87 protein-coding genes, 1 other RNA gene, 2 pseudogenes and 1 riboswitch (1 of these 91 only partly in view) are annotated in these 103,409 nt (G+C 45.4%); of the genes and pseudogenes, 69 read left to right on the top strand and 21 right to left on the bottom strand.

Annotated features, from left to right (window positions below):
• Positions 1-833: pseudogene (locus CWO08_RS15980) on the top strand (hypothetical protein); the annotation flags it as partial.
• Between the two features lie 52 nt (positions 834-885).
• Here the strand turns inward: CWO08_RS15980 and CWO08_RS15975 are convergent.
• On the bottom strand, positions 886-1,332 hold the full coding sequence (locus tag CWO08_RS15975) for a CBS domain-containing protein (protein WP_108020769.1): 447 nt from the start codon (positions 1,330-1,332) through the stop codon (positions 886-888).
• 334 nt (positions 1,333-1,666) lie between these two features.
• Between CWO08_RS15975 and queA the strand changes: the two genes are divergently transcribed.
• The 5 genes from queA to secF all read left to right on the top strand — a co-directional run bounded on the left by queA (position 1,667) and on the right by secF (position 7,330).
• Positions 1,667-2,719, top strand: coding sequence for a tRNA preQ1(34) S-adenosylmethionine ribosyltransferase-isomerase QueA (queA, locus tag CWO08_RS15970; RefSeq protein ID WP_108020768.1), 1,053 nt, complete (start codon positions 1,667-1,669; stop codon positions 2,717-2,719).
• 194 nt (positions 2,720-2,913) lie between these two features.
• Positions 2,914-4,050 carry a tRNA guanosine(34) transglycosylase Tgt gene (gene tgt / locus CWO08_RS15965; RefSeq protein ID WP_017056177.1) on the top strand — a complete coding sequence of 379 codons (1,137 nt, stop codon included), beginning with the start codon at positions 2,914-2,916 and terminating at the stop codon, positions 4,048-4,050.
• Positions 4,051-4,161: 111 nt separating this feature from the next.
• Positions 4,162-4,491, top strand: coding sequence for a preprotein translocase subunit YajC (yajC, locus tag CWO08_RS15960; RefSeq protein WP_010440492.1), 330 nt, complete (start codon positions 4,162-4,164; stop codon positions 4,489-4,491).
• A gap of 20 nt (positions 4,492-4,511) precedes the next feature.
• Positions 4,512-6,368 (top strand): protein translocase subunit SecD, encoded by a 1,857-nt coding sequence (secD, locus tag CWO08_RS15955; protein WP_081090147.1) that lies wholly within the window; start codon positions 4,512-4,514, stop codon positions 6,366-6,368.
• A 14-nt stretch (positions 6,369-6,382) separates the two neighbouring features.
• Positions 6,383-7,330: a protein translocase subunit SecF gene (gene secF, locus CWO08_RS15950; protein WP_108020767.1), complete on the top strand. Its 948-nt coding sequence runs from the start codon at positions 6,383-6,385 to the stop codon at positions 7,328-7,330.
• Positions 7,331-7,621: 291 nt separating this feature from the next.
• On the opposite strand, the gene suhB is transcribed toward secF, so the two are convergent.
• Positions 7,622-8,425, bottom strand: coding sequence for an inositol-1-monophosphatase (suhB, locus tag CWO08_RS15945; RefSeq protein ID WP_017062836.1), 804 nt, complete (start codon positions 8,423-8,425; stop codon positions 7,622-7,624).
• Between the two features lie 181 nt (positions 8,426-8,606).
• Between suhB and trmJ the strand changes: the two genes are divergently transcribed.
• From trmJ to ureG, 34 genes are all read left to right on the top strand, one after another.
• Entirely contained in the window at positions 8,607-9,335 is a 729-nt protein-coding gene (trmJ, locus tag CWO08_RS15940; protein WP_048658839.1) for a tRNA (cytosine(32)/uridine(32)-2'-O)-methyltransferase TrmJ, read from the top strand.
• A 116-nt stretch (positions 9,336-9,451) separates the two neighbouring features.
• Positions 9,452-9,973 carry a Fe-S cluster assembly transcriptional regulator IscR gene (gene iscR, locus CWO08_RS15935; RefSeq protein WP_010440512.1) on the top strand — a complete coding sequence of 174 codons (522 nt, stop codon included), beginning with the start codon at positions 9,452-9,454 and terminating at the stop codon, positions 9,971-9,973.
• A gap of 27 nt (positions 9,974-10,000) precedes the next feature.
• On the top strand, positions 10,001-11,215 hold the full coding sequence (locus CWO08_RS15930; RefSeq protein ID WP_108020766.1) for an IscS subfamily cysteine desulfurase: 1,215 nt from the start codon (positions 10,001-10,003) through the stop codon (positions 11,213-11,215).
• 33 nt (positions 11,216-11,248) lie between these two features.
• Complete coding sequence (gene iscU / locus CWO08_RS15925; protein ID WP_004740340.1) at positions 11,249-11,626, top strand: Fe-S cluster assembly scaffold IscU; 378 nt, start codon at positions 11,249-11,251, stop codon at positions 11,624-11,626.
• Positions 11,627-11,723: 97 nt separating this feature from the next.
• On the top strand, positions 11,724-12,047 hold the full coding sequence (iscA, locus tag CWO08_RS15920) for an iron-sulfur cluster assembly protein IscA (RefSeq protein ID WP_010440519.1): 324 nt from the start codon (positions 11,724-11,726) through the stop codon (positions 12,045-12,047).
• A gap of 84 nt (positions 12,048-12,131) precedes the next feature.
• Positions 12,132-12,647 (top strand): co-chaperone HscB, encoded by a 516-nt coding sequence (gene hscB / locus CWO08_RS15915; protein WP_019822106.1) that lies wholly within the window; start codon positions 12,132-12,134, stop codon positions 12,645-12,647.
• Positions 12,648-12,669: 22 nt separating this feature from the next.
• Positions 12,670-14,520, top strand: coding sequence for a Fe-S protein assembly chaperone HscA (gene hscA, locus CWO08_RS15910; protein WP_108020765.1), 1,851 nt, complete (start codon positions 12,670-12,672; stop codon positions 14,518-14,520).
• A 20-nt stretch (positions 14,521-14,540) separates the two neighbouring features.
• Positions 14,541-14,879, top strand: a complete 339-nt coding sequence (fdx, locus tag CWO08_RS15905; protein ID WP_017629863.1) for an ISC system 2Fe-2S type ferredoxin — start codon at positions 14,541-14,543, stop codon at positions 14,877-14,879.
• Between the two features lie 134 nt (positions 14,880-15,013).
• Complete coding sequence (gene iscX, locus CWO08_RS15900) at positions 15,014-15,214, top strand: Fe-S cluster assembly protein IscX (protein WP_004740335.1); 201 nt, start codon at positions 15,014-15,016, stop codon at positions 15,212-15,214.
• Positions 15,215-15,420: 206 nt separating this feature from the next.
• Positions 15,421-16,716 carry an aminopeptidase PepB gene (pepB, locus tag CWO08_RS15895; protein ID WP_102480685.1) on the top strand — a complete coding sequence of 432 codons (1,296 nt, stop codon included), beginning with the start codon at positions 15,421-15,423 and terminating at the stop codon, positions 16,714-16,716.
• A gap of 106 nt (positions 16,717-16,822) precedes the next feature.
• The gene (gene ndk, locus CWO08_RS15890) at positions 16,823-17,257 is read left to right on the top strand and encodes a nucleoside-diphosphate kinase (RefSeq protein WP_008222758.1); all 435 of its coding nucleotides are present in this window, start codon (positions 16,823-16,825) and stop codon (positions 17,255-17,257) included.
• A 291-nt stretch (positions 17,258-17,548) separates the two neighbouring features.
• Positions 17,549-18,691, top strand: coding sequence for a bifunctional tRNA (adenosine(37)-C2)-methyltransferase TrmG/ribosomal RNA large subunit methyltransferase RlmN (locus CWO08_RS15885; RefSeq protein WP_017062516.1), 1,143 nt, complete (start codon positions 17,549-17,551; stop codon positions 18,689-18,691).
• 441 nt (positions 18,692-19,132) lie between these two features.
• Positions 19,133-20,086: a cytoskeleton protein RodZ gene (rodZ, locus tag CWO08_RS15880; RefSeq protein ID WP_107899065.1), complete on the top strand. Its 954-nt coding sequence runs from the start codon at positions 19,133-19,135 to the stop codon at positions 20,084-20,086.
• 7 nt (positions 20,087-20,093) lie between these two features.
• Positions 20,094-21,215 (top strand): flavodoxin-dependent (E)-4-hydroxy-3-methylbut-2-enyl-diphosphate synthase, encoded by a 1,122-nt coding sequence (gene ispG / locus CWO08_RS15875; protein ID WP_048658835.1) that lies wholly within the window; start codon positions 20,094-20,096, stop codon positions 21,213-21,215.
• A gap of 70 nt (positions 21,216-21,285) precedes the next feature.
• Positions 21,286-22,554 (top strand): histidine--tRNA ligase, encoded by a 1,269-nt coding sequence (gene hisS / locus CWO08_RS15870; protein WP_017062514.1) that lies wholly within the window; start codon positions 21,286-21,288, stop codon positions 22,552-22,554.
• Between the two features lie 79 nt (positions 22,555-22,633).
• Positions 22,634-23,248: a YfgM family protein gene (locus tag CWO08_RS15865; RefSeq protein WP_048658834.1), complete on the top strand. Its 615-nt coding sequence runs from the start codon at positions 22,634-22,636 to the stop codon at positions 23,246-23,248.
• 10 nt (positions 23,249-23,258) lie between these two features.
• Entirely contained in the window at positions 23,259-24,419 is a 1,161-nt protein-coding gene (gene bamB, locus CWO08_RS15860) for an outer membrane protein assembly factor BamB (RefSeq protein WP_108020764.1), read from the top strand.
• Positions 24,420-24,577: 158 nt separating this feature from the next.
• Positions 24,578-26,059, top strand: coding sequence for a ribosome biogenesis GTPase Der (gene der / locus CWO08_RS15855; RefSeq protein WP_017629857.1), 1,482 nt, complete (start codon positions 24,578-24,580; stop codon positions 26,057-26,059).
• Positions 26,060-26,190: 131 nt separating this feature from the next.
• Positions 26,191-27,093, top strand: coding sequence for a metal-dependent hydrolase (locus CWO08_RS15850; protein WP_108020763.1), 903 nt, complete (start codon positions 26,191-26,193; stop codon positions 27,091-27,093).
• Positions 27,094-27,398: 305 nt separating this feature from the next.
• Entirely contained in the window at positions 27,399-28,400 is a 1,002-nt protein-coding gene (locus CWO08_RS15845) for a sensor domain-containing diguanylate cyclase (protein ID WP_102478569.1), read from the top strand.
• A gap of 36 nt (positions 28,401-28,436) precedes the next feature.
• Positions 28,437-28,664, top strand: coding sequence for a zinc ribbon domain-containing protein (locus CWO08_RS15840; RefSeq protein WP_102478568.1), 228 nt, complete (start codon positions 28,437-28,439; stop codon positions 28,662-28,664).
• Between the two features lie 294 nt (positions 28,665-28,958).
• Entirely contained in the window at positions 28,959-30,245 is a 1,287-nt protein-coding gene (urtA, locus tag CWO08_RS15835) for an urea ABC transporter substrate-binding protein (protein WP_076650847.1), read from the top strand.
• Positions 30,246-30,380: 135 nt separating this feature from the next.
• A complete protein-coding gene (urtB, locus tag CWO08_RS15830; protein ID WP_108020762.1) occupies positions 30,381-32,009 on the top strand; it encodes an urea ABC transporter permease subunit UrtB in 1,629 nt (542 codons plus the stop codon).
• Positions 32,010-32,019: 10 nt separating this feature from the next.
• Positions 32,020-33,192 carry an urea ABC transporter permease subunit UrtC gene (urtC, locus tag CWO08_RS15825; RefSeq protein ID WP_108020761.1) on the top strand — a complete coding sequence of 391 codons (1,173 nt, stop codon included), beginning with the start codon at positions 32,020-32,022 and terminating at the stop codon, positions 33,190-33,192.
• A complete protein-coding gene (urtD, locus tag CWO08_RS15820) occupies positions 33,189-34,031 on the top strand; it encodes an urea ABC transporter ATP-binding protein UrtD (protein WP_108020760.1) in 843 nt (280 codons plus the stop codon). The genes urtC and urtD overlap by 4 nt, the downstream gene beginning before the upstream one ends.
• Position 34,032: 1 nt before the next feature.
• A complete protein-coding gene (urtE, locus tag CWO08_RS15815) occupies positions 34,033-34,728 on the top strand; it encodes an urea ABC transporter ATP-binding subunit UrtE (RefSeq protein WP_102478565.1) in 696 nt (231 codons plus the stop codon).
• The gene (locus tag CWO08_RS15810) at positions 34,725-35,672 is read left to right on the top strand and encodes an urease accessory protein UreD (protein WP_102478564.1); all 948 of its coding nucleotides are present in this window, start codon (positions 34,725-34,727) and stop codon (positions 35,670-35,672) included. Before urtE ends, CWO08_RS15810 begins: the two co-directional genes overlap by 4 nt.
• A 133-nt stretch (positions 35,673-35,805) precedes the next feature.
• Positions 35,806-36,108: an urease subunit gamma gene (ureA, locus tag CWO08_RS15805; RefSeq protein WP_004735119.1), complete on the top strand. Its 303-nt coding sequence runs from the start codon at positions 35,806-35,808 to the stop codon at positions 36,106-36,108.
• Between the two features lie 11 nt (positions 36,109-36,119).
• Complete coding sequence (locus tag CWO08_RS15800) at positions 36,120-36,455, top strand: urease subunit beta (protein WP_102478563.1); 336 nt, start codon at positions 36,120-36,122, stop codon at positions 36,453-36,455.
• A gap of 40 nt (positions 36,456-36,495) precedes the next feature.
• Positions 36,496-38,199, top strand: a complete 1,704-nt coding sequence (ureC, locus tag CWO08_RS15795; RefSeq protein WP_108020759.1) for an urease subunit alpha — start codon at positions 36,496-36,498, stop codon at positions 38,197-38,199.
• Positions 38,200-38,339: 140 nt separating this feature from the next.
• Positions 38,340-38,792 (top strand): urease accessory protein UreE, encoded by a 453-nt coding sequence (ureE, locus tag CWO08_RS15790; RefSeq protein ID WP_108020758.1) that lies wholly within the window; start codon positions 38,340-38,342, stop codon positions 38,790-38,792.
• Positions 38,793-38,864: 72 nt separating this feature from the next.
• Positions 38,865-39,449 carry a HupE/UreJ family protein gene (locus CWO08_RS15785; protein WP_108020757.1) on the top strand — a complete coding sequence of 195 codons (585 nt, stop codon included), beginning with the start codon at positions 38,865-38,867 and terminating at the stop codon, positions 39,447-39,449.
• A gap of 21 nt (positions 39,450-39,470) precedes the next feature.
• Positions 39,471-40,151 carry an urease accessory protein UreF gene (locus CWO08_RS15780; RefSeq protein ID WP_108020756.1) on the top strand — a complete coding sequence of 227 codons (681 nt, stop codon included), beginning with the start codon at positions 39,471-39,473 and terminating at the stop codon, positions 40,149-40,151.
• A gap of 46 nt (positions 40,152-40,197) precedes the next feature.
• A complete protein-coding gene (gene ureG, locus CWO08_RS15775) occupies positions 40,198-40,836 on the top strand; it encodes an urease accessory protein UreG (RefSeq protein ID WP_017062498.1) in 639 nt (212 codons plus the stop codon).
• Positions 40,837-40,930: 94 nt separating this feature from the next.
• On the opposite strand, the gene xseA is transcribed toward ureG, so the two are convergent.
• Positions 40,931-42,277: an exodeoxyribonuclease VII large subunit gene (xseA, locus tag CWO08_RS15770; RefSeq protein WP_108020755.1), complete on the bottom strand. Its 1,347-nt coding sequence runs from the start codon at positions 42,275-42,277 to the stop codon at positions 40,931-40,933.
• A gap of 269 nt (positions 42,278-42,546) precedes the next feature.
• Here xseA and guaB point away from each other — a divergent pair, with 269 nt between their 5' ends.
• From guaB to CWO08_RS15745, 5 genes and pseudogenes are all read left to right on the top strand, one after another.
• The gene (gene guaB, locus CWO08_RS15765; protein WP_010440594.1) at positions 42,547-44,010 is read left to right on the top strand and encodes an IMP dehydrogenase; all 1,464 of its coding nucleotides are present in this window, start codon (positions 42,547-42,549) and stop codon (positions 44,008-44,010) included.
• 202 nt (positions 44,011-44,212) lie between these two features.
• Positions 44,213-45,766: a glutamine-hydrolyzing GMP synthase gene (gene guaA / locus CWO08_RS15760; protein WP_019820323.1), complete on the top strand. Its 1,554-nt coding sequence runs from the start codon at positions 44,213-44,215 to the stop codon at positions 45,764-45,766.
• Between the two features lie 324 nt (positions 45,767-46,090).
• A complete protein-coding gene (locus CWO08_RS15755) occupies positions 46,091-47,803 on the top strand; it encodes a chitinase (protein WP_108020754.1) in 1,713 nt (570 codons plus the stop codon).
• Positions 47,804-48,025: 222 nt separating this feature from the next.
• A pseudogene (locus tag CWO08_RS15750) lies at positions 48,026-49,565 on the top strand (Na+/H+ antiporter NhaC family protein).
• Between the two features lie 458 nt (positions 49,566-50,023).
• Complete coding sequence (locus tag CWO08_RS15745) at positions 50,024-50,617, top strand: GPR1/FUN34/YaaH family transporter (RefSeq protein WP_017056721.1); 594 nt, start codon at positions 50,024-50,026, stop codon at positions 50,615-50,617.
• Positions 50,618-50,778: 161 nt separating this feature from the next.
• On the opposite strand, the gene CWO08_RS15740 is transcribed toward CWO08_RS15745, so the two are convergent.
• The 4 genes from CWO08_RS15740 to CWO08_RS15725 all read right to left on the bottom strand — a co-directional run bounded on the left by CWO08_RS15740 (position 50,779) and on the right by CWO08_RS15725 (position 56,202).
• Complete coding sequence (locus CWO08_RS15740) at positions 50,779-52,326, bottom strand: sodium:alanine symporter family protein (RefSeq protein WP_048658817.1); 1,548 nt, start codon at positions 52,324-52,326, stop codon at positions 50,779-50,781.
• Positions 52,327-52,781: 455 nt separating this feature from the next.
• Complete coding sequence (locus CWO08_RS15735; protein WP_102478558.1) at positions 52,782-54,152, bottom strand: MBL fold metallo-hydrolase; 1,371 nt, start codon at positions 54,150-54,152, stop codon at positions 52,782-52,784.
• Positions 54,153-54,299: 147 nt separating this feature from the next.
• A complete protein-coding gene (locus tag CWO08_RS15730) occupies positions 54,300-55,067 on the bottom strand; it encodes a 1-acylglycerol-3-phosphate O-acyltransferase (protein ID WP_102478557.1) in 768 nt (255 codons plus the stop codon).
• A gap of 196 nt (positions 55,068-55,263) precedes the next feature.
• The gene (locus CWO08_RS15725; RefSeq protein ID WP_048658812.1) at positions 55,264-56,202 is read right to left on the bottom strand and encodes a hypothetical protein; all 939 of its coding nucleotides are present in this window, start codon (positions 56,200-56,202) and stop codon (positions 55,264-55,266) included.
• 270 nt (positions 56,203-56,472) lie between these two features.
• Between CWO08_RS15725 and CWO08_RS15720 the strand changes: the two genes are divergently transcribed.
• The 4 genes from CWO08_RS15720 to CWO08_RS15705 all read left to right on the top strand — a co-directional run bounded on the left by CWO08_RS15720 (position 56,473) and on the right by CWO08_RS15705 (position 62,040).
• Complete coding sequence (locus tag CWO08_RS15720) at positions 56,473-58,185, top strand: bifunctional 2-polyprenyl-6-hydroxyphenol methylase/3-demethylubiquinol 3-O-methyltransferase UbiG (protein ID WP_108020753.1); 1,713 nt, start codon at positions 56,473-56,475, stop codon at positions 58,183-58,185.
• A gap of 49 nt (positions 58,186-58,234) precedes the next feature.
• A complete protein-coding gene (locus CWO08_RS15715) occupies positions 58,235-58,963 on the top strand; it encodes a DUF429 domain-containing protein (RefSeq protein WP_108020752.1) in 729 nt (242 codons plus the stop codon).
• Between the two features lie 81 nt (positions 58,964-59,044).
• Positions 59,045-59,854: a M15 family metallopeptidase gene (locus tag CWO08_RS15710; protein ID WP_108020751.1), complete on the top strand. Its 810-nt coding sequence runs from the start codon at positions 59,045-59,047 to the stop codon at positions 59,852-59,854.
• Between the two features lie 305 nt (positions 59,855-60,159).
• Positions 60,160-62,040, top strand: coding sequence for a RimK/LysX family protein (locus tag CWO08_RS15705; protein WP_108020750.1), 1,881 nt, complete (start codon positions 60,160-60,162; stop codon positions 62,038-62,040).
• Positions 62,041-62,243: 203 nt separating this feature from the next.
• On the opposite strand, the gene ssrA is transcribed toward CWO08_RS15705, so the two are convergent.
• Positions 62,244-62,610: a transfer-messenger RNA gene (gene ssrA / locus CWO08_RS15700) on the bottom strand.
• A gap of 66 nt (positions 62,611-62,676) precedes the next feature.
• Entirely contained in the window at positions 62,677-63,162 is a 486-nt protein-coding gene (smpB, locus tag CWO08_RS15695) for an SsrA-binding protein SmpB (protein ID WP_004735156.1), read from the bottom strand.
• A gap of 119 nt (positions 63,163-63,281) precedes the next feature.
• Here smpB and CWO08_RS15690 point away from each other — a divergent pair, with 119 nt between their 5' ends.
• On the top strand, positions 63,282-63,710 hold the full coding sequence (locus CWO08_RS15690; RefSeq protein ID WP_017106599.1) for an SRPBCC family protein: 429 nt from the start codon (positions 63,282-63,284) through the stop codon (positions 63,708-63,710).
• 3 nt (positions 63,711-63,713) lie between these two features.
• Positions 63,714-64,025 carry an RnfH family protein gene (locus CWO08_RS15685; protein ID WP_009848325.1) on the top strand — a complete coding sequence of 104 codons (312 nt, stop codon included), beginning with the start codon at positions 63,714-63,716 and terminating at the stop codon, positions 64,023-64,025.
• Between the two features lie 181 nt (positions 64,026-64,206).
• Here the strand turns inward: CWO08_RS15685 and bamE are convergent, their stop codons facing one another.
• From bamE to nadK, 3 genes are all read right to left on the bottom strand, one after another.
• Positions 64,207-64,566, bottom strand: coding sequence for an outer membrane protein assembly factor BamE (gene bamE / locus CWO08_RS15680; RefSeq protein ID WP_009848326.1), 360 nt, complete (start codon positions 64,564-64,566; stop codon positions 64,207-64,209).
• 167 nt (positions 64,567-64,733) lie between these two features.
• The gene (gene recN, locus CWO08_RS15675) at positions 64,734-66,398 is read right to left on the bottom strand and encodes a DNA repair protein RecN (RefSeq protein WP_107899052.1); all 1,665 of its coding nucleotides are present in this window, start codon (positions 66,396-66,398) and stop codon (positions 64,734-64,736) included.
• Positions 66,399-66,689: 291 nt separating this feature from the next.
• Positions 66,690-67,574 (bottom strand): NAD(+) kinase, encoded by an 885-nt coding sequence (gene nadK / locus CWO08_RS15670; protein WP_017066747.1) that lies wholly within the window; start codon positions 67,572-67,574, stop codon positions 66,690-66,692.
• A gap of 143 nt (positions 67,575-67,717) precedes the next feature.
• Here nadK and grpE point away from each other — a divergent pair, with 143 nt between their 5' ends.
• From grpE to dnaJ, 4 genes are all read left to right on the top strand, one after another.
• Complete coding sequence (gene grpE, locus CWO08_RS15665) at positions 67,718-68,299, top strand: nucleotide exchange factor GrpE (protein ID WP_019823922.1); 582 nt, start codon at positions 67,718-67,720, stop codon at positions 68,297-68,299.
• Between the two features lie 388 nt (positions 68,300-68,687).
• On the top strand, positions 68,688-69,962 hold the full coding sequence (locus tag CWO08_RS15660) for a dicarboxylate/amino acid:cation symporter (protein ID WP_019823920.1): 1,275 nt from the start codon (positions 68,688-68,690) through the stop codon (positions 69,960-69,962).
• A gap of 473 nt (positions 69,963-70,435) precedes the next feature.
• Complete coding sequence (dnaK, locus tag CWO08_RS15655; protein ID WP_019823919.1) at positions 70,436-72,349, top strand: molecular chaperone DnaK; 1,914 nt, start codon at positions 70,436-70,438, stop codon at positions 72,347-72,349.
• Between the two features lie 289 nt (positions 72,350-72,638).
• The gene (gene dnaJ, locus CWO08_RS15650) at positions 72,639-73,787 is read left to right on the top strand and encodes a molecular chaperone DnaJ (protein WP_108020749.1); all 1,149 of its coding nucleotides are present in this window, start codon (positions 72,639-72,641) and stop codon (positions 73,785-73,787) included.
• A gap of 103 nt (positions 73,788-73,890) precedes the next feature.
• On the opposite strand, the gene CWO08_RS15645 is transcribed toward dnaJ, so the two are convergent.
• Entirely contained in the window at positions 73,891-74,373 is a 483-nt protein-coding gene (locus CWO08_RS15645) for a type IV pilin protein (protein ID WP_372450040.1), read from the bottom strand.
• 51 nt (positions 74,374-74,424) lie between these two features.
• Between CWO08_RS15645 and CWO08_RS15640 the strand changes: the two genes are divergently transcribed.
• The 7 genes from CWO08_RS15640 (at position 74,425) to tadA (ending at position 81,353) form a co-directional block, all read left to right on the top strand.
• The gene (locus CWO08_RS15640; RefSeq protein WP_048657872.1) at positions 74,425-74,931 is read left to right on the top strand and encodes a GspH/FimT family pseudopilin; all 507 of its coding nucleotides are present in this window, start codon (positions 74,425-74,427) and stop codon (positions 74,929-74,931) included.
• Positions 74,912-75,544: a PilW family protein gene (locus CWO08_RS15635; protein ID WP_108020748.1), complete on the top strand. Its 633-nt coding sequence runs from the start codon at positions 74,912-74,914 to the stop codon at positions 75,542-75,544. The genes CWO08_RS15640 and CWO08_RS15635 overlap by 20 nt, the downstream gene beginning before the upstream one ends.
• Positions 75,541-76,881, top strand: coding sequence for a hypothetical protein (locus CWO08_RS15630; RefSeq protein ID WP_108020747.1), 1,341 nt, complete (start codon positions 75,541-75,543; stop codon positions 76,879-76,881). Before CWO08_RS15635 ends, CWO08_RS15630 begins: the two co-directional genes overlap by 4 nt.
• The gene (locus CWO08_RS15625; RefSeq protein WP_048669197.1) at positions 76,871-77,320 is read left to right on the top strand and encodes a prepilin-type N-terminal cleavage/methylation domain-containing protein; all 450 of its coding nucleotides are present in this window, start codon (positions 76,871-76,873) and stop codon (positions 77,318-77,320) included. The genes CWO08_RS15630 and CWO08_RS15625 overlap by 11 nt, the downstream gene beginning before the upstream one ends.
• Positions 77,321-77,618: 298 nt before the next feature.
• A complete protein-coding gene (locus CWO08_RS15620) occupies positions 77,619-79,181 on the top strand; it encodes an AbgT family transporter (RefSeq protein ID WP_048657876.1) in 1,563 nt (520 codons plus the stop codon).
• A gap of 191 nt (positions 79,182-79,372) precedes the next feature.
• The gene (locus tag CWO08_RS15615) at positions 79,373-80,662 is read left to right on the top strand and encodes a hemolysin family protein (RefSeq protein ID WP_048657877.1); all 1,290 of its coding nucleotides are present in this window, start codon (positions 79,373-79,375) and stop codon (positions 80,660-80,662) included.
• 85 nt (positions 80,663-80,747) lie between these two features.
• Positions 80,748-81,353, top strand: a complete 606-nt coding sequence (gene tadA / locus CWO08_RS15610) for a tRNA adenosine(34) deaminase TadA (protein ID WP_108020746.1) — start codon at positions 80,748-80,750, stop codon at positions 81,351-81,353.
• A gap of 62 nt (positions 81,354-81,415) precedes the next feature.
• On the opposite strand, the gene CWO08_RS24250 is transcribed toward tadA, so the two are convergent.
• Both CWO08_RS24250 and mltF read right to left on the bottom strand, forming a co-directional pair.
• A complete protein-coding gene (locus tag CWO08_RS24250; RefSeq protein WP_017059878.1) occupies positions 81,416-81,547 on the bottom strand; it encodes a hypothetical protein in 132 nt (43 codons plus the stop codon).
• A gap of 302 nt (positions 81,548-81,849) precedes the next feature.
• Positions 81,850-83,418, bottom strand: coding sequence for a membrane-bound lytic murein transglycosylase MltF (gene mltF / locus CWO08_RS15605; protein WP_102432255.1), 1,569 nt, complete (start codon positions 83,416-83,418; stop codon positions 81,850-81,852).
• Positions 83,419-83,747: 329 nt separating this feature from the next.
• Here mltF and purL point away from each other — a divergent pair, with 329 nt between their 5' ends.
• Together purL and CWO08_RS15595 are read left to right on the top strand one after the other, a co-directional pair.
• Positions 83,748-87,644 carry a phosphoribosylformylglycinamidine synthase gene (gene purL / locus CWO08_RS15600; RefSeq protein ID WP_108020745.1) on the top strand — a complete coding sequence of 1,299 codons (3,897 nt, stop codon included), beginning with the start codon at positions 83,748-83,750 and terminating at the stop codon, positions 87,642-87,644.
• A 264-nt stretch (positions 87,645-87,908) separates the two neighbouring features.
• Entirely contained in the window at positions 87,909-88,442 is a 534-nt protein-coding gene (locus CWO08_RS15595; RefSeq protein ID WP_008223831.1) for a DUF3332 domain-containing protein, read from the top strand.
• A 111-nt stretch (positions 88,443-88,553) separates the two neighbouring features.
• Here CWO08_RS15595 and dapD read toward each other — a convergent pair whose 3' ends face one another.
• Positions 88,554-89,585 carry a 2,3,4,5-tetrahydropyridine-2,6-dicarboxylate N-succinyltransferase gene (gene dapD, locus CWO08_RS15590; protein ID WP_108020744.1) on the bottom strand — a complete coding sequence of 344 codons (1,032 nt, stop codon included), beginning with the start codon at positions 89,583-89,585 and terminating at the stop codon, positions 88,554-88,556.
• Positions 89,586-90,088: 503 nt separating this feature from the next.
• On the opposite strand from dapD, the gene CWO08_RS15585 reads away from it, so the two are divergent.
• Positions 90,089-92,080, top strand: a complete 1,992-nt coding sequence (locus CWO08_RS15585; RefSeq protein ID WP_102478362.1) for a bifunctional UDP-sugar hydrolase/5'-nucleotidase — start codon at positions 90,089-90,091, stop codon at positions 92,078-92,080.
• Positions 92,081-92,214: 134 nt separating this feature from the next.
• Here CWO08_RS15585 and CWO08_RS15580 read toward each other — a convergent pair whose 3' ends face one another.
• From CWO08_RS15580 to CWO08_RS15560, 5 genes are all read right to left on the bottom strand, one after another.
• A complete protein-coding gene (locus tag CWO08_RS15580) occupies positions 92,215-92,856 on the bottom strand; it encodes a MarC family protein (RefSeq protein WP_108020743.1) in 642 nt (213 codons plus the stop codon).
• A 242-nt stretch (positions 92,857-93,098) separates the two neighbouring features.
• The gene (locus tag CWO08_RS15575; protein ID WP_108020742.1) at positions 93,099-94,088 is read right to left on the bottom strand and encodes a GGGtGRT protein; all 990 of its coding nucleotides are present in this window, start codon (positions 94,086-94,088) and stop codon (positions 93,099-93,101) included.
• Between the two features lie 21 nt (positions 94,089-94,109).
• Positions 94,110-94,802, bottom strand: coding sequence for an iron-sulfur cluster assembly scaffold protein (locus CWO08_RS15570; RefSeq protein ID WP_102432259.1), 693 nt, complete (start codon positions 94,800-94,802; stop codon positions 94,110-94,112).
• A 194-nt stretch (positions 94,803-94,996) separates the two neighbouring features.
• Positions 94,997-95,081, bottom strand: a riboswitch (Fluoride riboswitch).
• A gap of 155 nt (positions 95,082-95,236) precedes the next feature.
• Entirely contained in the window at positions 95,237-95,530 is a 294-nt protein-coding gene (locus tag CWO08_RS15565; protein WP_008223840.1) for a YebG family protein, read from the bottom strand.
• Positions 95,531-95,618: 88 nt separating this feature from the next.
• Positions 95,619-96,515, bottom strand: coding sequence for a LysR family transcriptional regulator (locus CWO08_RS15560; RefSeq protein WP_048657887.1), 897 nt, complete (start codon positions 96,513-96,515; stop codon positions 95,619-95,621).
• Positions 96,516-96,723: 208 nt separating this feature from the next.
• Here CWO08_RS15560 and CWO08_RS15555 point away from each other — a divergent pair, with 208 nt between their 5' ends.
• The 4 genes from CWO08_RS15555 to recB form a co-directional block, all read left to right on the top strand.
• Positions 96,724-97,674 (top strand): TDT family transporter, encoded by a 951-nt coding sequence (locus CWO08_RS15555; protein WP_181359927.1) that lies wholly within the window; start codon positions 96,724-96,726, stop codon positions 97,672-97,674.
• A 127-nt stretch (positions 97,675-97,801) separates the two neighbouring features.
• Positions 97,802-101,314: an exodeoxyribonuclease V subunit gamma gene (recC, locus tag CWO08_RS15550; protein ID WP_108020740.1), complete on the top strand. Its 3,513-nt coding sequence runs from the start codon at positions 97,802-97,804 to the stop codon at positions 101,312-101,314.
• Between the two features lie 6 nt (positions 101,315-101,320).
• On the top strand, positions 101,321-101,482 hold the full coding sequence (locus tag CWO08_RS24020; protein ID WP_170222438.1) for a hypothetical protein: 162 nt from the start codon (positions 101,321-101,323) through the stop codon (positions 101,480-101,482).
• Between the two features lie 241 nt (positions 101,483-101,723).
• Positions 101,724-103,409: the 5' portion of an exodeoxyribonuclease V subunit beta gene (recB, locus tag CWO08_RS15545; RefSeq protein ID WP_108020739.1), read on the top strand. Its footprint extends 1,989 nt past the window's final position; only the first 1,686 of its 3,675 coding nucleotides appear in the window; its start codon is at positions 101,724-101,726; its stop codon lies off the right edge, out of view.

The raw sequence follows: 103,409 nt of genomic DNA, 5'->3' as shown, positions 1-103,409 counted from the left end.
AGTTGGTTGAATACTTTAAAGCGTTACAGAGTTTTGATGACATTCGTAATCTGAGAACAAGCCAAGAGGCGACGGATACTCTGTCGGTGAAAAAGCATATTTTCGGTTATGTGGACAAGCTTCGCGGTAAAACGATGTGGTACCCGGCCTTAGATGGCAGCGGTGAGATGTTGACGGCGGATGAAGCGTTTAAAGCTAAGTTAGCGCAATTGACTCAACGTATAGGGCAAGACCAATGGCTAACGATAGAGTTCAGTACGGTGAAAGAGCTACCACGCTCGAACTTCTTCCAAGGGCCAGTGGTTGCAGACAACGATGACCTCACCTGTCTAGTGGATGCAGGTACCTACTTAGATAAGTTGGATGGTATCGGTATTAACTTGCAGGTAAGTATGGATATCTCTGGTGAAGAGGTGACCCCAGCTTACTTGACGTACGGTGGCAACAACTACATGCGCAGTCGTACACCGGGCTCGTTAACCGATGGCGAGACGGGCATCAAAGATGAGTTGGTGTCGTACTCTACGCGCTTCTGGGATGTGTCGAATGGTAACTTCTTTGCTAAAGACAGCTATCGTCAGCAAATGAAGGCCAACATCATGACAGACGAAGAGAGTCAGTCGGCGTTTTTGAACCCAACGTATGCCTTTAAAGAGAGAAGCGTTGCTGCTTCAGGTTGGAGATTGTCCGTGAAGCTGGGTGACCGATACGGTGAGATAGTAGACCTTGAAGGTTTGGATGATATCGAGCTGATCATTAAGCACCGATACTACTCACGCAATGCAGAGACATGCGGCGGGGGAGGCACTGGCCCGTTACTGCTTCTAAGATAACCTAACTTTGAGCCTCATAATTTTATGAGGCTCTTTCTATAGCTTCCGAGCGTTACTCTACTTCAGCTTCTTCTGGCTCGACTTCTTCTTGCAGTTCAAGCAAGTTAATCGCGATGGTGACGAAGTCACTGTCGGTGATAATGCCTACTAGTTCGTGGTTTTCTACGACAGGTAAACAGCCCACTTTATGTTTCTGCATATAGATAGCCGATTCTTTTAATCCTGCACGTGGCTCTGCTGACATAACACTTTTGTGCATGATGTCGTTGAGGGGAGTAGCAAGAGTAAAAGATTGAGCTTGTGGGATGTTTTGTAGGCTGGATTCTTGAGCGGCTAGAACGTCTCGTTGTGTGACAACACCGAGTAGCTTTCTATCGGCATCGACGACCGGAATATGGCGGATATCAAGCGCTTCCATCATGTGCTTAGCATCGGCCAGTGAGTGTGAGCGCAATAGGGTATGAGGGTTGCGAGTCATCATATCTTCAACCTTGATCATACGAACCTCCTTCTTTTTATTTTGTTGCTATTACTATAGTTTTTTATCCTAAAAATAACTGAGATCTGACGCATTTTTGGGTGAGTTTTATGCAACTAATTCTTTAGTTTAAGGAGGTGAGTTAGTAGCATTATTTTACGCCTCTTTACAATAATCCATTGCTGTAAACCTTGCTATTGCGGCTCGTGTGCCTATACTAGCCCACTGCGAAATTTTTAGTCGTGTTTGCGATGTGTTTCCGGTAATGATTGACTTACCGTAACCATTGTTCAGCAACTACGATTGATGATTCGTCAACGGCACAAATCTCATCAACTAAGACAAGACTAGACACATGCAAGTTTCAGATTTTCACTTTGACCTACCAGATGAACTCATTGCTCGCTACCCTCAAGAGGAGCGTACAGCAAGCCGCCTGCTTAAATTAGATGGCAATAGCGGTAACCTAGCTGATGGTTCGTTTAAAGACGTTTTAGACTTAGTTGAGCCAGGCGATCTTGTCGTTTTCAATAACACTCGAGTAATTCCTGCTCGTGTATTTGGTCGCAAGGCATCCGGCGGTAAGCTTGAAGTGTTGGTTGAACGTATGCTTGATGAGAAAAGCATTCTTGCGCATGTTCGTTGTTCTAAATCACCGAAGCCGGGCACCAAGTTGTTCCTTGGTGAGAACGATGAGTATGAAGCTGAAATGGTGGCGCGTCACGATGCGTTATTTGAAATCCATTTCACATCCGATCAAAGCGTTCTAGAGATTCTTAACAGCGTTGGTCACATGCCACTGCCTCCTTACATCGATCGTCCTGATGAAGATGCAGATAAAGAGCGCTACCAGACTGTCTATAATGAAAAACCGGGTGCGGTTGCAGCGCCAACAGCAGGCCTTCACTTTGATGACAAGCTAATGGCTGGCATGAAAGAAAAAGGTGTCGAGTTTGCTTACGTGACACTTCACGTTGGTGCTGGCACGTTCCAGCCGGTAAAAGTCGATAATATCAATGATCACCACATGCATGCTGAGTACGTTGAAGTACCGCAAGAAGTGGTTGACGCTGTAGCTGCAGCAAAAGCTCGTGGCGGCCGTATTATCGCTGTCGGCACAACATCTGTACGTTCACTCGAAAGTGCGGCTCAAGATGCACTGAAAAACGGCACTGAGTTAGTTCCTTTCTTTGGTGATACAGAAATCTTCATCTTCCCTGGTTATGAGTACCAGTTGGTGGATTGCTTGATTACCAATTTCCACTTGCCAGAATCAACGCTGATTATGTTGGTAAGTGCATTTGCTGGCTACGACCATGTGATGGGCGCATACGATCACGCGGTGAAGAGCGAATATCGTTTCTTCAGCTACGGTGATGCCATGTTCATCAATAAGAAAACGAGCTAATTTAAGCTGGTTATAAACGATATAAACAGAATTTACGGGTGCTAGCAGTAAGCTAGGAGTCGGGCAGGGTGTCTGTCTAATCTCTCGCAAGGAATACGCGACCGCTCCTCATAGAACCCACTAAACTGAACTTTTGTTTGGCTTAAGGTTCTGAATTAACAGTCAGATTGTTTCTCTGGCATATTGGAGGCTTCGTGAAATTAAAATACGAACTTAAAAAAACTAATAGCGGCGCACGTCGTGGTCAACTTCAGTTTGAACGCGGTACCGTTGAAACCCCAGCGTTCATGCCTGTAGGTACTTACGGTACTGTAAAAGGTATGACACCTGAAGAAGTGAAAGACACAGGCGCTGAAATTCTATTAGGTAACACATTCCATTTATGGCTACGTCCTGGTCAAGAAATCATGAAAATGCACGGCGACTTGCACGATTTCATGAACTGGCACGGTCCTATCCTGACTGATTCAGGCGGCTTCCAAGTGTTCAGCCTAGGTGCAATGCGTAAGATCACTGAAGAGGGTGTTCACTTCCGTAACCCTGTAAACGGTGACAAGATCTTCATGGACGCTGAGAAGTCTATGGAAATCCAAAAAGACCTAGGTTCAGACATCGTAATGATCTTCGATGAGTGTACGCCGTACCCAGCGACACACAAAGAAGCAAAAGACTCAATGGAGATGTCTCTTCGTTGGGCTGAGCGTTCACGCAACCACTTCGACAAGCTTGAAAATCCGAACTCACTATTCGGCATCGTTCAAGGTGGTGTGTATGAAGACCTTCGTGATGTGTCTGTTAAAGGTCTAACTGAAATTGGTTTTGACGGTTATGCAGTTGGCGGCCTAGCAGTAGGCGAGCCAAAAGAAGATATGCACCGCATTCTTGAGCACACATGTCCTCAACTGCCTGAAGATAAGCCACGTTACCTAATGGGTGTAGGCAAACCAGAAGACCTAGTTGAAGGTGTTCGTCGTGGTATCGACATGTTTGACTGTGTAATGCCAACGCGAAATGCACGTAACGGCCACCTGTTTGTGACTGAAGGTGTGATCAAGATCCGTAATGCGAAGCATAAAACCGATACAACACCACTAGATTCAGAGTGTGACTGTTACACTTGTAAGAACTACAGCAAGTCGTACTTACACCATTTGGATCGTTGTAACGAAATCCTAGGTGCTCGACTGAACACGATTCATAACCTGCGTTTCTATCAACGAGTAATGTCAGACATTCGTCAGTCTATCGATGAAGATCGCTTTGAAGAGTTCGTTGCAGAGTTCTACGCAAGAATGGGGCGTGAAGTGCCACCACTAGGTAAAGAATCTTAGTATTTCTTTTTTGCGAGCCCTATCTCTCTTCCGAGTGATGGGGCTTGAAAATAAAGGGATGCGACCCAATTAGACAAACAATTACGAAAATATAAATAGAGGATGTTTTAAATGTTTATTTCTCAAGCTCACGCAGCAGCAGAAGGTGCACCAGCAGGCGGCGGTTTCGAAATGCTTATCATGCTAGGTATGTTCGCTGTGATCTTCTACTTCATGATCTACCGTCCACAAGCTAAGCGTGTTAAAGAACACAAGAACCTTATGTCTTCTATGGGCAAAGGCGATGAAGTTCTTACAAGCGGCGGCCTAATCGGCAAGATCACTAAGATTGCTGAAGACAGCGACTACGTTGCTATCGAACTGAATGCAAACAACGAAGTAGTTATCAAGAAAGACTTCGTTACAGCAGTGCTACCAAAAGGTACTCTGAAATCTCTATAAACAGCTAGAGGATCCTCGCTGTGCTAAACCGTTACCCGTTATGGAAGTATTTGATGGTAGTGTTTGCCATCGCTATCGCTGCGTTGTACGCTCTTCCAAATATATACGGTGAAGATCCGGCAGTTCAAGTTACAGGGGCGCGCGGCGCCTCTGTAGATATGTCTACGCTGGATGCTGTCACCAATGCTCTTGAAGCAGAAAACCTTTCTACTAAATCCGTTGCTCTCGAAAACGGTTCCATTCTTGTTCGCTTTAACGACACAGATACGCAAATTAGTGCCCGTGATATCATCACAGAAGCACTAGGCGATGACGTTATCGTGGCTTTAAACCTAGCGGCTTCAACTCCTGATTGGCTTGAATCTATTGGCGCAGCGCCAATGAAACTTGGTCTTGACCTACGTGGTGGTGTTCACTTCTTAATGGAAGTGGATATGGACGCTGCGATGCAAAAGTTGGTTGGCCAACAGGAAGAAGCATTCCGCAGTGAACTTCGTGAAGAGAAAATCCGTTACCGTGCGATTCGCCCATCTGGTAAAGATGCGGTTGAAGTGATCCTACGTAACGAAGAACAGCTTGCTGAAGCGAAATCGCTACTGCAATCTAAGCACCAAGATATGACGTTCGTAGATTCTGAATCTAACGGTCGCTTCTCTTTGGTTGCAAGCTTTACAGAGGCTCGTCTTCAAGAAATCCGTAACTACGCGGTTGAGCAAAACATTACTATTCTACGTAACCGTGTAAACGAACTTGGTGTTGCTGAACCTTTGGTTCAACGTCAAGGTTCTAGCCGTATCGTAGTGGAATTGCCTGGTGTTCAAGACACGGCTCGCGCTAAAGAAATTCTTGGTGCGACTGCGACACTTGAGTTCCGTGAAGTGGATAGCAGTGCTGACTTAGCCGCTGCCGCTTCTGGTCGTGCTCCTGCGGGGAGCGAAATCAAGCAAGATCGTGATGGTCGCCCTGTGGTACTTAAGAAACGCGTTATTCTAGGCGGTTCGAGTATTACGGATGCAAGCTCAAGTGTTGATGAATATGGTCGTCCTCAAGTTAACATCTCGCTAGACAGCGAAGGTGGTAGCAAGATGTCTGCATTCTCTCGTCAGAATATCGGTAAGCTAATGGCAACGGTATTTGCAGAGTACAAAGACAGCGGTCGTAAAACACCGGAAGGTCGAGTTATCTTAAGTAAGCACGAAGAAGTAATTAACCAAGCGACGATTCAATCTGCACTTGGTCGTAACTTCCGTATTACTGGTATCGACTCAACGGCTGAAGCTCATAACTTGGCACTTCTACTACGTGCTGGTGCATTGATTGCGCCTATCTCGATTGTAGAAGAACGTACGATTGGTCCATCTATGGGGCAACAAAACATCGATATGGGTATCATGGCGATGGTTTGGGGTATGGCTGCAGTAATGTTGTTTACTCTGCTTTACTACCGTACTTTCGGTTTGATTGCGAACGTTGCGCTAATGGCTAACTTGGTGTTGATTATCGGTGTTATGTCGATGATTCCGGGGGCTACCATGACCCTGCCAGGTATTGCCGGTATCGTATTAACGGTCGGTATGGCAGTTGATGCCAACGTACTGATCTTTGAGCGTATACGTGAAGAACTTCGAGATGGACGCAGTCCACAACAAGCGATTCACCAAGGTTATGCGAACGCATTCAGCACAATCGCCGATGCCAACATCACCACGCTACTAACAGCAATTATTCTATTTGCTGTGGGTACTGGTGCTATCAAAGGCTTCGCGGTAACGCTGTCTATCGGTATCTTGACTTCAATGTTTACAGCTATTGTGGGAACACGTTGTATCGTGAACCTGATGTATGGCGGCAAACGCGTTAAAAAACTGTCGATCTAAGGCTAGGAATTAATATGTTTCAGATTCTAAAAGCAGACAAAATGATCGACTTTATGCGTTGGTCAAAGGTTGCCTTTGTTTTTTCTATCTTGATGATTGGTACTGCTATCTTCACCCTAACAACGAAATCGTTGAACTGGGGTCTAGATTTTACTGGCGGTACTCTGATTGAAGTTGGTTTTGAACAACCGGCACACCTTCCTGATATCCGTAGTGCACTAGAAGCCGAAGGCTTTGGTGATGCAACGGTACAGAACTTCGGTTCAGCTCGTGATGTGATGGTTCGTTTACGTCCACGTGATGGCGTAGCGGGCGAAACGCTTGGTAACCAAATCCTTTCTGCTATTGAGAATGGTACTGGTGAGCAAGTTGAAATGCGTCGTATCGAGTTCGTTGGTCCTAACGTAGGTGATGAGCTAACAGAAGCGGGTGGCCTTGCTATCCTAGTTTCTCTTATCTGTATCTTGATCTACGTATCAGTGCGATTTGAATGGCGTTTGGCTGCGGGTGCGGTATTAGCACTGGCGCACGATGTTATCATCACACTTGGTGTGTTCTCTCTAATGCAAATTGAGGTCGACCTTACCATCGTAGCAGCCTTGCTAACGGTAGTCGGTTACTCCCTCAACGATACCATCGTTGTATTCGACCGTATTCGTGAGAACTTCCGTAAGATGCGTAAAGGTGAAGCGCCTGAAGTACTGAACAGCTCAATCACACAAACATTGAGTCGTACATTGATCACTTCTGGTACCACGTTATTCGTAGTTATCGCACTGTTCGTTCAGGGCGGCGCTATGATTCACGGCTTCGCAACTGCCCTTCTATTGGGTATTACGGTTGGTACTTACTCTTCTATCTACGTTGCATCTGCACTAGCAATGAAGTTGGGTATTACACGTGAACACCTAATGCCACCACAAGTGGAAAAAGAAGGTGAAGAGTTTGAGGAAATGCCTTAGGCCTTGGCTTAACAAGTTTCGCTAAACCAAAAAAACCGCTAGGCAACTAGCGGTTTTTTTATGGCTGCATTTTGCAGGAAAACTCAATACAAATTTTATGGTCGAAGTGAGTTGTACTTAATACCATAAGCGCTATTCTGCTCGCATCTCGCATCTCGCATCTCGCATCTCGCATCTCGCATCTCGCATCTCGCATCCCTGAACCACAGATACAAAAAAGCCTCGCTATCTAGCGAGGCTTTGGAATTTTTATGCGCCCTTAAAACAGGGAGCTTTAACGTAAGGTCTGAATTATTTCAGCATACCTTCGTTAGCGTTCTCACGAACGTGCTTAAGAATAGACTTAACACCACGTGCGCTTGAAGCAACAACATTACCAGAAGTCATGTAATCAGTACCGCCAGCGAAGTCGGTCATGATAGCACCAGCTTCACGAGCGATTAGGTCACCAGCTGCTAGATCCCATGGCTTAAGGCCTAGTTCTAGGTAACCATCAACACGGCCAGCTGCTAGGTAACATAGGTCAAGAGCAGGAGAACCTGTACGACGGAAATCAGCACAGTCAATGAATAGACCAGAGATGATCTTCATGAAAGATTCTGAGTGTTGTTTTTGCTTGAATGGGAAACCAGTCGCTAGAACAGTACCTTGAAGGTCTTTTAGTTGAGTAACACGCATACGAGCGTTGTTAAGTTGAGCGCCAGCGCCACGTTGAGCTGTGAATAGCTCGTTTAGCATTGGGTCATAAACACAAGCAACTTCTGTACGACCGTTCATGCGAACAGCGATAGATACAGAGAAGTGAGGGAAACCTTTTACAAAGTTGTTGGTGCCATCTAGTGGGTCAACGATCCATTGTACGTCAGAGTCTTTACCTTCAGTCAGGCCTTTCTCTTCAGAAATAATGCTGTGCTCTGGGTAAGATGCTTTGATTGTCTCAATGATCATGTACTCAGCTTCTTGAGCAATGTTAGTAACGTAATCGTTGTTACCTTTTAGAGACGATTCGATCTTATCAGTTGTTTCTAGAGATTTAGCAATATGGTTGCCAGCTTTACGCGCAGCGCGTATCGCAATGTTTAGCATTGGATGCATATGGTTTTTCCCACAAGATGTTAAAGAACAATTTAAAGCGGCGGCGAGTATACCAAAGTTTTACCAAAAGGGAAGTGGTTATTTTTTGAACTCTTGGTTTCACATTGCGCGAAGGGTCTGACCATTTTACTTTGCTATGTGTTAATATCTCGCGATTATTTTTAAAGTGGTGTCATATAGCATGTTAGACAATGTAAAAGTCGTTCTGGTTGGTACGTCTCATTCGGGAAATATCGGATCAGCAGCTCGCGCAATGAAAGTGATGGGTTTGAGTCAATTAGTTCTTGTAGACCCTCAATGTGAAGTTGACGAGCAGACCTTAGCACTGGCTGCGGGTGCTGGTGACATCGCAGAAAACGCGACTATCGTTTCCACACTGGACGAAGCAGTAAAAGACTGTGGTTTAGTGGTTGGTTCGAGTGCACGTTCACGCACACTTGAATGGCCAATGCTTGAGCCTCGTGAGTGTGGACAAAAATTTGCAATTGAAGGTCAGAAGCACCCAGTAGCATTAGTATTCGGCCGTGAGCGTACGGGCTTGACTAACGATGAGCTTCAGAAGTGCCACTTCCATGTATGTATCCCAGCTAACCCTGAATACAGCTCGCTAAACCTAGCAATGGCGGTACAGACTCTGAGCTACGAAGTGCGTGTCGCCCACCTTGATATGGTCGCTAGCCAATATCAACCACAGCCACAAGATGAGTACCCTCGTCACGAAGAACTAGAAATGTTCTACGAGCACCTTGAAAAAGTGATCATTGATACCCAATTTATCTCTAAGGATAAGCCGGGGCAGGTGATGAATAAGCTGCGTCGTCTGTTTAGCCGAGCTCGTCCAGAGCTGCAAGAGATCAATACTCTACGTGGCATTTTGACTTCAATTGAGAAGAGCAAAAACGATAAATAAAGCCCATGTGAAAACTAAGGGTGAATACCTGACTAAAATAGTCAACTAAATACTTGACCAATTTAGTCGGGTATGGGAAGATTCCAACCACATAAACAATGTGGATACGGTGTGATATGAAACTTACATCTAAAGGAAGATATGCGGTAACAGCTATGCTCGATGTAGCACTGCATTCGCAAAAAAGCCCAGTTCCTCTGGCTGACATTTCAGAGCGACAAGGCATCTCGTTATCTTACTTAGAGCAACTTTTTTCTAAGTTACGTAAAGCTGGCTTAGTTGCTAGTGTTCGCGGCCCTGGTGGTGGTTACCGTTTAGGAGCTGAAGCGAGCGACATCGCTGTCGGAACTGTGATTGCAGCAGTAGACGAATCAGTGGATGCGACTAAGTGTCACGGTCGAGCAGATTGCCAGGGTGGTAGTCGTTGTTTAACTCACACTCTATGGCGTGATTTAAGCTCCCGAATCAGCAGCTTCTTAAACGACATTACGCTCGGTGAGCTAATGAAAGATAACGAAGTTTTAGAAATTTCTGATCGTCAAGATATCGATCTTGCGGTTAATAATGGTTTTGCACATAAAAATACGAGCACTACAACGATTAGTGCAGCACCTCACGGTGTTAATGCCCGCTCTTAGCGGTCAGTTTTTACATTGGAGTAGAAAATGAAACTGCCTATTTACTTTGACTATTCAGCTACATGCCCAGTCGATCCACGAGTTGCTGAGAAAATGGTTCAGTGCATGACGATGGACGGTAACTTCGGTAACCCTGCATCTCGTTCACACCGTTACGGCTGGCAGGCAGAAGAAGCAGTAGATAATGCTCGTGAGCAAATTGCTGACCTATTAAATGCAGACCCACGTGAGATTGTTTTCACTTCAGGTGCTACAGAGTCAGACAACCTTGCTATTAAAGGTGCAGCGCACTTTTACGAGAAGAAAGGTAAGCACGTAATTACGTGCAAAACAGAACATAAAGCGGTTCTTGATCCATGTCGCCAACTAGAGCGTGAAGGTTTTGAGGTAACTTACCTTGAGCCAGAAGCAAACGGCATCATCGATCTAGACAAGCTACAAGCTGCAATGCGTGAAGACACTGTTCTAGTTTCTATCATGCACGTTAACAACGAGATTGGTGTAATCCAAGATATCTCTGCAATCGGCGAATTATGTCGTTCTCGTAAGATCATCTTCCACGTTGATGCGGCTCAGTCTGCGGGTAAAATCCCACTAGACCTACAAGAGATGAAAGTTGACCTAATCTCACTTTCAGCTCACAAAATGTATGGCCCTAAAGGTATCGGTGCACTTTACGTTCGTCGTAAGCCACGTATTCGTCTTGAAGCGCAAATGCACGGCGGCGGTCATGAGCGTGGTTTCCGTTCAGGTACGCTTGCTACTCACCAAATCGTGGGTATGGGCGAAGCTTGTGCTGTTGCTAAGCAAGACATGCAGAAAGATTACGATCACGCACTAGCACTTCGTGAGCGCCTATTGAAAGGTGTTCAAGATCTAGAAGCGGTAACGGTAAACGGTGACTTAGACCAACGTGTACCACACAACCTAAACGTGAGCTTCGCTTTCGTTGAAGGTGAGTCTCTGCTTATGTCTCTAAAAGACCTAGCAGTATCATCAGGTTCTGCATGTACATCAGCAAGCCTAGAGCCTTCATACGTTCTACGTGCTCTTGGCCTGAACGATGAACTGGCACACAGCTCAGTACGTTTCTCATTCGGCCGTTTCACAACGGAAGAAGAAATCGACTACGCGATTGCACAAATTCGTGTAGCGGTAAACAAATTACGCGACATGTCTCCTCTATGGGATATGTATAAAGAAGGGATTGATTTGAACACTGTTGAGTGGGCTCATCACTAATCTCACGGAAATAGAGGATTCGAGGTAACTATCATGGCATATAGCGAAAAAGTAATTGATCACTACGAAAACCCACGTAACGTAGGTTCGTTTGATAAAGAAGACCCAAGTGTTGGTAGCGGTATGGTTGGCGCACCAGCTTGTGGTGACGTAATGAAACTGCAAATCAAGGTAACGCCAGAAGGCATTATCGAAGATGCAAAATTCAAAACTTACGGTTGCGGCAGCGCAATCGCTTCTAGCTCATTAGTAACTGAGTGGGTTAAAGGCAAAAGTATTGATGAAGCGGCAGCTATCAAAAACTCTGAAATCGCAGAAGAGCTAGAGTTGCCACCAGTGAAAGTTCACTGTTCAATTCTTGCTGAAGATGCAATCAAAGCAGCTGTTGCGGATTACAAAAAGAAGCGTTAATCGTCTCATTAAGTAATCACAAAAAATAAGCAATATTTGGGAGCATCCTTTGTGCTCCCCCTGAGTTCTCAATTTATATAAAACACAAGGTTGTAGTATGGCCATCACCATGACAGATACGGCAGCAAGCCGAGTTCAAGCTTTCCTAGATAACCGAGGTAAAGGTATCGGGTTACGCTTAGCGGTAAAAACGACTGGCTGTTCGGGTATGGCGTATGTACTAGAATTCGTTGACGAGCTTAACGAAGAAGACGAAGTGTTCGAGCATTCAGGTGTTAAGGTCATTATTGATCCAAAGAGCCTAGTTTACCTAGACGGAACTGAGCTTGATTACGTAAAAGAAGGCCTAAACGAAGGTTTTGAATTCAACAACCCTAACGCGAAAGGCGAATGTGGTTGTGGTGAGAGCTTCAACGTATAAACGCTTCAATCGTTAAGCGTTTATAGTGAGCGAAGAATAAAATTAGGCTCTGATTGAAGAGCCTAAACTTAGGACCACCGTTACATGAATCATTTCGAATTATTTGGGCTACCACTTCAGTTTCAACTGGATGGTAGCCTTCTTTCTTCTCAGTTTAGAGATCTGCAACGCCAATTCCACCCTGATAAATTTGCCACTGCTTCTGAGCGTGATCGCCTGCTAGCCGTGCAAAAAGCTGCGCAAATCAATGATGCGTATCAGGTATTGAAGAATCCAATCAGCCGAGCTGAATACCTGTTAGTGCAACATGGTGAGGATATTCGTGGTGAACAGCAGACCCTGCAAGATCCTATGTTCCTAATGGAGCAAATGGAATTGCGTGAAGAGCTTGAAGATATCGCCGACAGTTCTGAACCTGAAGATGCTTTGTTTGCATTTGAAGGAAAGGTTAGCAAAATGTATAAACAACAATTAAGCGCTATCCAACAAGAACTCGACAGTGAGGCTTGGTTAGAAGCTGCAGACCGAGTAAGAAAGCTTAAGTTTATTGCAAAATTAAAGAATGAAATCGAGTTAGTTGAAGATCGTCTGATCGGCTAGTTCGTATAACAAGGACACATCCATGGCACTACTTCAGATTGCAGAACCAGGGCAAAGCGCCGCTCCTCATCAGCACAAGCTTGCTGTGGGTATTGATTTAGGTACAACAAACTCATTGGTTGCGGCAGTGCGCAGTGGTGAGGCGAGCACACTGACTGATCAACAGGGTCGCAGTATTCTTCCTTCCGTTGTTCACTATACGTCAGAGTCATACACGACTGGTGATGAAGCTCGTGCAAATGCACAGACTGATCCTAAAAATACCATTATCTCAGTTAAGCGACTAATCGGTCGCTCACTGTCAGATATTCAACAGCGATACCCATCTCTGCCATATCAATTTGAAGAAAGTGATAATGGTTTGCCTGTGATTCGCACAGAGCAAGGTAACAAAAACCCAATTCAAGTATCTGCAGACATTCTGCGAGCGCTAGGTCAACGTGCTGAGTCAACACTTGGTGGCGAGTTATCTGGTGCTGTTATTACCGTTCCTGCTTACTTCGACGATGCACAGCGTGCGGGTACGAAAGACGCGGCGCAACTTGCTGGTCTTCACGTGTTACGTCTTCTTAATGAGCCGACTGCCGCTGCTATTGCTTACGGTTTGGATTCAGGTAAAGAAGGGGTAATTGCTGTTTATGACTTAGGTGGTGGTACGTTTGATATCTCTATCCTACGCCTATCTAAAGGTGTCTTCGAAGTTCTAGCTACGGGCGGTGACTCTGCATTAGGCGGCGACGACTTTGACCATTTAGTTGCGGATCATTTCCAAGAGCAAATGGGCTTATCGGAGCTAACTGCAGAGCAGAACCGTATTCTTCTAGACGCCGCAACAGAAGCTAAGATTGGCTTATCTGAAGCTGAAAGCGTTGAGGTTGAAGTACTAGGTTGGTCTGGTTCATTAACTCGTGAAGAGTTTGAAGAGATCATCAAACCGCTCGTTAAGAAAACACTGCTTTCATGCCGTCGTGCACTAAAAGATGCGGAAGTTGATGCAGATGAAGTTCTAGAAGTCGTGATGGTCGGCGGTTCAACTCGCACATTACTTGTACGTGAAATGGTCGGTGACTTCTTTGGTCGTACGCCACTAACCAGCATTAACCCTGATGAAGTGGTTGCAATTGGCGCATCAATTCAAGCGGATATCTTAGTCGGTAATAAGCCTGACTCTGAGATGCTGCTACTGGACGTTATCCCTCTGTCTCTTGGCATCGAAACCATGGGCGGTTTGGTCGAAAAGATCATCCCTCGAAACACCACGATCCCAGTGGCTCGCGCACAAGAATTTACCACGTTCAAAGACGGTCAAACTGCTATGACAGTGCACACCGTACAAGGTGAACGCGAAATGGTTGATGACTGTCGTTCACTGGCTCGATTTGCTTTGAAAGGCATCCCGCCGATGACTGCAGGTGCTGCTCATATTCGTGTGACTTACCAAGTGGATGCTGATGGCCTGCTATCGGTTACCGCAATGGAGAAGAGCACAGGCGTTCAAGCTGAAATCCAAGTTAAGCCTTCTTACGGTCTAAGCGATAACGAAGTGGCTAGCATGCTAAAAGATTCGATGACTTTTGCAAAAGAAGACATGCAAGCGCGTGCTCTTACTGAGCAACGCGTAGAAGCGGATCGCGTTATTGAAGGCCTAATTGCTGCAATGCAAGCCGATGGCGATGAGTTACTTGATGAGCAAGGCAAACAACAACTTGTTCAAGCGATTGAAGCACTGATTGAAGTGCGCAATGGCGATAATGCCGATGCGATTGAACTAGAAATTAAGAATACCGACAAAGCGAGCCAAGACTTTGCTTCTCGTCGTATGGATAAATCAATTCGTGCTGCACTGTCAGGTCAGTCAGTCGATAATATTTAATAGTTAGAGAATAGATAAACATGCCAAAGATTATTGTTTTACCTCACGAAGATCTATGTCCAGAAGGCGCTGTTTTAGAAGCAAAAACTGGTGAGACGGTTCTTGATGTTGCATTGAAGGCCGGTATTGGTATTGAACACGCATGTGAAAAATCGTGTGCATGTACGACATGTCACGTTGTGATTCGTGAAGGTTTTGATTCTTTAGAAGAGAGTGATGACCTAGAAGACGACATGCTAGATAAAGCATGGGGCTTAGAGATGGAATCTCGCCTGGGTTGCCAAGCAAAAGTGGCGAATGAAGATCTTGTAGTAGAGATTCCAAAGTACACATTGAACCTGGCTTCTGAAGACCACTAAGAACCTGTTCTCAGTCATGGCTAATACAGTGATGACTGAGAGAGCTATTGCTTAGACAAACATACTAAGAAAACTGGCCTAGAATATAGATCATAAAGGTGACAGAGCGTCGCTGATAAATATAAGGAAGTGTTATGAGCTTGAAGTGGATTGATTCGCGAGATATCGCAATTGAGCTATGTGATTTGTACCCTGATACTGATCCTAAAACGGTACGTTTTACCGATCTGCATCAATGGGTGCTAGACCTTGAAGAGTTCGACGACGAGCCTAACCACTCGAATGAGAAAATCTTAGAGGCTATTATTTTGTGCTGGATGGATGAGATGGATTAATCCTCTTATCTGATGATTTGGTCGCGGGTTGGTATCAGTCCAATATAAAACGCAGCCAAGTTAACAATTCTTACTAAAAAAAGCGGACCTTATGGTCCGTTTTTTTATCAAAATGACATTTTCCTCCTACATAATGCTAACATCAGTGCGCTAATAAAAAATAATCAGAATCACACACTCAAAGTGGTTCATGACAAGGAGAAATCATGTCTACACAGATGTCAGTATTTTTAAGTCAAGAAGCTGCCCAGCCTCAGTGGGGAGCAAGAGCTATTTTATCGTTCTCAGAAGCGGGAGCGACAATTCACATTGGTGAAGGCCACGATCTAGGCGCGGTTCAGCGTGCTGGTCGTACGCTTGACGGACAAGGTATCGCATTCGTTTCACTTCGTGGTGAAGGTTGGGATCTAGAAAGCGTTTGGGCTTTCTACCAAGGCTACCGTGGACCAAAGAAAAAGAATGCATTGGAATGGGATGCACTTTCAGAAGCTGTTCAAGCTGAGCTAGAAGCTCGCATCCGTGCTACTGATTGGACGCGTGACATTATCAACAAAACTGCTGAAGAAGTGGCTCCTCGTCAATTAGCGACGATGGCAGCTGAATACATCAAATCAGTGGCGCCAGCAGGCACAGTAAAAGCAAAAATCGTTAAAGACAAAGATCTCCTAACTGAAGGTTGGGAAGGCATTTATGCGGTAGGTCGTGGCTCTGAGCGCACCTCTGCAATGCTGCAACTGGACTTCAACCCAACCGGTGACGAAAACGCACCAGTGTTTGCTTGTCTAGTGGGTAAAGGTATTACCTTTGACTCAGGCGGTTACAGCATCAAGCCAGGGCAATTCATGACAGCGATGAAGGCTGACATGGGCGGCGCAGCTACCATCACTGGTGGCTTGGGTCTTGCGATTGAACGTGGTCTGAACAAGCGTATCAAGCTTATCCTATGTTGTGCTGAGAACATGATCTCTGGCCGTGCATTGAAGCTTGGCGACATCATTACTTACAAAAATGGTAAGACAGTTGAGATCATGAACACCGATGCGGAAGGCCGCTTGGTGCTTGCTGATGGCCTGATGTACGCAAGTGCACAAAACCCTGAGCTTATCATCGACTGTGCAACGCTAACTGGTGCAGCTAAAAATGCACTGGGTAACGACTACCACGCACTATTAAGCTTCGACGATGAGCTTTCTCATCAAGCGCTAACGGCGGCAAACCAAGAGAAAGAAGGCCTATGGCCATTGCCTCTTGCTGATTTCCACCGTGGCATGTTGCCTTCAAACTTTGCTGATCTTTCAAACATCAGCACGGGCGATTACACGCCGGGTGCAAGTACAGCAGCTGCGTTCCTTTCTTACTTTGTAGACGACTACAAAAAAGGTTGGATTCACATGGATTGCGCGGGTACTTACCGTAAATCAGCAAGTGATAAGTGGGCGGCAGGCGCAACGGGTATGGGTGTTCGTACACTGGCTCGTCTTCTTGTTGACCAAGCAAAATAATAATAAGAGTGAGCGGTATTTTGTGCCGCTCATTCATAAAGCTAAGATTGAAAGATCTCAGTAATTTCAGTATTTAATAACAAAAAAATGAAGTGAAGGAATCCCTATGGCTCTAGAAAGAACGTTCTCAATTGTTAAGCCGGATGCAGTTAAGCGTAACCTTGTTGGTGAAATTTACCACCGAATCGAAAAAGCAGGTCTTGAAATTATCGCTGCTAAGATGGTTCGTCTGACTGAAGAGCAAGCGAGCGGCTTCTACGCGGAACACGAAGGCAAAGAATTTTTTGGTCCACTAAAAGAGTTCATGACTTCTGGTCCTATCATGGTTCAAGTACTTGAAGGCGAAAACGCAATCGCTCGTTACCGTGAACTCATGGGTAAAACTAACCCAGAAGAAGCAGCATGCGGCACTATCCGCGCTGACTACGCAATCAGCATGCGTTACAACTCCGTACACGGCAGCGATAGCCCTGAGTCTGCAGCTCGTGAAATCGAGTTCTTCTTCCCAGAATCTGAAATTTGCCCACGTCCAGCTCAATAATCGACACAGCAAATGATTCAAAAGGCTTCACTTCGGTGAGGCCTTTTTTGTAAGTGGACTTTGCGTTCTCGATAATCAATTTAGTCGTCATTCCTGAAAGCGACGAAGGAGCGTAATCGGGAATCTTTTGTTTAAATTGGGTCATCTCAGGCCGATAAACACAATTGTTCAAATTTTAATCGCTTAAGTTTGAATGTCTTAATAAACTCAGGGTTTTACAGTGCTTGTTGAAGTTGCGTAAAGCCTGTACAATTCGCGCCCTTAATTATTGTTCCGTCATTGAGAGGCATCATGACCACAGCTAAAGTCAATCTACTCGATTTTGATCGTAAAGGTCTTCGTAAATTTTTCACAGAAGAACTGAATGAGAAAGCGTTTCGAGCAGAGCAAGTGATGAAGTGGATTTATCACTTCGGTGTCGATGACTTCGAACAAATGAACAACATCAACAAAAAGTTACGTGAGAAACTGCAACGTCGCTGTGAGATTGTTGCACCTGTTGTTTCTGAAGCTCAACATTCTTCAGATGGCACAATCAAATGGGCGATGAGCGTTGGCGACCAAGACGTTGAAACGGTATACATCCCAGATGGTGACCGTGCGACGCTGTGTGTATCTTCACAGGTTGGTTGTGCACTTGAATGTAAGTTCTGTTCTACAGCTCAACAAGGCTTTAACCGTAACCTAAAAGTTTCAGAGATTGTTGGCCAAATCTGGCGTGCATCTCGCGAAATCGGCCTAGAAAAAGAAACCGGTCGTCGTCCAATTACTAACGTTGTAATGATGGGTATGGGCGAGCCTCTATTGAACATGAAGAACCTAATGCCATCATTAGAAATCATGCTTGATGATCTAGGTTTCGCACTGTCTAAGCGTCGTGTAACCGTATCAACTTCTGGTGTTGTATCTGGCCTTGACCAAATGACAGACAACATCGATGTAGCATTGGCTATCTCTCTGCATGCGCCAAACGATGCACTACGCAGCCAAATCATGCCGATCAACGATCGTTGGGATATCCAAGACTTCCTAGCATCTGTTCGTCGTTACATTGCCTCTTCAAATGCTAACCGCGGTAAAGTAACGGTTGAGTACGTGTTATTGGATCATGTGAATGATGATATGGACCACGCACGTGAACTTGCAGAGCTAATGAAAGAGACGCCTTGTAAGATCAACCTGATTCCATTCAACCCTTACCCGGGTTCGCCTTATAAGAAGCCAAGTAACTCTCGAATTGATCGCTTCCAAAAAACGCTGATGGAATACAACTACACAGTAACGGTTCGTAAAACGCGTGGTGATGATATTGATGCCGCGTGTGGTCAGTTAGTCGGTGATGTTATTGACAGAACCAAGCGTACTAAAATGCTTAAAGCAGCTTCTGAAGCGAACTTGATTGCAGGTGGTGTGATTGAAGTAAAAGCGGTATAAAACGCGATTAGAACCTAAACAAGCCAGAAGTCTTACTTCTGGCTTGTTGCTTTTCTGGGGGGACAGTTTTTGATTTTTTGGACTTCTTGCCCACGCTTTCTTACATTTTTCGTCAAATTTTGGACAAAACCATGAGCTGACGGTAAATTTTGTTTAAAGTGTTTTTGCCTTGTAATGGCATTAGCTTATGATTAACTAATCTTAAATTAATTTAAGTGCTCGCTTGCTACTGATCGCCAATATGTCTATTTAGGTTGGCTACTTGATAAACTAGCTTCCTGAGAAGGTCATCCATAACAAATGAATGATGTTCGCCTTTAAGGGTTGATGATTCAGATAGCAGGAAAAATTCCACATAACGTGGGTTGTTAGATTGAGCTTAAACGACAATAAAAAAACGCTCTCCTCAACTTGCGATAATACTTTAGAAGTTCACTCTCTATGAACACAGAACAAGATACACAAACGCAAGAACCGATCGCTCCAGCTTTGGAAGCGGGAACGCTGCTTAAGAACAAACGAGAATCTCTTGGTTTAACGCAAAAGCAGATTTCTGATCGCTTAAAACTTCGCGTTACGCTGATTCAGCAAATTGAAGAAAACCAATTCGAGTCAGATCAAGTGGCGACGTTTATGCGTGGCTACATTCGTTCATACGCGAAATACGTCAATCTTGACGAAAAAGTCGTATTGAGTGCGCTGCATCATGCTGGTGATGCTCAGCATCAAGAGCAAGAAATGCTGAGCTTTTCTCGTAAGACCAAAACCGAGAAGCACAACAGCCGTATTATGATACTTACTTGGAGCATTTTTGCGGTAATTGCGGGTATCTCTTCACTGTGGTGGTGGCAGAACCAACAGCAAGACACCCTATCTCAATCTTTAGCGAATACTGCAAGTTCAGAAGAGCTAGCGGTAGAAGAATCACTTGCCCCTGAATTCACCTCTTTAGAAGTGATTGAAGCTGAACAAAACGAAGCAGGTGCTGCTGCTGAAAGTACAGATGACCTTGTTGCTATAAGCGATACGGAAGATACTTCAGATGCAGTTGCTCTAGCTGACGAAACTGCGGCACAACAAGCAACAGAGACAGAATCCGCTACTGAAGTTGCTGCTAAGGCAGAAGCTGTAGAAGCAAGTGCTACTCCTGAAGTTGTGGCTAACGAGCTAGTGATGCAGTTCTCTGCTGATTGTTGGATCCAAGTAAAAGATGCAACCGGTAAAACCCTGTCGACTGGCATCAAAAAAGCAGGTCAGTCATTAAATCTATCAGGAACTGCGCCATATAAAGTGATTCTAGGTGCGCCAGAGGGCGTATCAATGACATTTGCAAGTGAACCTGTCGACCTTTCTGGGTATACTTCAGGCAAAGTAGCTAGAATAACCTTACCTTAGAGTTAATATGCAACACGAATCTCCTATTATTCGTCGCAAATCAACCCGTATTTATGTGGGTGATGTGCCGATCGGTGATGGTGCACCAATTGCTGTGCAATCCATGACCAACACAAGAACAACAGATGTAGCCGCGACCGTTGCTCAAATTCGAGCTTTGGAAAAAGTTGGCGCTGATATCGTTCGCGTATCTGTACCGACTATGGATGCCGCTGAAGCCTTTAAGCTAATCAAACAGCAGGTCTCTGTTCCTTTGGTTGCTGATATTCACTTCGACTACCGTATCGCCCTTAAAGTGGCAGAATACGGCGTTGACTGTCTGCGTATTAACCCAGGCAACATCGGTAACGAAAGCCGTATCCGCTCAGTTGTTGATTGCGCACGTGATATGAATATTCCGATTCGTATTGGTGTTAACGGTGGTTCTCTTGAGAAAGAGATCCAAGAGAAGTACACAGAGCCTACAGCAGAAGCGCTTGTTGAATCAGCAATGCGTCACGTAGATATCCTCGACCGTCTGAACTTTGATCAATTCAAGGTGAGCGTGAAGGCGTCTGATGTATTCCTAGCTGTTGGTTCTTACCGTTTGCTGGCTAAGCAGATTGACCAACCTCTTCACCTTGGTATTACCGAAGCGGGTGGGGCACGTGCTGGCTCTGTGAAGTCCGCGGTAGGTTTAGGTATGCTTCTTTCTGAAGGTATCGGCGATACGCTGCGTATCTCGCTAGCGGCTGATCCTGTTGAAGAGATCAAAGTCGGCTTTGATATTCTTAAATCTTTGCGTATTCGCTCGCGTGGCATCAACTTCATTGCGTGCCCAAGCTGTTCTCGTCAAGAGTTCGATGTTATTAACACTGTTAATGCCCTTGAAGAGCGCCTAGAAGACGTGATCACTCCAATGGATGTGTCAATCATCGGTTGTGTGGTTAACGGCCCTGGTGAAGCTGAAGTGTCTCACTTAGGTCTAGCGGGTAGTGCACGTAAGAGTGCCTTCTACGAAGACGGTAAGCGTCAGAAAGAGCGCTTCGACAACGATGATCTTGTCGACAAACTTGAAGCTAAGATTCGTGCAAAAGCGTCAGTGCTTGATCAAGCAAATCGCATTGATGTAGAAAACTTAGAAGATTAATACAACGCGATGGGGTGTGATTGTCTATTCGCACTAACACCTGGTCGTGAGAAATTACGGAATAAATACTGTGGCTAAAAATATCCAAGCAATTCGAGGCATGAACGACTGCCTTCCAACTCAATCACCACTGTGGCAGAAAGTAGAAAGCGCAGTTAAAAACGTGGTGAGCGCATACGGTTACAACGAAGTACGTATGCCTATCGTTGAAGAAACAAACCTATTTAGCCGTGCAGTTGGTGAAGAGACAGATGTTGTTTCTAAAGAAATGTACACTTTTGATGACCGCAATGGCGATAGCCTAACGCTGCGTCCAGAAGGCACAGCAGGTTGTGTACGTTCATGTATTCAAAATAGCCTTATCAACCGTGATGAACAGCGCCTATGGTACATGGGTCCAATGTTCCGTCACGAGCGTCCTCAAAAAGGTCGTTACCGTCAATTCCACCAATGTGGTGTTGAGGTGTTTGGCCTAGACGGTCCAGACGTTGACGCAGAACTTATCATGATGACAGCACGTCTATGGCGTGAGCTAGGCATCGATAAGCACGTTCGCCTAGAGCTGAACTCAATCGGTTCTCAAGAAGATCGCGTAAGCTACCGCACTGCGTTAGTGGCTTTCCTTGAGCAACACATTGATGTGCTTGACGAAGACTGCAAACGTCGTATGCACACTAACCCTCTACGTGTACTTGATACTAAGAACCCTGATGTTCAAGCTATCTTAGGTGACGCACCTCGACTATCTGAATATCTAGGTGAAGAATCGAAGCAACATTTTGCTGGTTTGTGTGAACTTCTTGACGCTGTTGGTATCGAATACCAAGTTAATGAGCGTCTAGTACGTGGCCTAGATTACTACAACCGCACCGTATTTGAGTGGATCACAGACAGCCTTGGTGCTCAAGGTACAGTATGTGGCGGCGGTCGTTACGATGGTCTTGTTGAGCAACTGGGCGGCAAAGCAACCAATGCAGTTGGCTTCGCAATGGGTCTAGAGCGTCTGGTTCTGATGATGGAAACGCTAGAGCTAACAGAAGTTCGCCGTAGCGTTGATGTTTACGTAGTTGCTGCTGGCGAAGGTACTATGATCGCGGGCATGCAGTTAGCGAATCAATTACGCGACACCGTTGAAGGCGTGCGTGTAATGAACCACTTCGGTGGTGGTAACTTCAAGAAGCAATTCAAACGTGCTGACAAAGTAGGTGCTGTTGTGGCGCTGGTACTTGGTGAGAACGAAGTTGCTGACAATACAGTTGTGCTAAAAGATCTGGTTGGCGGCGAGCAAGAAACCGTGTCTCAAACGGAAGTTGCAGAGAAAGTTGCTGCGCTAATCTAATTAGCCATTGAGCAAACGCTCATAATGAATACTAACGTCAGCACTATGCTGGCGTTTAAAGAATTAAAGAGGACAGGAAGTGGAACTTTACGATAGCGAAGAGCAACAAGTTGAAGCCATTAAAGATTGGTGGAAAGAGAACGGTAAAGCCGTAATCTTTGGTGCGGTTATTGGTTTAGGTGGTCTATTTGGCTGGCGTTATTACCAAGATTCAGTCGTTGAAGCGCGTGAAGCAGCTTCAGAAAGCTACACCTCTGTAATTTCAGCTCTTGATACTAAGGGCGTTGATGCTCAATCTGATATTCAAGCTTTCATCGACGCAAACAAAGACGCTGAGTACTCAGTACTTGCAGCTATGCAATTAGCAAAAGTACAAGTGCAAGCGGGTGAGCTAGCAGCAGCACTTGAACAGCTAGAGTGGGCAAAATCGGCAACTAAGGACGCGGCACTTGCGCCACTACTTACTTACCGTGTTGCACGCATTAAAGCTGAGCAAGGTGAATTTGACGCAGCATTGACTGATCTTGCTGCTATGACTGATGAATCTTGGAAAGGCCGTGTTGCTGAACTGCGTGGTGATATCTCACTTCGTAAAGGCGACACTGACGCAGCATACAGTGCTTACACAGAAGCACAGCAAGCTGTTGATGCTAGCCAAACGCTTCAAATCAAACTTGACGACCTAGCTAAATAAGGCGCTTTGAATGAAGAAGATGTTTCCAAAAGCGGCGTTGTGTGCGATTGCTCTTGGCCTACTAGCTGGCTGTGCGGGTGAAGAAGACACCGTAATCATGGCTCCAGTACCAACGGTAAACAGCGAGTTCACTCCTAGTCAGGAATGGTCTACGTCGGTTGGTGATGGTGTTGGTCACTACTTTTCAAAACTAACGCCAGAATTGGCTTACGACAAAGTGTTTGTTGCAAGCCGTGAAGGTATGGTTAAAGCGCTTGATCCTGATACAGGTAAAGAGCTGTGGAAAGTCGATCTTGAGAAAGACGTACTGGCTCGTTTATCGGGTGGCTTAACGGCGGCTTACGGTAAAGTATTTGTTGGTTCTGAAAATGGCGAAGTGATCGCATTGGAAGAATCGACCGGTGAAGAGCTGTGGCGTGTATCAGTGAATGGCGAGGTGCTTGCATCCCCAGCAACTGATAGCAACATGGTCATTGTTCATACCAGTCGCGGTATGTTGATCGCGTTAGATCAAGCAAGTGGCGAACAAAAATGGACCATCAGTACTGAAGTACCAAGCCTAACACTCCGAGGTGATAGCTCACCGGTTGCGGTTTCTGGTGGTGTATTCTGGGGTACAGCAAATGGTCGTCTAGCTGCGGCTATCGTTGACCGTGGTCAGCTTATTTGGCAACAGCCAGTAGGTACGCCAAAAGGCGCAACGGAAATCGATCGCTTGGTTGATGTTGATGCATCTCCAATTGTTCTCGGTGGCACCTTGTATACCGTAGGTATTAATGGTCAGCTGATTGCAATTGACCTTCGTTCTGGTAAGCCAATTTGGAAGCGTAACTACTCGTCAGCGATTGATTTAGCAAGTGATGGCAGCCGTTTGTTCGTTGTTACCGACAAAGACCATGTGGTTGCGGTTGATGCTCGTAGTGGTACTGAACTGTGGAGCACTCCATTGTTAGAAAACCGCTTACTGACAGCACCTGCTATTATTAATGGTTATTTAGTCGTGGGTGACACAGAAGGTTACCTGCACTGGTTAGATCGTTCATCGGGTGAGTTTGTTGCTCAGCAGCTTGTCGATGATAGCGGCTTTGCGGTTGCACCAATTGAACTGCCTGAAGGCTACTTAGTGACGACTCGCAATGGCGATGTAAAGAAACTAACGATTAGCCAATAAAAGCGTGATATAATTCACAGTCGGCTCCTGGTTGGTAACAGCCAGGAGCCGTTTTGTTGTTAAAAATTAATAAACCGTGTGGTTATAGGTAAGAGTTTAAACTTGCGAACAAGTGCTTACCTATAACTACATTTAGAGAAGAAATTGTAGAGGTTGTTATGGTACCTGTTGTTGCTCTAGTAGGGCGTCCGAACGTAGGTAAATCTACGTTATTTAACCGATTGACTCGAACTCGTGATGCATTGGTTGCGGATTTCCCTGGCTTAACGCGTGACCGTAAATACGGCCATGCTCATTTTAGCGAGCATGACTTTATTGTTATTGACACTGGTGGTATCGACGGTACTGAAGAAGGTGTTGAAACTAAAATGGCTGAACAGTCGCTAGCAGCGATTGATGAAGCTGATGTTGTTCTATTTATGGTAGATGGCCGTGCTGGTCTAACACCATCTGACGTGGCGATTGCTAAGCACCTACGTCAACTAGAAAAGCCTTCAATGCTAGTAGTAAACAAGGTTGATGGTATCGACCCTGATGCTGCAAGTGCTGACTTCTGGCAACTAGGTGTAGAAGACATGTACCAAATCGCTGCGGCGCACGGTCGTGGCGTTACTGCACTGATTGACCTTGCTCTTAACCCATTCGCAGAAGCGCTAAAAGCGGAAAATGGCGAAGTAAGCGATCTAACTGAGTTTGAAGACGAAGAAGAAGAGCAGGTTGAATTTACAGAAGAAGAAGCTGAAGAAGAATTCAAGCGTCTTCAAGATCAACCAATCAAGCTAGCGATCATTGGCCGTCCTAACGTAGGTAAATCAACACTAACTAACCGTATTCTTGGTGAAGAACGTGTGGTTGTTTACGATATGCCAGGCACAACTCGTGACTCTATCTATATCCCAATGCAACGTGATGAGCGTGAATACGTTCTAATCGATACTGCGGGTGTTCGTCGTCGTAAAAACATCAACGAAACGGTAGAGAAGTTCTCAGTAGTTAAAACACTGAAAGCGATTGAAGATGCCAACGTTGTATTGCTGCTTATCGATGCTCGCGAAAACATCTCTGATCAAGATCTAAGCTTGTTAGGCTTTGCGTTGAACGCGGGTCGTTCAATTGTTATTGCTGTAAACAAGTGGGATGGCCTAGATAACGACGTGAAAGAACGCGTTAAGAAAGAGCTAGACCGTCGCTTAGGTTTCGTTGATTTCGCACGTATTCACTTTATCTCTGCACTTCACGGTACTGGTGTTGGTCACTTGTTTGAGTCTGTACAAGAAGCTTACAAGTCAGCGACGACTCGTGTTGGTACTTCTGTGCTAACTCGTATCATGAAGATGGCGACTGATGATCACCAACCGCCTATGGTTCGTGGCCGTCGTGTGAAACTGAAATACGCGCACGCTGGTGGCTACAACCCACCGATTATCGTTATCCACGGTAACCAAGTTCGTAATTTGCCAGATTCATACAAACGATTCTTGATGAACTACTACCGTCGTTCACTAGAAATTATGGGTACACCTATTCGCATTCAGTTCCAGAACAGCGAGAACCCATTTGAAGCTAAGACAAACAAGCTGACAATTTCTCAAGAACGCAAACGTAAACGTATGATGAGCATGGTTAAAGGTCGTAAGTAAACCTTTCCAATAGATTTGATACCCGAGCCTGTCTCGGGTATTTTTTTAAGCAAAATTCACGTTAAGCCATAACAATACGTTTTTATCATCATGGCTTAACGAATCAGACTAGATTCCAAAAGAAGAACGATATGACTACTAGCGATTTGATTACACCTGCGTCAGCAATCACAGCAACCATTACTCAATTTTGTCATCAGGCTTGGCAGCTCAACGCAAAGGCGCTGCATGTTGAAAGTGACGACAGCAAAACTTACCTGATCACCGAAGTAACACCTTTCCACCCTGTGAGTCATATTTGGCCAGATCACCCTGCAGACCAAGGCTTTGTGAATGTCGGTGACGTGCAATATCCCGTTGAAGACTGTCTTGTTGGTGCAATAGAACAATCTACTGGCAAGCTTCATATCGCAGCAGATATCCCTGTTAAGCGTGATACAGAAGGGTGGGCGTTTGTGGTTGTCCACCAGCTACCCGCATCTGCTTCTATGATTAAGGTTAGCGACGAAGTCGTGTTGTCGGTTGATAAAGAGTATCAAGCCAGTTTGAGCCGTGGTCACAGTGCTGGCCACATCGCTTTTCTAGCCCTGAATAAAGTATTGGCTGAAAGCTACTGGCGTAAAGATGCGGACAGAAAAGATCCGCTTGGCAGCTACGATTTCAATAGCTATGCACAGGTGACGAGCTTTGTGACTCCAGAGCTGTGTACCGATAAGTATCGTTTAGGCAAAACCCTGAAGAAGCGCGGTTTGAACGTTGCAGACATGCTAGCAAACCTAGATGGCATTGAAGCTGACATCAACCAGATGATTGCGGGCTGGCTTGCAGAGCCGACACCAGTTGCGATGCGACTGGAAGGTGAGGCACTCACTGACTCTCGTTACTGGGAATGGCAACTGGATGCTGAGACGTTGGTGTCGATTCCGTGTGGTGGTACTCACATCGAGAACACCTCAGAACTTCAGACATTATCCGTTAAGTTAACCCAGCTAGATTACCAGCATATTGAAATGCTGACGCATGTAATTCGATGATTTAGACTACAGATCGAAATGGGTTGTGCTGTATATTCTGTTTTAACATGTCACTTTTGATATAAATGACCATTTAAAATTGAAATGCAGCACATGTAACTTATGCTTTCGGTATGTGGTGATATAAATATTCTTTTTGGGGTAGATCGCTGATCAAAATAGATAAAGCGAAAGATCAACCTATGATCTTCGGTTGTGTGTGGTACTAACTTAGTGTGTTATTATTAACCAATAACAAGCTTGCATAAGAACAAGCTTGCATAAGAACAAGCTGTACCCAATTACACAATTGAAAGCTTTAGCGAATGGAACAACAATTTTTATTAGAAGGCCACCGAGCAGTCAATAGTTTGCTTCGGAAGCTTGCCCTTGGGATGGATCGCAAGGACTTAAACCATAAGATCATTCAGCTTACTGAGCTGCTTTTTGGGCAGCGTATGGCTTCAATCTTACTACTCAACTCCGAATCAAAGACTCTACATCTTGAATATGCCCCCAACCTGCCTGATTTCTACAATCAACAGATAGAAGGGGTGGGAATTGGTGCCGGGATTGGTTCCTGTGGTGAGGCAGCTGCGCTTAAGAAAGCAGTGATGGTCTCCAATATAAATGCACACCCAAACTGGGCGCCTTTCTTAGCCTTAACCAGCCAAGCCAATCTGCATGCCTGTTGGTCGGTACCCATTATATCGTCGCGCGGTAATGTTTTGGGTACCTTTGCTATTTATAGTCAGTACATCTCTGAACCACATGAATTTGAGCTCGAGATCTTAGAGCTATTAGCGTCTCTGTATTCGGTCGCACTAGAGAAGTTTGAGCTGGAGAATCAGCTTAACTTTTTCGCCAATCGTGATTCTCTAACTCACTGTTTGAATCGTCGGGCATTGTTCAATGAAGCCGAAAAAGTGTTAACTAAGCGCTGTTTTGCACAAAAGGTGATGGCGTGTCTGTTTGTTGATGTCGATAAGTTCAAATCGATAAATGATACCTATGGCCACAGTTTCGGTGACGATGTGTTGTTGGCGGTTGCTGAGGTTCTTGATGAGGCAACTACAGCCTGTGCCAAGATAGGGCGTTATGGTGGTGATGAGTTTGTGGTGTTCTCTTGTTTTGATGATCAAGAAAGCGTTGTTAGCTTCTATCACAGCTTAGAAAAAGCACTGCAACAAGCGCTTTATATCAATGATGTGCAGTTTTCAGTGAGTGTCGGGCTTTCTTGTGAGAAAGATCCTCAAGGATTAGACCAGTTGATTGCACAAGCTGATAAGAACATGTACCAAATCAAGCAAGCTAAATCCCAGCAGTAGTAGATTGTAGAAAGAGTCGTGAATTAGGAAATACTAATGAGTGAAAATATCTGCCCTAAGTGCCAGTCTGAGCTAGCTTGGGATGGCAAGTATCACTGTGAAACTTGTCAGGCTCACTTTACTAAAGTTGGGTTTTGTCCTGAGTGCAGGAGCCAGTTAGAGAAGCTTCAAGCCTGTGGTGCCGCGAGCTATTTTTGTAATGGCGATTGCAACGAGCTTAAGTCTAAATCGAGAGTAAAATTCGAATTCCAACCAGCGGAATAGCCTTAAACTGCATGGTTTGAACGACTATCGGTGATGTTATACCAGAGACTCAATACTAAAGTGTTGGGTCTTTTTTGTATCTGAAGAACAGGAATGTGTCATCTTGGTTCATTCTTATCGCCGCTGCACCAGTATGAAACATAGTTACATGATTACTATGTTTCATACTGGTGTGAGTTAATTTTAAATTCTATTAATACAATAGCTTATAAATAAACTTGTTGATTTATAAGTTTGGCACTCTTCTTGTAACTCTGTAATTGAATAACAAAAATACAATTATGGAGTACTATCATGAACAAGGTGTTCAATTTATCGCTAGCTGCACTGTGTACAACACTTTCATTTTCTTCTGCTACCGTGCTTGCGGCTGATGAGACCATCAAGGTCGGCGTTCTACATTCACTGTCTGGTACCATGGCGATCAGTGAAACAACGCTAAAAGATACCGTGCTAATGCTTATCGAAGAGCAGAACAAAAAGGGCGGTTTACTTGGCAAGAAGCTAGAGCCTGTTGTGGTTGACCCTGCGTCAAACTGGCCGCTATTTGCTGAGAAAGCGCGTGAGCTTATCGAAAAAGAGAAGGTCGATGTGGTGTTCGGTGGTTGGACATCGGTATCACGTAAATCGATGCTGCCTGTCTTTGAGGAACTCAACAGCATCCTTTTCTACCCAGTACAGTATGAAGGTGAAGAGTCCTCTAAAAACGTTTTCTACACCGGTGCCGCGCCAAACCAACAAGCGATCCCAGCAGTGGATTACTTGATGGAAGAGCTTGAAGTTGAGCGTTGGGTACTTGCAGGTACCGATTACGTTTACCCACGTACTACCAATAAGATCTTAGAAGCTTACCTAAAAGATAAAGGTGTCGCAGAAGAAGACATCATGATCAACTACACGCCATTTGGTCACTCTGATTGGCAATCTATCGTTTCTGACATCAAGAAGTTCGGTGAAGCAGGCAAGAAAACCGCAGTGGTTTCTACTGTGAACGGCGATGCGAACGTCCCTTTCTATAAAGAGCTCGGCGCTCAAGGCATTTCATCTGAAGACATCCCAGTTATTGCATTCTCTGTTGGTGAAGAAGAACTGTCAGGTATGGACACAGAACCACTGGTAGGCCACCTAGCGGCATGGAACTATTTCATGAGTGTTGATACCGAAGCCAATGAAGAGTTCGTTGAAACGTGGCAGTCGTTCATCAAGAGTGAAAAGCGTGTCACCAATGACCCAATGGAAGCGCACTATGTAGGTTTCAACATGTGGGCTCAAGCGGTCACTAATGCAGGCACAACCGATCCTGAATCTGTACAAGATGCCTTGATTGGTGTCTCTGTACCTAACCTTTCTGGCGGCTACTCTACCATGCTGCCAAACCACCACATCACGAAACCTGTCCTGATCGGTGAAATCCAAGACGATGGTCAATTCGATATCGTTTGGGAAACCACAGGTCTCGTTGCGGGTGATGCTTGGTCGAGCTACTTACCTGAGTCGGCAAAATTGTTCTCTAGCTGGTCGAAGCCATTCTCATGTGGCGCGTTTAATGTCGAAACCAAGAAGTGTTCTGGCGGTAACTAGAGTCATGAATGTTGAGCCTTGTCTTTAGTAAATATAGCTAAGGTAAGGCTCACTACTTCTCAGGTAACAATAATTATCCACGTATCCATCAAGCAAAAATAACAATATCTAGCTCGGTGGATTAAGGAAGCAGGGATGAAAAACCTATTGAACGTATTTAAGGCGCTATTGCTTATGGCAGTCAGTGCTCAGTTGGCTTTTGCTGGAATAACGGATGAAGCTAGTTTTACCAAGGCGCTAGTTGGTAAGAAAACATCGGATAAAGAATTAGCTATTGATTGGGTTATTGAGACGCAAACGGAAGATGTGTCGAAACCTATTTTGGATGGCTGGTTAAACGGTAATCTCTATTACTTTAATGACAAACAAAGTGAGCAGTACAAACAGCTTTACCTAATTCAAAGCATTAAAACGGCAACCTCGGCTCAGTCTGTGTGGGATGAATCAAGCCTCAGTATCGAGAATGCTAGACAGTTCAAAAAAGTTCGCGTGAATAACAAGCTTCGCGGGATCTTGCGTGGGGAAATTGCCTCGATTGGACTGAACAGCAACAACCCAGACGTGCGTTATAAAGCGGTTGTGGATCTGCTCGGTACCAAAGATTCTGACATTATTGATCGTTTAGCTGTGCTGAGAACCAGTGAATCAGAGGGCAAAGTCGCTGAGTTGATGGACTTGTCGTTAGCCATTTTCACTTCTCTTGATAAGAGTGCCACGGTTGACGATCGTGTGGTTTCGATTGACCGAGTCGGTGACTTCAAACATTCAGTAGTACTCAAAACCTTGAATCAATTGCTCAACAGCGAACAAGACCCAAAAGTCTTGGCGGCAGCAGAGAGAGCGATGGATGATTATCAACAGAGCCAAGCACTGTACTCGGGCGTTGAGACCGTATTCTTCGGCTTGAGTTTAGGTTCGGTACTAGTGCTGGCGGGTATTGGTTTGGCGATCACCTTTGGCGTAATGGGGGTGATTAACATGGCCCATGGCGAGCTGATCATGATTGGCGCATACACCACCTATGTATTGCAGTTGTTGATGCCGAATCACATCGGTTTAGCGCTGATTCTCTCTATTCCGGCTGCATTTATTGTGTCTGGTCTGGTTGGCATTGCGATTGAGCGTAGTGTGATTCGTCACCTTTATGGCCGTCCATTGGAAACCTTACTTGCGACCTTCGGTATCAGCTTGATCTTACAGCAAGCCGTTCGCTCTATTTTCTCTCCATTGAACCGCTCAGTGAGCACGCCTGAATGGATGTCTGGGGCACTGCAATTGAATCCAATGCTGTCTCTGACCTACAACCGCTTATACATCATCTTGTTCTGTGGTTTGGTGTTTATGGGATTGTTGATGGTTCTCAAGAAAACGCCACTTGGCTTGCAGGTACGTGCAGTTTCTCAAAACCGTGGCATGGCTCGCGCGATGGGGATACGTTCTGAACGTGTTGATGCGCTGACCTTTGGTTTGGGTTCTGGCGTTGCGGGTGTTGCAGGTGTGGCACTGTCTCAACTGACGAACGTTGGCCCGAATATGGGACAGGCGTACATCATCGATTCTTTCATGGTGGTGGTGTTCGGCGGAGTCGGCAACTTGTGGGGAACACTCGTCGCAGGCTTAAGTCTTGGTTTGTTCAATAAGATCTTAGAACCATGGGCTGGCGCAGTACTCGCCAAGATTCTAGTACTGGTTTTCATCATTCTATTTATTCAAAAACGCCCACGCGGATTGTTCCCGCAACGTGGTCGTGCGGCTGAAGGTTAAGGACAACATCATGCAGTCTAAATCATTTGTACTTTCGGCGATGCGTGGTGATAAAGGTGGGCAACTGACCATCCTTGCCATTCTTGCAGCCGTTATTCTCATTCCACTGGCTAACACCATGTTGCCAAGTGGGCACCCGCTTCATGTCGAGACCTTCACGATCTCTCTGATGGGTAAATACCTGAGCTATGCGATGTTGGCGTTGGCGCTCGATCTTGTATGGGGTTATCTCGGAATACTGAGCCTAGGCCATGGTGCTTTCTTTGCGCTTGGTGGTTATGCGATGGGCATGTACTTAATGCGTCAGATTGGTGACCGTGGGGTTTATGGTGATCCTATCCTGCCTGATTTCATGGTGTTCCTTGATTGGTCAGCATTGCCGTGGTTTTGGCAGGGCTTTGATCAGTTCTGGTTCGCTTGTCTGATGGTGGTGCTGGTACCGGGCGCGTTGGCTTATTTGTTCGGATATTTGGCTTTCCGTTCTCGCGTGTCTGGTGTTTACCTTTCGATCATGACTCAAGCGTTAACTTATGCCTTGATGCTGGCGTTCTTCCGCAACGAGATGGGCTTTGGTGGCAACAACGGGTTGACGGATTTCAAAGACATCATCGGCCTAAGTTTACAGAGTGATGCGGTCAAGATTGGTCTGTTTGTCGCGACGGGTATCTCGCTCATTCTCAGTTACATCGTCTGTCGCATGGTAGTGACCAGTCGATTAGGGCGTGTGGCACTGGCGATTCGTGATACCGAGTCTCGAACTCGCTTTATGGGTTACGACGTTGATGGTATCAAACTGTGGGTCTTCGTTCTTTCAGCGGTTATCGCGGGTATTGCCGGAGCTTTATATGTTCCTCAAGTCGGCATCATCAACCCAGGAGAGTTTGCACCGCTTAACTCGATTGAGATTGTGGTTTGGGTTGCCTTGGGCGGTCGTGCCACTCTGTTTGGTGCCATCGTTGGTGCGCTGATCATCAACTACGCCAAGAGCTGGTTTACGGTTGAATTCCCTGAGGTGTGGTTATTTGCTCTTGGTGGTCTATTCGTTCTTTCGACCATGTATTTCCCACAAGGTGTGATTGGCTTTGTCAGTGAAAAATGGCAACAGCTACGAAAGACATCGAATTCAAAAGACGCAGGACAAGATCAGGATGATCAGCATAAAACTAAGGAGGTGATCGCATGACTAAATTCAACAGCGTGAAGGAATCGGTTCAGTCATTCACTCGTCGAGATGAGGTCTTCGATTACCTTAAGCCCGATATTCATCCCGCCATCGATACCCGTCATAACGTGCTGCTGTATGTGGAAGGGGTGAATAAGAACTTCGATGGTTTCCAAGCGATAAACGACCTCAATCTTTATATCAAAGAGGGCGAACTGCGCTGCATCATCGGCCCTAATGGCGCAGGTAAAACCACCATGATGGACATCATCACCGGCAAAACTAAACCAGATACTGGAGAGGTATGGCTCGGCTCTAACATTAATCTACTCAAGATGAATGAAGCTGAAATTGCTAATGCAGGCGTTGGGCGTAAGTTCCAAAAGCCAACCGTTATTGAATGTCTAACCGTGTGGCAGAACCTAGAGTTGGCAATGGCGGGCGATCGCTCTGTGTGGGCAACTTTTACTGCCGTGATGTCTGGTGAGCAGAAAGACAAACTGACCTCGGTACTTGAGCTTATTCACCTTAAAGACGAAGCCGCGAACTTGGCGGGCAATCTGTCTCACGGACAAAAGCAGTGGTTAGAGATCGGTATGTTACTGATGCAAAACCCTAAGCTGTTGCTGGTGGATGAACCCGTTGCAGGTATGACTCACCAAGAGATGGATCGCACCTCTGAACTTCTTAATTCGCTGGCAGGTAAGCACTCGGTGGTTGTGGTTGAACACGATATGGATTTCGTTCGTTCGATTGCTAGCCATGTCACCGTGCTTCATCAAGGTCACGTGTTGGCAGAAGGCACCATGGATCAAGTACAGGCTCACCCTGAAGTTAAACAAGTTTATCTCGGAGAATAGGATGTTAGATGTTAAATCAGTTAATCAATATTACGGTGAGAGCCACACCTTATGGGACTTAGATATGCAGATCCCTGAGGGAAAATGCACGGTATTAATGGGGCGTAACGGTGTTGGTAAAACCACCTTGCTGCAATGCATTATGGGGTTGGTGAATGTTGAAAGCGGTGACATTTCTTTATCGGGTGAGTCACTTTTGAAAACCGATGCCGAGGACCGCCCACGCCAAGGGATCGGCTATGTACCGCAAGGTCGCCAGATCTTCCCAATGCTCACTGTTCAAGAAAATCTAGAGGTCGGTTTACCGATTCGTAAAAAGGGCGACCGCAAGATTCCTGAATTCATCTTCGATATTTTCCCAGTGTTAAAAGAGATGCTACATCGTCGCGGTGGTGATTTATCGGGTGGGCAGCAGCAGCAGCTAGCGATTGGGCGTGCGCTGGTGGTTAATCCAAAGCTATTGATCTTGGATGAGCCGACGGAAGGTATTCAACCCAATATTGTGCAAGAGATTGGCGACATCATTCGCATGCTTAACGAGAAGATGGGACTCACGGTTCTACTTGTGGAGCAGAAGCTACCATTTGCAAGAAAGGTCGGTGACCGTTTTTGTATTCTCGACCGTGGGCGTCAGGTGGCAGAAGGTGAAATGACAGGGCTCGATGAGTCTTTGATTAAGGAGTACCTAACCGTATGAATTCTCTCTTTTCTCCAAATGAAGTAAGCAAGGCTTCTTTAGTTGAAGCTTTATCTTTGAATGACACCATCGAACAAGATATTCGTGATGGTTGGCAAGCGAGTTTAAATCTCACCTTTGTCGATCGTGGTGATAAAACCGTATTAAAGAATCGTCAGCAGTCAGGCCCGCTTGCGGTGCAACGCCCCCTGTATCCTGATGGGGAAACGTGTCACACCTACTTACTCCATCCCCCCGGCGGAGTGGTAGGTGGTGACACTCTCAATATTAACGTGAACCTTGAGCGAGGTGCTCATGCGTTGATCACCACCCCCGGTGCGACCAAGTTCTATCGTTCCAACAACAAGTACGCCAAGCAGAAGCAAACCTTACATGTGGAGAAAGGGGCTCGCTTGGAGTGGATGCCACAAGAGAACATCTTTTTCCCCAATGCACATGTTCGACTCGATACTGAAATACGCCTAGAAAAGGGTGCACAGTTTTGGGGTTGGGAGATGCACTGTTTTGGACGGCCTGCACAGAATGAGGGATTTGAGCATGGTCACCTCGTCGGTAAAACGGAAATCTATCTTGATAATCAACGGCTTCTTACGGAAGGGTTTAATTTTCACGGTGGCGATAAGTTGATGATAAATATGGGGTTACTTGACTATTCTATGATGGGAACCTTTTATCTCACCTCAAATGAGAAGCAAGATTTAGAGTTGGTACAGAGCTTGCTCTTATCTATTACACAGCAAGCTTCACAGCAATCAGACTCATCGAAAATGTCGAGTGACCCCACATTAATATTGGGCGCGACACAAATAGAAGGATTGATTGTGGTGCGAGCCTTGGGCAATTGGAGTGAAGATATTCTCCAGGCCTTTGGTCAGATATGGCAAGCAACTCGCTCTCATTTGTATGGTACGACTCCTGATTTACCAAGGATTTGGGCGACTTAGCGATTAGCCCTATTTGTACCGAGAGTGACTTCCGGCCCTCGGTACATTTTTTCAAGCTTGCTGTGACTGAATCCCACTTACTGCTCATGCGTTTATGAGCAATAAGAAAACAACACTAACAGCGGGCGGCTAAATGGAATTAACACCAAGAGAAAAGGATAAGCTACTTATCTTCTGCGCAGGAATGCTGGCACAGCAGCGCAAACAAAAAGGCTTAAAACTCAACTATCCAGAATCTATTGCGCTGATCAGCAGCGCCATTCTAGAAGGTGCCCGCGAGGGTAAAACCGTTTCGGAACTGATGGATTTTGGACGCACACTGCTAACCGTCGATGACGTTATGGAGGGGATCCCTTCCATGATCCCAGATGTACAAGTCGAAGCGACTTTTCCCGATGGCACCAAATTGGTGACCGTTCATGAACCTATCGTTTAGGGAGAAGTAGTATGGCTAGTTCCACCAAACAATATTCAGGCTTAGTTCCCGGGCAAGTCGAAACCGCTCCGGGCAACATTACTTTAAATGAAGGCCGAGACACGACGTCGGTTAAGGTGCAAAACATTGGCGACCGTCCTGTGCAAATTGGCTCTCATTACCATTTCTATGAAGCAAACCCTTCTTTGATCTTTGACCGAGAAGCCACTAAAGGGTTTCGACTCAATATCCCTGCAGGTACTGCCACTCGTTTTGAACCGGGTCAATCACGTAGCGTCGAGTTAGTGCGTTACGCAGGTAAGTTAGAGATTTATGGCTTCCAAGGAAAGGTGATGGGCAAGCTCTAAGCGCTCCCATAGAAAGAATTAAAACAACAAAGGATTGATCATGGCGACGATATCCAAACAGGCTTATGCCGAAATGTTTGGGCCTACAGTCGGTGACCGAGTGCGTCTTGCTGACACCGATTTATGGCTAGAAGTTGAAAAGGATTACACCGTATACGGTGACGAAGTGAAGTTTGGCGGCGGTAAAGTGATCCGTGATGGACAAGGGCAAAGCCAGCGTCCAAGTGCCGAAACACCGGACTTGGTGATCACTAACGCGATTGTGTTGGACTATTGGGGCATAGTAAAAGCCGATGTCGCTATCAAAGACGGCCGAGTTCAAGCGTTGGGTAAAGCGGGTAACCCCGACGTTCAACCGGGCGTCGATATAGTCATTGGCCCGGGCACGGAAATTTTGGCAGGTGAAGGTTCGATCCTGACTGCTGGCGGTATCGATTCACACATTCACTTTATCTGCCCACAGCAGGTTGAAGAGGCGCTGGCGTCGGGTGTGACTACCATGATAGGTGGTGGTACTGGGCCAAACACAGGCACCAATGCGACGACCTGTACACCGGGCCCGTGGAACATGCACCGTATGTTGGAGTCACTCGATCAATTCCCGATGAACTTTGGCTTGCTCGGCAAAGGCAATGCCAGTCAGCCAGAAGCTCTACGCGAACAAGTAGCTGCAGGCGCAGTGGGTTTGAAGTTGCATGAAGACTGGGGAACCACACCCGCGTCAATTGATACTTGCTTGAGTGTTGCTGACGAGATGGACGTACAAGTTGCAATTCACACCGATACACTAAATGAATCGGGTTTTGTTGAATCTACACTGGGTGCCATCGGTGACCGTGTGATTCATACCTATCACACCGAAGGTGCAGGTGGTGGTCATGCTCCCGATATTATCCGTGCTGCAGGTGAGCCGAACGTTCTGCCTTCTTCGACCAATCCAACACGACCTTACACGGTCAATACGGTCGATGAGCATTTAGACATGTTGATGGTGTGTCATCACCTTTCACCATCGATTGCCGAAGATGTCGCGTTCGCCGAATCGCGTATCCGCCGTGAAACTATTGCCGCAGAAGACATTCTTCATGACTTGGGCGCGTTCTCGATGATCGCCTCGGATTCTCAAGCGATGGGACGAGTGGGCGAGGTAGTAACACGTACTTGGCAAACCGCACACAAGATGAAAGTGCAGCGTGGCAGTCTAAAAGAAGATTCCGACTACAGTGATAATTTCCGTTTAAGGCGCTATGTCGCTAAGTACACCATTAACCCTGCGATCACGCACGGCATGGCCCATGAGATCGGCTCTATCGAAGCAGGAAAACTGGCGGATCTTGTTTTATGGAAACCGGCTTTCTTTGGTGTCAAACCAAGCGTGATTCTGAAAGGCGGCATGATTGCGATGGCACCAATGGGCGATCCTAACGCCTCTATCCCAACACCACAGCCCGTGCACTACCGCTCTATGTTCGGTAGCTATGGCAAGGCGTGTCAGAACACATCGATGCTATTTGTTTCTAAAGAAGCCAAGGCGCAGAACATTGATAAACAACTTGGGCTACAGAGCCTGATTGGTGTGGTGAGCAACTGCCGAAACATCAGCAAAGCAGACATGAAGCTCAACGATTGGATGCCGAAGATTGAAGTCGATTCACAAACCTATCAAGTAAGAGCTGATGGTCAGCTGCTTGAGTGTGAGCCGGCTAAAGAGCTGCCAATGGCTCAGCGATACTTTCTATTTTAATAGCTCGGCCCAAGGCTTTGTTTTAGCTGCAAGCTGAAGGCTCTTATTTTAGACCTTGAGCTGAAGATCTTAATTTAGCTCTTGGCTGAGGGCTCCTATTTTAAACGTTATAAATCTCATAAGGAGATTGAGGTAATAGCATGATTGAACTTACTCAAATTCAAGCGGAGCTGAACACGGCTCCTGACGGCTTTCTAAGCCTACCTATCGATAGCCGCATTAAGAGTCGTCTTAAAGTGACACTCGATGATGGTCGTGATGCAGGACTATTTCTACCACGCGGTCATATCTTGCGTGGCGGAGAACAATTAACTAGTGAGTGTGGCTTAACGGTCGAAGTGAAAGCAGCACCAGAAACTGTCTCTACCGTCTACTGTGACGATGCACATCTGCTGACGCGCGTTGCGTATCACCTAGGTAACCGCCATGTGCCTCTACAAGTAGAATCTGGCTGGGTTCGCTATCAACATGACCATGTCTTAGATGAAATGGTTGAAGGCTTAGGCGCAACAGTAACGACGGAAAAACAACCCTTTGAACCAGAAGGTGGCGCTTACGGTGGTCGCTCTGGCGGTCATCACCATCATCACTAATTGAGTCACTTGAGACACATCAATTTACAGATACAACAACGATATTAATAACAATAACGCAAGGATTACGCGATGAACTTTAAACACGCTGCAGGCTTAACGACATTCACAATCGCTTCGCTAACAACACCAACATTGGCTCTGGCTCACCCGGGTCATGATCACGGCTCTCACTCACTACTCTCTGGCCTAACGCACCCAGTGACCGGTGTCGATCACCTCATCATGCTGGTGGCATTTGGCATGTTAATTGGTGCTCTCTCTTATTCAAACAAGGTTAAATCCGCTTTAGTCGGTGGTGGTCTTGTCTCTCTTATAGCGGGTCTATTAGTGGGTAAAGCGTTGGGCTTCTCTATGGTTGTTGAGCCAGCAATCATCGCCTCTCTGTTCGCGGTAAGCCTGTGCTTGTGGCATGTGTTCTCGCCGTCAACAACCAAGGTTAACAGTGCGCTGGCGGTTTCAATCGGCTTCCTATTCTTCCACGGCTACGCACACGGCGTTGAAGCAGCGTCTGGTCTTGCACAATTTGCAGCAGGTATGGGCATCACGGCATTTGGTTTGATTGGCGCGGGTTACTTTGCGGGCAAAGCGTTGTATTCAAAGTGGGCGTCAGTCGGCGTGGCATCTTTAAGCGCGCTGTTTTTAATGGCGGCCTAAATTGCCTCTAGGGAGGTAAGCATGCAAGCAACAGCGAATGTCGCGAGCTATCGCCTATTTCAACTTATTAGTCCTTCATTGCCGATTGGTGGTTTCACTTATTCGCAAGGCTTAGAACTGGCGGTTGAGGCGGGGTGGGTGACCAATCGCGATAGCATGGAACAGTGGCTAAATACCATCGTCAGCTCAAGTGTCGCGACTTTGGAGCTGCCCATCTTAGAGCGCCTTTATCATGCTCTAGAAAAAGGTGAACTCGATGAGATTGAGCATTGGTGCAATTACTTGTACTCAAGCCGTGAAACCAGTGAATTACGAGCAGAAGAAAAGCAGCGTGGGCTTGCGTTGAACACCTTGCTAAAGCGATTAGAGATCGATATTTCGGAAGTGGAGTCGATTGATAGCCACCCAAACCAGCTATTAGGAATGTGTATCGCGGCTCAACATTGGAACATTGATTTGGAAAGCCTCAAGCAGGGTTATCTATGGAGCTGGCTTGAAAATATCGTTACTGCAGGCGTCAAGTTGGTGCCTTTAGGGCAGACAGATGGGCAACTAGCACTGATTAATATCACCAACACCTTTCCTGACGTGATTGAAAAAGCACGCACGATGGAAGATTGGATGGTGGGCAGCTTCTCGCCATCAATGGCACTAGCGAGCTCACTGCATGAAACACAATACACAAGACTATTTCGTTCCTAGTGCTGAGTGCGAACGAGATAGTAGAAAGAACATAAGGAACAAGACTATGGAAAGTTATAAGCAACCTCTTCGAATTGGTATCGGTGGCCCGGTTGGCTCTGGTAAAACCGCGCTGCTTGAGGTTCTGTGTAAAGCAATTCGCGACAAGCTCAATATCGCGGTCGTGACTAATGACATCTACACCCAAGAAGATGCAAAGATCCTCACCCGAGCTGAAGCTTTAGAACCTGACCGTATTATCGGTGTGGAAACAGGCGGTTGTCCGCACACTGCGATTCGTGAAGATGCTTCGATGAACCTTGCGGCAGTCGAAGAGCTGGCTAAGCTACATAAGAACCTTGATGTGGTGTTTGTAGAGAGTGGTGGCGACAACCTCAGTGCGACGTTCAGCCCTGAATTAGCCGACCTGACTATCTACGTGATTGATGTAGCGGAAGGGGAGAAGATCCCACGTAAAGGTGGCCCGGGTATTACACGCTCTGATCTGTTGGTTATCAATAAAATCGATTTAGCACCGTATGTTGGCGCTTCACTTGAGGTGATGGAGCAAGACACACAACGCATGCGTCCAACCAAGCCATACGTGTTCACCAACCTCAAAGAGAGCCAAGGGTTAGACTTCATCATCAACTTTATTGTGACCGAAGGGATGCTAACCATGAAGGAACCTTCTACTACTGAGTAGGGTTGGAATAGGTTAGTTTTTTGAAAGCGTTAGATACTAAAAAGCCCTGTCGATTATCGATAGGGCTTTCTGATTTTAAACGTTCGAGTCGAACTTAAAGCTCGCTCTTAGTCACTCTTGTGGTCACTTTCGACTCAATCACTCCATCTTCAACCTGAGTGGTGATCACTTCACCGACTTCGACATCGTTAATCGATGACACAGTCTTGCTCGATGCTGAATGAGTGATGCTGTAGCCACGCTTTAGGGTTGCCAATGGGCTAACGGTCTCTAACTTCTCGGCTGCCATTGCTAGCTGGTGGCGAGTGGTGAGCAGTGTCTTATCCATCGCATCTAATAGCTTTTGCTCTGAACGTTGCAGATGCAGTTTTTGTTCGCCTAAACGCTTAACTGGCGAGTTCAACTGAAGTTGATGCTGTTTACGTTCGACACGCTGTGCATGCTGCTTTAGGTATTGAGCCATACCGCGACGCAGACGCATATCTAGATCATCAAGTTGCTGGCTTTGCTTTTGCAGTTGGTAGCTTGGGTGCTGTCTTTCTAAGCGGTGTTTCAATGCTTGAGTCGATTGCGCTTGCTTGATTAATACGTGGCGAATCGCACTGACTAAGCGAGCACGTTTAGAGGCAAAAGCTTGCTCTTTATGACTGTTGTCACGGCTAACCAATTCAGCCGCAGCTGATGGCGTTGGAGCGCGCATATCGGCAACGAAATCGGCAATAGTGACATCCACTTCGTGGCCGACAGCGCTGATGATTGGAATCTGGCTTGCAGCAATAGTGCGCGCAACGATCTCATTGTTGAAGCACCATAGGTCTTCTAACGAACCGCCACCACGGCCCACGATTAACACATCACACTCATTGCGTTCATTAGCACGGCCAATCGCCTGAGCAATCTGAATTGCCGCCTCTTCGCCTTGAACCATAGTTGGGTAAACCACAACCGGTAGCGAAGGATCGCGTCTTTTCAAGACATCTAGAATATCAAATAGCGCAGCGCCAGTTTTAGAGGTGACAACACCAACGCGCTTTGGGTGCTCAGGAAGAGCTTGTTTACTCGATTGAGCGAAGAGCCCTTCTGCGGCGAGGTTCATCTTCAGCTTTTCAAACTCTTGCTGAAGTTTACCGTCACCTTCTGGTTGCATACTTTCGATGATCAGTTGGTAGTCACCGCGTGGCTCATAGAGAGACAGGCGAGCTTTGACTAACACTTGATTACCGTTCTGAGGCTTAAAAGTGACTCGGCGGTTATTGCCACGAAACATGGCGCACTTAACTTGAGCGCGAGAGTCTTTAAGCGTGAGGTACCAGTGACCAGATACAGGTGCAGAGAAGTTTGATATTTCACCAACGAGCCAGACTATTCCCATTTCGTTTTCTAATAGGAGACGAACCTCTGAGTTGAGGCGAGAAACAGTAAAGATGTTTGGATTAGTCATAGAAGCACTATCTTTCCTTGAAGGAAGGTCTTTCTTGGAATCTCACAGGGCGTGAGTATGGAAGATAGCGGAAATATAATACATAGCAAGGGGGTAAATGCAAATTAAAAATACAAAAATGTGTAGCCAAGCGATTTCGTTGGCCGTATAATCCGTCCGCAATATCTAATCCAAATGCAGTTTGATTTTCCTTAATTGGCTGCCCTCATTAGGCGAAACGATGAGATTGGATTGTTTCTTTTTACTCCTATTATTGTGAGATATTGCAAATGCTAAGAATTGCCAAAGAAGCGCTGACATTCGACGACGTACTGCTAGTGCCAGCACACTCCACCGTTCTCCCTAATACAGCTGATCTTCGCACTCAGCTGACGAAGAATATTTCCCTAAACATCCCAATGATCTCTGCATCGATGGATACTGTGACAGAAGCTCGCCTAGCGATTGCACTGGCACAAGAAGGCGGAATAGGCTTCATTCATAAGAACATGTCTATTGAACAGCAAGCTGAAATGGTTCGCCAGGTTAAAATTTACGAAGCAGGTGTGGTTTCTCACCCAGTAACTGTAAACCCTGATGCGACAATCGCTGATGTTGTAGCCCTTACTCAAAAACACGGCTTTGCCGGTTTCCCTGTTGTTACTGAAACAAACGAACTTGTTGGTATTATTACTGGCCGTGACGTTCGCTTTGTTACTGACCTTTCTAAGAAAGTTGATGTAGTAATGACGCCTAAAGCTCGCCTTGCTTCTGTTAAAGAAGGTGCAACTCGTGAAGAAGTTCAAGAGAAAATGCATGAAGCGCGTGTTGAAAAAGTTCTTGTTGTAAATGATGACTTCCAACTAACTGGAATGATCACTGCAAAAGATTTCCACAAAGCAGAACGTAAACCAAACGCTTGTAAAGATGAGCGCGGCAGCCTACGTGTAGGTGCAGCTGTTGGTGCTGGTGCTGGTAACGAAGAGCGCGTTGCTGCTCTAGTTGAAGCTGGCGTAGACGTTCTACTTATCGACTCTTCACACGGTCACTCTGAAGGCGTACTTAACCGTATCCGCGAAACTCGCGCTGCATACCCTGATCTACAAATCATCGGTGGTAACGTAGCAACTGGCGCTGGCGCTCGTGCTCTTATCGAAGCTGGTGTTAGTGCGGTTAAAGTAGGTATCGGCCCTGGTTCAATCTGTACGACTCGTATCGTTACTGGTGTTGGTGTTCCTCAAGTGACAGCAATCGCAGACGCAGCTGAAGTCGCTAACGAATACGGTATTCCAGTAATCGCAGATGGCGGTATCCGCTTCTCTGGCGATATCTGTAAAGCTATCGTTGCTGGCGCATCTTGTGTGATGGTTGGTTCAATGTTCGCTGGTACTGAAGAAGCTCCAGGTGAAGTTATCCTTTACAACGGTCGTTCTTACAAGTCTTACCGTGGTATGGGTTCTCTTGGCGCTATGTCTCAAGGTTCTTCTGACCGTTACTTCCAATCTGACAACGCTGCAGACAAGCTTGTTCCAGAAGGTATTGAAGGTCGTATCGCATACAAAGGTCGTCTAAAAGAGATCGTTCACCAACAGATGGGCGGTCTACGCTCAAGCATGGGCCTTACGGGTTCTGCAACTGTTGAAGACATGCGTACTAAAGCTGAGTTTGTTCGTATCTCTGGTGCGGGCATGAAAGAATCTCACGTACACGATGTTCAAATCACTAAAGAAGCACCTAACTACCGTTTAGGTTAATAATACGTCCAAACGTTTGAATAATGTGCTGATTGAGTCGGCACATTATTTTATCTACCGCCTGTTTTGCTGAAAGTCTGATTTTCTCAAAACACGAGGTTACAGATAACCAACGAAAACGTTTGCTTTATTTCTTGAAGAGTTAATCAGAGGTGAGTAAACTCGCCTCCGTTTTATCACATAGCCAATAAGACTGCTTACAATGACTAAAAATATTCATGACCAACGTATTCTAATTCTAGACTTCGGTTCTCAATACACACAGCTAGTAGCTCGTCGTATTCGTGAGATCGGTGTTTACTGTGAACTTTGGAGCTGGGACGTAGAAGAAGCGGATATTCGTGAATTCAATCCAGACGGCATCATCCTATCTGGTGGCCCTGAAAGTGTAACGGAAGAGAACTCTCCACGTGCACCTCAGTACGTATTTGATTCAGGTGTTCCTGTATTCGGTATCTGCTACGGCATGCAAACTATGGCTGAGCAACTTGGCGGTAAAGTAGCAACGTCTACTGAGCGCGAGTTCGGCTACGCTGCTGTACAAGTGACTGGTGAGTCTGCACTTTTCGCAGACCTTGAGTCTACTCAAGATGTTTGGATGAGCCACGGCGATAAAGTGGTTGAGATCCCAGCTGATTTCACAAAGATCGCTGAAACAGACACTTGCCCATACGCTGCAATGGCAAACGAAGAGAAGAAGTACTACGGCGTACAATTCCACCCAGAAGTAACACACACTAAGAACGGCCTAAAAATGCTAGAGAACTTCGTTCTTAACGCATGTGGTTGTGAAGGTCTGTGGACTTCAGCTTCAATCATTGAAGATGCAGTTGCACGTATTAAAGAACAAGTAGGTGACGACGAAGTTATCCTTGGTCTTTCTGGTGGTGTTGATTCATCTGTAGTTGCAATGCTTGCTCACCGCGCTATCGGCGACAAACTAACATGTGTATTTGTAGATAACGGCCTTCTTCGTTTGAACGAAGCTGAGCAGGTTATGGAGATGTTCGGCAACAAGTTTGGTCTAAACATCATCAAAGTAGATGCTGAGCAACGCTTCCTTGACGCTCTTGAAGGCGAAGCTGAACCAGAAGCTAAGCGTAAGATCATCGGTCACGTATTCGTAGATATCTTCGATGAAGAGTCTAAGAAACTGAAGAATGCTAAATGGCTTGCTCAAGGTACTATCTACCCAGACGTAATCGAGTCTGCTGCATCTAAGACAGGTAAAGCACACGTAATCAAATCTCACCACAACGTTGGTGGCCTTCCTGATGATATGGAAATGGGCCTTGTTGAGCCTCTACGTGAGCTATTCAAAGATGAAGTACGTAAGATCGGTCTAGAGCTTGGTCTTCCATACAACATGCTTTACCGCCACCCATTCCCAGGTCCAGGTCTAGGTGTTCGTGTACTTGGCGAAGTGAAGAAAGAGTACTGTGATTTACTGCGTCGTGCTGATGCAATCTTCATTGAAGAGCTTCACGCTGCTGACCTTTACCACAAAGTATCTCAAGCATTCACGGTATTCCTACCAGTACGTTCAGTTGGCGTAATGGGCGATGGCCGTAAGTACGATTGGGTTGTATCTCTACGTGCTGTAGAAACTATCGACTTCATGACTGCTCACTGGGCACACCTACCATACGACTTCCTAGGTAAGGTTTCTAACCGTATTATCAACGAAGTTAACGGCATTTCACGTGTTGTTTACGATATTTCTGGTAAGCCACCGGCAACTATCGAGTGGGAATAATCTCTTAGAGATTTAACCAGCGTTGATTAAGATCTTAAGCCTCGAACTCAGTTCGGGGCTTTTTTCTTTTCGATTCATTATATTGATTCATAGCATTAAAGGCTTATGAGCCATACCTAGAAATCAAATGAACAATGCCTAGAAACCAAATGAGTTGGAAACTAGATATCAGCTCAAGAAACTATGAGACGCTTTGTTGTGTTGAGCTATATATCAAAAATATCACTCGCACTTTTTATAAATTCACACAGCAACAGCTAGGCCATTTCTCACGCGCCGCATACTCTTTGATGGACTTATTAAGGACAGATAAGAGAATCCATCATGTTAAAAATCAAATATTTGGCGACAGTACTGGGCTGCACATTGGTAGCGCAAAGTCATGCGTCTTTGAACATTCAACCTGATCCGCAAAACCCGAATGGTTACCTTGTTGAAAAGTCGGCATTACAAGCTGCTGAACAAGCAAAAACATCCGATCCTATGTATGCGATCTGGTCACAAGCATTACAAACTCGTTCGAACACAATCGTTGAAGCGATTGAACCCGGTTCCCCATCTAACTCTGAAAACGTAAAGCGGGTTGAGCGTGTGTTCCCTCAATCTGAATGGGATTTCCTTACTCAGATGGCGGCTCCAGAATACACTTACACTCGTTTCTTACGTGCGATTGGTAAATTCCCTGCGTTCTGTGGAGAGTACACTGATGGCCGTGATTCTGATGCTATCTGTAAGAAATCCATCATCACCGCTTTTGCTCACTTCTCTCAAGAGACAGGCGGTCACATCGCGATAGACAACACCTCAGATAACCCATTAGCTCTAGAAGAGTGGCAGCAAGCGCTGGTACATGTTCGTGAAATGGGGTGGTCAGAAGGTCAAGAAGGCTACACCACTGGTTGTGGTCAGAACGATTGGCAAAATGCTCGCTGGCCATGTGCCGCGGGGCAGGGCTACTTCGGTCGTGGTGCTAAACAGCTTTCTTACCACTTTAACTACGGTGCTTTCTCTGAGGTGATGTTTGATGGTGACGCGACAGTGCTTCTCAACAATCCGGGCTTGGTAGCGGACTCTTGGTTGAACTTAGCGTCAGCTATCTGGTTTTTCTTAACACCACAAGCACCTAAGCCTGCCATGCTGCATGTCATTGACCGTACATGGACACCATCTCAACGTGAACTGGATGCCGGTATTGGTTATGGGTTTGGTACCACAATCAACGTGATCAACGGTGGTATTGAGTGTGGTGAACAGAATAAAGACAAGGGCCAACCAGTCAACCGTATTCGTTACTGGGAAGGGCTAGCAGCGCACTATGAAATTCCAGTAGAAGCGGATGAAGCGAATACCTGTTGGCAGCAAACACCTTATGGAAGCTTGAACCTCAACGGTGCCACTGACGTGTTGTACACCAACTGGGATGGTAACTGGAAATACTACGCAGATCGCCCAGAAGGGTATTCATTTGAGTGCGAGTTGGTTGGTTTCCAAACTGCTTATTCCGCGCTGGTGGCGGGCGATTACGAGAAGTGTGTGACCAATTTCTATGGCTCTCATGCAAGCTGGCCGGAAGTGAAAGTGGTCGATAAGCTTGATCCGGTAGACCCAGGTACTGATCCCGGTGGTAATGGTTGGAGTGCGACTAAGGTTTACAATGCGGGCGACCAAGTGACTCACAACGGCGCAACCTATGAAGCGAAATGGTGGACACAAGGGGATGACCCTGCCAATGGTGGCCCTTGGAAATTGGTTGCTGGAGAGCCAACACCGCCGGTTGTTACTGATCCAGCTCCTGTTGATCCTGTGCCTGTCGATCCTGCTCCGGTAGACCCAACACCAGTTGAACCGCCAGTTACCGAGCCACCTGTCGTTGTTGACCCATCTGTGTTTATCACATGGCAAGCTGGCGTTAGCCAAGTGAGTAATGGCGATAAAGTGACGCATAACGGTAAGTGCTTCGTGGCTAAAAACGGCCCTGGCGTCTGGGAAAGCCCAGTTCAATCGAATTGGTTCTGGGATGAAATCAGCTGTCAATAATTACTCAGCTAATTAAGTACCTCAACTGACGAATCAAAGCCGAAAGTGATTGCTTTCGGCTTTTGCGTTTCTGCTCTGCGTTCCTCGATTATCTAACGCAAAACTTCTTAGCTGAATGCTAATTTTCCATTTAGAGAATAAAGTCCTGTACAAATGCTGAGTGTGAATTTATATTCACTTTTAAATTATACTTATTCTTTATTTTAGGGTTAAGGTTTACCTATGGAACAGACAGGTATCACGTCACTCATCCCCATTGTGATTACTTTGGTGTTGTCGTTGGCGACAAGGAATGTAGTGATTGGCCTTTTTGCTGGCGTACTCAGTGGTGTAGCTATGCTCACCGGAATGTTTAGTGAACTAAATCCTCTTGATACCTTTGGAACCATGGTCAAAGGCTACCTAGTACCACAGCTTACGGATAGCTACAACGCAGGTGTGATTATGCTGTTGGTGTTCATCGGTGGTTTTGTCGCTTTGATGGAAAAGTCCGGTGGCGGCGTCGCGTTTGCAAAGCGAGTGACTCAGTGGGTAAGCAATAAATGCCAAGCTCAATTGTCAGCATGGCTGGGTGGAATCGTTATATTTTTCTCAGACTTAGGTACTCCGCTAATTGTTGGCCCTGTTTTTCGTCCTCTTTTCGATAAACTAAAACTTTCAAGACAGAAGCTAGCATTCATCATCGATTCTACGTCATCACCAGTCGCAATCCTTATCCCTTTTATCGGCTGGGGTGTTTACATCATGAGTCTGATTCAAAAAGAGTTTACGGCTTTGAATGTCAACATGTCTGACTGGGATGCTTTTATCGGTGCGATTCCTTTCCAGTTCTACGCATTTCTCTCGATTTTCATCGTTCCGCTCGTGTCCGTTAAAGGTTTAGACTTTGGACCAATGGCAAAAGCCGAGCGTGATTGCCAAGCGGGGATTAACTCTGGCGTGAATAACGAATCACTCAATGCGTTCTCGCATAAAAATTTTTGTCTGGGCACCATTGTTAGTGATGTTGGTGGTGTTGTGCGCCATGTTGGTTCCACAAGGCTTTCCATTCCAAAAGGTCGCAGGCTCATCATTCAGAGCGGCATTATCTTCGGCTTATTTCTTTGCCGCGATTACCTTGATCTCGCTGATGGCTTACTACGGCGTGAGAAAACTGTCGGATGGCGTTTCTGTGTACCTAAAAGGCATGGGAAACATGATGCCAGTGGCAATAATCTTGGTACTGGCTTGGGCGTTAAGTACTGTCGGTAAAGAGTTAGGAGCAGCGGCTTATATTGCTGAACAAGCACAGAGCGGTTTCCCATACTGGTTAGTACCTGCGGTCGCTTTTTTGTTATCGGCTATTATTTCATTCGCAACGGGCTCATCGTGGGGAACCTTCGCGATAATGATGCCATTGGTTATTCCAACCGCGATTGCAATAGATGCTCCGCTACTCGTCGCAATTGGTGCCGTGTTATCGGGTGGCTTGTTTGGTGATCACTGCTCACCGATCTCTGAAACCACGATTCTTTCTTCAACAGGTGCCGGGTGTGACCAGTTTGAGCACTTTAAGACACAGCTGCCTTACGCATTGATGAATGGCTCTATTGCTCTGATTAGTTTTGTAGTCGCAGGCTTTACGGGAAGTGCATTGGTTGTGTTGGGCGCTCTTGTTGCTCAGCTTATCCTTGTGACTCTGTTAGCTAAGCGCGATGCGAGTAAAAACGCTTCTTCAGACGTTCAATCTCAAGTGTCTGAATCTAAAACACAACAAGCGTAATTTAAGATTACGAATGGGGAACAGATACGGGATGCGAGTAATCGAGTAACGAAAAGCTAGCTCTCTATTGTCTAAGTTTGATGCTAAGGGTTCTCGCTTACTCAAATCTGAAGACTCTTTTCGCATCCCGCATCTCGTTACCCGCAACTTTTTCATATGCATATTACTAACTTCAATCTCAACACGCTCTTCGTATCCCGCTTACTCGAATCTAAAGACTCTTTTCGAATATCACATCTCGTTACTCGCATCTTTTTTATAGCGCGATAGGGAATTTGTTTACTTATAGTTTCTGTGAATTGATTTGTGTCGTTATGAAACTAATCTTCCATAAGATCATTTACACAATCTTAGTTTTCGATAACTGGATTACCTAGTTGAGCGGTTTATAGATTAAAATTTTCTTACAAATTTTATCGATTTTTTTTAATCAACCACTTTAATAAGGTAAATTCGCAATGTCGACCAAACTAGCTAACCCAGCGCCACTAGGCTTAATGGGTTTCGGTATGACCACTATTCTTCTTAATATCCACAACGCAGGTTTCTTTCCAATCGATTCAATGATTCTTGCTATGGGTATTTTTTACGGTGGTTTGAGCCAAGTTATCGTGGGCACAATGTGTTTCAAACGTGGTGACACGTTCGGTACAACTGCGTTTACTTCTTACGGCCTATTCTGGTTGTCTTTGGTTGGTTTAATCGTAATGCCTTACATGGGCCTACCAGCAAGCCCTGCTGCATTTATGGGTTGGTACCTACTTCTATGGGGCATCTTCACTGGCTTCATGTTCATCGGTTCTCTATGCTACCCAGTAGCGAAGCAAGTAGTATTCGGTTCACTAACTATCTTGTTCTTCCTACTTGCAGCTCGTGATTTCACTGGTAGCGAACTGATCGGCACTATCGCTGGTTTTGAAGGTATCTTCTGTGGCGCTTCAGCTATCTACTTTGCAATGGCACAAGTAATCAACAACGAATACGGCCGCACAGTTCTGCCTATCGGTGAGAAGAAAGCACCTCAACTGGCAACACAAGAAATCGCTGCTTAATACTCTAACTCGGGAACAGTTAGTTTGTTATAAGCCGTTTATTGGTTATGAATAAAACAAAAGGGGTTAGCCGAAATGGCTAACCCCTTTTTTATGCGTTATTAATAGCGCGAGTTAAAGCGAGCTATTTGCTAAAGCAATCCATTTGTTAAGGCACAAGCTTAAGCTGAAGGTTGCTCTACAGGTTTAGTGTCTGCAGCTTCTGTTTCAGGAGACTTGCCTGTTTTACGCTTGTACTTCTCTTCCCAGTAAGTTGCACCTTTAATGCCTAGTTTTACAGGGTTGAATGTGTACTCAGTTACGCCTTGTTTCTGCTGTTCTTCGTAGTCAGCTAGAGCTTTAAGCGCAGGCTTAGACATGAAGAAGATGATCAGAATACCCACGATGTTTAACCATGCCATCAAGCCAACACCAACATCACCCATTGCCCATGCAAGGTTAGCTGTTTTAACTGTGCCATAGAAAACTGCAGTGATAAGAACAAGCTTAAGTACGAACATCATGCCAGGGATCTTGATGGTACGACGTAGGTAAGCAATATTCGTTTCTGCGATGTAGTAGTAAGCAAGAATCGTTGTAAATGCGAAGAAGAACAGAGCAAATGCGATGAATGGCTTACCAATGCCTGGTAGTGCACTTTCAATAGCAAGCTGTGTAAATACAGGACCATTCGCACCAACGTTTGCTGCTAAGTTCTGAACAAGGAACACACCTTCTGCGCCGCCGTGAACGTTGTAAGCACCAGTGATGATGATCATGAACGCTGTAGCAGAACATACTAGAAGAGTATCGATGTAGATAGAGAACGCTTGTACCAAACCTTGCTGAGCTGGGTGATCAACACTTGCAGCTGCTGCCGCGTGAGGACCTGTACCTTGACCCGCTTCGTTTGAGTAAACACCACGCTTAACACCCCAACCAATTGCAGCACCGAAGCCAGCCATAGGTGTGAATGCATCACCAACAATCATTGCGAAAACAGTTGGCACTTGGCTGATGTTTAGCAGAATGATAACGAACGCGATGATGATGTAAGCCAATGCCATGAAAGGAACAACGATTTGTGTGAAGTTCGCAATACGTTTAACACCACCAAAGATGATGAAAGCAAGGATGATAGCAACAACAGTACCGGTGAAAATTTTAGCGAAACTGAATGTACCGACAGCTGTTTCAATCATATCACCTGAGCCAAATGCAGCTTCTACAGCATTACCAATACTGTTTGACTGAACACCTGGAAGCAAAATGCCACATGCAAAAATAGTCGCGATAGCGAAGATCCATGCGTACCACTTCTGACCCATTGCTTTTTCAATGTAGTAAGCCGGACCACCACGGAACTGGCCTTCGTCTTCTTCTTTGTAGATTTGCGCTAGTGTAGATTCTGCGTAAGCAGTTGCGGCGCCAAAGAAGGCTACAACCCACATCCAGAATACTGCACCTGGGCCACCGAAACCGATAGCGGCAGCAACACCAGCAATGTTACCGGTACCGACACGGCCAGATAGCGAAACGGCTAGAGCTTGGAAAGACGAGATGCCTTTTGATGAGCTTTTACCTGATAGTAGCAAGCGCCACATTTCAAAGAAGTGACGGATTTGAACAAATCGAGTCATGATGGAGTAGAACAAACCTGCACCTAAACATAGGTAGATAAGTACTGGGCTCCAGATTATTCCATTCAAAAAATCAACGAATGACTGCATGAGTATTTTCCCTGTTAGTTTTGCTTATGATTGTTTTTCGAACAACACAATACTTCACTTGTAACCCAAGTGTTAAATTATTTAACTGCGCATTAGGATTACTGTGACATAAAGCAAGTTATAGAGGGGGGTTGTTAATGCTTAGTGCTAATTCGATAATCGTCCCATTCAACCTAATATGCAACTAGTTTTGCTTTCTGGTGTTTTACAAAGTGAATAAATAGTGATTAATACAAAAAGGGGGATTTGAGATGCGAATAAAATACGAAATTAAAAAAGAGCAGCGGTTAAGGCCGCTAGCATAAACGGCTGATATAGGGGTTGTGGGATAAGTAGATTGGAATCTATCACCTGCATCGTGTGAGCTAGCAGATATAAGAAACTGTGTTTTTTGAAGATTCGATAATTGCGGCTTTAAGAATTACTTAGTGAAAGTTGTTAGTTTGATGACTGTTTCAAACAACTACGAACCCTCGCTCTTGTAATTCTTGAGCGAACTCCGACTGAGTATTTGGCTCGCCGTGAATCAAATGCACCTCTTTCGGTGGAGTCGCGATACCCTCTATAAATCGGTAGAGATCCTCTTTATCAGCATGGGCAGAATAGCCAGACATGCCATGAATTTGAGCATTAACCTCAACGTCTTTGTTATCAATAGAAACCTGCATTTCGCCTTGTTGCAGCTCTCGTCCGAGCGTTCCGTGCGCTTGATAGCCAGCTAAAATTACATCAGTTCGTTTATCGGGAAGCAAGGCGGATAAGTAGTTCATGATCCTGCCGCCCTGACACATTCCAGAAGCTGCGACCACAATCGCGGGTTCACCTGTCGACTTAAGGCGATTAACGATTTTCTTGTGCATTCGATGCCCATCAACGGTAATGCACTGCTCAAAAGCGAGTGGGTGACGGTTCAGTTCTAGCCGTTGCTTTGCTTCTTGTCCCCAGAGTTCTTTAAAGCGTCGATAGGAACGTGTCACTTTCTCTGCCATAGGAGAATCGAGGATGATAGGAATATCGGCGCTGAGCTGATGCTCAAAGATCAGGTGTTCGATATCAAATAGCAACTCTTGTGTTCGACCGATACTGAAGGCCGGAATTAGGATGACACCCCCATCAAGTAGCGAACGATCTATGATGCTTTTGAGGCGTTCTGCTCGTGTCGCAATATCATCATGTGTACTGGTGCCATAAGTAGATTCGATAAACAGATAGTCGGCTTGTTGTGGCGGCATCGGGTCGGGAAGTAAAGGTGTGTTGCTTGGCCCTAAGTCGCCAGAAAATACCACCACCTCTTGATTAGGTAATTTAATCTCGATATAGGCAGAACCTAAGATGTGCCCAGCGGGTTGAAAGCGGGCATGCAAAGTATTTGGCCTATGATGATCCTTTCCGTTTTTTTGCTGTTTAGACGTGATTGGAAACCATTCCCCGTAAGGCTTGGGAGCAATTAATGAATGAATCTTTTTGAGTATCAGCTTCGACTGTTTATTACTGAGTCCTTGCAGCTTTAAGCCATCCTCAATCATTAAAGGGGCGAGTTCAGCGGTGGCTTGCGTGCAATAAATCGGTTGGTTAAACCCACTGGCGAGTAACCAAGGTAATCGGCCAATATGATCAATGTGAGTATGAGTCAGCAGCAGAGCGTTGAGGTGGGATGTTTCAAATTCAATATCAAGAGGGTGGGTGTCCGCACCTTGAAGCTTTTTACCTTGAAGATCTAAACCTTGAAACAGGCCACAATCGATGAGCACCGCTTGGCCTGAATCTCTTAATTCGTGACAAGATCCTGTGACAGTATGTTTGCCGCCATGGTGAATCACTTCCATCGTTTACTCCCATTGCTCTATAAAGCCGTTAACGCCTGTTTTTATTTTGCGGATAAGCGCCAGTAAGTAAAACAAGAACAATGAGAGTTGCGATCGTTGAGTATCTTTTTAAGTAACTGAGCGATGACTCAGTGGGTTCGTTGTGAGTTAGTTCGTAGAAGAGCGGTCTGAATCCAACTCTGGGTTTTGCTGCGCCTCTAAACTAGCTACTTCGGCATCAAGCTCTGCTATTTTCTCTGCCATGAGTGCGTGACAGCGATTGGCCAGCTCCCTTGCATCGCTGAGCTTGTATCCAGACACATCGATAGGTTCCAGCATCTCGGTAATCGCAATACCGTTGTTTAATCGATTTAAGTCGATCTTATTGTGTGTGGTGCTGGTACACATCGGGGTGATAGGCACACCAGCTTCAATCGCCATTCGGAAAGCGCCTGTTTTGAATGGCAGTAATCCACGCCCTTTACTACGGGTTCCTTCAGGGTAAACCCAAACAGATAGATCTCTCTGATGAATCGCTTCCGCCACTTGTTTGATGGTATCGCGTGCTTTGGACTTGTCTTCACGGTTAATCATGATGTTACCGGTGATCCAATACAGCAGACCAAAGAAAGGCACGTACAACAAATCGCGTTTGCCCAATGAAACAGTGCGTGGTCTTAGCATTCCTGGGTCGGTCACAAAGTCCAATATGCTTTGGTGGTTAGAGATGTAGACGCTGTTTTCTGGTGTCGGGGCATTGTCGAGGCCGCGCTGCACCAGTTTTACACCGATGATCTTTTGGAGTTGGTTGAACCAACGACAGAAAACGTACACATGCTTGGGGTTCTTGGGGCTAAACAAGCAGTAAACAAAAGCACATAGAGTGGTGAGAATAATAAACACCGTAGCCAAAATAATACGAAGAACAGCAAGCACAATTCACTCCTTACTCACCACTGATGGCAGTGATTAAATAGTTTTAGATGCTTGAAGTTTTCACTCTATTTAACCGAATTGCAACAATTAACTGTGTTAGGGGGCTATTTTTAGATCTTTATATAAAACAAGGACTAACAATGGGCATTTGACACACTTATCGAGCTTACACGTGTTCACCAGTAATGGCTCATGATCACCAATACTGTTTATTTGGATCCGATTTTTCTACCCATTCAGGATCTTGACGCGATTCCAAGTAGAGTTGTAGGCCGTTATAAGACATGAAAGCTGCAGGGCCGCCGAGGTGTTCGAAATAGTCGAAATACTCATCTTCGAGCGCACATAGGTGGGCCAAATCTTCAACCTTGTTAGCTAACGCCCATTGAATGGCAAATACAGGCGCAACTGAGCCTGAAATATTCACCTCTTCGACGTTTGGGTTAAACATTGAATTAGCTTGCTCAAGCAGTATCTCTTCTTGTTCAGACTCTTGTTGTAGCACCTCTTCGACGATCTCCGAGCGCTTGGTATTAGAGACACTTTTGTTCAGCTTAGCGATTCGCAGTGCGTAGCTAAATCGGTCTGATGAAACGATGTCGACAAGCTGCGACAACAGCTCTTTGTCTACGCCTGCAGCCTTGGTGAAATAGTCTATACACGAATTGATTGAGGCATAACGAGTACCGTCAAACTCAAAGCCACTGGTTTCGTCGTATACCTCAAGTGGGATGTCATCAACCGACAAAGGCCAGCCTTTATAATCGACGCGTTGCTTGGCGATTTGATACATTTTCCACGCGCTGCGCCCAAACCCGCCAAGTGTCGAGCCCGAGAAATCAGAATCAATAAGCTCTTGCTCTGTCCAGTTCTCACCGATGCCAAGGTGCTTAGCGTACTTGTCTATCAGAGTGTGTTTTATCTGATCGCGCACAGACCAAATTGAGGTCAGATTCTTTGAATAGTTAATTCTCGCACACTCATTACAAGCCGGCAGTGCTATCGGTGAATGGCCAATCTTGGCAACAGCCTGCGCTGTCTTAGGGAATTCAACAAGGTTACTGGAAGGTTCACCACAAAACCAACAGGTGTGGCGCAGGTTGAATGGGGTATCTATGTGTGAGTATGTGTTCATTAGTCTTTATCGGCTAGGTGCTTTAGGCGAGTTAATCATCTTCAAACAATTATCTCTGTTCGCACGTCAGCTTGCACCTTGTTTGTTTTTGTTTTGCTGACGAAACTGATTCATGATGTGACTCGCCTGATGAGCTCATTAGGTAGATATTGATATAAAACAGTCACTAACGATAAATGTTGATTGGTGTGGCTGAACTTACATGAGCTGCTAGCAATCGCCCAAGCTCCCCATTACTATTGAGATAGACTCCTTACTCCAATAACGCATATGTCCTCATCGATTCCATTTTACGATAAAAATGCTCACACACTTTGCCAGCAGTACAACTCAGTTACGTTCGAGACGGTACATAAAAGCTGGCAAGCTTACTGGCCTTTAGAGGGCGATAAAGTACTAGATATCGGTGCAGGGAGCGGTCGTGATGCGCTATGGATGCACAAAGCCGGAGCTGATGTTATTGCGATAGAACCAAGTGCTTCATTACGCGAACAAGGCTCGAAATATACAGGCCCAAGTGTTACCTGGATTGATGATTCACTCCCCTCGCTTAGCCGCACTGAAAACCTCGGAATGCGTTTTGAGTTGATATTGGTGAGTGCGGTTTGGATGCATCTCGCTCCGTCTCATCGAGAGCGTGCATTTAGAAAATTGTCTAACTTGCTAGCTCCAAATGGCAAGCTGGTGATCACTCTGCGTCATGGGGAGTTTCAAGACAGTCGACAAGGCTATGAAGTCTCAGTTGAAGAGCTCGAGCGTTTATCAAAAAACAGCGCCTTGTTGGTTCGTCATGTTGATGATAGCCAAGATAGGTTGAACCGCAATGAAGTGTGGTGGCAAACCGTGGTGATGACATTGCCAGACGATGGCTCCGGTGACTTGAACAAGGTGCGCCACATTATTGTGAATGACAACAAGTCGGCCACATACAAGTTGGCTTTGTTGAGAACATTACTGCGAATTGCGGATGCTCATTCAGGCGCTGTGATTGATCGAACTGATGGGAAAATTTCTCTACCATTGGGCTTGGTCGCTCTGTATTGGGTTAGGCAGTTTAAGCGCTTGATTGATATCGATATAGAAGGCGCTGGGATTCAGCAAAATAGCAACACGAGTAAAGGCCTCGGATTTGTAAAAACGGATGGTTGGAACAAACTAAAGCATCTTAGTGCCGATGATCTAGCTATTGGTACTATGTTTTTAGGCGAGGAAGCCAAAGCATTGCAGAAGCTGTTTTCACAAACGATCAGTACTATTAAATCGGGTCCAGTGACCTTTATTTATCATGGCTCTAAAGAGAATAAGCTGTTTGAGATACTCCCACCTCAGCAGCGACGTAAGAGCCGAGAATCGCTGGTCATTGATAGTGAGTTCCTAGAAAGCTTTGGCTATTTCACTCTCGATGAAAGCCTGTGGGAGTGCTTTAGAATTTACCATTCTTGGATTGAACCGCTGGTGGTGAATCAATGGGTGATGGAGATGCAGCGTTTTGAGTTAAATCGACAGCGCAACATATCACTACAGACCTATCACGACTGTTTAGTCTGGATTGACCGAAACCATGATACTCGTGATGTACGCAAAAGAGTTGAACAGCTTAGAGCTGATCAGGCAGACATTGTCAGTGTTTGGAGTGGAAAATCATTAAAAAACGAGTATCACGTTGATCACTGTCTGCCTTTTGCTTATTGGCCGAATAACGACAAGTGGAACCTCTTTCCCACCACAAGCAAAGAGAATCTAAGCAAAAGTGACAAAGTTCCTACTGCTGAAAAACTTCGTGCGTCTAAGTCTCGTATTCTCGAATGGTGGCTATTGGCGTGGAACGATTCCGCTCATTTTGAACAACAGTTCTTTTCGGAAGCGGCTCTTTCTTTACCCAATATTCCATCACAGTGTCGAGATTTCGAAGAGGTGTTTGACGCTATGGGTTTGCAGGTACGCGGTGTGAAAAGCCGACTATTAATCAATGAGTGGCACTGATCGCAATTTACCCTCTAATTTAATCCTTTGAGTAACGGTAGAGTAAACGATGAAATACATCGGAATTGATGGCTGCAAGGCGGGTTGGATCGCTTGGATTGTCTCTGGCAATGAAACACCTGAGTTCAAGGTGGTGAAGACCCTCGAAGAGCTGGTTGATGATTTTACGGGATCAACAACATTAATCGATATGCCGATTGGCTTTAGCGATTCACTGACTCCAGATAGATTATGCGATAAAGCAGCAAGACGTTTCCTCACCAGCAAACGTGGCTCTTCCGTGTTTCCTGTTCCGTGTCGAGAGGCGGTTTACCAAACCGATTACATTGCGGCGTGCAGTGCTAATGTTGAGCAGCTTGATAAGAAGTTTTCTAAACAGACTTGGGGAATTGTGCCCAAGATTCGCGAGCTTGATGAACTCATTGAATCTCACCCAAGCCTTTCGATAAGGGAATCACATCCTGAGGTGGTGTTTGCAGCATTGAAAGGTGAACCGCTGACGTTTTCCAAACGAACGCAAGAAGGCAAAGAGGAACGGCTTTCTATTATTCAGCAACTCGCCCCTCAATGGTGTGACGGCTTGTCTTTGGCCATTTTAAATACCAAGCGTAAAGACGTCGCGATAGACGATATTTATGACGCATTCATTTTGATGTTGATTGCTTATCACGCTCCAACATTGTCGTGCTTGCCTGAGCTTTCTGAAATCGGCGGAAAGGCTGATAAGGATCAGAACGGAAGAGTTCGAGAGATTGTCTATTGGGACAAAACGCGCTAACAAAGCGTGCGCTCCACTTGGCTTAATATGTTACTTTCCAACTTCTGCTACTTTTCACACTTACTATTTTGAGTCTTTGATATGAAACGTTTTATTGTCGGCTGGCTGGCCACTGTTCTCAGTGTTGCGAGTTACGGCCAAGTTGCCCCTACATCTCAATGGCAATGCGACATGATGAAAAAGAACAATGTCTTGAGTAGTGGTGCGCCTGTCGGTTGTGAGCGACTATCCAAAGTGGATTTCGATTTCATTAATTTCAAAGGGGAAACGCAACAGGGCAATATGATCGTGCTTGATGTGGTTGCACCTGCTGTTGAACAAATTTTTTCGGAGCTCAAACAGCGCAATTTTCCTCTTCATTCCGCTCGCCTAATGCGTGAATTCAGAGGTGACGATAACGCCTCAATGGACGCGAACAACAGCAGTGCGTTTAATGCTCGTCCTATTACAGGTGGAGGTGGTTGGTCGAAGCATGCTTATGGTGTGGCGATAGACATCAACCCAGTTCAAAATCCTTTCTTAGCGTTCGATAGCAACGGAAAGATCACGGTAAAGCCTTCACAATCTGCGACAAGTTATGTGAACCGTACTCGCTTTCGTGCGCGTGATGAAATAGAACGCCGCGGCATGGCTGAAGATGTGGTTGAGCTTTTTGCCCATCACGGATTTATGATCTGGGGAGGGGATTGGAATAGCCCAATCGATACTCAGCATTTTGAGGTCGGCTCAAGAAAGTTTGTTAACCAACTGCTCTCTAAACCACAACCTGAAGCTAAGGTGTTATTTGAGCGCTACGTCGAATCTTATCGACAGTGCTATCTCAAAAATAAAGGTGAGGACGCGGAAAAAGCTCGAGCTATCTGCGCAAAGAAAACAGTCGGGACTTTTTAGTGCTATGTTTATCTAGAACCGTTTGTGTTTTAGCAAGTTAAACTCGCTTCAGGTGTGTTTTGAATAGCTAAGGTCAGCGCTAGTCGTTGGCCTTTTTTGTATTCATTTCTCCAATAGAACACCGATCATTGAAAAGGTTATTGGGTATCCATTAGTCAATAATCGATAAGCGAATGCAGCGCAAAGTCATCGGTTTGTCATTGAAAAACTCATAGCGTTAACGTTTTGTGAGAACCATTACTGGTGGGGGAACTCTTCGCTGAAACGCCAGTATTATTAGTGAACTGATCACAACGGACCAACTAATGAAAAAGATACCTTTGGCTCTAACTCTTTTAAGCACTCTACTTTTTTCACAATACACTTTGGCTACTGATACTTCACACACCACTCAAAATCCTACTTACGAACTCGATGGTAAGTCGGTATTAGGCCGTACTGAGAACGTGTACCTATCTAGCGTTCAAGGGCTAAAAGACGTTCCTTTCATTGGTAAAATTGATACCGGTGCAGAAACCACTTCTATGCATGCTGAAGACATTCATGTGAAGAGCTCTAATCCCGATTACCAAAACCTCAAAGACAAAGAGTTGATGGCGGCGTTAACCGAAGACCTGTTGAACAATTCTGATGTTGATTACGATGATTGGGATGGCAGCACCTTTGCGAAATATGAAGCTGTGGTGTCTTTTAAGATCCAAAACCCACGCACGGGAGACATGGTATTAATCGAAGCGCCTTTAGAGCGTGTCAGCATGATACGCAGCCGCACTAGCAGCACGCCTTTACTTCGTCCTACCGTAAAAATGTCGCTTACCATTGCAGACCAAGAGCTAAAAACAGACGTTAACCTGACCGACAGAAGTCACTTCTCTGCGCCAGTATTGATCGGCAAAACCTTCCTTGCAGATAACGCTTTAGTGTTTGCGGGCTATGACTACTTACAAGAGCAAGAGAACGCAACGGTGGTTGGCCGTAAAGAGGTGGTTTCTATCTCGGGAATGGCGATGAATGCGACCTTCTCTTTAAAGAACCGCTACAGCATTTTGCATGCAAAAGACATCGATGTAGATAAGAAGAACAGTGAAGTGACGTTTGATATGTTCGACAACGATGGCAAGCAGAAAGAGATGACACTGCCATTAGTTCGTATGTTAAGCGTAAGTGGTAAGAAAAGGCCTTTGGTGTATGTGCCGGTTCAACTCGATGAAAACACAACCAAAGACGTTCTGGTGTACCTACGTGAGCGCTCGAGTAGTGAGTCGCAGTTGAGATTTGGTACCAGTACCGCCAGTGAACTTTTCATGATTGACACCAGTGCTGAGAATATTTTATCAGAAGGTTCAGAGAGCTTTAGTGATGTGGCGGAGTCTGGTGAGCCTATGATTATCTCACCGGAAGAGGACATCACCCTAGATGACTTCCCGCTTAAGGCTGTGGCTTCTTTTACTGTTAATACGCCTTTGTTGAAGGTCGACAGTTTTGAAATGACAGGTAAAGGCAAAGATGCTTCCGTTGAATTTTATCTTACGGATGTAAATGGTGAGAAGCAGAAGGTGACCAAGCCAATTATTAAGAAGCTTAAAGTCGGGGATGATACTCGCCCGGTTGTAAGTGGTGAGTTTGCGGTGTCTGGAAAAGTGCGTACGCAAGAGTTTGCCATCGACGTGCTCAATACGAATGAGAAAGAAGCGTACTTTATTTTAGGTAAGAAGATGGCGAAAGAGGGCGTTTACGTAAACACGCGCTCAGACTACCTATTGAAAGCCGAGCCGCTGTTTAAAGTTGGGCACATCGAAGTCGTTGAAGTGAATGGCATGAAGTTCCCGGCCAAGCTCGACACTGGTGCGGATGTAAGCTCAATGAATGCAGTTAACATCAAACGATTTAAGAAAGACGGCCAAGACATGGTGAGTTTTACCTATCAAAACAACCAAGGCGATAAGCAAGAGTTCACTAAGCCAGTGATTGATGTAATGCGCATTAAAGCCAAGAAAGGCGAGAAGGTGAACATTCGCCCTGTCGTTGAAATGAAGGTTAAGCTCGGTGACTTAGAGAAAGAGGTGAGAGTGAACCTTCAAGATCGTTCTCGCTTCGAATACAGTATGATTTTAGGTAAGAACTTCCTGAAACACGGCGCAGTAGTCAGCAGCGATGAAGATTACTTGTTAGGTGATGTGGAGTAACCCCTAACTAAGTTTGTAATAGAACCGTTCCAAACAGCCACACATTTCAGTATTGGGATGTGTGGCTTTTTTATTAGGTGTCTGTTTTTGACGTTGATGGTTTGAGTTCTAAACCTTTGTTATTTAGAAGTTTATCTACTACTACTCAACCTTTAGACAAACAAAAAGGGCCAACTCTTTCGAGTTGGCCCTTTCCAAACGTTTGGTGGAGCTGGCGGGAGTTGAACCCGCGTCCAAAAATCATTCATCATTGGTACTACATGCTTAGTCGATCTTTAATTTCACCAGCAACCTGCGAACCGACACGCTAGTTAAAGGCTAACCTGAATTATAATTCGCGCTTTTCCTCTCAGGTGGGAGAAGCCACGCTAGCTAGTTTGGGTTTGATCTCTTATTGGTCCCCGTCTTACGAGCGGAAGCTAGGGTAAGAGAGCTCTGAGCAGGTTATTAAGCTGCTAGTGCGTAGTTTTCGTCGTTTGCGACTATTTTTTTGCGGCTTTTAACGTGGCCAACCGCCCCACGGCATGCACCTCAGACTTCAAAATTCCTGTCGAATCCTAAATCAGCCCCAAGTGTTATTTGCATAGTACCAGAAAAGCTTACCCTGTCTAGCACTGTGCGTTTAAGTGCTTAAAATTAACGCAAATTACTCTTCATAATTCGTGCTTTATCTCTCGCCCAATCTTTTTCTTTCATATCAGTACGTTTATCGTGCAGCTTTTTACCTTTCGCAACGCCAACTTTAATCTTCGCCCAAGAGCGAGACCAGTAAAGTGCGGTTGCGACAAGTGTCATGCCTTCACGGTTAATACGACCGATAAGGTTGTCGAGTTCTTTTCTCGACATAAGGAGTTTACGAATACGTGTTGGGTTCGCCACGATATGAGTACTCGCTTGAGTTAGCGGAGTAATCGTCATACCACTGATGAATGCTTCGCCATCTCGGATGTAAACGTAGCTTTCTGCGATATTGGTTTTGCCTTCACGTAGGGATTTTACTTCCCAGCCTTGTAGCTCAAGCCCCGCTTCTATCTCATCATCGATGAAATATTCGTGGCGAGCTTTCTTGTTAAGCGCAATGGTATTACTACCGGCTTTTGATTTTGATTTATTCTTTGCCATAATGGCCTCATTATACGGATTGCGCCCTAGTTGGGGAATCCTTTTTATTTGCGCTCTGGCCCAATACAATTAAAATTGCAGTTTGTGTTAATGTAACGCTGTCTTTAACAGGAGTCTATATGCCAAAGGTTACTCGTTCAGCATTAGTGTCGTTTAGTGCCGACCAGATGTTCAGCTTGGTCAATGATGTTGCTCGTTATCATGAGTTTTTGCCAGGGTGTTCTGGTTCACGTGTGATCGAATCTTCAGATTCAACTATGGTGGCTTCGGTTGATGTCTCTAAAGCTGGTATCAGCAAAACATTTACCACATCGAACCGTTTAGCGGATGGTGCTGAGATTTTGATGGAGCTGGTGGACGGCCCGTTCAAAAAGCTGCAGGGTGGTTGGTACTTTACTCCGCTCGACGAGCAAGCTTGTAAGGTTGAACTTAAGCTAGAGTTTGAGTTCTCTAGCCGAATGATTGAAATGGCATTTGGTAAGATTTTCAATGAGCTGACGAGCAATATGGTCAGTGCTTTTACTCAACGCGCGAAACAGGTTTACTAAGCCATGACTATTGAATCGGATATGATCCACGTAGAGGTTGTGTTTGCACTTCCGCATGAACAGCGTGTGTTTACTTTGGTAGTGAACAAGCACGCGACCGTTGAAGAGATCATTGCGCAGTCTGGTGTTTTGGAATTGTATCCAGAGATCGACTTAGCGAAAAATAAGGTTGGTGTATTCAGCCGTAACGTGAAGCTTGATGCGACGGTTCGTGATAAAGACCGTATCGAAATCTACCGTGCGCTATTGGCAGATCCAAAAGAGATTCGTCGCAAGCGTGCTGAACAAGCAAAAGCGGCCGCAGCTAAATCGTAATGCTAAACAAATTTAAGTTAGAAGAGAGCTCGCATCTGCGAGCTTTTTTGTGCCTGTTAGTTAGACACAGCAGCTAATTTGTTAGCAGATGTTAAAAAGCCTGCTCATATGAGCAGGATTTTGCGATTCTTGCTTTGTCGACTGATAGCTTTATCGGCTGAGGGTTTTGTTGACTGGAAAGCTAGCGAAGGCTTTCGAAGAACTCATCACTGGCTTCAAAATCACCATTGATCGTTACTAGAGTGCCCGTAGCATCAAAGTTTACGACAAGGTTTTTCTGAATAGGGTCGTTGTGACCTTTCTGGTGGTGGTAAATGTAGTACCACGTATCTGGGTAGCCATTTTCGATAAGCATAGGTGAGCCCATAACGTAACGAACTTGTGTTTTTGTCATGCCAAACTTGAGCTGGTCGACAGCTTCTTGTTCAACATAGTTACCCTGATTGATGTCAATTCGATAAACCAACTTCTCTAATAGAGAGCAACCGGTCAACATTGTTAGTGCAAGTGGAACTGCAACTAACCACTTTTTAATTCGCATAGTTTGAGATCTTTCTTCGCTAAAATACTGCCTGATAATAAACAAGCTCCAGCAAGAAGTAAAAAGCTCCTTGCGCTTTGAGCTTGTTATGACTGGCAATTTTGAATTAAGTTGCAAAATTGCCAAGACTTTTCGGTAAATTATCAGAAAGTTGCTGAATATGTAACCTAAGCTGCGATTAATAGCTCTTTTGCGTTGGCAAGCGTCGATTCGGTAATTTGGCTGCCACCAAGCAGTCGAGCAAGCTCTGAAACACGTTGTTGCTCATCAAGCGTGTGCATTTGAGTCTCTGTTTTGCCCGATTTCGTGTTTTTCGCTACAAACAGCTGTTGGTGACCGCAACCTGCCACTTGAGGTAAGTGAGTCACACACATCACCTGTGTAGATTCGCCCAGCTTGCGAAGCATTTTTCCGACAACCGCAGCGGTTGGTCCACTGATACCCACATCGACTTCATCGAAAATCAGGCTTGGTGTATCCACTTTTTGCGCTGTGATTACTTGAATCGCTAGTGAGATTCGTGATAACTCACCACCAGAGGCCACTTTCGCAATCGGCTGCATTGGCTGGCCTGGGTTGGTCGAAACAATGAAGGTCACGTTATCCATACCCAATGGAGAAGGGTGTGTGTTGGTGTTGTTCACTTCAATGGCAAACTGCGCTTTTTCCATGCTCAGTTCGTGCATGCTTTGCGTGATCAGCTTGTTGAGCTCTTTTGCGTAACGAGTTCTAGATTTATGAAGCTTCTCTGATTTAGCCACGAACGATTGGTATTGGTTTTCTACCTCGCTGGCTAATTCTTCCAACTTTTCATCTGAGCAATCAAGTGCTTCAACTTGTTCTAATAAATCTTGATGGTGCTTATATAGCTCTTCTGGCAACACGTGGTGTTTACGAGACATTGACATCACTTTTGAGAAGCGTTCTTCAACGTAAGCCATACGACCGGGATCAACATCAATGCTGTCTAGGTATGTTCTTAACTCGTTGTTGGTTTCTTCAATCTGAATAATGGCTTCAGAAAGCAAGTTCGGTAACTCGGCCAATCTTTCATCGAGCTCAGCTAACTGAATTAAGGAGTTATTGGCCGATTGCAGAATACCAAGCGCATTAACTTCTTCGCCTTCATAAATAAGCTCGATAGCTTGCTGACAGGTTGTGGCAAGTTCTCCGCTATTGGAGAGGCGCTTATGCTCTTGTTCGAGGTCTTCATATTCTTCCTCCCCAATAGACAGCTCATTTAACTCTTTGATTTGGTATTCAAGAAGTTGTTTTTGAGCTTGGTTTTGCTGGCTATTTTCACGTAACTCTTTTAAGTGGTTATCCGCTTGTCGCCACGCTTGGTAAGCATTACGTGTTGATTTCAATAGGTTCAAGTGGCCTGCGTATTGATCAAGCATGGCCATTTGGTAATCGCTTTTCATCAACTGGTGATGCGCATGTTGACCATGAATGTTGATCAATAGTTGTCCTAGCGATTTCAATTGTGAAAGAGGGACAGGGCTACCGTTGATGAATGCACGAGAACGACCTTCTTTTGAGATGGTTCTGCGCAGGATACACTCACTGCCATCAAGCAATTCGTTGTCTTCTAACCAGCGGGTAGCATGCAGATTGTTCTCAAGTAAAAAAGCGGCACTGACTTCGGTTTTTTCTTCACCTTGTCGAACCATTCCTGCATCGGACCTTCCTCCAAGGCACAAGCCTAAAGCATCGATAGCGATAGATTTACCCGCACCAGTTTCACCGGTGATTGTTGTCATGCCTTTAGAGAGTTCTAGCTGTAAAGACTTAACAATAGCGAAATTATTAACACTTAAATGAGCCAGCATTTTTATTTACCTGTATAACTGAACAATACTGTATATAAGCTCAGTATATACTGTTTCTTTATACAGTAAAGTCGGCGGGTGAAAATTTTTTGCGACAGCTCTCAGAATTAAGCTTGTCTGTAGATCACTGAAACCGCTATAGATTCCCAACTCGGTCGTTCCTTCCTCTTGGGAATGACGATGTGGTGGATTGGCGTAAAGACAGAGATGGTGGGCTTTTAATCGGTAATAAAAAAGGCTGACGAATGTCGTCAGCCTTTGAAATTTTCGGTTATTGCTAGAGCTGTTTAGTTAGAACAGCTTACTCGACCAGCCTAGTTTGTTACGTAGAACGTGGTAGTAATTGTAGTCCTTAGGATGGATCAGTTTGAGTACATTTGGGCTTTGGTAAATGTGGATCTCATCGCCAGGGGAAACAGGCAGCGAGATTTGACCATCACAGCTGACTTCCTGAGTGCCGCGGTTATCAGGCGATACGATCAGCTTGATGCGGCGCTTTCCATCGACAACAAGCGGTCGGCTTGAAAGCGTGTGTGGGAACATGGGTACCAAAGAGATGGCATTCAAGCTTGATGACAGAATTGGACCGCCGCCAGAAAGCGAGTAAGCGGTAGAACCTGTTGGCGTAGAAACGATCAAGCCATCAGAACGCTGCGAGAAAGCGAAGCTGTCGTCGATATAGACTTCAAACTCGATCATGTGTGCAACTTGACCTGGGTGAAGTACCGCTTCGTTTAGTGCTGCATTATGGCTTTTTATTTGGCCGTGACGGTGAATTTCCGTTTCAAGCAGGAAGCGTTCCTCTTCCATGAACTCGCCTTTGAGAACATCAGTAAGCGCACTCTGGAAGTTTTCAGGGTTGAGATCGGTTAGGAAACCAAGGTTGCCTCGGTTAACACCAATCACTGAAATGTCGAAACGTGACAAGATTCGAGCGGCACCGAGCATATTTCCGTCGCCGCCGACCACAATGGCGAGATCGGCGCGTTTACCTAATTCAATCAGGCTAGAAAAATGTTCTTTTGGGATGTCGTCTAAAATAGTGGCGAGTCTGTCATCAACAAACACTTGATAACCCTCAGCACTTAACCACTGATAGAGCTCTCTATGAGTCTGAATTGCTTGCTGATCTCGAGGTTTACCAATAATGGCGATGACTTCAAATGGCTTTTTCATAACGTTTCCAAACGAATTAGGCTTGAATCAAAATTCTTCATCCCCATAATAAAGGCAAGTTGAACGTCTATGCGAGTGTTTTATATCAATTTGGGGCGCAAACACGCCTGTCACTTGCATTGAAAACGAATTCTGGAGATATCATGAGCAACGAAGAAAACAAAGTAACCGAAGAAGAGCTAGATCAGATCATCGCTGAAGCTGAGAAAGTTGAAGAAGCTGAGCTGAATGAAGACGCTGCTGATGAGCAGGAAGCAAAAATCGCTCAACTGGAAGCTGCACTGCTTTCTAGCGAATCTAAAGTGAAAGAACAGCAAGATTCTGTTCTTCGCGCGAAAGCTGAAGTTGAAAACATGCGTCGCCGTAGCGAACAAGAAATTGATAAAGCGCGTAAATTCGCTTTGAACAAGTTTGCTGAAGGTCTGCTTCCTGTCATCGACAACCTAGAGCGTGCAATGCAAGCGGCAGACGCTGAAAACGAAGTGGTTAAGCCACTGTTTGAAGGTGTTGAGCTAACGCACAAGACGTTCGTAGATACAGTTGCTAAGTTTGGTCTTAAAGAGATCAACCCTGAAGGTGAAGCGTTCAACCCTGAATTCCACCAAGCGATGTCTATCCAAGAAAGCCCAGATCACGAATCAAACACGGTTATGTTTGTAATGCAAAAAGGCTATGAACTAAACGGTCGTGTGGTTCGCCCTGCGATGGTTATGGTTGCTAAGTAATGACTTATTACGTTACCAACTGATTGACTGGCGCATTGACTGAATAAGTCGTGGCGGCAAAATAAATCACTGGTTTACGTGAAATGAAAAGAGAGGCATATGCCTCTCTTTTTTTATGTCTATAGCCTGAGAGTCCACGTAAATAAGCATCAAAACCGCATTAAGAATGTCGTTCTTTTTATTTCACTCAGATCAGCGATTTAGAGTTTTGTGTTATGAAACTTGTTGTGATTGAGTAAATGTTTTGATGTCACATTTGTGATGTTTTTGTAAATAAATACTTTTAATTGTTATCTTTGTATGTAAAATCCACTGCCATATAGCGATTTTGGTCGCATATATAACTATAAAAGTACAAATTTTAAACACAACAAACTGGAGAAGAACGATGGATAAATCGCTCTCAAGTAAAATTTTTGTAGGCTTGTTTGCCGGTCTACTTATTGGTACTGCTATTCAGTACCTATTCAGCGGTATTGCTATTTTTGATACGTATCTACTTGGTGCTGCCGAAGGTGCTGGTGGTATGTTCGTATCACTTATCAAATTGCTTGTAGTTCCTCTTGTATACGTATCTATTGTTTGCGGTATTGTTGAGCTAAAAGATATTCGTTCATTTGGTCGTCTTGGTGGTAAAACCTTTGGTCTTTACATTATTAACACCATCATCGCGATTTCAGCAGCGCTAACGATTGGTCTTATTTTCCAACCAGGTGCAGGAGCGAATCTAGCCGGTACGGTTTCTGAGACAATTGCGCTTACAACAACTGAAACGCCAGACATCTTCTCTCTTGTTGTTAACATCGTTCCTAGCAATCCTGTAGAAGCTTTCGCAAGCGGCGACATGCTACAAATCATCTTCATGGCAATTTTGACAGGTCTTGCTATTCAAGCGCTTGATTCTCGTGGTGGTCCAGCTATCAAGACATTCAAGATGGCTAACGAAATCATGATGAAGCTTATCGGCCTAGTAATGAGCTTGGCGCCTTACGGTGTATTTGCTCTGATGATTCAATTGGGCGCAACACTGGATGCAGATACGCTAATGTCAGTTGCTGGTTATGTGGCACTTGTGGTTGCAATGCTTGTGTTCTGGATTTTCTTCTTCTACCCAATGATGGTGGGTTCATTCACAGGTATTTCTCCAAAGCAGTTCCTACGTGCAACTCGTGAGCAAGTTCTATTCTCACTATCTACAGCAAGTTCGAATGCAACAATCCCAGTAACAATGCGTACTCTTACTGACAAACTAAACGTATCTAAGTCAGTAGCGGGTTTCGGTGTGCCACTAGGTGCAACAATGAACATGTCTGGTGTATCTATCTACATCGCACTAGCAACAATGTTCGTAGCAAACGCGTTTGGTCAGCCAATCAACACTGCTGATATCTTCACTCTAGGTCTAACTATCCTGCTATTGTCTATCGGTGCTGGTGGTGTTCCTGGTGGCGGTGTTGTGATGGTAGGTGTTCTATTGCACCAACTAGGTTTACCACCAGAAGGTCTAGCTATCGTTGCTGCTGTTGACCGTATCTGTGACATGTTCTGTACTTCTTCAAACGTAGTTGGTGATACAGCGGTGAACACTATCGTTGCTAAATCTGAAAACGAAATTGGCGTTGAAGCTAATGAAGAAGCTGAGTTACAAAAAGCAGAAGCTTAATTCAGAGATTCTTTCCGCTATAGATTTAATCTGAGCTGAAACCCTGAGTAGATAAACGGAGCCCAAGTGGCTCCGTTTTTTATTGAGTGAGAAGATCACCTTATCTATTTTTACTCAACAAACGATAGTGCAGTCTGAATTGCTGTGTGAGGGGAGCCTCTTTGAGAGTCAGTTTACAGAAATAAGACTTTGCTACAAAAAAGGATAGTAGAGGGTGAATAAACCCAGTTATGGGACTTATATAGGCGGTAATGATATGTATTCGTGCCTAATCATTCCTTTTATTAAAATAAATGTAAAAAAATCCCTTTTCACCCTTGAAAAGGCTTCGTGAGCCCTTATCTATGGTGCATACGAAAGCAAATTACATTTGCACTTAAATTTTGTGTATTAGGGTTGAATCCCTGATTACCGCCCCCCACATATGTGGGTATAGCAAAAACTAATATAGATTATATTTCGGAGATAGCCTGATGGGTCGAATCATTGGTATTGATTTAGGTACTACTAACTCTTGTGTTGCTGTTTTAGACGGCGACAAACCACGCGTACTAGAAAATGCTGAAGGCGAACGCACAACAGCATCGGTAATCGCATACACTGACGGCGAGACGCTAGTTGGTCAACCTGCGAAACGTCAAGCAGTTACTAACCCTCAAAACACGCTATACGCAATTAAGCGTCTAATCGGTCGTCGTTTTGAAGATGAAGAAGTTCAACGCGATATCGAAATCATGCCTTTTAACATTGTTAAAGCTGATAACGGTGATGCATGGGTTGAAGCGCAAGGCCAAAAAATGGCTGCTCCTCAAGTATCTGCTGAAGTTCTTAAGAAAATGAAGAAAACAGCTGAAGACTTCCTAGGCGAAGAAGTAACTGGCGCAGTTGTTACTGTTCCTGCTTACTTCAACGATGCTCAACGTCAAGCAACTAAAGATGCTGGCCGTATCGCAGGTCTAGATGTTAAACGTATCATCAACGAACCAACTGCTGCTGCTCTAGCTTACGGCCTAGATAAGCAAGGTGGTGATCGCACTATCGCTGTATACGACCTTGGTGGTGGTACATTCGATATCTCTATCATCGAAATCGATGAAGTAGAAGGCGAGAAGACTTTCGAAGTTCTTTCAACTAACGGTGACACTCACCTTGGTGGTGAAGATTTCGATAACCGCATGATCAACTACCTAGTAGATGAGTTCAAGAAAGAGCAAGGTATCGACCTTAAAGCTGACCCACTAGCAATGCAGCGTGTTAAAGAAGCAGCAGAAAAAGCGAAAATCGAGCTTTCTTCTACTACTCAAACTGACGTAAACCTACCTTACGTTACTGCTGATGCGACTGGTCCTAAGCACATGAACATCAAAGTGACTCGTGCGAAGCTTGAGTCTCTAGTTGAAGACCTAGTTCAACGTTCTCTTGAGCCACTAAAAGTTGCTCTAGCAGATGCTGACCTATCTGTAGGCGAAATCACTGACGTTATCCTAGTTGGTGGTCAAACTCGTATGCCTATGGTTCAAGCTAAAGTAACTGAATTCTTCGGTAAAGAGCCACGTAAAGACGTGAACCCTGACGAAGCTGTTGCAATGGGTGCTGCTGTTCAAGGTGGTGTACTAGCTGGTGACGTTAAAGACGTTCTACTACTAGACGTTACTCCTCTATCTTTCGGTATCGAAACGATGGGCGGCGTGATGACTAAGCTTATCGAGAAAAACACAACTATCCCTACTAAAGCGGATCAAGTGTTCTCTACAGCTGAAGACAACCAAAACGCAGTAACTATCCACGTTCTTCAAGGTGAGCGTAAGCAAGCGACTTACAACAAGTCTCTTGGTCAGTTCAACCTAGAAGGTATCCAACCAGCACCACGTGGCATGCCACAAATCGAAGTAACATTCGACCTAGATGCTGATGGTATCCTGAACGTATCTGCTAAAGATAAAGCGACGGGTAAAGAGCAGAAGATCACTATCCAAGCATCAGGCGGCCTGTCTGAGGAAGAGATCGAAGCAATGGTACAAGAAGCAGAAGCTAACAAAGAAGCGGACAAAAAGTTCGAAGAGCTAGTAACTGCACGTAACCAAGCTGACCAAATGATTCACGGCACTAAGAAGCAAGTAGAAGAAGCTGGTGAAGCTCTACCTGCAGACGAGAAAGCTAAAATCGAAGCGGCTATCACGGCACTAGAAGAAGTTAAGTCTGGTAACGACAAAGAAGCTATCGACGCTAAAGTTCAAGAACTTATGCAAGCAGCTCAAAAGCTAATGGAAATTGCTCAACAGAAAGCTCAAGCTGAACAAGCTGGTGCTGACGCTGGTGAACAACCTAAGCAAGACGACGACGTGGTAGACGCGGAGTTTGAAGAAGTTAAAGACGACAAAAAGTAATTTTTCGTCGCTATAACACGTGATTTCTACGTCGAAGGTACTCACTTACATCCGTAAGCTCCGTGCTTTCTCCTTGAACTAACGTGTTTTAGCTTAGAAAAGTCGTTTTTCGATTTCTAAATATACGGGCGTTAGAGGTAACTCTCACGCCCGTAAATTTGTATTTAGACTTGTCGATCTAGATAATAGCTTTATTCGGCGTTTCAGCCGGCAGAACTTTTATCTAGATTGATACACAGACTACTGAAGTGATCATTCGGTAGTAGCAATTATTTTGGTGACCTAGAACATGTCAAAACGTGATTTTTACGAAGTATTAGGCGTAAGCCGCGATGCATCAGAGCGCGATATTAAAAAAGCGTACAAACGCTTAGCGATGAAATTCCACCCGGACCGTAACCAGGGTGACGAGACCGCAGCAGATAAGTTTAAAGAAGTAAAAGTAGCGTACGAGATCCTAACTGACTCTCAAAAGAAAGCAGCTTACGACCAATACGGTCACGCAGCCTTTGAACAAGGTGGCATGGGCGGCGGCGGTGGTTTCGGCGGCGGTGGCCAAGGTGACTTCGGCGATATCTTCGGTGACGTATTTGGCGACATCTTCGGCGGCGGTCGTCGTGGTGGCGGTCAACAGCGTGCACAACGTGGTTCAGATCTACGTTACAACATGGAGCTTTCTCTAGAAGAAGCGGTTCGTGGTGTTTCTAAAGAAATCGAAGTACCAACGCTTGTAGAGTGTGATACTTGTGATGGCAGCGGTGCGAAAGCGGGTTCTTCTGCACAAACGTGTGGCACTTGTCATGGCCACGGCCAAGTGCAAATGCGCCAAGGTTTCTTTGCGGTTCAACAGACTTGTCCTACGTGTAACGGTAAAGGCAAGATCATCAAAGACCCATGTAACTCATGTCATGGTCAAGGTCGCAAACAGAAGACGAAAACACTTAACGTTAAGATCCCTGCTGGTGTTGATACTGGCGATCGTATTCGTCTATCAGGTGAAGGCGAAGCGGGAGAGCAAGGTGCTCCAGCTGGCGACCTGTACGTACAAGTACACGTAAAAGAGCACAACATCTTTGAGCGTGACGGCAACAACCTTTACTGTGAAGTTCCAGTAAGCTTCTCTATGGCTGCTCTAGGCGGTGAAGTTGAAGTTCCAACACTGGATGGTCGTGTAAACCTTAAAGTGCCAGAAGAGACACAAACGGGCCGTATGTTCCGTATGCGTGGTAAAGGCGTGAAAGGCGTTCGTGGCGGCGGTGTGGGTGACTTAATCGTTAAGCTAGTGGTAGAGACTCCAGTTAAGCTAAGTTCTCGTCAAAAAGAACTACTGCGTGAATTCGAAGAAACATGTTGTGGCGAAGCGGCAAGCAAGCACAAGCCAAAATCTGAAGGTTTCTTCAGCGGCGTTAAAAGCTTCTTCGATGATCTAACTAAGTAATTAGATAGTGATTTGAAAATTTAAAAGCCTGCCAGTGTGCAGGCTTTTTTGTGCCTGTAGAAAGGGTAAAAGGGTAACGCGTGAGATTGATTGGCTTACCTCATTATTTCCAACACGCTTCTGGCTCTGAGATACCTGAGTGGTGCAATTCCAAAATATCAGTCGTCGAATCTAAACAGTCATCACTTGTCTGTGGTGCATGCGGCTCAGCCTGAATTGAATAGGTGCTGCTGCTTGCTGAGATAGCGAGCGTGTATCGGCTAGAATCGGTATCACAAAACAAGCATGTTCCTCCAGAAATAATATTCACTGCTGCCGACGCATAGTTTCCCGTGTATAGGGTTTCTATCTCCAGTTGTATTTTGGTCATGTCGGCCATCGCTGTAACTCGATGAGCCTTGGTAACATGGTTGGTATAACTTGGATAGGCAATGGCACCGAGTATCCCCACGATTACCACAGCCAGCAATAACTCGATCAATGTCATCCCTCTCATGCTTATGTTGTTGCTGTTGCATATATTTCTTCGAATCATCGCGAGTAGTTTCCTTTCATAACTCTGTCCATTCTTCTCTGGTGGTAGCATCGCTGCAAGATTAAATACGGTTACGCACTGAATTACATAGGAATTTGGGAAATGACTCGCGGGTTTACTTTATTAGAGCTGTTAGTAACGGTATCGGTGCTGTCGATACTGATAGCTGCGGCTGCCCCGAGTTTTAGTTCGGTTACTGAAACCGTCAAGATGCAGCGACTCGCCGGAGAGTTGAATGGCTTTCTTATTCAGGCCAAGTCTGAATCGGTTAAAAGGAATCAAGATCTTTGGGTGCATTTTTCTATGGATAAAAATGAGGAGCAATCAACAGGGGAATGGAGTCTGTTGTTGAAGCCGACCGAAGATCTCTCTGGCGAAACGCTGGTGATGTTATCGGGTCAACCGTTTCGAGATGTGTCGTTTTCTCACAACTATACGGGGGCGAGAATCAGCTTTGAGAGTGTCAGGGGGAGACCTGCCAGGGGCACGATCTATCTTTCTCCTAATGCATCTTCAACCGACCGTTTATTGATTAAGTTATCTAGTCCCCCAGGGCGAATTAAGGTTTGCGGCGAGTCGAGCGCTCTATATGGCTATTATGCGTGTTAAGCCGATTGTGGCTGCGCCTAGCAAGCAACGAGGCACATCATTGATTGAGTTAATGGTGGCGTCTGTGATTGGTATCTTCGCGATCTCGATCATGGGCAGTGTTTTTATCACCGGTCAGAGAACAGCTAAAGACAAAGGTATCGAGTTACTGCTACTACAAAACCTAACCAGCACAATGCAAGTGATGAAAGAAGATATTCAACGAGCGGGCTACGATGGATCTAATGGTTATTCAATCAAGTTGTCTGGCGCGACGGATACCATTCAAGTGAGCGGTGGTGTTTCCGTTGGTTTTGTTTACTTCCGAGAGGGTTCGAGCGCAAGTAAAGATCATCGAAATATCGTTTACAAAAAAAATGGAACCAAACTGCAAATATGTGAGAAGGGCACCACTGTATCAGAGGCAATTCCTACATTTCATGAGGTTACTGGATGTTACTCACTTTTCGATGACAACCTCATTGATGTTGATGAGTTCAGCATTAATTCCCAAGTATTAGAGCAGAACTCTATCAAGAGCACATTTACTGACATCAGTATCACAGCCTCAATTCCAACCGCAGGTGTTTCCAAATCGGTTTCGGTTTCCGTTAAACAAAGGAACTGGCAATGATGATATATAGAAAGCAGCGCGGCGTGGTGACCTTGCTGGTGACATCGGTTCTTTTAGTTGGAGCTTTAGTGGTGACGCTAGGCACGTATCGCAGTGTTTTTCATCAGGTCAAAGTTGCTCAAAACGAGGTTCAAGGCAGGCAAGAACATTGGCGTTCGGAAGGGGGGTTAGAATGTACTTATTCTTACTTACTTGAATTAGACAAGACTATTGCTGATATCAAAGACGTGAGTGCTCGCCCGGCGGATTTTGCAGATTGGTGCTCTCCTTATCAAAATCAGCCAGAAATCGAGATCTCCGATAGTGCAATTTCTAGTGCTTACATCGTAACGTCATCCTCAAACGCACAGTCACTTTTTAAGACAATAAAAGAAAGATCTCAGTTCGGCAGTGGGGCGATTCAGTCGACGGGGCCTATTGAGCTTATTGGTACCTTAAGCTTGAAGCCGACAGTAAAAGAAGACCCAATTAGCGGCAATGAATATGAGTGTGTCAGTGTCTCTTTTGCTGACCTGTTCACCTATCAATATAACGAAACTCATAGTAATTCAGGACAGGCATTGGGGTTAGAGGTTCTCGATCCTAGTGCTGATGGTCCATTTTCTGGCTTTGATGGTATATGCCATAGTGATTATAAAACGGAGATCCCGAAAGGTGCTTCCGGTAGCACTCATTCAATCTATGCCCCTGATTACTATCAAGGTACTAATCCACCGCCTTTCCAAAAAGACTTTAATCCAGATCCGAATATGAATCCGTTTTACACCTTTTTTGGTGTTGCTAAAACTGATCAAAACATTGTCGATTTATCACAAGATACGGATTTGTTTAAGCATGTTCAGCTATTGAATGCGACTGAGTGCGGCACTGAGATCATGGACCACTTCACTGCAGGGCAAACCAAGGGGCTGTGGATTGAAGGCAACTGCCATATCAACGCTGCGGTTGCGGCCACAATCAATCCGTCACAGCTGTTGGTTGTGCAAGATGGTGTGTTGGCCCTGAATGGAGCCATGGCTTACAACGGAGTGATTTATCATTTGGTCGATTATCAAAAGAGCCACGTGAAAAATCGAGTCGATGGTTTCTGGAATGCGCTCGCTGCTAATAACGTGTTTGCGCCTTTTATCAAAGATATTGATGAGGCCAGTGTCGTCAAAAAAAGTGTCGGGATTCAGTTTGCCTCTGGTTTACCTTCTGGTGGTCTTATTTTTGATTCCCCCTCGGGAGTGACGACCATAGTGGGCGATATGGACATGGATTTTCGTGCGGATTCGAACCCAAGTGACCCACCTTCAACGTACCAATGGCAGCGAGGTTCGTGGAATGATTTCTAAGAGTTCTGGCTTCAGTTTACTAGAGGTACTTATCTCTTTTCTGCTGATTGGCGTTGCGTCGTTAGGGCTGGTTAAATTACAGGTGTATGCGGAACAAAAGTCGGATCATGCGCTCCAGAGTGTCGAAGCTTTGCATTTTGCAGAAAGGCAGATGGAGCATTATCGAACTCGCGCGCTCAATGTTAGTGGCGCGGTAGGGCTTATTCCTTTTGAGGAACTAAATCAGTCGAGTTACTGTCTCAACATCGCGAGTTCAGATCCCTTATCCGGTTTATCTGGTTCTGTATATTCGATGACATGTGAAGTCACTAATGCGAGCGGAGCCTTATCTGGTGCCCTCAAAAACATTGTTGTCACAATTGCATGGCAAGATCGTATGAACCGCGCGCAAAGTATTTATCTCGAAACTATGCTCTCCAAATACAGTGAGTTTGACTGACCCCTAAGCAAACGTTTACTGCATGCCAAGGCTTACGCCACTCCTTTTACTGATAATTTTCACTCCTCGGACATTGTTTGCGTGCTAGTTAAAACTCTGTATATGGAATGGTGTTTTTTGTGTTTTTATATTGTTGTGGTTGTATGGTATTTTTGCAAAATATGTCTCCATTTATGGAAAATTAGATGGAATCTTGTGCTTTTTAATAACGACTTTAATAGAATATGTGCTGTACCAATAGGCCGTGGTCAAAACTTATATTAGGCCTAAACAAAACAACATCACATATGGAGTTACAATGAGTAACCAAGCCGTAAAAAAAGCACCATCGACTGAGAAAATCAGTGGAATGGACCGCTTTCTAAACTTCATTGAACGCGCCGGCAACAAAATTCCAGATCCAGCAATCCTGTTCTTCTGGGCTCTAGTTATTGTATGGGTAGCATCTGCACTTTTGTCGAACTTTTCATTCGACCTCATCAACCCTCAAACGGGTGCTGCTCTTGAAGTTAACAACCTACTTACTGGTGAAGCGCTTGCTAGCTTCCTAGCGAATATGGTTACTACGTTCACAGGCTTCGCACCTCTAGGCATCGTACTTGTTGCTATGCTAGGTGTTGGCGTTGCAGATTCTTCAGGCTTCATTACGACTGGCCTTAAGAAGATGCTTAATTTCACGCCAGCTAAGCTACTAACGCCAATGCTAATTCTTGTTGCTATCGTGTCTCACACAGCAGCAGATGCAGGTTACGTTCTCGTAATCCCTCTTGGCGGTATCATCTTCCACGCTGCGGGTCGTCACCCTCTAGCGGGTATTGCAGCAGCGTTTGCTGGTGTATCAGGTGGTTTCTCAGCGAACTTCATTCCTTCAGGTATTGACCCGCTACTAGCTGGTTTCACTCAAACAGCGGCAAACGTTCTTGACCCTGAATACGTGATTAACCCTCTAGCGAACATCTTCTTTACTGGCCTATCTTCAGTTCTTATTGTTGCTATCGGTTGGTACGTAACTGAGAAGATCATCGAGCCTCGCCTTGCTAACACGCCAGTTGATGAAGATGCAGAAGCAGCACCAGATCTTGGTACGTTCACTGCAATTGAATCTAAAGCATTCAAGTTTGCGGGTTGGGCTATGGTTGCAGGTATTGGTCTGCTTATCGCGGCTCTTATTCCTGAAAACTCAGCGCTTCGTTCGCCTGAAGGTGAGCTAACAGCATTCTCTGCACCAGTAATGAAGTCTATCGTTCCTCTTATCTTCATCCTGTTCATCATTCCAGGTATCGTCTACGGCCGTGTAGCGGGTACTTTCAAAAACAGCAATGACGTAATCAAAGCAATGTCTGAGACGATGGCAACGATGGGCGCATACATTGTAATGTCGTTCTTCTGTGCACAGTTCCTATCTGCATTCGGTCAATCAAACATCGGTACTATGCTGGCACTTTACGGTGCTGAAGGCCTGAAAGCGATGGACCTTCCTGGTGAAGCAACGGTTGTTGGTATGATTCTACTAACAGCTTCAGTTAACCTGCTTGTAGGTTCTGCTTCAGCTAAGTGGGCTCTTATCGGTCCAATCCTAGTTCCAATGCTAATGGTTGTGGGTATCTCTCCTGAGCTATCTCAAGCGGCTTACCGTGTAGGTGACTCAGTGTCTAACATCATCTCTCCACTAATGGTGTTCTTCCCACTGGTTGTTGTTTACTGTCAACGCTACGTTAAGTCCACAGGTATCGGTACTCTAGCTTCTCTAATGATGCCATTCTCGATTGCTATGCTAATCGGTTGGTCTATCTTCTTGCTAGCTTACTGGGCTCTTGGTATCCCACTAGGTATCCAAGCACCTTACACTTACACAATGTAAGATTGAACTAAGCAAAATTAAGCTTTATTCATTGCTAAGCCCGCACCGAAATATGCGGGTTTTTTTTTCGCTATTTTTTATATCTGAGACTTTTTATACCCAAAACTTTTTATATCCAAGGTAAAGGCACTCAGCTTATACTCCGGATTACGGCTAATTGTTGGCCGGTAAATTTAGGAAATCCAAGCCACATGAAGATTCTGCTTTTAGTAGGGTTAATTGTTTTAAATGGTCTGTTTGCCATGTCAGAGATTGCATTGGTAGCAGCAAAGAATAGTCGGTTGAAACGCTTAGCCGAAAAACACCGTTCCGCTCAGGTTGCGCTTGAACTCAAAGAAAACCCAACCCGCTTCCTCTCAACCATTCAAATCGGTATCACGGTAATCGGCCTGCTCAGCGGTATTGTGGGTGAGGCGACGCTATCGGCTCCATTGGCCGTTCAACTTGAACTGTGGGGATTAGACCCAACACAAGCGAATATCTTGTCTACCGCGGTTGTGGTGGTGGGTATTACTTATTTCGCTATCGTTGTCGGTGAGTTGGTACCAAAGCGTTTTGCTCAGTCTCAAGCTGAAAACATTGCTGTGTTAGTCGCGCTGCCAATCTTCTGGCTATCTAAAATCGCGACGCCGTTTGTATTTGCGTTGTCGGCTTCAACGGAAGGTATTCTTAAGTTGATGGGTCGAGGCGGTGAAGAAGATAGCGTGACTGAAGATGATATCCATGCACTGGTGAAAGAGGGCTCGGAATCGGGTGTGATTGAACGCGGCGAACAAGAGATGATTCGCAATATCTTGCAGCTTGATGATCGCCTTGTGAGCTCATTGATGACTCCGCGTCGAGACATCGATTTTCTGGATATCGATCAGCCTGTCGAGAATATCTTTAAGCAATTGCGTTCATCAAAGCATAGTGTGTTTCCATTGTGCCAAGATCACCTCAATAAAGTGGTCGGTACGGTGTCAGCCAAAGCCTTGCTGAATCAGGCGGGCAATCTAAGCATTCAAGTGATCATGGGGCTGTCTCGCTCGCCGATCTATGTTCCAGAATCGATGAAAGCTCTGCGTTTACTTGGCTACTTTAAAGAGTCGGGTACTGAGATGGCATTCATTGTCGACGAGTATGGCGATGTGCAAGGTCTTGTGACTCATTACGATATTCTTGAGGCGATTGCTGGTGAGCTATCGAATAACCCGAACGATCTTTGGACCGAGCAAGTGGAAGACGGTTTGCTGGTGGATGGATTGATTCCTATCAGTGAACTGAAAAACCGTTTAGAGCTATCGGATTTTGAGGGCGAAAGTGAGAGCTTCCAAACGTTGAATGGCCTTGTGACTTGGTTAATCGGGCGTTTACCGGATGCCGGCGAAGTTGTTCAATACCAGCAGTGGCAGTTTGAAATTATCTCTGTTGAGAACAATCGCATAGTGAGTATCAAGGCGACGCCAATAGTCGATGACACAGAAGATGCTAATAGCTAACAGTCAGATCAACCAACAAGCGGCAATGGTTCATTGTCTTTTGTTGTCTTAACCTCTTTATTGTTCATTATCACGAAGATTAGGTATGCTTCACCGCATACCTATTTTCGTTTTTATCCTATGTTTTTTGGAGTTCGCTTTGTCAGACCATCAATTCACCCCTCAAGATGAAATCTTCATGCGACGCGCCATTGAGGTTGCTAAGCAAGCAGAGAGTGAGGGAGAGGTTCCTGTGGGTGCTGTATTAGTGAAAGATGGGGAGATTATCTCTGAAGGATGGAACCGTTCGATTGGCAGCCACGATGCAACGGCACACGCAGAAATTGAAACCTTGCGTAAAGCCGGTCAAACCTTAGAAAACTATCGGCTACTCGATACCACTTTATATGTCACGCTAGAGCCTTGCCCAATGTGCGCAGGTGCCTTGTTACACAGCCGAGTAAAGCGCATTGTGTTTGGCGCCCCAGACTTAAAAGCGGGTGCTGCAGGTACAGTGTTGAATTTGTTTGAAAGCCAAGCCTCATACCACTATGCCGACGTCGAGCATGGTTTGTTAGAGGAAGAGTGCCGTGAACAATTACAGGCGTTTTTCAAGCGTCGTAGAAAAGAGATAAAAGAGAAGCGAAAGCAAGAACGTCTGTTGGAAGAGCAGCGTTTAGAAGCAGAGATGAAGGCTAGCAACAAGAAATAGCAGCGTGCTTTCGGCACTCTCAATCGCAAGAGTGCCAGCGCCAACCGACTTGGTTACTATATTTACTCAGCAATCATCTGCATGAAAGCGCGATTGCGCCAAATGATCTTCTTTTTATTATTTGAAAGCATACGCTTACGACGGTTTGCAGCAACGGTCTTATCAAGGCGTTTCGATTTCAGTTTCTTCATCATTTCAATGATTTCCTATTTGTCGTCTGACTTTTTAGTTTGGGCTAACGATTTAATTATAGTGTTATTCGTTTATTTGGCTTGTCGCGCGCTTGGCTTACCCAGAAGAGCAGCTCTAGCTAAACCCAGCACTGATGTGCAACAGAACGTAATTTTTGATTATGGTGTGCCGTTATAAAGTTCGATTGTTACTGCAATATGACACATCGAGTTTCATGGCCTTTTGTCGAGCTTGTTCTTTTTCGCGCAGTTATAAAAAGCACAATAAAAAAGAGCAATGCTTAATGGCATTGCTCTTTTAGTATCTACTGCGAAGGTTCCGAACTGCTTACTGTCGATTGAGCAGCACTAATGCTTGATTCAGCACCTGAGGTTTCTAAAGGCGGGATCACCACCAAACCTTCAAGGCTCGCTTCTTGCTCTTTATTGCGCTTATTCACATGGCCAATGATGCTCTGGTAATAACGGCGAATGTTCTCAACGTAATTCCTTGCTTCATCACCACGCGCATACCCATAACGAGTCTTACTGTAGTACTTCTTCTGTCTCAATAGAGGCAATCGGTCTTTTACATCGCCCCAAGCATCAGGATCTCCGCCTTGTGCTTTGGTTAAGCGTCGAGCATCCATCATGTGTCCGTAACCTACGTTGTATGAGGCTAGGGCAAACCAGATCTTTTCATGTTGTGTGATTGAATCTGGCACTCGGTTCACGATCCGACGCAGGTATTCAACACCACCTTGTACCGACTGTTTCGGGTCAAGACGGTTGGTTACACCAACACTCTTAGCAGTAGGCAGTGTTAGCATCATCATGCCTCGCACACCAGTTGGCGAGCGCGCAACAGGGTTCCAGTGTGACTCTTGGTATGCCAATGCAGCAATCAAGCGCCAATCAAACTCTTGCGAGTACTTCTGAAACAGCGGTGACCATTTTGGTAACTTGCTGTCCAGTGCACGGATAAAGGCACGAGTATCAACATAGTCAAAAGTACCGATGTGGCCGATGTATTTCTCTTCCAGTGAAGCGAGTTCACCAGACTGTTTTAGGTTACCGAAGAACTCAATCAACAGAGCATAAAGGCTTTCATCTTCAGACTTCTGCAAATACCAAGAGATAGGTTGGTCTTCTGTCAGTTCAAAAGCCAAAGCTACGTCTGGGTATAAACGTTGTGCAAGTGACAGCTCAATTGAGTCAGCCACAGTGAATAAGCGCTCCCCAGTCGAGACTTCTTTAAGCAGGTCGTTGATATCAGCATTGCCGACCGCATCATAGATAAAGTCATCGTGTGTTTTTTGCAGCTGCTTTAGTGTTGGCTCAAAGTGTGAGTCTTTCACTACAACCAAAGATGGCGTTAATGTGTCAGTAGACGCCGCCTCTTCTGATTCAGTTTGCGCTTTTACAAATTCAGCCTGACGCTCATTCTCGAAATTGATCAGTTGTTCAAGATTTCTTGGTCGCCACTGGCCTTTTTTGTATACGACCTGTTGGCTTACATAGTAATAAGCAGGTGCGGCACGATAAGCGCGTGTCAGTTTATTGTTTTGCGTTAAGCCGGTTGCGATAAGATCGATTTCGCCTTTCTGCAGGGCAGGGAACAGGCCAGACAAACGGTAAGCGGGTTTAACCTCAAGCTTTACACCAAGCTCCTGCGCAAATTCACGCGCTAATTCGTAATCCAAGCCAGCAGGGCCATCAGGACCGATGTAATAAGAGAGTTGGTTATTGAGGGTGCCGACACGAAGAACGCCACGATCTCGTATCTGCTCAAGGACACTTTTAGGTTCAGATTCAATCTGACATCCAGCCAACCCAAAGAGGGCGATGGCGAGCAGAAGGAACTTAGACGAAAAGATGAGCGTAAATTTAGGCATCAAAATGAAATCTCGAAAAGTGGAAGCCCCTTTATACCAAACCCCGCAAGGCTGGCAAAGTAGGTTTAATTAAACAGTTGTAAAAGTGGTGATAAATGCAGCAAAAGTACCATTTACGCAGAAAGATAAAAAAAATCACGCAAACGGTTGCTTTTGGTGTTACGTCACAAAAAGAAATGCTTTATAATGCGCTCGCATTGAAGAGGTGGAATCGGCATAGGTTTGGCAACCTTCGGGAATAGCTTCGAAGAAAACAGTTAGGTTGTTCCTATAACCCACTGAATTTATTCCAATACTACCTTAATCAACTGCATAAGAGACGTAAGCACATGAGAATTTTGCGTGGCTCCCCAGCTCTATCTGAGTTTCGTGTTAACAAGCTTTTAGAGCTTTGTCGTGAATTAAGCTTACCTGTAACAGGTATTTACGCTGAGTTTGCCCACTTTGCTGATCTAACGGCAGACCTAGATGAGTCTGAAGTTGAGAAGCTAGAAAAGCTACTGACTTACGGTCCAACGATTGAAGAGCATGAACCTGAAGGTTTACTGCTGCTTGCAACGCCACGCCCGGGCACTATCTCGCCTTGGTCTTCAAAATCAACAGATATCGCACACAACTGCGGGCTGGCTAAAGTGTCACGTCTAGAGCGCGGTACTGCTTTCTACATTGAAACCTCTTCTGAACTTTCTGAGCTTCAACTTGTTGAGCTGAAAGCGATTCTGCACGACCGTATGATGGAAGTGGTTTTCACTGACTTCGAATCAGCGGCGGCACTATTCACGGTTGCTGAGCCTGCTCCTTATGCGGAAGTTGATCTATTAACTGGTGGACGTAAAGCGCTTGAAAAAGCAAACGTTACCCTAGGTCTTGCACTTGCAGAAGATGAGATCGATTACCTTCTTGAAAGCTTCACTGAGAAGCTAGGTCGTAATCCGACTGACATCGAGCTAATGATGTTTGCACAAGCGAACTCAGAGCACTGTCGTCACAAGATCTTTAACGCTGATTGGACTATCGATGGCGTTAAGCAAGAAAAATCATTGTTCAAGATGATTAAGAACACCTTTGAAACGACACCAGAGCACGTTCTGTCTGCTTACAAAGATAACGCAGCAGTAATGACAGGTTCTGAAGTCGGTCGTTTCTTCCCAGATCCAAAAACTCGTCAATACAACTACCACCAAGAAAAAACACACATCTTGATGAAAGTTGAAACGCACAACCACCCAACGGCAATCTCTCCATGGCCGGGCGCATCGACAGGTTCAGGCGGTGAAATCCGTGATGAAGGCGCGACGGGTATTGGTGGTAAGCCAAAAGCGGGTCTTGTGGCGTTCTCTGTATCTAACCTTAAGATCCCGAACTTCGTTCAACCTTGGGAGACAGACTTTGGCAAGCCAAGCCGTATCGTTACTGCTTTGGATATCATGCTTGAAGGTCCTCTTGGTGGCGCGGCGTTCAACAACGAATTTGGTCGTCCAAACCTACTTGGCTACTTCCGTACTTACGAAGAGAAAGTTAACTCTCACGCTGGTGAAGAAGTACGTGGTTACCACAAGCCAATCATGCTGGCTGGTGGCCTTGGTAACATCCGTGATGAGCACGTTCAGAAGAAAGAGATCCCAGTAGGCGCAAGCCTAATCGTTCTTGGTGGTCCTGCGATGAACATCGGCCTTGGTGGCGGTGCGGCATCTTCAATGGATTCGGGTTCTTCTTCTGAAGATCTAGACTTCGCTTCTGTACAACGTGAAAACCCAGAAATGGAACGTCGTTGTCAGGAAGTTATCGACCGTTGTTGGCAGCTAGGTGATGCGAACCCAATCGCATTTATCCACGATGTGGGCGCTGGCGGTATCTCCAATGCACTTCCTGAGTTAGTAGACGACGGTGAGCGTGGCGGTATCTTCAACCTACGTGACGTGCCAAACGATGAACCGGGTATGAGCCCTCTTGAGATCTGGTGTAACGAATCTCAAGAGCGTTATGTAATGGCGGTTGCTGACGAAGACATGGCAACGTTCGACGCAATTTGTAAGCGTGAACGCGCACCATACGCAGTGGTTGGTAAAGCAACGGAAGAGCGTGAACTTAAACTTGAAGATTCACACTTCGACAACACGCCAATCGACATGCCAATGGACATCCTTTTAGGTAAAACACCTAAGATGCACCGTGATGCGAAAACGCTAAAAGCGAACAACCCAGCGATTGACCGTTCTGGTATCGAAATGAACGAAGCGGTTGACCGTGTTCTTCGTCTACCAACAGTCGCTGAGAAAACATTCCTTATCACTATCGGTGATCGCTCGGTAACTGGCCTTGTGGCTCGTGACCAAATGGTTGGCCCATGGCAGGTTCCTGTTGCTAACTGTGCTGTAACTGCGGCAAGTTACGACTCTTACCACGGTGAGGCGATGTCTCTTGGTGAGCGTACGCCAGTGGCACTACTAGACTTCGGCGCATCTGCTCGTCTAGCGGTTGGTGAAGCAATCACAAACATCGCAGCGACCAATATCGGCGATATCAAACACATTAAACTGTCGGCTAACTGGATGTCTCCAGCGGGTCACCCTGGTGAAGATGCAGGTCTTTACGAAGCGGTGAAAGCAGTTGGTGAAGAACTATGTCCAGCGCTAGGTCTAACTATCCCTGTGGGTAAAGACTCAATGTCGATGAAGACTAAGTGGGAAGAGAATGGCGAGCAGAAAGAAGTAACGTCTCCGCTATCTCTTGTTATCACTGCGTTCGCACGTGTTGAAGATGTTCGTAAGACGATTACGCCTCAACTTCGCACTGACAAGGGTAATACAAGCCTAGTTCTTATCGACTTAGGTAACGGCAAAAACCGTATGGGTGCTACAGCACTAGCGCAAGTTTACAAGCAGCTTGGTGACAAGCCAGCAGACGTAGACAACGCAGCACAACTAAAAGGTTTCTACGAAGGCGTTCAAGCACTTGTGGCTAACGACCAAGTTGTCGCTTACCACGATAAAGGCGACGGTGGTCTATTCGTAACGCTAGCTGAAATGGCGTTCGCAGGTCACTGTGGTGTTAACGCTGATATTGCAGCGCTAGGCGAAGACACACTAGCAGCACTATTCAACGAAGAGCTAGGTGCGGTAATCCAAGTTCGCAACGACGACCTAGACGCAGTTCTTTCTACTCTTGCAGCAAATGGCCTAGAAGCGTGTTCACACGTAATTGGCTCTGTTGAAGCATCTGACGAGGTAGTGATTAAGTCAGGCGCAGACGTTGTAATCCAACGTAACCGTACTGAACTACGTACTATCTGGGCTGAGACAACGCATAAGATGCAAGGTCTACGTGATAACCCAGCATGTGCTGACCAAGAGCACGAAGCGAAGAAAGACAACTCAGACCCAGGTCTGAACGTGAAACTAAGCTTCGACGTAAATGAAGATATCGCTGCACCGTTCATCAACACTGGTGCTAAGCCTAAGATGGCGATTCTACGTGAGCAGGGTGTTAACTCTCACGTGGAAATGGCAGCAGCATTCGACCGTGCAGGTTTCGAAGCGACTGATATTCACATGAGCGACATCCTAACGGGTCAAGCAGTACTAGAAGAGTACAACGGCCTTGTGGCATGTGGAGGCTTCTCTTACGGTGACGTACTAGGCGCTGGTGAAGGTTGGGCGAAGTCGGTTCTGTTTAACGATTCGACGCGTGACCAGTTTGAAAACTTCTTTAAGCGTGAAGATACCTTCTCTCTAGGTGTGTGTAACGGTTGTCAGATGTTGTCTAACTTACGTGAACTTATCCCGGGTGCTGAGTACTGGCCACGCTTCGTTCGCAACGAATCAGAGCGTTTCGAAGCTCGTTTCAGCCTAGTTGAAGTTCAGAAGTCAGATTCTGTCTTCTTCAACGGCATGGAAGGTTCTCGTATGCCAATCGCAGTTTCTCACGGTGAGGGCCGCGTAGAAGTGCGTGACAACGACCACCTAAACGCGATTGAGAACTCAGGTACGGTTGCACTACGTTACGTTGATAACAACGGTAACCAAACGCAGCAATACCCGAACAACCCGAATGGTTCGCCAAACGCTATCACTGGTTTAACGACTACAGACGGCCGCGTGACTATTATGATGCCGCACCCAGAGCGTGTATTCCGTACGGTTGCAAACTCTTGGTCTCCAGAAGGCTGGGGTGAGAATGGCGCTTGGATGCGTATGTTCCAAAACGCACGTAAGAATGTGGGTTAATCACTTTCTTACTAGCCGCATTAATCTAGGCTAGGTTATGCAAAAATGAAAAGCGCAGATCGAAAGGTCTGCGCTTTTTTATTTCCTAAGATTTAGGAACCGGTGCGAAACAATTGAGGTTTGCAGTTTGCTGTTCTAAAAATCTCCACTACGCTAAATGTTATGGAATCAATTTGTTAGGCGAATAATTCTTGCACTCGAGCAAGGAAAGCTTCGTTCGGCTATGCAAAAACTGAATCAATCATCGTGGCATAAGAGGGATCTATGAAAACAACAATTACAAAAGCCGTTGCAGTGGCAGCGATTGTTATGTCGTTAGCTGGGTGTGTAGGTAGTAACGCGGTTACTGGGAAATTAATGAAGTTCAACGTCGAGGTGGTAGATAACCGTTACGCTCGTGCGGGCGTCAACTTCTTGCTTGCTCCGGTTTACGCACTAACCACCGCAGCCGATTACATTGTCTTTAACTCAATCGAATTCTGGGCGGGTAAAAACCCACTCACAGGCGCGCCTCACATCTTTGACAGCAAAGTCGATACCATGATTGATGTGAACGACAGCCTTGATGATTCACTAAAAGAGGCCCCACTTGGTTTCAATAATCGTCAGATCGAATGGGGTGAGATGCAGCAAATTGATGAGAACACGATTCGTATGGACATCACTTACAACGATGGTCAGAAAGCCGTTCTTACAGGTGTTCGTGATGGAGACAAGGTCAGCTACTACATGGATGGCACGCTAGTATCAGAGACCTCTATTCAAGCGCTTGAACAGCTAGCCGCAGAGAAAGCGTAACCCTTTCAGCTAGAGACTAATAAAAGAAAAGCCGCTGGATTTAACCCCAGCGGCTTCGTATTTTCTAGCATCTAGCATCTAGCATCTAGCATCTAGCATCTAGCGCTTAAATTAGTTGTTGCTGTGTAGCTCGCTGTTCAGTTCAACAGCAGACTTGTTCGCTAGACATTCAATTTGACCAGTGATCGAGTTGCGACGGAACAGAAGATCAGAAACGCCAGCTAGGTCGCGAGCTTTGATGATTTCTACTTCGTTGCCTTCTTTATCTAGCATGCGAACTTTAGTACCCGCAGTCACGTAAAGGCCCGATTCAACAGTACAACGGTCGCCCATTGGGAAGCCAAGACCTGCGTTTGCGCCTAGTAGGCAGTTTTCGCCGATAGAGATAACCATAGTACCGCCACCAGACAAAGTACCCATGATAGAAGCGCCGCCGCCGATGTCTGAACCGTTACCTACAACAACACCTGCTGAGATACGACCTTCAACCATGCTTACACCAGTAGTACCTGCATTGAAGTTGATGAAGCCTTCGTGCATAACCGTTGTGCCTTCGCCCACATGTGCGCCAAGACGAACGCGAGAAGTATCAGCAATACGAATACCTGTTGGTACCACGTAATCCACCATTTTAGGGAACTTGTCTACGCAATCTACAGATAGAGCGCGACCTGCAAGGCGAGCTTCGATTTGACGCTCAGCTAGTTCAGGAAGATCGATTGGGCCTTCGTTTGTCCATGCGATGTTGTGCAGTAGGCCGAAGATGCCGTCTAGTACCGTACCGTGCGGTTGAACTAGGCGGTTAGAGATAAGTTGTAGCTTAAGGAAGCCTTCAGCAACTGATGCTGGCTTCTCGTCAGTCGCTAGAACAACAAGAACAAGTGGCTGCTCAGATGCTGCTGCTTTTTCTGCGAAAGATGCGCTTGCTGTCTCGCCGTTTGCTGCGAATGCTTTCGCTAGTTCCGCGCTCTGTGCAGCAGAGATTTCGATAGCTTGGTTGCCTTCAGTGTAACCTGATACTTCAGCCACAGCCGCAACAAGAGCGTCACTTGGGTTTAGAAGTGGGTTAGGGAAGAACGCTTCAATGATTTTATTGTCGCGGTTTTTGGTTGCCGTACCGAAGGCTAGTGAAAAGTAAGCCATGTTGAATCTCCATGTGTTGAGTCTTGATTTGCTATTTTATAACAGCGGCTCGAATAACCTGCGCTGTCGTTAGCAAAGTTAATTTAATTGCGTTCATCATAAAGAGAGCGCCCTCGTTATGAAAGGGCGCATCGGGATAAAGTCTGTAAAATGATATTGCTTGTCTTTTGAGAGATGTTTTTCATTATCCGGATATTACTCTCTGAGCTTATTGTATTGATCATTGCTTAAGCTGCTTTGCACCGCTCCATTCTCATCCCAAATCTGCACTTAGAAAGAAGTCTCTTGTTCGCTATATCAATAGAGCCAGTCACAAATTCTTTATAAATATCTGTTTAGTATCGGAATTAATCGAGTTCTGTTGATTAATCGCTTGTGCCTACAGTCCGAGTAATTACTCAGTTTTTCCGCTGTGTAATTAAGATAGCGATCACTAAAACACTTAAGGATATAAGTATATTTCCAGCCATAACGACATTAAAACGATTAATAAAGGATCTTCTATGAATTTTACTAAGTCTTTACTGGTGCTCTCTATCGGCGTAGCGATGGTTGGTTGTGGCTCGGACAGTGACGATATTATTGTTCCCGATATGACATTGCGCATAGCACATGTGAATGACACTCACTCAAATTTTGATCCTGTAAAATCCAGTTTTACTATGGGTGCTGATGGCAAGAAGGTTTATAACGAATTTGGCGGCTATCCTCGCCTATTGAAAGCCGCTGACGATATCAAAGCAGGGGCTAAAGCAGACAAAGAACCTTTGTTATTCTTGCATGGTGGTGATGCATGGCAAGGTACCGCTTACTTTAAGCTAAATGAAGGTGCTGCAAACGCAGACTTATTGTCCCAGATGGGGTTAGATGCAATGGTACTTGGGAACCATGAATTCGACTTAGATACCGACAAGCTCGCATCGTTCATCAATACGGTTAGTTTTCCGATATTAGCAAATAATATGGATGCATCAAAAGATCAGTCTTTAAGTAATGTAGATAATTTATATCCTTATCAACTGTTTGCATTTGAAGGCTCAGAAAAAAGAGCAATTACCTCTGTTTCTGATGCAAGTGATGATGAGAAAGTTGTTGCGGTAATCGGTGTTGTTTTGGGGGATATGCCAACGATAGCTACCGGGACTGGTGATGTGACATTTAGTGACCAAATTACAGCAACTCAAGCCACTATAAATGATTTAAAAACCAAGGGTGTGAATAAAATCATTGTTCTATCACATATAGGAAATGCTGCCGATAAGGATCTAGCTGCCAATACAACGGGTATCGATATTATTGTTGGCGGTCATTCTCATACTTTACTTGGTGATTTTACCGACCTTGACCAAGGTAATAATGGTATTTACGCCGAAATGATCCCGCAAAAAGATAAGGCACAAAATACTTGTGTGGTTCAAGCTGGTCAGTATGCCGAAGCTATCGGAGACGTTGATGTAGCATTTGATATAAATGGCAACCTCCTATCATGTGTTGGGAATAATACTTTATTATCAAATGATGAGTTTTATCATGATTCTCATCGAGAACATCAAATGGTTAGCTCTGATAAAGATGATGTAACTTCGTTTATTGATGATAACGATAAAATCACGATTAAAAATGAAGATGTTGATTTAAGAACCCGTATCGACGCGACTTATAAGCCTGCTCTTGAAGCTGCATATGGTGATGTTGTTGCAGCCGCACCGACTGAAATCAGTCATGAGCGTCGTCCTGGTGATGCTGGAACAGATGTGCACGGTTCTGATGTTGCACCTATGATAGCTCAAGGTATGATTTATTGGGCAAATCAAGCGTCGGTAGCAACTGTTACCGGTAAAAATGTCCAGATTGGTTTGGTGGGAGCTGGTGGTGTTCGAACGGATATCGCGTCAGGTGATTTCAGGGAAGGTAACGCTACGCTAGAATTATTACCATTCTCGAACTACCTGTCGATTTTAACAGTGAAAGGCGAGGTGATTCGAAACCTTATTGACAGCACAATTGAGCCGACGCTTGCTGAAGGTGCTCATGCTGGTAAGTTCCCGTATGTATCGGGTATGCGTTACACGTTTACAGAAGATGTGAAAGGTGTATCAGGTACAGTTACGAATCTAGAGGTAAATACTGGAACAGAAGTAAACCCAGTATGGGCGACAATGAACGATGCCGCTGACTACACTGTTATCGTTAATAACTATAATGCAAGCGGTAGTGATGGTTGGAATGTATTAGGCGATGCTCAATTAACATCAACAGATCGTCAAGACATAGTTATTTCAGGCGATAGTTTTAAAACTTACAAAGTTAACAACTTGTCATACGATGGAAGTACCGAGAAGTATAGCGTCATCTATGACGGTGGTATTAAACCATGTGCGGAAGGCTCAGGTGACATATGTAATACTGATGCTGAATCATTTATCTCTTGGGCTGAGCATAAGAAAGTACTAGAACCACTAGGGTTTGAAACAACAACGATGGAATATAAATAGTACTGATACCGCACTTGTCGGAGCGTTATTTATTGTTATTCAAAGCCTTAAAAGACAAGGGTATAGATTAACAGTAAAAGAAAATAGCCAGCGAATCGCTGGCTATTTTTGTTTTAGATTTTTGTAGTCTGAGCTTAAACAAACAGCGCCTTATGAGCTTGTTCAATACCTTCAATCAACATCTGCGTACCGATTACCGCTAGTATCAAACCCATCATTCGAGTAATCACATTCAGTGCACTTGGCCCAACGGCTTTCACGAAGCGTTCGCCGAATACAAATAATACATAGGTTAAAGTACACAGTAGACCAAAGGCGACGATGGTGATGATGGTCTCGTAAATCCCCTCGGTACTGGCAAAGTTCATCGCAGTGGCAATGGTGCCCGGGCCGGCCAGTATTGGCATAGCTAAAGGTGAAACTGCGATACTTAGCGCCGCGTCTCGTTGGGCATCTGAGTTGACCTTCTCTTTCGCTTTGGCGTGTGTTGAGTCGCCTTGTAGCATGTGAAAGCCAATCAAAAAGACCAGAATACCGCCCGTGATACGCAGTGCGTAAAGCGTGATACCAAAGAGGTCAAAGATCAGTTTGCCAGAGAGTGCAAACGTACTGACGATGACGAATGCGATAAACACTGAACGGAAGGCGATGGACTTGACCGTTTCCCTGTCATTGTCACCGGTTAATCCAAGAAAGATTGGCGTATTAGCGATTGGGTTCATGATGGCAAAAAAGCCCATGAACACGGTAATGGTATGAATGATGAGCTCTTTCATATTATTCCTTTGAAAAGATGCAGTTAAATACTAATGGCTAGTGTATTTAATCTTAGATACAAATAATTATTAGAAATAGATAGTAGAGCAAGTGTGAATAAAAAACAGCCAGCATAAGGCTGGCTGTTTGATTTTAGTGATAGGTGTAGAGTTTTGGTTGCGCGTTATTGCGAGTTTCTCAATTATTAAGCTCGACACAACTGCCTCTATACAACAGGCCGACGGTGGAGATCGTTTTGGCGCTATGCGTTTTGAGATTCACTCACAGCGACAGCCAATGCAACTGTAGCACCGACCATTGGATTGTTACCCATGCCGATGAAGCCCATCATGGCGACGTGAGCTGGAACAGAAGAGCTACCTGCAAATTGAGCGTCAGCGTGCATTCTGCCCATGGTATCTGTCATGCCGTAAGACGCTGGGCCTGCTGCTACGTTATCTGGGTGTAATGTTCGACCTGTACCGCCGCCTGAAGCTACTGAGAAGTATGGCAAACCTTGGCGAGTACGTTCTGCTTTGTAGATACCCGCTACAGGGTGTTGGAAGCGAGTAGGGTTGGTTGAGTTACCCGTAATACTGACATCCACTTCTTCTCTGTGCATGATAGCCACACCTTCACGTACATCATCAGCGCCGTAACACAAGATGTCGCCGCGAGGGCCTTGTGAGAAACGGCGACGTTCAGTTTCAACAAGTTCACCTGTTTGGTAATCGTATTTAGTGCGCACGTAAGTGAAGCCGTTGATGCGCGAGATAAGATAAGCCGCATCTTTACCTAGGCCATTTAAGATCACTTTCAATGGTGTTTTGCGTGATTTATTGACGTTCAGTGCAATCTTGATTGCTCCCTCTGCAGCAGCAAAAGACTCATGGCCAGCAAGGAAAGCAAAGCAGTGGCTCTCTTCATTTAGTAGACGTGCAGCCAGTGCGCCATGGCCGATACCGACTTGACGTTGCTCCGCAACACTACCGGGTTTGGTGAATGCTTGAAGACCTTCACCAATAATATTCGCTGCTTGTTCAGCGTTGTTCGCTTTACGGAACAGAGCCAATGCTGCACCAAGAGTGTAGGCGTCAGCGGCGCTTTCAAAAGCGATAGGTTGAGTGTCCATCACCAGCGCTTTTGGATCAACGTTGTGGGCTTTACAGTATTGGTCAGCTTGCTCCAAAGAGTCGAAGTTCATTTCTGCCAATACGCGAGTTACTGATTCATTAAATTGAGTGTTCATCATATCTTTCCTCTAAATTGGCAATTAGTGTTGGCGTGGGTTAATCGTGGTCACGGCTTCATCGAAGCGGCCATAGGTCCCTGTCGCAAGGTCGGCCGCTTCATTCGCTGGCACGCCTTGGTTAATCGCCTTCATCATTTTGCCGAGGTTGAGATATTCGTAGCCAATCACTTCGCTGTGATCATCAAGTGCAAGCTTGGTCACGTAACCTTCTGCAAGCTCTAGGTAACGTACGCCTTTTGCAGCGGTTGAGTAACTGGTACCCACTTGGCTGCGCTGTGTTTGACCTAAGTCTTCTAATGCAGCGCCAATTTCTAGACCACCTTCAGAGAAAGCTGATTGAGTTCGACCGTAAACAAACTGCAGGAAGATTTCACGCATGGCTACGTTAATAGCGTCACATACTAAGTCTGTATTAAGTGCTTCTAGGATAGTTTTTCCGGTGAGGATTTCAGCGGCCATCGCGGCTGATTGAGTCATGCCTGAACAACCAATCGTTTCGATTAGTGCTTCTTCGATGATGCCGTTTTTTACGTTAAGAGTCAGTTTTGCAGCACCTTGTTGTGGTGCACAAGTGCCAACACCGTGGCTTAAGCCAGAAATAGCGATGACATCTTTTGGGCTAACCATTGCGCCTTCAACTGGAATTGGAGCTGAATTGTGAAGGTCACCCCTTTGAATAGGGCACATTGATTGAATTTCTGAAGAGTAGTGCATAATGTTTTCTCACTTGTAGAGCCATTTAAGACCTAGGGCGTTGAGAAAACAGGACGTGTTGGAAGAGGTGCGGCTAATTCACTACAGATCTTGAGTATCGATAATCCAAAGGTGTCATGGGTCTTGGTCTCAATAGACTAAGTCCATTTCAAAATGGAGGAATAGCGATACATCCAACAGTATTACCTGTTTTCGATTCTGTAGGAGTCATTAGCACTGTTCGAAAAGAACGGGCGGTTGAAGCAAAAGCTTAGGTGGAACCCCATCACCTGATGGCTATAGATTAGATCTTTATCACACTTTTGTGCAAGCGAATGTTTAGAGCGATTTCGACTATAAACAAGCTTCATTATATTTCGAAAAGTATAAAAAAACGCCAATAACGAACTCTGATTAGAGGCGTAATTGACGTTTTTTAAAAAGTTATCAGCTAGTTAAGCTGCATCTTCTTCTGCGTCTTCAACAGCTTCAAGCTTCTTAGCTTTTTTCGGAGCTGGCTTACGCTTAGCACCTAATGCGTAAAGAACTTCTTCTTTGTTCTTCGCTAGGTACATTGCAAGTTCTTCTTGCTTGCCTTCATCTTCAACTAAATCGCTTTTGCCTAACAGTTCAAAAAGCTCATCAGCCATATCCAGCATTTTGTCGTATGCGTCAGCTTCGGCTTTAGAGGTAAAAGTCATTTTCTCTTCTCCGTTGCGTTCCACCACGTACTTGACGATAACAGCCATGGTTAATCCTCTAAGTTTGATAAATTTTACTGGCTTTTTATACAGTTTCTGATGTTAAAAGTCCAGTTGGAGCCCCAACTATGCGGCCTCAATCTTGATGTGTAGCCCAGTCTTCACAATAACTCATGAAAGATTTCAGCAGCGGGCTCTGGTATTTGTCTTTATGTACCAGCATCCAGAAACGTCGTTTCATGTCGAGTGGCACATCGAGCGCTTTCACCCGGCCTGAATCAATCGCTCGTTGCGCCGCCAATCGTGATAAACACGCGAATCCAAGATTGGCAGAAACCGAATTGATGATCGCCTCTGTCGTGTTGAGTTCAAAAGATTCATACCAGTGTTCGATACGTGGTGCGACGGCACGAAGGAAAAACTCGCGAGTCCCTGAGCCTGATTCACGTAGAATCCAATGGCTGCCTTCTAAATCGCTTAAAGTTACTTTTTCTTTTGAAACGAGAGGATGTTGATTACTAACAATAATACACATTTCATCGCTGCTAAACTGACTCGAAATGAGTTCAGGGTGTAATGTTTTTCCTTCAATTAGCGCGATATCAAGTTCATAATCCACCAACTTTTGACAGATCAGTGCACTGTTTGAAATGAACAAGCTTTGATCCTGGTGCTGAGTTCGTTCACGAAAACCTGACAAAATAAACGGTGCGACCTGATTACCAATCGTGTCACTCGCGCCGACCTTTAAATTGCCACTTAAAGGCTGGTCGTCACGGAACAAAACATCAATACCCGCGGCTCGGTGAAGTATTTCATCAGCCAAAGGAAGTAACTTATGTCCCTCTTGGTTGAGAATTAATCGGTTGTTGACCCGGTCAAATAGAGAGTGGCCGAGTTGTTTCTCCATTTCGCCTAGTGCCATGCTGACCGCAGCTTTAGACAAAAACAGCGCTTCTGATGCTGCGGTAAGCGTCGAATGCTGGGTAATGGTGACAAACACTTTGAGTTGTTTAATTGAAATATTAGCCATCAGATTCCTAGTTTTGCTCTGCTGGTGAAAACGGGTTCTGTTCAGTATTGATGAACACTTGTTATATATAATTGGATATTGTTTAACGAAGCGCAAGCGTATTATGGCTTCAACAAGCTGATGAGTTCACAAGTTTAGTGAATTAAGTTTAAGAGAGGCTGACATGATTCAACGTATTAAATATAGATTAACAGGAGCTCCAACACCCATGGCAGGGTTAGCACTAGCAATCGCAAGCTTAGGCTGGTGCTGGGATGGCGTTTTAGTCGCACAAGGTATTTTGCACACCCCAGGCTTAGTCCAGTGGATCAGTGCAGCTATTGCAGCGGTATTGCTTCTTGTTTTAGCTGTGAAATTTTTGATTCACGGTCATTTACTTCGTGAAGATCTTGCTCACCCTGTTGTCGGCAGTGTGGTACCAACATTTGCAATGGGGTGCATGGTGGTGTCAGCGTCTTTGGCGCCAATCTCTCAATTCTTACAAGAAGCTATGTGGTTAGCTTCTGTGGCTTTGCACGTTGTGTTTCTAATGAGCTTTTTGTACCACAGAGCTAAAAACTTTGAGATTCACCATATGGTGCCAAGCTGGTTTGTGCCACCAATCGGTATCATTGTGGCAGACGTTTCTTTCTCGGGTAATCCAGTTTTAGAGCCTGTAGCGAACGCGACTTTGGTATTCGGATTATTGGTTTACGCTGTGATGCTACCACTGATGATTTACCGTTTGATCTTCTCTCACGAAGTGCCAGATGCTGCAAAACCAACGATTGCGATTATGGCAGCACCGGCAAGCCTATCTTTGGCGGGTTACTTAACCGTTACTGCTAGCCCTTCACCTGTGATCATTGGTTTACTATTTGGTATTGCAGTGTTGATGACGTTCATTATCTATATGGCGTTTTTCAAACTACTTCGTCTTCCATTTAGCCCTGGTTATGCAGCGTTTACCTTCCCAATCGTGATTGGTGCAACAGCCTTGTTTAAACTGGCTGCGTGGATGCAAGCACAAGGCATTGAAGCGCATTACATCAATCAAGTGTTTGGCCTAGCGTATCTTGAATTGATTGTGGCTACGTTGGTTGTGGGTTATGTCGCTGTTCGTTACTACATGAACTACAAACCTCATCGTGTTTTAGGCGCGGTAGCGGGTAGATTGTAAGAGGCAATAGTTCAAAAGATAAACGAAGCTTAAGCTTTCGGTATTTCATAAGCTTATATTCCTCATCCAAACTCAGCACTTATGCTAATCTGGCTGTATATTGTGGCAAGATTAGCGTGAGTGCACTTTGTTTACTGTTTATCATTCCAATAAAGTTGATACTTTAAAAATCCTTCTCGTTCACTTAATCAAAAGTGACCCTTTAGCCAATCCTTTCGAAAAAGAGCAGATCTTGGTTCAGAGCCCTGGTATGTCTCAATGGCTTAAGATGGAACTCGCCAAAGAGTTTGGTGTAGCAGCAAATATCGATTTTCCTCTCCCAGCAACCTTCATTTGGGATATGTTTACCCAAGTGCTTCCTGATGTACCGAAACGCAGTGCTTTTAATAAAGAAGCGATGACGTGGAAGCTGATGAGTTTGTTACCCGCGAAACTTGACCACCCTGATTTCTTACCCCTACAGCGCTATCTTGAAAACGACGAAGATGGCTCTAAGCTGTATCAATTGGCAGAGAAAATTGCCGATATCTTCGATGGTTACTTGGTGTATCGACCTGAGTGGATGGCGATGTGGGAAGCGGGAGAACCCGTTGCAGAATTGATTGATAGTGAAGGGCAACAAGAGCACCCTTGGCAGCCAATTTTGTGGAAGGCACTCTACGAGCAAACGCTCTCTCAAGGCCAATCAAAGTATCACCGTGGCAACTTGTATCACGACTTCATTGAAGCGTTAGCTAATCAACAAGGCCAGTTACAACACCTGCCGAAACGTTTGTTTGTGTTTGGTATTTCGTCACTGCCTCCTCGCTACATGGATGCTTTGAAAGCACTTGGCGAACAGATTGATGTCCACCTGATGTTTACCAACCCTTGCCAACATTACTGGGGCGATATTCGTGACCGTAAATACTTGGCGAGAGTGGAAGCGCAGCGTCGTAAGCAGTTTGCTTTGGTTGATGGTTTACCTCAGCTAGAAGGCGAAGTCTCACCATTAAAAGATGGCATTGAAGCCAATATTGAAGACGAACTGCATACCAGCCAAGCGGTCGGTAATAGCTTACTTGCGTCTATGGGTAAACTGGGCAGAGATAACCTGTTCTTGCTGTCTCAATCAGACAGCGAAGAGCATGAGTTCTTTATTGATGTCGAGAGAGACAGCCTGCTGCATCAACTGCAAGCTGATATTCTTGAGTTAGAAGAGCACCAAGACGCTCACATCTTAGACTCCAGCAACCATAAACAAGTGGTTGAGCTGGGCGATCGCTCGTTGACTGTACATGCTTGTCACAGCCCAATGCGTGAGGTTGAAGTTCTTCATGATCAGCTGTTAGCAATGTTTGACGCTGACCCGACACTAAAGCCACTCGATATCATCGTGATGGTGGCAGATATCAATGCCTACAGCCCTGCGATTCAGGCGGTATTTGGTAATGCCCCGGGTGAGCGCTATATCCCATATTCAATCTCAGATAGAACCGCAGATCAAGAGAGCCCAATTTTGACGGCGTTCATGCAGCTAGTCGCGCTACCAAACACGCGCTGTTTAGCTTCTGAACTTCTAGAGTTATTAGAAATCCCAGCGATGATGGCACGCTTCGGTATTGATGAATTTCAATTTGAACAAGCTAAGCAGTGGGTTGAAGAAGCGGGTATCCGTTGGGGTGTCGATTCTTCTACCGCAACTGAATTTGACTTACCTGCTACTGAACAAAATACCTGGCTATTTGGTATCCAGCGAATGCTACTGGGCTATGCGATGTCGGATTCTGCAGGTTTGTTTGAAACTGAACACTCTCCAATTGCCGCTTATAACGAAGTTCAGGGCATTAACGCCGAACTTGCAGGTAAGTTAGCGCATTTTATTGACCGCATTGCTCATTACCGTCAACGCCTTGCTGAGACGCAATCTATCGACATGTGGCGTGAAACCTTGCTGCAAATGATTGATGATTTCTTTGCGGTTGAGTTAGAAGGTGAGGTGGTGCTTAAGTCGATTCGCGATGCACTTTCTCAACTGAATGAACAGCTTGATGATGCCTTGTACGAACAAGAGCTATCGCCAAGCATTATCTATCAGTACTTGAATAATAAACTGTCGGGCGCGCGTATTAGTCAGCGTTTCTTAGCGGGACAAGTTAACTTCTGTACGCTGATGCCGATGCGTTCTATTCCGTTCAAAACCGTTTGTCTATTAGGCATGAATGATGGTGTTTACCCGCGCTCAATGCCACCAGAAGGTTTTGATTTGATGAGCGCCCAAACTCGCTCGCCGAATGGCGTAGGCAAAAAGAGTCTAGCTCGTCCCGGAGACCGTTCTCGTCGTGATGATGACCGCTACCTATTCTTAGAGGCGATGTTGTCAGCGCAAGAATGTTTGTACATAAGCTATGTCGGCCGTTCGATTCAAGATAATACTGAGCGAGTGCCGTCGGTATTGGTTTCAGAGTTGATAGAGTACTGCCAGCAGAACTACTGCCTAAGTGAAGACCAAGCGCTACCAAGTGATGATTCTGGTATCAAGCTGACTCAAGCGATCAGTTTTGAACACACCATGACGCCATTTAGCCCGGCAGCCTTTACACAAGGTGATGCAAGTCATGTATTGAGCTACGCCAAAGAATGGCTTCCTGCAGCTAACCGTTCCGGTGAGCGCAGTGGTGAATTCAATCGTGCCTTGGATGACTATTTGCTTGGTGCAACCTATCCGTTAGAACTCGATTTGGTTGAGCTGCAACGTTTCTGGCGCTTGCCAGTACAGTACTTCTTTAACCGTCGTCTAAAAGTGGTGTTTGAACCACCGCTTCCGGTAATGGAAGACGATGAACCATTCGTACTTAATGGACTAGAGAGCTTCCAGCTCAAAGATGCGTTGCTACAAGTGTTGCTTGATCACCCTGAAGGGGCGGATGAAGCGGTTCGACTGTTTGTCTCTGAGCAAAAAGCACAAGGTCGATTACCGGTTGGCGCTTTTGGTGATATCGAATTTGAAACCAACCGTGTTCAAGCGGAAGACTTAGCCAAAGAGATTCGATTTGTGAGCGGATCACCACAACAAGATCTCGAAGTGAATATCGAATTTGATGTGTTAGGCGAAGGCAAACCTGTTCGCTTTATGGGTTGGCTGACTCAAAACTATCAATCGGGTCTAGTTCGTTTCCGTAGCGGTAAAATACGCTCGCAAGATTATTTGGCCGCGTGGATTGATCATCTATGTTGCGCGGTGATGGGACACGGAAAAACGACTCATATTATTGGCTACGACAGAAAAGAAGGTGTGGTTCATCAAACGCTACAACCTATCGGCGATGCGCAGCAAGCGAAGAGTTTGCTGGCTGAGTTAGTGCGATTGTTTTATCAAGGCATGACAGCACCATTACCTTACTTCCCGAAAACCGCCTTGGCTGGCGTTGAAGCGGGCTTTAGCCGTGGTAAATGGGTCGATGATGAAGAGAAGTCGCTCAAGAAAATGGCCGATACTTTTAATGATAGCTTCGCTTTCACGGGCGAGGGTCGAGATAGCTACATCTCGCGTATTTGGCCTAAGTGGGACGAGGAGCTGGCGGCTGAGTCGCGTATGTATTCAACGCTTGTGTTACAGGCGGCAAGGTTGGCTGCTGCCGATCTGGAAGATCAGGAGTAAGTGGCTGTGATCGACAAGATCAGTAGCGTGTGCGCTGAATTAATGAAAAACGAAAGAGAGTCGCTGGTAAGCATTTGGGGTGCTTACTTTCCAGGTAAAGGGAATCAAGGTGAACAGAAGCAAGGTACAGGAAATAAAGTGGCCGCCAGTAAATCATTATTAGTGTAGGGCGTTCGCTGTACGGCCACAGGTCAGAGGGACCATTATTCTGTGGTTCAAAGTAACGCCGTAAAGTACAAAACTCGTACGCGCTCCTGAACTCGTGGGCGCATAGTAGCGAGGCGATCTGAATTGATCCGTGAGAGAGATCGCACTAACTATTAACAAATCAGCGTAGGACGTAAATTGAATGACGTTTTCCACGCTAGGTCACATTTGTAACAACATATTTATCAGAAGGCAGTAAGGCATGACGACCACAAGCAGTGTTCAGGTAATTGCTCCACAGACACTCAATACCATGACGTTTCCACTTCATGGCGCGCGTTTAATTGAAGCATCGGCGGGTACGGGTAAAACATTTACCATCGCCGGCCTGTACTTACGCCTACTGCTCGGGCACGGCACGGCAGCACCACAAGGTGAGCTTACAGAAGCTACCCGACACCATGAGCCACTGACCGTAGATCAAATCCTGGTAGTGACCTTTACCGAAGCGGCAACCGCAGAGCTGCGGGATCGTATTCGTGCCCGAATCCATGATGCACGCATAGCGTTTGCTCGCGGGCAAAGTGATGACCCAGTGATTGCTCCTTTGTTGCAAGAGATCGAAGACCACGCTGGCGCTGCGAAAACACTGCTTAATGCGGAAAGGCAAATGGATGAAGCGGCTGTCTACACCATTCACGGCTTCTGTCAGCGAATGTTGACTCAAAATGCCTTTGAGTCTGGAAGCCGTTTTGATAATGAATTTGTGACCGATGAAAGTCATCTGAAAGCGCAAGTGGTTGCTGACTATTGGCGTAAGCAGTTTTACCCGCTGCCTATTCAACTGGCTGGTGAGGTTCGTAATATTTGGGGCTCACCGGCTGCGTTATTAGCAGACGTCAATCGTTATCTGACGGGTTCTCCATTGAAGCTAACCGTAGAAGCGATGTCGGGTGACTTACAAACTCTGCACAAGCAGAACCTAGACAAAGTGAAGCAACTCAAAGCGCTGTGGTGTGAGTCTGAAGCGGACTTTTTGGCTTTGATCTCAAGTTCAGATGTGAACAAGCGCAGTTACACCAAGAAGTCTCTGCCAACATGGTTAGAAGCGGTCACAGCATGGGCGCAGAGCGACACTCATGATTATCAATATCCAGACAAGTTAGAGAAGTTCTCTCAAGCCACGTTAATTGAAAAAACACCGAAAGGCACCGCGCCTCAGCATGCCGTTTTCGAAGCGATTGAAGATTTCTTAAATCACCCAGCTGACTTGAAAGCTCCGTTATTGGCGCATGCGATCACCCACTGTCGAACTATGCTCGCCAAGGCTAAGCAGCAGAAGCAGTGGTTGTCGTTTGATGACTTGTTGACTCAGTTATCCGCGTCGATTGATGTGGATGAGCAATCGCTGCTGGTGGAAAGAATCCGTACCTTATACCCGGTGGCGATGATCGATGAATTCCAAGATACCGATCCGCTGCAATACAGTATTTTTAGCCGAATCTACCTCGATAATCCGCAGTGTGGTCTGTTTATGATCGGTGACCCGAAGCAGGCTATCTACGGTTTCCGTGGCGCGGATATCTTTACCTACATTAAGGCAAGAAACCAAGTTAGTGCTCACTATACGTTAGGCACTAACTGGCGTTCGAGTGCTGATATGGTCAGCGCAGTAAACCAAGTGTTTATGAATTCGGACAGTCCGTTTATCTACGATCAAGACATTCCATTTTTGCCCGTTGCTGCCAGTCCATCTGCTGACAAACGCCAATGGGTGATGAATGGCCAGACTCAACACGCACTGACCTTTTGGCTGCAAGAGGCTGAAGATAAGCCATTGCCGAAAGGTGAATATCACAAGGCAATGGCAGAAGCGACAGCGAGTCAAATTCAAACCATTCTGACCGCTTCTCAAAACCAGCAAGCCTATTTTGATAACGGCAAAAAA

This window comes from Vibrio sp. 10N.286.48.B8 (genome assembly GCF_003050085.1).
GTDB lineage: Bacteria > Pseudomonadota > Gammaproteobacteria > Enterobacterales > Vibrionaceae > Vibrio > Vibrio crassostreae.
This window is presented reverse-complemented; position numbering and strand designations above follow the sequence as displayed.

Bases quoted from the DNA above. Each gene is read 5' to 3' on its own strand.
- CWO08_RS15975 (WP_108020769.1), bottom strand. From the start codon at position 1,332: ATGATCAAGGTTGAAGATATGATGACTCGCAACCCTCATACCCTATTG.
- queA (WP_108020768.1), top strand. From the start codon at position 1,667: ATGCAAGTTTCAGATTTTCACTTTGACCTACCAGATGAACTCATTGCT.
- yajC (WP_010440492.1), top strand. From the start codon at position 4,162: ATGTTTATTTCTCAAGCTCACGCAGCAGCAGAAGGTGCACCAGCAGGC.
- secF (WP_108020767.1), top strand. From the start codon at position 6,383: ATGTTTCAGATTCTAAAAGCAGACAAAATGATCGACTTTATGCGTTGG.
- suhB (WP_017062836.1), bottom strand. From the start codon at position 8,425: ATGCATCCAATGCTAAACATTGCGATACGCGCTGCGCGTAAAGCTGGC.
- trmJ (WP_048658839.1), top strand. From the start codon at position 8,607: ATGTTAGACAATGTAAAAGTCGTTCTGGTTGGTACGTCTCATTCGGGA.
- iscR (WP_010440512.1), top strand. From the start codon at position 9,452: ATGAAACTTACATCTAAAGGAAGATATGCGGTAACAGCTATGCTCGAT.
- CWO08_RS15930 (WP_108020766.1), top strand. From the start codon at position 10,001: ATGAAACTGCCTATTTACTTTGACTATTCAGCTACATGCCCAGTCGAT.
- iscU (WP_004740340.1), top strand. From the start codon at position 11,249: ATGGCATATAGCGAAAAAGTAATTGATCACTACGAAAACCCACGTAAC.
- iscA (WP_010440519.1), top strand. From the start codon at position 11,724: ATGGCCATCACCATGACAGATACGGCAGCAAGCCGAGTTCAAGCTTTC.
- hscB (WP_019822106.1), top strand. From the start codon at position 12,132: ATGAATCATTTCGAATTATTTGGGCTACCACTTCAGTTTCAACTGGAT.
- hscA (WP_108020765.1), top strand. From the start codon at position 12,670: ATGGCACTACTTCAGATTGCAGAACCAGGGCAAAGCGCCGCTCCTCAT.
- fdx (WP_017629863.1), top strand. From the start codon at position 14,541: ATGCCAAAGATTATTGTTTTACCTCACGAAGATCTATGTCCAGAAGGC.
- iscX (WP_004740335.1), top strand. From the start codon at position 15,014: ATGAGCTTGAAGTGGATTGATTCGCGAGATATCGCAATTGAGCTATGT.
- pepB (WP_102480685.1), top strand. From the start codon at position 15,421: ATGTCTACACAGATGTCAGTATTTTTAAGTCAAGAAGCTGCCCAGCCT.
- ndk (WP_008222758.1), top strand. From the start codon at position 16,823: ATGGCTCTAGAAAGAACGTTCTCAATTGTTAAGCCGGATGCAGTTAAG.
- CWO08_RS15885 (WP_017062516.1), top strand. From the start codon at position 17,549: ATGACCACAGCTAAAGTCAATCTACTCGATTTTGATCGTAAAGGTCTT.
- rodZ (WP_107899065.1), top strand. From the start codon at position 19,133: ATGAACACAGAACAAGATACACAAACGCAAGAACCGATCGCTCCAGCT.
- ispG (WP_048658835.1), top strand. From the start codon at position 20,094: ATGCAACACGAATCTCCTATTATTCGTCGCAAATCAACCCGTATTTAT.
- bamB (WP_108020764.1), top strand. From the start codon at position 23,259: ATGAAGAAGATGTTTCCAAAAGCGGCGTTGTGTGCGATTGCTCTTGGC.
- der (WP_017629857.1), top strand. From the start codon at position 24,578: ATGGTACCTGTTGTTGCTCTAGTAGGGCGTCCGAACGTAGGTAAATCT.
- CWO08_RS15850 (WP_108020763.1), top strand. From the start codon at position 26,191: ATGACTACTAGCGATTTGATTACACCTGCGTCAGCAATCACAGCAACC.
- CWO08_RS15845 (WP_102478569.1), top strand. From the start codon at position 27,399: ATGGAACAACAATTTTTATTAGAAGGCCACCGAGCAGTCAATAGTTTG.
- CWO08_RS15840 (WP_102478568.1), top strand. From the start codon at position 28,437: ATGAGTGAAAATATCTGCCCTAAGTGCCAGTCTGAGCTAGCTTGGGAT.
- urtA (WP_076650847.1), top strand. From the start codon at position 28,959: ATGAACAAGGTGTTCAATTTATCGCTAGCTGCACTGTGTACAACACTT.
- urtB (WP_108020762.1), top strand. From the start codon at position 30,381: ATGAAAAACCTATTGAACGTATTTAAGGCGCTATTGCTTATGGCAGTC.
- urtC (WP_108020761.1), top strand. From the start codon at position 32,020: ATGCAGTCTAAATCATTTGTACTTTCGGCGATGCGTGGTGATAAAGGT.
- urtD (WP_108020760.1), top strand. From the start codon at position 33,189: ATGACTAAATTCAACAGCGTGAAGGAATCGGTTCAGTCATTCACTCGT.
- urtE (WP_102478565.1), top strand. From the start codon at position 34,033: ATGTTAGATGTTAAATCAGTTAATCAATATTACGGTGAGAGCCACACC.
- CWO08_RS15810 (WP_102478564.1), top strand. From the start codon at position 34,725: ATGAATTCTCTCTTTTCTCCAAATGAAGTAAGCAAGGCTTCTTTAGTT.
- ureA (WP_004735119.1), top strand. From the start codon at position 35,806: ATGGAATTAACACCAAGAGAAAAGGATAAGCTACTTATCTTCTGCGCA.
- CWO08_RS15800 (WP_102478563.1), top strand. From the start codon at position 36,120: ATGGCTAGTTCCACCAAACAATATTCAGGCTTAGTTCCCGGGCAAGTC.
- ureC (WP_108020759.1), top strand. From the start codon at position 36,496: ATGGCGACGATATCCAAACAGGCTTATGCCGAAATGTTTGGGCCTACA.
- ureE (WP_108020758.1), top strand. From the start codon at position 38,340: ATGATTGAACTTACTCAAATTCAAGCGGAGCTGAACACGGCTCCTGAC.
- CWO08_RS15785 (WP_108020757.1), top strand. From the start codon at position 38,865: ATGAACTTTAAACACGCTGCAGGCTTAACGACATTCACAATCGCTTCG.
- CWO08_RS15780 (WP_108020756.1), top strand. From the start codon at position 39,471: ATGCAAGCAACAGCGAATGTCGCGAGCTATCGCCTATTTCAACTTATT.
- ureG (WP_017062498.1), top strand. From the start codon at position 40,198: ATGGAAAGTTATAAGCAACCTCTTCGAATTGGTATCGGTGGCCCGGTT.
- xseA (WP_108020755.1), bottom strand. From the start codon at position 42,277: ATGACTAATCCAAACATCTTTACTGTTTCTCGCCTCAACTCAGAGGTT.
- guaB (WP_010440594.1), top strand. From the start codon at position 42,547: ATGCTAAGAATTGCCAAAGAAGCGCTGACATTCGACGACGTACTGCTA.
- guaA (WP_019820323.1), top strand. From the start codon at position 44,213: ATGACTAAAAATATTCATGACCAACGTATTCTAATTCTAGACTTCGGT.
- CWO08_RS15755 (WP_108020754.1), top strand. From the start codon at position 46,091: ATGTTAAAAATCAAATATTTGGCGACAGTACTGGGCTGCACATTGGTA.
- CWO08_RS15745 (WP_017056721.1), top strand. From the start codon at position 50,024: ATGTCGACCAAACTAGCTAACCCAGCGCCACTAGGCTTAATGGGTTTC.
- CWO08_RS15740 (WP_048658817.1), bottom strand. From the start codon at position 52,326: ATGCAGTCATTCGTTGATTTTTTGAATGGAATAATCTGGAGCCCAGTA.
- CWO08_RS15735 (WP_102478558.1), bottom strand. From the start codon at position 54,152: ATGGAAGTGATTCACCATGGCGGCAAACATACTGTCACAGGATCTTGT.
- CWO08_RS15725 (WP_048658812.1), bottom strand. From the start codon at position 56,202: ATGAACACATACTCACACATAGATACCCCATTCAACCTGCGCCACACC.
- CWO08_RS15720 (WP_108020753.1), top strand. From the start codon at position 56,473: ATGTCCTCATCGATTCCATTTTACGATAAAAATGCTCACACACTTTGC.
- CWO08_RS15715 (WP_108020752.1), top strand. From the start codon at position 58,235: ATGAAATACATCGGAATTGATGGCTGCAAGGCGGGTTGGATCGCTTGG.
- CWO08_RS15710 (WP_108020751.1), top strand. From the start codon at position 59,045: ATGAAACGTTTTATTGTCGGCTGGCTGGCCACTGTTCTCAGTGTTGCG.
- CWO08_RS15705 (WP_108020750.1), top strand. From the start codon at position 60,160: ATGAAAAAGATACCTTTGGCTCTAACTCTTTTAAGCACTCTACTTTTT.
- smpB (WP_004735156.1), bottom strand. From the start codon at position 63,162: ATGGCAAAGAATAAATCAAAATCAAAAGCCGGTAGTAATACCATTGCG.
- CWO08_RS15690 (WP_017106599.1), top strand. From the start codon at position 63,282: ATGCCAAAGGTTACTCGTTCAGCATTAGTGTCGTTTAGTGCCGACCAG.
- CWO08_RS15685 (WP_009848325.1), top strand. From the start codon at position 63,714: ATGACTATTGAATCGGATATGATCCACGTAGAGGTTGTGTTTGCACTT.
- bamE (WP_009848326.1), bottom strand. From the start codon at position 64,566: ATGCGAATTAAAAAGTGGTTAGTTGCAGTTCCACTTGCACTAACAATG.
- recN (WP_107899052.1), bottom strand. From the start codon at position 66,398: ATGCTGGCTCATTTAAGTGTTAATAATTTCGCTATTGTTAAGTCTTTA.
- nadK (WP_017066747.1), bottom strand. From the start codon at position 67,574: ATGAAAAAGCCATTTGAAGTCATCGCCATTATTGGTAAACCTCGAGAT.
- grpE (WP_019823922.1), top strand. From the start codon at position 67,718: ATGAGCAACGAAGAAAACAAAGTAACCGAAGAAGAGCTAGATCAGATC.
- CWO08_RS15660 (WP_019823920.1), top strand. From the start codon at position 68,688: ATGGATAAATCGCTCTCAAGTAAAATTTTTGTAGGCTTGTTTGCCGGT.
- dnaK (WP_019823919.1), top strand. From the start codon at position 70,436: ATGGGTCGAATCATTGGTATTGATTTAGGTACTACTAACTCTTGTGTT.
- dnaJ (WP_108020749.1), top strand. From the start codon at position 72,639: ATGTCAAAACGTGATTTTTACGAAGTATTAGGCGTAAGCCGCGATGCA.
- CWO08_RS15645 (WP_372450040.1), bottom strand. From the start codon at position 74,373: ATGCTACCACCAGAGAAGAATGGACAGAGTTATGAAAGGAAACTACTC.
- CWO08_RS15640 (WP_048657872.1), top strand. From the start codon at position 74,425: ATGACTCGCGGGTTTACTTTATTAGAGCTGTTAGTAACGGTATCGGTG.
- CWO08_RS15635 (WP_108020748.1), top strand. From the start codon at position 74,912: ATGGCTATTATGCGTGTTAAGCCGATTGTGGCTGCGCCTAGCAAGCAA.
- CWO08_RS15630 (WP_108020747.1), top strand. From the start codon at position 75,541: ATGATGATATATAGAAAGCAGCGCGGCGTGGTGACCTTGCTGGTGACA.
- CWO08_RS15625 (WP_048669197.1), top strand. From the start codon at position 76,871: ATGATTTCTAAGAGTTCTGGCTTCAGTTTACTAGAGGTACTTATCTCT.
- CWO08_RS15620 (WP_048657876.1), top strand. From the start codon at position 77,619: ATGAGTAACCAAGCCGTAAAAAAAGCACCATCGACTGAGAAAATCAGT.
- CWO08_RS15615 (WP_048657877.1), top strand. From the start codon at position 79,373: ATGAAGATTCTGCTTTTAGTAGGGTTAATTGTTTTAAATGGTCTGTTT.
- tadA (WP_108020746.1), top strand. From the start codon at position 80,748: ATGCTTCACCGCATACCTATTTTCGTTTTTATCCTATGTTTTTTGGAG.
- CWO08_RS24250 (WP_017059878.1), bottom strand. From the start codon at position 81,547: ATGATGAAGAAACTGAAATCGAAACGCCTTGATAAGACCGTTGCTGCA.
- mltF (WP_102432255.1), bottom strand. From the start codon at position 83,418: ATGCCTAAATTTACGCTCATCTTTTCGTCTAAGTTCCTTCTGCTCGCC.
- purL (WP_108020745.1), top strand. From the start codon at position 83,748: ATGAGAATTTTGCGTGGCTCCCCAGCTCTATCTGAGTTTCGTGTTAAC.
- CWO08_RS15595 (WP_008223831.1), top strand. From the start codon at position 87,909: ATGAAAACAACAATTACAAAAGCCGTTGCAGTGGCAGCGATTGTTATG.
- dapD (WP_108020744.1), bottom strand. From the start codon at position 89,585: ATGGCTTACTTTTCACTAGCCTTCGGTACGGCAACCAAAAACCGCGAC.
- CWO08_RS15585 (WP_102478362.1), top strand. From the start codon at position 90,089: ATGAATTTTACTAAGTCTTTACTGGTGCTCTCTATCGGCGTAGCGATG.
- CWO08_RS15580 (WP_108020743.1), bottom strand. From the start codon at position 92,856: ATGAAAGAGCTCATCATTCATACCATTACCGTGTTCATGGGCTTTTTT.
- CWO08_RS15575 (WP_108020742.1), bottom strand. From the start codon at position 94,088: ATGATGAACACTCAATTTAATGAATCAGTAACTCGCGTATTGGCAGAA.
- CWO08_RS15570 (WP_102432259.1), bottom strand. From the start codon at position 94,802: ATGCACTACTCTTCAGAAATTCAATCAATGTGCCCTATTCAAAGGGGT.
- CWO08_RS15565 (WP_008223840.1), bottom strand. From the start codon at position 95,530: ATGGCTGTTATCGTCAAGTACGTGGTGGAACGCAACGGAGAAGAGAAA.
- CWO08_RS15560 (WP_048657887.1), bottom strand. From the start codon at position 96,515: ATGGCTAATATTTCAATTAAACAACTCAAAGTGTTTGTCACCATTACC.
- CWO08_RS15555 (WP_181359927.1), top strand. From the start codon at position 96,724: ATGGCAGGGTTAGCACTAGCAATCGCAAGCTTAGGCTGGTGCTGGGAT.